We start from the raw sequence: 115,343 nt of genomic DNA, 5'->3' as shown, positions 1-115,343 counted from the left end.
TCACTCGCCTCGTCGACGGCCACTTCATCTGCCACTTCGGTCGAATCTGCCGCCACATCTTCTCTCTCATTACTACAAGCCGTAACGCCGACAATACTGGCAAACAATGCGATCCATAACGCCTGCCGCGCTTTGGTTAATCCTACATTTGCTGTTATTTTATTCATCTTAATCTCCTTGATAGCTCTCTAAATATTAAATGCCTAATGAGGTTTTTGTGCTAAAAAACCTTTATGAAATATGAATAGTCTAAAATAAGCACGATTAAGACGACCTTATGCCATAAACTTGGCAGTAAATAGAAGCTTCTTGTGTGTTTTTATTAACTATTTATTAAGATAAATAAAATACTAAGCCTGTACAGATTGCGCTCTGTCCTCGAGCTGCTCTCAGATAAACGCATTAAATGACGGACTTTTAGCAATATTTAATACATACTAAGCCCGTAATTTAGTACAAATAATTTTGATAAATGCCCGTATGATTTATTGTTTCTTTATTCCAACCTTGAGCGAGTCTTTACAATGGATCAAATGAGTGCATGGGTACTCGGTATCATGGCAAAATTCGGTTACTTTGGCATTATTTTTGCCATGTTTGCTGAAAACATCTTTCCGCCGATCCCTTCTGAAGTCATTATGCCAGCCGCTGGCTTTGCCGCTGCCAAAGGCGATTTAAGCATTATTCTGGTGATATTAGCCGGTACGCTTGGGGCGGTGCTGGGGGCGGTGCCTTTATACTATGTGGGTCGCGTATTTGATGAGCCGCGTTTGGTCGCATTTACGGAAAAGTATGGTAAATATCTGTTTGTAAAGCCTGCTGATATCACCGCGGCAAATGCATGGTTTGATAAACATGGCAAGATGGCAGTGTTTTTTGGACGTATGGTGCCGGGGGTGCGCTCGCTGATTTCTATCCCAGCTGGCATGAATAGAATGGCGCTATTGCCCTTTTTGGCATTGACGGCTTTAGGGGCTAGTATTTGGACAGCGATATTGGCTTTAGCGGGCTATTACTTAGGTCAAAACTATGACGCCGTCGCCGGCATGTTAGCGCCTTATTCCAAAGCAATCGGCATACTGATAGTGGTCGCTGTGATTGGTTTACTTATTAAACGCCGTTTATCCAGTCAAGAAAGTACGAATGATAAAAACAGTAGTAGTAATAGTAATGAGCGTTAAAAAAGCTTCTCTTACTCTCGAACCAATAATTACGCTTGATTAAAAGGTTAAAAACTCTCAACGTTTAGACTATTCAGAGCATTACTTTCTAGTACACTAAATTGTAAAAACACCTAACTAAATTCATAACTCGCCAGTACAAAAAGCGTGAATAAATCTTACTGGAATAATTCGCTTATTCTATAACATTCATTTAAAATGAATTTTATAGAAGCCAATTTAGAAGCTCGCAACTTTTATAATGTTGTTATTTGATTTTTTTGTTTTGATAGTGATGTTTGCTTTTCATCACAATTAACATTGGGATGATTAGAAGAGATAAAAATCGAGCTTTGTTAAATGAGCCACTTATTTTTAATTTTTGGAGAGCCTTATGCGCCTTTTTAATTCAACATCTTCTGAGCATCAATCACTTACCTACTCTAAGCTTGCCCTAGTATGTCTACTCGCTCTTGGCACAGCAGGGATGGTTGGTTGTGATAAATCAACCCCTGATGATGATGCTACTGCAACCACAACAGAGACTACTCAAGCCAAAAAGGATAGCAAGGCGCCAAATACTAAAAATGGTGAGTTACCAGTGATTGACGCTATTATCACCCATGCGCCTGATGTGCCTCCACCCATCGATCGTGACTATGCAGCAAAAGTCATCGTAAAAATGGAAACTGTGGAAAAAACCATGCGCTTAGCGGATGGCGTTGAGTATAATTTCTGGACGTTTGGCGGTCAGGTACCAGGACAGTTTATTCGCGTGCGTCAAGGTGATGAAATTGAGTTTCATTTGTCAAATCATCCTGACTCTAAAATGCCGCACAATATTGATTTACACGCCGTGACAGGTCCAGGGGGCGGTGCCGCCTCTTCCTTTACTTCTCCTGGTTATACCTCTGAGTTTAACTTTAAAGCATTAAAACCCGGCTTATACGTTTATCACTGTGCAGTAGCGCCCGTCGGCATGCACATCGCAAACGGTATGTACGGTCTGATTTTGGTTGAGCCAGAAGAAGGCTTACCAAAAGTTGATCGTGAATTCTACGTGATGCAAGGCGATTTCTACACCAAAGGTAACTATGGTGATAAAGGGTTACAACCTTTTGATATGGAAAAAGCGGTGAAGGAACAAGCTGACTACGTGTTATTTAACGGTTCAGTAGGCGCTCTAACAGGTGAAAACGCGCTTAAAGCGAAAGTTGGTGAAACGGTTCGTCTGTTTGTCGGTAACGGTGGTCCTAACTTGGTTTCATCCTTCCACGTCATCGGTGAGATTTTTGACAAGGTAAATATGGAAGGTGGTAGCGCTGAGAACCATAATGTTCAAACCACGCTTATTCCCGCAGGTGGCGCGGCTATTACCCAATTCAAGGTAGATGTCCCAGGTGAGCTTGTGATGGTTGACCACTCTATTTTCCGAGCATTTAACAAAGGGGCACTTGGTATCATCGATGTCGAAGGTCCTGAAAATGCAAAAATCTACTCTGGAAAAGTGCGTGAAGAGGTCTATTTACCTGAAGGCTCAGCGGCGCAAAGCATCGGCAAAACCAATGCACCGGCTCCCGTAGTGACCGCTGCCAACAAGCAAGAAAGAATTAAAATGGGTGAGTCTGTTTACGCCAGTAACTGTGCGGCCTGTCACCAATTAAATGGTGCTGGTATACCAAAAGCTTTCCCACCCTTGGCCAAATCAGACTACCTCAACCAAGACCCCAAACGTGCCATCAATGCTATTTTGCATGGCTTGACAGGCAAAATCACCGTCAACGGTGAAGAGTACAACAGTGTCATGCCAGCGGTCGCCTTAGATGATGAAAAAGTCGCTAACGTCGTCACTTATATCATCAATAGTTGGGGCAATAAAGGTGGTGAAGTCACCTCAGCAGATGTCAAAGCCGCTCGTAAATAACCAAATATTCTATCGTTACATCAAAACGGTGTCTGACTCAATCAGAGTTTGGCACCGTCACTATAAATAAAGCTTTAAAAACAGAAAGCTTTGATAGTGGTTGATTGACTAAATGGCTCATTAACTAAATGGCTAAATGAATAACGGCTTGATTGACTGCTATACGCCCCGCCCTTTTTTGGGACTACTAGGAGATTAGTTATGTTATCGATTCACATCACTAACACTCACAAAAGCAACACTCGCAGCATTAAAATTCACAAAAACAAAACTTTAAAAATTAACACCCAAAAGATTCTGAATACGACTGCTCGCCCGCTAGCACTGTTATTGGTCGTTAGCGCACTGACCGTAACAACAGACTTTGGGTTTATGAGCACACAAGCGCAAGCAAAAGAGCTGACCATTCAGCCCGGTACTTATCGTCCGTTATATTTGAGTAAAAACTCACCGTTAGTGGCAGTCGATACATTCAAAATTGATGAGTTACCAGTTACTAACATACAATTTTATCAGTTTTTAAAAGAAAACCCAAAGTTTCGCCAACGGGCGATTGCGCCTATTTTTGCCGATGCCGGTTATTTAAAACACTGGATTAATACCAAAGATATCTCTGTCCCCAAAAAGACTGATTTTCGTCAGCCTGTGGTCAATGTGTCATGGTATGCCGCCAATCAATATTGCCGCGCTCAAAACAAGCGCTTGCCAACCGTTGAACAGTGGGAATATGTCGCACAGGCTTCTACGACCAATAAAAACGGTAGCTTGGAGACCGGCTACAACCAACGCATCCTTGATTGGTATAGCAAATCATCTGGTAGCAAAGACCAACTTGCTGATGTCGGACAAAGCCCTGCCAACTATTGGGGCGTAAAAGACATGCACGGTTTGATTTGGGAATGGACAGAGAATTTTAACAATAGCTTAGTCACTGGCGAATCACGTGCCGACAGCAACCTGAACCAACAGATGTTTTGCGGCTCGGGCGCAGCAGGTGCGGTCGACCCAAGTGATTATGCGGCATTTATGCGTTATGGTTTTCGCTCAAGCTTAGAAGCCAAATACACGGTTAGCAGCCTTGGTTTTCGTTGCGCTAGTAATTAATTTACCTCAAAAAAGCGCCCTTTTAACATATTACCCTTTTAACCTAGCGCCCTACTTTTTATGCTCAATTCAATTTAATGGCCTCTAAGGATTGTCTTATGAAAACAATAAAAACCATGCAAAATACAAGATTGCAAAATACAGCGACTCACCTATTGTCTAATGTGGCTCATGCTATCAAACTGACTATGACTGCAGGACTATGCATTGGCTTACTCGCTTGTAGCAATCCTGACGCCCCTAACTCGTCGTCAACACAAAACAGTCAACCTGATCCTACTTCTGAGTCTAGAGTAGCGAAAGATGCTCATCACGATACGAAGGACATAGATCATAAACAGATGAATCATACCGATATGAATGCACACGAGCCTGCAGAAGCGTTAGGGCAAGATTATTCTATCTATCAGGCAGGTGGCGACTGGACAGACCATCATGGCAATACCTTTGAGCTTGGTAAGTTGCAGGGTAAAAATCAAGTAGTGGTGATGGCTTATACCAGCTGTCAGCACACCTGCCCTATCTTAGTGCAATCGATGAAACAGATGTATCAAGAGATGACGCCTGAAGCGCGTGCGCAAACGGAGTTTTTACTGGCGACATTAGACACTGAGCGCGATAGCGTTGAGGTGATGAAAAATTTTGCTGCACATAATGATCTTGGTGATAACTGGCGCCTGATTCGTAGCGATGAAGCCAGCACCCGTATGCTTGCCAATACCTTAAATATCAAATATCAATTTGCCGATAATGGCGATATTAACCATTCCAACCTGATTTCCGTGTTAGATAAAGATGGTCGCTTAGTCGCCCAAGGCGTCGGTGTTGCCGACTCTGGCATTAAGCCGTTGATTGAGTATTTAAACAGCCACAGCTAAAAATCAAAAAGCTTACCTTTTAAATGATATTGTAAAAGCTGTAGTTTTAACCTTTACCTTACTTTTACATTTACCTTTATTTTAAAGACAAAAAAACACCGTTTATCTGCTAGCAGACAAGCGGTGTTTTTAATGGTGCAATCAGCTATGTCGCTGATTCTAGCTTTAAGGCTTTAACTAGGTATTTAATGAAGCATTTAAACTGCTAAAGCCAAACCTTTTTTGACGCGCATATCACCGGTTTCAACATAACGTTGATGCCATGACAATGCTTCACTCAAGATATGAGGCGTTTGCATACCAGCAGTCTGTGCCGCGCGATCATAGTAATCTTGCAGCATAGGACGATAATCAGGATGGGCGCAGTTATCAATGATTTTTTGCGCGCGTTGACGCGGTGATAAACCACGCAAGTCAGCCAAACCTTGCTCAGTGACAATAATCATCACGTCATGCTCAGTATGGTCAACGTGTGACACCATAGGCGTGATGCACGAGATAGCGCCACCTTTGGCAACCGATGGGCTTACAAACATTGAGGTAAAGGCGTTACGAGCAAAGTCACCAGAGCCGCCCAAACCATTCATCATGTTGGTACCCATGACGTGGGTTGAGTTGACGTTGCCATAAAGGTCACACTCAATCATCGCATTAATGGCCAACACGCCGAGACGACGCGAGACTTCAGGATGGTTGGTGATTTCTTGTGGACGCAGGATAATGCGTTTGCGCAATTCTTCAATATTAGCGTTAAAACGGTCTAATGCATCTGGGCTTAACGACATGGCAGTCGCAGAAGCTTGGGTCATTTTGCCTGACAGAATCAAATCTAACATACCGTCTTGTAATACTTCGGTATAGCCGGTTAGATTTTCAAATGGACTGGCTTGCAATCCTGACAATACCGCATTGGCAACGTTACCGACACCCGACTGGATAGGCAATAAACTGGCTGGCATGCGACCTTTTTTTACTTCTTCATGGAAGAAGTCAATGATATAACCGGCAATTTTGGTTGAACATTCGTCAGGATCAGCAAATTTGCTATTGCGGTCTGGTGAATCTGTTAAGACCACGGCAACGACTTTATCTAAATCACAGGTCAGGTAAGGCGAGCCAACACGCTCACCTGGCGTGGTGATTGGAATCGGTTTGCGATACGGCGGTACACCGATGTCATCAAAAACATCGTGCATGCCTTCTAACAGAATATTTTGGCGGCTGTTTACTTCAAGGATAATCTGGTCAGCATTATCTAACCAAGCATTATTGTTACCGATAGAGGTAGAAGGAATCAGGCGACCGTCTGGTAAAATTCCAGCGACTTCAACCACCGCTATATGCATGTCACCATAAAAACCAAAGGTGCTTTGCTGCGCGACATGGGATAAGTGCATATCGAAATAATGCGTTTCGCCAGTATTGATTTGTTTACGGAGGGCAGGTTCTGACTGATAAGGCGTGCGCATCTTGATACCGTTGGCGTCAGCCAATACACCATCACATTCTGCGGCAGTTGAGGCGCCGGTTAACAAACCGATTTTGAACTCTTCGCCGCGCGCTTGGGCCGCTTTGATACGCTCTGCTAATGCGGATGGGACGGCTTTTGGATAACCTGCTCCCGTAAAACCACTCATTCCAACATTCATATCATGTAAGATAAAGGTAGCTGCTTGCTCAGCAGACATGATTTTTTCACGCAAACCTTCATGACGGACGCGCTCTTCGTGGTTAATTGTACTCATACCTTATTTTCCTAGTAACTTCCCTATTAACACCAAACCCTCAGATTAATAAAATAATGAGACGTTTGATACCGAACCAACGATAAAATACAATAGAGCATATTAACAACTTTACGATAAAAAACAAGTTGATTGTCTCATGTTTTAATATTAGCACTTAAAAATTCATACTTATTTATTGACAATCGTTCACTATTAAAATAAATATTCGTGTTCATTTTTTAAAGCCTTTGAATAAAGCATTTCTTTTTTCTATTATAGAAGCTGCTTATTTTTCGTTTTTTATCATTTATAATGAATTCATATAACTGTTGTAGATTAAATCGTCTTATTTATTTATCGTTAAAATTGCCATACAAACAAGTCTAGTCATACAAAATTCAGTGTGACGTTTGTCTCTATTAACAACTCAGTACGACAAGCTATACAATCCCAACCTGACGCATAAACCTACTTTTGCTAGTAAACTGAAACAGTTAGCGAATAAAAAATCTTTTTCACATAACAATGTCTTTAAAAAACGATAATAGTAAGTGTAAAAAGATATTCATTTTTAAATAAATATAAAACCACTAATTATTAGTGAATAAAAATCACAAGACAATAACTTGCTACTTTCAAATAAAAAGTGATTGAAAAAATTATAGATATCGCGTTTGTAATTAATAATAAATGAATATTCGAAACTACTAAGACAGCCTTTTATTGATTAAATACTAAAGTCTATTGTTATTTAACAAATGATACATAATGGAATATTGTTCTATCTTTAAAATGATTTTATTTAACTTTAAATTTTTTATCGTTTACAAGCCATACCTTTGCTAGAACGTTGATAAGAAGTTGCGACGATATAGACACTGTGCTTTAAGCATGCACGTTGCCACTGAGATCAGCTTTTCAAAATGCTTAGACTACAAAGTGCACGGTGAACTGAGAATCTATGTCAGCAAAGCACCATTTAAGATATTGCTCTGTGATTTTGCAATGATACGATTTAAGGTAAGATGGTAGTCAAAGATGAATGATTGGCGATTTAATTGAAAAGTAGATGCTTACCCTGTCTTAAAAAAGCATTCTATCAATAAACCTGTTTCTCAAAGTATAAATGCAAATCTAAGGACAGATTATGATAACGAAAGAGCACGTTTTGGCTTGTATTGATGGCTCAGCAGTGACTGGGTCAGTATGCGATTATGCGGCGTGGTATGCAAAAAAGCTGAATTTAGCGGTGGGATTATTGCACGTCAGCGATGTGGCAGCATCGGTCAGACGCGACTTATCAGGAGCCATCGGCATTAACAGCCGCCAGTCTTTGCTCGATGAGTTATCAAAGCTCGATGAACAAAGGGCAAAAGTCGTAAACAGCTATAGTAATGCGTTGGTACAAGATGCAAAAAGTCATATCCAAAGTAACTTTGCAGGCGTGACCGTCTGTATCTATCAACGCCGCGGTAAGCTGCTGCCAGCGATTGAGCATTTTCAAGAAAAAAACCGTGCTATCGTCATGGGTCGCCGCGGGGAAGATCATAAAAACAGCCGCATCAATATCGGCAGCCAAATCGAAACGGTTGCCCGCGCCTCAAACGTACCGGTGTTGATTTGTTCAGAGAAATTTAAAGAGCCTCAATCATATATGGTGGCGTTTGACGGCAGTAAAACCGCGATTAAAGCCATACAGATGCTTGCAGAGAGTAACCTTTTACAAGGCTTGCAAGGTCATATTGTGATGATCGGACATGATAATGAAGCATCTAAAAAAAGCCTAGAAGATGCTGTAATCCAAATGAGAACCGCAGGCTTTAGCGTAGACTCCCATCATTTGCCACAGCTTGATGCGGTTAACGGTTTACTTAGTTTTCAGCTTGAAAATAATATTGATATTATTGTGGTTGGGGCTTATGGACGCTCTAAGCTCCAGCATTTGTTTTTGGGTAGTACAACGACAGAGATTATCGCTAGCACCCTATCGCCTGTTATTTTAGTGCGTTAGACATTTGATAACACAGACTTTAATGTCATCAACCTTTATAGTCAGTGAAAAGTAATATCGATACATCACGCGCTGCTGATATCAATTTTTCTTGCTTGCTGTGCCTGCGCAGACAGAGGCTACAAAAAATTGATATCAGCAATACCGTAGCGTTTTTAGGGTATTTTGACTATAGTTCACAACGTTAATTTTTATTGATTTAATTCAATATCCTATATTTTATTAGTGTCCTATACTTTATAGGATAACTTCCATCCATAAAAAAGCAAGGCATCAGATGCCTTGCTTTTTTTGTTTTACTTATTTCACTTTACCTAGTGATTCAATGACTATTTAGCTTGGCAGCTTAATTTAGCTAAACTATCGGGCTAACCAATTAGTCAAAGTGGAAGCCTGCGCCGATTGCAGCACCTACGTTCCCTTGGGTGTCCGCTGTACCATTCAGCTTCATCACCCAACGTCCATCATTAGACATTTTCGAGAAGCCAATCGCAACGGCACTTTCACCATTATAGGTTGCGATACCACCACCTATCATGGGTTTACCGCTGATGAACGCTTGTGGCAATGAAGACATGGCCATCGCGGCTGAGATACCTGCGTTGGCATCATCTTCGACTTCGCCAATTTTATAGCCAAGCTCATTAATGCTGTTACCCAAACCTCTGCTAACAGCGTCTAATTGCCCAAAGTTCACAGCGTCTCTAGGTGCCATGCCATCTGCAACATTTGTCACCTTAGTACCAGCGGCATTGATACCGGCAGCCGTCATACTAGGGGCCGTTTCGGCATTACCTGCATAGATGCCAGCGGCTGTCATACTTGGGCCGTTTTTAATAGTAACACCACTATTATTAACCGTCGTATTACCAGTCGTCACGCTCTCTACGTTGATATTACCGTTCAAGTCAAACTTGATGCTACTGCCTTCAGCGGTGGTCTTAATGTTATTACCACCTTTGAAGCTGAGTACACTACCATCACCGATTGGTTTATTGATGACGGCACCGCTGTCGGCTCCAAAGTTGAGACCAGCATCGATTTTATCCTTGTTGGCTTTGATGTTGGTGGTATTGGTAGTGATATTCGCAGTATTCGTTACGATATCAGCTGTGTTTTTGGTGATGTTGGTGGTATTGGTTGCGATGTTTGTCGTATTCGTCGCAATGTTTGTAGTGTTGGTTTGAATGTTTTCAGTCATGACAACCTCGCCACGCTTGATAGAAGCAATCGCACCATCAATACTACCTTCGCCAGTACCACCGATGTTGTTATTGGTAAAGGTGCCAGTTGCAGGATCATAAGTTGTGTTACCACCTATAATACTGCTAATACCCATACCTTGAGCATAGAGCTGACCACCATTGATAGCATCTTTACTATCTGCAGCAACGTCACCACTCACAACGTTTGTAATCTTAGTATCAGCAGCATCAATGCCAGCTTTAGTGATACTAGGTCCTCCTGCGATAGTTAAACCCTCGTTGTTTAGGGTGCTATCACCTGTTTGCACACTATCTACCACAAGGTTTTTGTTTAAATTAAAGCTGACATCATTATGGTCTGCTGTTTTGGACACTGTAATATTGCCGTCAGTGTTGTTTAGATCAACGCTATCACCAGCTAGCACTTTGCTAGCGTTAGTAGCTTGAGCGCTGACATTCCAGCCTTTACTTAATGCAAAGGTGGTAGCCTCTAACTGTCCAACAGTTGCAGCGTCAGTAGGATCAATACCTGCCGCGACGTTTGTGATTCTGTTGAAACCGTTGTTTAGACCACCAGCACCTAGAATAACGGTTCTACCTGGCTCGTTACCTACAAAGGTAAAGCCGGTGTTATTCATGATGCTATTACCCATTTGCATACGACCCTCGTCGCCTAAGTTCAACTGGTTATTCAGTTTAACTTGGACACCAGTTGCCGAAGCAGTGGTAGTGATATTATTATCACCCGTCACGTTGATGGTATCTCCTAAGGCAAACTGTTGATCATTGGCGCTATTGCCATCGCCAATTTTAATACCTTTGGCAACGTCTTCGTTAGTCTTAAACAACTGACTACCGTTAACTGCATCCTTACTAGTAGTGCTCAACAATCCATCAGCAACATTAGTGATTTTGTTGTTGCCATTGTTAAGCCCATTATTAGTAAGTACTACTTGACCCTTATCACCATTATATAAAGTAATACCTGCATTATTAACCTGAGTATTTCCAGTGGTAACGCTGCCTGTATTACCAAGATTAATATCTTTAGCCAATCTGACAGTTAAGGTATCAGCACCATTAGCAGTGACACTGATATTTTTCGTTGCTGGGTCAGCATTGATAGTATCGCCGCCTTTAACCGTGAGCTTTTGACCAAGCTTACGATTGACATCTGTTCCACTGTCACCACCAAAGTTTAAGCCTTTATCAATGGTAGCATTGGCCAAGTTCAGCTGTCCAACGTTAACAGCATCAGTATCCGCCTCACCCGCTTTAACATTCGTGATCTTATTACCGCCGTTGTTAAGTCCAGCACTATTAAGTACGACTGTCCGAGCTAGAGTTGGGGCCACTATGGTCATACCACCCTGACTAACTGTGGTATTACCCATTTTCACACTATTTAGTACCAGATCTTGAGCAGTCGCAATTTTGATACCACCGCTTTCAGGCGTCAACAGAATGTTATCACCTGTGATGAAGTTGGCAGTATTATTGGTCTTAGTGATGTTTTTAACAGCAGTGCCATCAATCTGAGTAACAACAGATTGTAAGGCGCTATCTGCACTACTCAAGCTTGTTTTAGTAGAGTCACTTAGGTCAACTTTGTAGTCAGTGACGTTGTTGGCATCTTTAATACCAGTGGTAACCGTTACCGCAGCTGAACCTGCTGATGCGGTCGTGCCATTGGCATTAACGGTATATACGTCTTGTCCATTAGAACCGGTGGTTTTATCAACACTAGTTACGTTGGTACCTTTAACAACCTCAGTTCTAGACCCGGCAGCTGCACTCTTAACATCACCGATATTGGCCGCATTGGTAAGCGTTGTACCACCACTAGCCACGTTAGTGATTTGCCGGCTACCAGCATCTACGCCACCACTTCTAGTAACACTTGGACCACCAATAATATTAAGACCATCCATAGTCAAAGCAGTACTAGGAATACCTAAGGGACCATTGACGAACACTCCTAAACCATTTACGTCAGTACTAGCTAATGAATTACCTGTACTAATACCTAAACGGTCAACCGTAGTTACAGGGCCGAGACCATATGGACTACTTGTACCCATTTTCACACTACCAGTCTTGCCTAGATCTATATTTTTCGCCAGTTTGACAGTTAAGGTACCAGGACTGGTCGCTTCCACACCGATGTTGTTGTCCGATAATGGGGTGGTTGCTCCCCCTTTCACGGTAAGCTTTTCACCAAGTTTGCGATTAACCGTTGTCGTTGTATTGTCACCGGTAAAGTTAAGACCTAGATCGACGACACTTGATACGCCACCTTTCAGTTGCGCCACGTTCACCGCATCACTGTCATTGGTACCAGCGGCTAAATTGACGATCTGACGATTGCCACCTTTAACACCGGTTCCTACTGAAACAGCACCGTAATCTACGCCACTTTGAGTGTTTTTGATGGCAGTAGCATCTGCTGCACTTGCGCCTGTTGGAACATAGGCAACTGCGCCACCAGCAACACTAGCCACCGATCCTGCACCTAGCGCTACTGAACCTTTTGCACTCGCTGACGATCCCATGCCAAAGGCGGAGGATGCAACACCTGATGAGGAAGATTGTACGCCAATGGCGGTAGACAATGCCCCTTGAGACAGTGCTTTTGCGCCCATGGCGATGGAGGCGGCGCCACCCGATTCAGTATTTACTTGATACGGCGGTGTTTCAACCAAATCACGACCAGTATAAGCTTTGAAGGTGGTGTTAACGCTACCACCGTTGATGGTACCACTAGCAGCTCCTGTGAGATTGGCTTGAGAGGCTGCATCTAGATCATCGCCACCAATGGCGATAGAGGATGCACCTGATGAGACAACGTTTGCACCAATGGCAATAGACTGCTCACCACTTGCGGTGGTTTTCTGACCACTTGCGCCACTACCAATTGAGATGGCTTGACTGCCTGAAGCGACTGAGTTTCGACCCATGGCCATGGCGTTTTGACCCGTTGCACCTAGATTGTCATCGTTGGTGCCACCTGTCGAGTTGACACTGTAGTACTTGGTCTTGTTAGCGGCGACGGTACTTTGAATATCACCGATGTTGGCCGCGTTGGTAAGCGTTGTGCCACCACTAGCCACGTTAGTGATTTGCCGGCTACCAGCATCTACACCACCACTCTTAGTGATGCTTGGACCGTTGAGGATGGTCAAACCATTACTAGTCAAAGCTGCACTAGAGGGGTTTAATGGATTTAAACCTGTTACTGTGACACCTGCACCACTGACCGTAGTGACGCCACCCGTTAGCAATCCACCTGTTACCATGCCAAGGCGATTAACATTAGTGCCACTTAATAAGTTACCTGTGGTAACACTACCGTTATTTCCTAAATCTAGATTGTTGTTGAGCTCAATTTCGACGTTGCCGTTAACGGTGTTAACTCGTGTATCGATATTACTATTAGAACCAACTACCTCAACCTGTTCTCCTAGTTGTTTCATTACAATTTGACCATCGGCAGCTTTTAAGCCAAAGCCTTTGTTAACCTGAGTGTTCGTGGCATGCAACTGGCTACCATTAATCGCATCCGTACTGGTTGCATCCACGACACCAGGTGCGACGTTTTGAATTTGTCGTTCAGCACCGACAGCGCCTACCGATACTGTCTTGGCACCACGGGTCAAACCCGCAACTGGTATATTGTTAATAGAAAAACTTCCAGTGTGCTGAGCTCCAGTAATGGAACTATTCCCTAGAGCCACATTACCTGACTGGCCTGCAATAGCACCGCGACCTAAGGCTGTAGCATCACTGACGGCATGGGAGGCCTGACCAATAGCAGTACCGCCAATAGACGCTGTAGAATTAGAGCCAAGCGCTATCGCGTAGTTGCCTGACGAGGCGCGGTCACCCAAGGATACGGCATGGTTGCCAGACTTCGATTTCAATCCAATTGATAACCCGTTTCTGGTACCAGCTGAAGCTGAAGCATCTCGACCAATTGCAATACTGTCCTCACCATTGATCTTCGCACTTTCGCCAAGAGCGATGGAATGATTATCACCAGCATTAATCGTAACATTATTACCAAGCACAAAAGCCTTGTTAGCTGCGATTGTATTATTATTACCAACTGCATAACTACCCGTACCACTGACAATGTTAGGGTCACCAAATGCGCCTGAGTTATCGCCAGTTACTTGGTTACCTGTACCGATGGCGATACTGTTTACACCATCTGCTTCTGTACCCTTACCCATAGCAATGGAATTCTCACCCGTAGCTTTAGCCGTTTGGCCAACAGCCGTGCTGTACATGCCTTGAGCACGAGAGTTTGTACCCATTGCAGTTGCACCGTACTGATCTGCTCGTGCACCAAAACCAACTGCGGTAGCTGAACCAGCAAACGCTTGTGCAGCTGAGCCTAAAGCAGTTGACTCAGAACCTGTGGCTGAAGCTTCGGCACCCATGGCAACTGCACGATTATTTGTAGCAGTCGCTTTAACACCAGCTGCTAGTGAGCTATTGCCCGTAGCACCATCGTTATTGTAGTTATCTTGTTGCACGCTGCCATCATTGACGCTGTAGTAATGTGTCTTGTTAGCCACAACCGTAGTGCTTAAATCCTTAACAGACTCATTGGTTGCATGCAACTGGCTACCATTAATCGCATCGGTACTGGCGGCACTCACCTCACCACTAGCGACATGCTTAATTTGACGCTCACGTCCCGATGAACCAACAGAGACCTGTGCCCCTTTATCATTCGTTGCACCAGTGTAGAAATAGTCCTTATTGCCAATAGTAAGCTTGTCTTGGTAAGTCGCATCAGTGAGTGTAGTTGACCCTGCACCTAGTGCTACTGAGCCCTTTTGGCTTGCTGAAGAACCCATACCAAAGGCAGAAGAGGCATCACCTGATGAGCTTGAACGGACGCCGACAGCGGTAGAGAGATTGCCTTTAGAATGCGCTTTGACACCAATGGCAACAGAGGCCGCACCACCAGATTCAGTGTGATCACTATAATCACCTACCGTAACAAGACCGCCTATGCTGCCTGTATAAGTATTGAATAGTGCATTAACCCCATTCACCTTTGAGGCGTCATCTAAATCATCACCACCGATAGCGATGGAAGAGTTGCCGCTTGATTCAACGTTTGCACCAATGGCGATAGATTGCTCTCCACTAGCTGTAGTATTCTGACCACTATCTCCGCTACCAATGGCAATTGCCTGTTCACCAGTCGCTGATGCATTGACACCCATGGCCATAGCATTTGGTTTGGTTGCGCCGTCGTTATTAACGTTACTGCCTGGACCCGTAGCTGTAGCAGCCGAAGTGTTTTTAACACTGTAGTACTTGGTCTGTGCTGCTGCAGAAGCAGTTTTCAACTGAGCAACGTTCACTGCATCAGTATCAATGGTGCCTGCTGCAACGTTGGTAATCTGACGGCGAATACTTTTACTAGCATCACCCACACTTACACTTGCAGCTGTACTGTTAGTAGCAGTTACATTAGCGTCAGTGCCGCCACCAATTACAAAACCTAATTCGCCAGCGCCGGTATTAGCAACCGAATTCGAACCTAATGCGATTGAGTGATCTTTTTCAGCGAAAGAATTTGAACCCAGTGCAACTGATTCTAATCCTGTAGCTAATGTTTTGGTGCCCATAGCAATACTGTTGCTACTAGCTTTCGTCAACTCACCAATTGCAATAGAATTTGCGACATTAGCAAGAGCTTTACCCGCATTCAGGCCAATTGCAATATTTTTGTCACTGTCTTTAGAATCAGTCCCGGCTTTGTCACCAAGAAAAACGTTCTGATTCCCAGTTATCTTGTTGCCTGCAAAGTTACCAATCGCGACGTTGCGGTTACCGACAGAACTAGAGCCGGTATAATTACCTTGGTAGATATTTAAATTACCTTCGGACTTCCAACCTGCGTAGGACCCTAAGCCCACATTATTTGAACCCGTAGACTCTAGAAGAGAATTGAACCCAAGCCCCGAGTTTTGAGCACCAGTTAATTTGTTACCCGAACCGGTACCAACTAAGGTATTTTTACCAAAAAGACCATCGTCGCCAGGTCCACCTTTAATATCTAGACCAGCGCCAGAACCAATAGCAACGTTTTGCTCACTTTGGACATTGACACCTGCACCTTTACCGATTGCTATATTTTCTTTAAATGCTGATGTAGCACCGACTCCCGCATCTGTACCCATCGATATGCTATCAGGACCATTTGCTTCTGCATTTATGCCAAGTGTGATTGCGTTGGTACCAGTTGCTCCTTCGCCATTATAGTTAGCGCCACTTGCAGCAGAGTTAACACCGACGTAAAAAGCACCTGTAGCAGGTGCCATAGCAATCGCTTGTAAGCTTAGACCAGCGGCTGCCAGCCCCATACATAATGTACTTAAGCGCAGCAACTTTGCGCCTCTTACTACTGAACTTGTTGGAGTCGCATTTGAGGTAACTGCCCCGTTTGACGACTTACCACGCGCTTTGGCGTACTCAGAAACTGCCATAAAGCAGTTTAAAGACGCATTCCATATCACTTTATAATTCCGATTCATGGTATGTACTCCCTTACAGACTTATTAGATTTGAGAAATCAAAGTTAAAATCCATTTTTAGAGAGTTGATATGACAAAATAAAACGGGTTATATACTCATAGGGTAAAAGCTATATTTGGGGATTGTTACTCGTGTCAACACTTAACAAACAGTACGTCTTGTTTTGTAAAATCATTATTACTCTCTGTATATTATTATTAACGAATATACAGAGAGTGACAATGCCGCTCATCGGGGATTTAATACCGCTTATCCTTTATATTCTTAAAAGTGAATATATTTTAAGTAAATACGTTGTTATTTAGGTTTTTTTATTTCGCAGGCAGCGTTATTTTTATTACTAACCCCATTTTGCCGTCTTGACTATTATAAGCCATGATTTGACCTTTATGGGCGATGACGACCGCATGAACGATTGCCAAGCCCAATCCATAGCCGCCCGTTTCCCTGTGGCGCGCACTATCAAGGCGTACAAAAGGCTGAAAAATACGTTCTACATCTTTGTCCGCTACCCCGCCACCCTCATCTGTGATGCTAATTTGAATAGCATCTCTTTTATTATCTAACGGTGTTTTTGTGACCTCAGCCGTGACAGTTGAGCCTGCAGGAGTGTGCATAAAAGCATTACGAATGATGTTTTCAAGGGCGCTATGCAACTGTTCTTGATTGCCAAGCACAGTCAAAGACGCATCAGATGATGACGATGATAAAGCATCGGGCGGCGTCCATTGCCAGTGCACGTTTTTATGCTGAAACTCAAAACAAACGTCTTTACCAATCTCAGTGATGATTTCAACCATATCTACGGCATCATTTTCCAAATTATCGATGGTATATTGCTGCATTTGCAGAGATTGAATATGAATGATTTGCTCAATCAGCTCATTCATGCGTGCCGATTCCTTATCGATACGGTCAAGGTAACGGCTGGCAGCGGGCGCAAAGTCACGCGTCAGCTCAGTAGCCACATCAAGGCGCGCCAGTGGCGAACGCAGCTCATGCGAGATATCACTTAACATCTGCTTGCGCGCAAGCTCACTCTCCGCCAATCGGGTTGATAATTGGGCCACATCTTTTGCCAATAGTCCTAGCTCATCAGAGCCTAATTCTGATAAATGGGGATTGACTTGGTAATCGCCATCAATCATACGGTGCACGGTATGTTGCACCTGACCGATGCGCCGAGTCAGCGTACGACTGAGCCAAAAGCAGACCAAAGTACTAAAGAGGATAATCAGCAGTAAACGCACGGTAACATTACCGCGTTGCAGCGCCAAGACATCAGCAAAACGCAAATGCGGGCGCAATTGTATGATAGCCGTTTGCCCGTCTGGCAAATTTACGGATAAATCTGCCAGTTCTGGGCGATTATTAGGGTCAAAAATCACTTCTCTATTCGGCATCGCTGGATGCAGGATTTCATTAATGAAAGAAGGCTTTTGATAGGCGCTGTCATTTTTATCATTATGCGCTCTACGATTGTCAGACATAGCATGCGATGGCAAGTCACGCTCTACTTCCTGCCCGTTTGTTTGACGCTCTTCTCTATAACGATAACGCGGAAAAATAATAGCGCCCTGCTCATCATAAATCCTGATTTGACTCATCAATCGACGGTCTTGCCGGTACAGCTGCCTGACTGCCAATAAATCACCCGCTTGTAGCGCCGCAACCACTTCTTGCCGCTTGAGTAAAAGACTGTCAATTTGTACATCCATTCGAGCGCTTAACTCTTTGCCATTGAGCCAGCGTTCTACCATGACAGAGATGATAGAGGTGATAAGCACTGTCAATAACAGGCTGAGAAATAGCCGCCAAAATAGCGTAATTCGCGGCTTAAATGTAGAAGTAGGCATCGATGAGCCCGTCATTACAGCACCAACTGATAGCCTTTACCACGAATCGCCTTGATAGACTCATCGTGAAAAGGTTGAAGTTTTTTACGGAGGCGCGACACATGCACATCAAGGCTGCGATCAAACGGCTGCAGTTCACGCTGTAAGACATTTTGTGATAACCATGCTTTGCTCACCACCTCGCCTTTTTGTTTGAGGAGCGCCAATAATAAATCAAACTCTGTACCAGTGACTTGTAGCTCAATGCCATCTATTTGACAGATACGCTGATTTTGGTCCAAATGCAGGCGACTCTCTGGCAAAGGGGTATGTTCTGAGGTGGCTGCACCCGATGCGGTAATACGGCTACGTTTAATCACCGCATTAATACGTGCCAGCAGCTCACGTGGGTTACAAGGCTTAGTAATATAATCATCCGCGCCAAGCTCTAGCCCAATAATACGATCAATCTCCTCACCTTTTGCCGTCAACATAATCACGGGAATATCGCTAATCGCTGGCAGCTGACGCAGGACACTGAGCCCATCTATCTTTGGCATCATAATATCGAGCACCAATAAATCATAAGGCGCACTATCATGCATGGCTGATTTTAAGCGTTCGATGACCGCCTCGCCATCATGAACACAGTCACTTTGGATGCCATGATTATGCAAATACTCTTGCAGCAGTTGGGTCAACTCTTCATCATCGTCACCCAATAAAATGTTTGGCATCGTTATCCTCCACTCCTTTCTACCTTCTCGCTGCTCAGTCAAATGATTCTAAGCATGCCATAGTATGGCTGATATTATCAGGCAAGCGCCCATCAATGCGCCACAAACGTTACCTTTCTTAATATTTCATAAATGTTCGCAACTTCTAGCTGTCGTATGATAGTCGCTATCAGCAACAAATACTGATGGCAATTAATGATTCATAGTGGCTATCCGGGACACTTGATAATCATTACTTCTCAGATAAAAAAACCTCTTTTCGTAATAATTAACGTTTGCACCATAATTTAAGGTAATGATAATGAAAAAATTATTGATAGGCTCAGTACTCGCGATATCTAGCGTCTTAACGGTTACGGGCTGTACCAGTGTCAATGCCACTACCGATACTACGCCAGCAACAACGACCAACATGCAAAAGCAGCATAAAGCTGGCATGAAAGACGGCATGCATAAAGGTGGCATGAGAGGCCCTATGTCGCAGTTGGATTTGACAGCGACGCAGCAGGCGCAAATCAAAGCTATTATGCAAGAAAAATATAGTGGCAACAAAAACGACCGTAGCAAATATCAAGCAGAACGCGCGCAAATGCAACAACAAATGCAAGCGTTGACCAATGCCAAAACCTTAGATGCCGCAGCAGTTAACCGCCTAGCCGATCAACAAGCGGCAAAGACCAAGCAGCGCTTTATTGAACGCGTACAAACTGAGCATGCTATCTCGCAAGTACTAACCCCTGAACAACGTCAAAAAATGGCACAATTAAAATCAGAAAGAAAAGCAAAAGGTCATCATGGTTCAAAAAACCGTCAGATGCATAACCAAGCGCAGTAAGATATAAGCCATGGAATTAAAAAAGCATTAGTTAGATAAAGTAAGAACATTTAAAAAAGCGCATCGGTTAGCCGGTGCGCTTTTTTTTGGCTCTTTTTTTATCTCTCAAACTTCCAAAGCTTAACTACCTTATAACGGGCTTCTTTATCTGAAAACAAAAATAGTAAAGCCCTTTCTACTACTGGCAATATTCGTTACTATTTAAGCTTATTGATTCACCTCTATTTTTAGCTGAATTTTTCTCACCCTCGTAAAAAGGACTTTGCGATGCCAACTTTGTTTTCTCATTCTCATAGCACCCAAACGCTCACCCATAAAAAACTAAAATCTGCTGCGCTGATTATCACTAGCACGCTATTGCTAACGGTCTCTGCTCACGCCGCAGAAACAAAACCTACGACCGCAAAAACCACTATTAACCCAACCTCGATTAACACCAGTGCGATTAATTTAGCGATTATGGCTGATAATCCGACTGTATTGTCCGAAACTCAGCGCGTTACAAAATCGAAATCCTCTGCCCTAGCGCCCAAGTCCGCCACAGGCACAGCCGTCGTTAGTGGCAAGACAGCCAAAACCGATCAAGCTATCTACTCAGCTGACGCCATTCATCACCCTGTTTGGGCAAAGAACGGCATGGTCGCCACCCAAGAAGCCCTCGCCTCTGATATCGGCTTAAAGATTTTAAAAGATGGCGGTAATGCCGTTGATGCTGCTGTCGCCGTTGGCTTTGCGTTAGCCGTGACGTTGCCGCGTGCGGGCAACATCGGCGGTGGCGGTTTTATGATGGTCTATGATGCCAAGCAAGGCAAAACGGTGGCGCTCGATTATCGCGAAAAAGCGCCCAGTAGCGCCGCGCGTGATATGTATCTTGATAGCGATGGCAATGCCGTTAGTGATTTATCCCGTTATCATGGCTTGGCGGTTGGCGTGCCGGGCACCGTAGCAGGCTTACTAAAAGCCTTAGAAGATCATGGCACCATGAGTCGCGGGCAAGTCATGGCACCAGCGATTGCACTGGCCGAAAACGGTATTGAAGTCACCGCTGGGTTGTCCGAATCGCTAGAAGCGTTAAGTGACCGTCTACAAAAGTGGCCAAGTACCAAAAAGATATTTTTTAAACCAGACGGCAGTGCCTATCAGCCGGGTGAGCTACTACGTCAACCAGAGCTGGCAAAGTCCCTTAAACTGATTGCGGCAAAAGGCAATGATGGTTTTTATAAAGGCGAAACCGCGCGTAAATTGGTCAAAGCCGTCAATGAAGCAGGCGGCAATATGAGCTTGCAAGACTTAGCCAATTATCAAGCCATCGCTCGCGTGCCGGTCAAAGGCGATTATCGTGGTTATGAGATTGTCTCCATGCCGCCGCCGTCCTCTGGTGGTATCCATATCGTGCAGATTTTAAATATCTTAGAAGGCTATCCGCTAAAAGACTACGGTCAAAACAGCGCGCAAACCATTCATTTGATGAGCGAGGCCATGCAATTGGCTTATGCCGATCGCGCAGAATATTTAGGAGATGCTGACTTTACTGATGTGCCTGCCAGCGGTTTAACCTCGCAGCCTTATGCCGATAAACTGCGCGGTTTAATCAATCCCAATAAAGCCACGCCAGCGGCAACCATCAAGGCTAACAACCCCTTACCGTACGAGAGCGACCAAACCACGCACTTCTCTATCGTCGATAAAGACGGCAATGCCGTAGCCAATACTTATACGCTGAATTTCTCTTATGGCACAGGACTTGTCGCTGAAGGTACGGGCATCCTACTCAATAACGAGATGGATGATTTTTCTGCGAAACCCGGCGTGCCCAATGGTTATGGCTTAATCGGCGGCGATGCCAATGCGGTCGAGGCCAATAAACGCCCGTTGTCTTCAATGAGCCCAACGCTGGTATTTAAAGACAGCAAACCTTATATCGTTACCGGCAGCCCGGGTGGTAGCCGCATTATCACTACCGTCACGCAAGTCATCTCAAACGTAATTGACCACGATATGAATATCGCTGAGGCTACGCACGCGCCGCGCATTCATGACCAGTGGCTACCCGATGAGATTCGTATCGAAAAAGCGCTAAATATAGATACGATTAAAAAGCTCGAGTCAATGGGACATAAGGTAAGCCCCCAATCAGCCATGGGCTCAACCCAGTCGATTATGATTACTCCAAATGGCGTATATGGTTCTTCTGACCCGCGTATCGTCGATGCGGCGGTGGTCGGTTATTGATTTAGCTTTGTAATACTAAATGCTATTTGGCAAAAAGGCTAAATGCGTTTGGCGAAACTGAATAAGTACCACCTTTATAAATTACTTGAACTGTTAGCTGACGGCACTATGCCAGCCATAGCCGCCGTTCGGCGATGTTTCAATAGCAGTCATCTCAGTCGAGAAATTCATCGAGAACCTTTATGAGCACCCCAAATTTCGACTTACATATTATTGGCGGCGGTATTATTGGACTGGTAACGGCTGTAACCTTGCAAGCACGAGGGTCAAAGGTCGCCCTACTAGAGGCAAATAAAGTTGGACAAGGCGCGTCATTTGGTAACGCAGGACATATCGCCCCAGAGCATGTGTTTCCGATTGCGGATGCCAGTATGCTGCGTCATATTCCAGCCATGTTATTGAATCCAACAGGTCCACTGCGCATAGATTGGCGCTATCTGCCACGCTTGACGCCTTGGGCCATTCAGCTGCTGATGAATATGCGCCCTGAGCCATTTGCCCGTATTCATCAAGCGCTATTAAGCTTAAATAATAATTGCCTACCAGCATGGTTAGACTTTGCCCATCAGTGGCAGTTAGATGATTGGATAAAAGTGAAAGGCGCGTTATTAACAATCGAGAAAACCAGTAGCTTAGACTCTCTAAAGACCCATGGTAAACGCCTTAATGATGTCGGCGTAGCTAATGAGTTATTGATAAAAGAGCGCCTTTTAGAATATGAACCCGCCTTACAAGATAACCAATTAGCGGCGTTATTTTTCCCAAACACAGGCCATATCACCAACTTAACAGCGGTCATCAACCAGCTTAGTAGCACCTTTAGACAATTAGGCGGTCACATTATCGAGCATTGCCGCGTCCTTGAAACGAAGACCAATATCGATGGTATTCATTTAACGACCAATCAAGGTGATATCGTAGCTTCTAAAGTGATGTTAGCAGCAGGCGCGCATTCTAAAACCTTGGCTAAACAGCTAACAGGCGTCACGGTTCCACTAGATACTGAGCGCGGTTATCACTTAATGTTACCTCATGAAAGTACACGCTTACAGATGCCCGTAACCAGTCTAGATCGGCGCTTTGTGATGACACCGATGCAAGAAGGGCTGCGCTTGGCGGGTACAGTGGAATATGCGGGACTTGACGCCCCTGCTAATATGCAGCGGGCGCACATACTCTTACAACACGCACAGCCCATGTTAAAAACGCCATTAAATTCGGCTGATAGTGTGCCATGGATGGGCTTTCGACCATCGACATCAGACTCCTTACCAGTTATCGATAATATTGAGCGGGTATTTTTAAACTTTGGTCATCAGCATTTAGGCTTGACGCAAGCGGTCGTTAGCGCACAAATAATCGCAGCATACTATTTTGATGAAGCGCACGCTATCGACCCAAAACCCTATCAACTTGCCCGCTTTATATAGACAGCTTATGAAAGGCTTATCGATTAAGAAAAACCTACCGACATATCTTTAAGCATAATAGTTTTGAGCACAATAGTTTATTGCTAAGCAGACCTATTCTCAATGTCGGTAACCTCGCTGTTAGGCGTTGAATCAGTGGCTGTTATGGGTAAAGAATGCTATTATTATCCGTTAAGATTAGAAGACCCAAACCAAGCGATTAATCGCTTGTCGCCGCATCAATACTGCTAAAGCTTTGTAAATGAGCTTGCAATGTGCCATGTCTTCTAACCTTCTCTCTTAGCACCACACCCTTTTTGATCGCATCCGTAAGAGTCCTCTATGGCATTTGTACACCTTGGCATCCACAGCGAATATTCAATCACCGATTCTATCGTGCGCATAAAGCCGCTTATCAAAGCAGCGGCGGCAGACGACCAACGTGCGCTGGCATTGACCGATTTATCCAACCTTTATGCCACGGTGAAGTTTTATCGTGCCTGCTTAGGTGCAGGTATTAAGCCAATCATCGGCAGTGAAATCATTATGGATAATGAAGACACGCGCTTGGTTTTGCTGGCGATGGACAATGAAGGTTATCAAAACATCACCCGCATTGTATCGCTTGGCTTTACCGAAGGGCGCGCCGATGTTGCCAATCATGGTGTGCCCGTCGTTGAGCGTCGCCATGTTTTAGAGCACGCGGCTGGTGTCATTGTTTTATTTACTGAAAAATCTGATGTCGGGCAAGCACTGGTCAGCTCCATGCCAGAAAAAGCTGACGAGCTGCTGACCGAATGGCAAGCGCAGTTCGATGATCGCTTATATTTTGCCATCAAGCGCACCAACCGCTCAGGTGAAGATGCTTTTATTAAAGCGGCTATTCACTCAGGTGCCAAGCATCGCATTCCTATTATTGCCCATAATGATGTACGCTTTTTAGAACAAGATGATTTTGATGCTCATGAGGCGCGCGTCTGTATCGCAGGCTCGTATGTACTTGCTGATCCCAATCGTCCACGACTGTATTCAGATGAGCAATATCTTAAAACCCAAGCGCAGATGGCACAACTATTTGCCGATATTCCACAGGTAATTGACAATACTTTGCGCTTAGCGACCCGCTGTAATGTGACTTTGACGCTCGGCATTAATGTCCTACCTGAATTCCCCGTACCTGAAGGCGAAACGATTGAATCGTTTTTCCGCGCTGAATCAATACGCGGTCTTAATCATCGACTGGACAAGCTATTTCCGATTGAAGCACGTACTGACAACTGGAGTGACTTTCGCCAAAAGTATGATGAGCGCTTAGAATACGAGCTCGAAGTTATCTTATCCATGGGCTTCCCCGGTTACTTCTTAATTGTGATGGACTTTATCCGCTGGGCAAAAGCCAATGGCGTACCCGTTGGACCCGGTCGTGGTTCTGGTGCTGGCTCGCTCGTCGCTTATGCGCTAAATATTACCGACCTCGACCCCATTCATTACGACTTACTCTTTGAGCGCTTCTTAAACCCTGAGCGTGTCTCCATGCCCGATTTCGATATTGACTTTTGTATTGAAGGTCGTGATCGCGTCATTGATTATGTGGCGCAAACTTATGGCCGTGAAGCGGTGTCGCAGATTATTACCTTTGGTACCATGGCGGCAAAAGCGGTGGTACGAGATGTGGCGCGAGTACAAAGTAAATCGTACTTCCTTGCCAGTAAATTGTCTAAATTGATTCCAAAAACACCTGGTATCACGCTCAGTCAGGCGCTTGAGCAAGAGCCGCAGCTTAAGGACTTAATCTCCAATCCCGATAATATGGATTATGAAGATGCCATTGAGATTTGGGAGATGGCGATTAAGCTTGAAGGTGTGTGTCGAAACGTCGGTAAACATGCCGGTGGCGTACTAATCGCTCCGCATAAAATCACCGATTTTAGCGCCATCTATTGTGATGACGATGGCCACCGTGTCAGCCAGTTTGATAAAGATGACGTTGAAGCCGTTGGGCTGGTGAAGTTTGACTTTTTGGGTCTGCGTAACTTAACGGTCATTAACGCTGCTGTTGAAAACATCAACCTACGCCGCGCCAAAGAAGGCAAAGACCCGCTTGTATTAGAAGATTTGCCGTTAGATGATAAAAAAGCCTATAAGCTCCTGCAAGACGCTAAGACCACTGCCGTCTTTCAGCTAGAAAGTATGGGTATGAAAAAGTATCTGGCCAAATTACAACCGACCAATATCGAAGACGTTATTGCCATGTGCGCGCTATATCGTCCGGGTCCGCTCGATGCAGGCATGGTAGAGATGTATATCGACCGTAAACATGGTCGCGAGGAAGTCATTTATGACCATCCTAACCTTGAGCCGATTTTAGAAAATACCAACGGCGTTATTGTCTATCAAGAACAGGTGATGCAAATCTCGCAGGTTATGGCAGGTTATAGCTTGGGCGGCGCGGATATGCTACGCCGCGCCATGGGTAAAAAGAAACCTGAAGAAATGGCCAAACAGCGCGATATTTTTGTCACAGGTGCTACGGCGCAAGGTATTGACGAAGCCACATCAGGCGGCGTGTTTGACTTGATGGAAAAGTTTGCCGGTTATGGTTTTAACCGCTCGCATTCTGCCGCATATGGAGTATTAGCTTATCAGACGGCTTATCTAAAACAGTACTACCCTGCCGAATTTATGGCAGCCGTCCTAACGTCCGATATGAACAACACCGATAACGTCGTTTTCTTTATCAATGACTGCCGTGAAAACTTTGAGTTAACCGTCGTTAATCCATCGGTAAATCGTAGTGAATGGCATTTCGTTGCTGATACGCCGACCAATATCATTTATGGCTTGGGTGCGATTAAAGGCGTTGGTGAAGGTGCCGTCGAGTCTATCGTCGATGCACGCCGCACGGATGGCCCGTTTAAAGACTTATACGACTTTTGCCGCCGCGTTGATATTAAAAAGGTCAATAAACGCACGCTTGAAGCCTTGGTCAGTGCTGGCTGCTTTGATGACTTTGCAGCAACCTTACGTCCTGACTTACCAGCCGATGAAGCATACGAGATTCGTGGTGCGCTGATGAGTCAGTTGCCAAGTGCCGTACAAGCGGCGGAGCAAGATCGTCAAAACCGTGAAATCGGTATGATGGACTTATTTGGTGAAATGGATGGTGTCGTTGCTGCACCGCCACTCGTTATGACGCCAGAGCTGATTTGGGGTGATAAGCACCGCCTAAAAGCGGAAAAAAATACGTTAGGTCTCTATTTAACCGGACATCCTATCGATGAATATCGTGAGGAGCTCAAACGTTATACCTCAGGCGCCCGTCTTGATAAGCTGACAGATACCGGCTATAACGGCAGCTGCTACTTTGCCGGTTTGATTATTGATATTGCCAATTTTGGTACGCGTAACGTCATTACCTTAGACGATGGCACGTCACGCTTAGAGGTCAGCTGTTATGCCGAGCGCTTTAACCGTGTAAAAGAGCAGTTAAAAATTGATGAAGTGGTCATCATTAAAGGCAGTATTCGTGAGCGTGACGGACGCCTGTTTGCTCGTCTTGATAATGCCATGAGCATGGTTGATGCGCGCTTGCGTTGGCTGAAAAAAATCAGCATCAAAGTCCATGGCAGTGATATTAATCTGCTGACACGTATGCAGCCGCTGCTCAAATCCGCCCAAGCAGACATCATACCAGCGCCGCGCTTATCTTATAACGATGAGCAGGACGAGCAAGGCAATAATGGTGGCGGTAACGGTGCTTATGACCCATCGATGGGTGGCAGCCTATATGATGAAGATGGCAATGATTTATTGGCGCTAGAAAATGATATGCATCAAGATGCGCTACATCAAAATAGCAATGGCTATGCCAATAATGCCCTTAGCAATACCGACGCCTCTATTAATGATAATTGCCTACCGCTTGGGTTGAGCATTTATGAAGAATACGGCATTGCCAATGTAGGACTATCTGAGCATTGGCGCGTCTACCCTAACGATGATAACTTACAGCAATTAAAGAGCATGGTTAGCGAAGACAATTTGCATTTTCATTATAGTTAACCTGATTGTTAGTTAACTTAATTGCTGTAACTTTTACTTTATTGGACACATGATCATGACTGAAAACCCAAATAATAATATGAATGCTCAACTTAATGAAATTATCAATGACGAGCAGTTTGATGACATGCGGGACTTGTTGGAAGAAGACTTTGTTGACTTGATACAAGTGTATTTTACCGACAGTCAGCAGCGCATCGCTGACTTAAGAAGCGCGCAGCAAAAAGACGACAACGCCAATGGCTATGAAATTGCTCATGCGTTAAAAGGCGCCAGTGCCAATTTGGGCGCAACCCAATTGATGCATCTTAGTGGGCAGTTGCAAGAGGCTTGCCGCGAGCGTCTTATCAGCGACAAAGCGGAACTTATTGAAGCGGTTGCAGTAGCGTTGCAACATGTTGAGCAAGAAATAAACCAAAGACTGGGGTTGTAATGAATCACGATTCTTCCTCAACCTTAGCAGCCTCAACCGTAAACCATACGGTAAGCGACTATTTGTCTTGTGTGCAAATCGTCATGGTCAATACCACGTTGCCTGCCAATATAGGCTCAGCAGCACGCGCTATGCACACTATGGGTTTATCGCGTTTGACTGTCATTGACCCTAAGTTGCCCATTGATGAAACCAGTGTTTCTCATGCCGCCGGTGGTAGTGATTTATTATCATCAGCGACTATAGCGCCGACGTTAGAATCGGCGATAGCGGATTGCCAGTTGGTATTTGCGGCCAGCAGTCGTAGCCGTCATTTACCGCGCCCTGTGGTGACGCCAACGCAAGCTACCAAAATCATGTTTGATTTTATCGATAAGCAAACTGCTCTCGATGTAGCCGATAATAATGAAAACACTAAATTAAGTGAAAATGCTCAATCTACAAATAAGCCAAATATTGCTATCTTATTTGGGCGTGAAGACCGCGGATTGACCAATGAAGAATTGGCTTACGCTGATTATCATATTCAAATTGATGCCAATCCTGCTTATCCTGTGCTCAACGTTGCCTCTGCCGTGCAAGTGATTGCCAGCTTTATCTTTGCTTATGCACAAACCCATGCCCAAACGACTACCAACAGCCTAGATAATGATAAAGATGCAACGGGTCAGCCAACATTAGACGTTCATCTACGGCAACAATGGGATGAACCCGCCATTAGCCAGCAGCAATTACAGCAGCTGACTCAGCGCACGACTGAATTGATGGTTCAGCGTGGACTGGCCGATAGTGAAAACCTAAAGTCTTTACCGTCGCGCCTATCACGACTGGGCTCACGCTTACAGCTTGATCAAAAAGAATATCAGCTATTAAGCGCTTTAATTGCTAAGCTTGCAAAAGATTAAAGCTTCTAATGCGCAATGTTTAGGGTGTTGAGCTTTTGGTATTGGCAGCAGTAGCTTTACTGTTTTGTAAGTTCTACTGTTTTGTAAGTTCTACTGTTTTGTAAGTACTATGATTTAATAGTGAATTTAATAATAAAAAGGAGTGAACAATGAATTGGACGGTTTATTTATCTGGAGAAATACACAGCGACTGGCGACAAAAAATTATGCAAGGCGCGAAAGAGCATGGCCTTGATATTACCTTTACCTCAGCCGTGACTAACCATGAAGCCAGCGACGCGGCTGGTGATGTATTGGGCAAAAATGACAATGGATTCTGGCGTTACCATCAGTCATCAAAGGTTAATGCGATTCGTACCAAAAATATGATTCAAAAATGTGATATCGCTATCATTCGCTTTGGCGATAAATACAAACAATGGAACGCCGCATTTGATGCCGGCTACTGCGCCGCTTTGGGCAAGCCTTATATTACCTTGCATGCTGAAGATATTATTCATCCGCTAAAAGAAGTTGATGCGGCAGCAATGGCATGGGCGCAAACGCCTGAACAGGTTGTCGAGCTGTTAAAATATGTGACGAGTGATAATTAATTAGCATATATAGTCCCATAGGATTGTTTGTAGAAAAATCACCACTGATTGGCGTTTTATCTATAAGCAATCTGTTTTAATTTATCACTCATTGCTATATTTTGTACTGCGAAACTGCTATAACTAAAAAGATTGTTATTAAAAATACGATAGGACACCTTATGTCATTGCCAGCCAAATTGTTCAAATCGCTTGCCAGCATCAAAAAAGACCTAAAAGAAGATATCGATGCGGTATTCAACCGTGACCCAGCGGCACGGAATAGTCTGGAAGTCATCCTGACCTATCCTGGCATCCATGCGCTTGTCTTACATCGTGGCGCCCATTATCTTTGGAATCATGAACAAAAACTGGCGGCGCGCGTTATCTCTTATGGCTCACGCATCGTTACTGGTATCGAGATTCATCCTGCTGCTAAAATCGGTAGGCGCTTCTTTATTGACCACGGCGTCGGGGTTGTCATTGGCGAAACGGCAGAGATTGGTAATGATGTCACTCTATATCATGGTGTGACCCTTGGCGGCGTTTCGTGGAATAATGGCAAACGCCATCCAACGCTAGAAGATGGCGTGACAGTCGGTGCGGGTGCCAAAGTATTAGGGCCATTTACCGTCGGTAAAAACGCTAAAATCGGCTCAAATGCGGTGGTGGTCAAACCTGTGCCAGCAGGTGCGACGATGGTCGGTAGCGCGGCACGTATGATTTCAGACAATCACGATGAAAAGGGCAATCCCATCGCGACCAAAGTCCAAGATGCCAAACAGCAAGAAAAAGTCGCGCAAGCTGGCAGTACTGACAAAGATAAAGTAAAAGACACAGTATCGAATACCAAACGAACCACGACCTTTCAAGCCTATGGTATTGACCCTATCTCTCAAGACCCTGTCGCAGAAGCCTTTGCTAAAATGCTTGAACATATTCAGCAATCAGAAAACCGCCTAGATCAATTGCAAAGTGCGATGTGCAAAATCGATCCTAATTTTTGCAAAAAGGAATACGACAAGCTGTGCTTAGAGGATTTAGATGTGATTGGCCGGTCTGATATGGATGCAGCAGGCGCTGAGCAGAAGTAAGCTGCTAGCTATCTTAGATACTAAATAAAAAGAGGCCAAACAGCCTCTTTTTTTATGTTAACCGATTGATAAATAGCGTTTTATCTATTAGCTATTAAACAGATAATATTTATAAGAATGACGAGTCAGGCTGCGTCAAAAACTCTATTTCTTCGCCACTTGAAACCCGTCCTAAAATGTCATTACGATGCGGATAACGACCAAATCGATCGATAATGACTTTATGTTTCATCTCAGCCTCTACTGTTTGCGCATTGGTATATTGCTCAAACAGGGTGACTGCTCGTTGATGAATCAGTTTTGACTCACTGTGCATATACGGCATAAGTATAAACTTACGCGCCTCTACAGTTTCAAGTATTTCTAATGCGCCAGCAGTAACCGCTTCTTGAGCGAGCGCCAATGCCATACTATCTTGAGCAAAGGCCGCTGGCGTATCACGATAAATATTTCGCGAGAACTGGTCTAATACAATAATTTCAGCCAACCTACCCTCAACACTACATCGCCATTCATATAACTCTGACGCCGCTGCTTGCTCGAGCAATTCACTGTATCGCTCGATTAATAACTTATCAAAATCTGCGTCTTTTTCAAAAAACTGTTGGCTACCGACCTCTTTAAAACAAAAATCTAATATGGCTTTATACATCATTTTCTCAAACTCATTATCTGAAGGTATTATTTACAGGCTAAATTTAAAATTATTGTCTAAAAATATCGCATATTCGCTTATGGTTTCATATCCACTAATGAATATTCAGCCATCATGGCTTATACTTTTCATTATCCATAAATAAAAATAGGAAATATCATGGCTCGTTTACAAGACAAAGTTATCATTATCACAGGCGCGGCTCAAGGGATGGGCGAAACTCATGCGCGTTTATGTATGGAAGAAGGTGCTAAAGTGGTATTGACCGACATCAATAGTGAAAAAGGCGATGCATTGGCAAAAGAGCTTGGCGATAATACCCTCTTTATCAAGCATGATGTCACCAATGAAGACGATTGGGCAAAAGTCGTTAAAGCAACCCAAGAAAAATTTGGTCAAATCGATGTCTTAGTTAATAATGCAGGTATCACTACGCACAAATCTATCTTAGATACTTCAGTGGACGACTACCGCAAGATTCTAGAGATTAACCAAGTGTCGGTCTTTTTAGGCATGAAAGCGGTTATTCCAACGATGAAAGCAGCCAAAAAAGGCTCTATCATCAATATCTCATCGATTAATGGCTTAGTTGGCGGCGCTATCGGTTATACCGATTCTAAATTTGCAGTACGCGGTATGACCAAAGCGGCAGCACTAGAGTGTGCGCCCCACGGCATTCGCGTGAACTCCATTCATCCAGGCGTCATCGCCACACCAATGATTATGCAAGGCGATACCAAAGATGCAGTTGAAGCTTTTGCCAAAACCATTCCAATGAGACGTGTGGCGCAGCCCGAAGAAGTCAGCGGTATGGTGCTATTCTTAGCGTCAGATGATTCAAGCTACTCAACCGGCTCAGAGTTTATCATTGATGGTGGCTTAACCGCGCAATAATAATTTTTGCGCTGAACCATGTAAATTTGATAAAAGCTGGGCATTTTGCCCAGCTTTTATTTTGAGGCAATTGAAGAAAAACATTATCCTTTAATAAACCCTTCTTAACTTTTTGAATAACTATTTAAAACTAACTCCTCAATCCCTGCTCTTTCATGGGCCTTAAATGGATATCTATCCGCCATTATTATCCATTGCTTTGAGTTTTCGACTATTTTTTTAGATGCTATATTTTTGCTTAGGCTATTTTGTTTATCATCTAATCTTATTAATAAAATATCGATATCCATAGTGACTATTTTCATAGGATTTTTTATTGACTCAGAGGAACGCTGTCTACCGCAATCGCTTTCAAATTTTTTAAAGGTCTGCTGCAACTGTTGCAAGGTCATAGCAGATGTAAGGGTTAGATAAACACACTGATTGGTATAATCAGGTTTTGGTAGCTCAGGTGTCGCCGTAAAATCAGGGTTTTGAAACGCTGTTGATAGCTGTATCTCGCCTAAAACGGCTAATTTCTCTCGAATGAGCGATAAGTATTTTTCTGCTTGATAGTTACTACCCAAAGCCAATAGCACCGCCGTCACAGAATGCGTTTGCAGCTGTTCAGGCACGCACTTTTTTAAGTCATCAAGATTCAAATTAGCCAGATTTTTATGCATCTTACGCATCATCGCCTTTGCTTGCAGTTGGCTTGTCAGCACCAGCTTTGGCATAACGGGTGATTTGCACCCCAACTGCATCAGCCTGCTGAATAGCAGTCGGCTTGGCAACGCTTAATGTAATTTTATGACAGGTGTATTTTTCGAGCAGCTTATCAGCAATTTGCCCAACCAAATGCTCCAGCAACTGTGCCTTAATTGCTTGACACCATTCGCTCACATCATCGCAGACTGCTTTGTAATTGAGCGCATCATGGACATCGTCTGAAACAGCAGCTTTACTAATATCTGTTTCAAGCGCTATATCAATTAGGAGCGGCTGCGTAATGGCGCGCTCCCACGCGTAAACACCGATAACTGCTTCTACTGTTAAGCCTTTGACAAATACCACATCAGATTCGGTATGAAACATGCACTCATCCTTATTTATTAATTTTTGACTGAGCTTTTTAATTTAAGTCTTTAGCCCAAAATTTTATTTACTTTGTTGCTTTTTACTTACTCTGCTGCAACGCTTCTTCACGCAACCGCTCGGCCTTTAGCGCCTTACTAGGGCGATGGCGCCACAAGTCAATGCTGAATAATAACAACCCGAGCCAAATCAAACCAAAGACGGCTAAACGGTTTAAGTCAAAAGGCTCTTTATAATAAAATACCGCCAAGAAGAAAATAAAGGTCGGCGTCAGATAGTTCATAAAGCTTAAAATACTATAAGCAACCAGTTTAGTCGATCTATTAAATAGTAATAAGGGTATCAGCGTAATCGGACCAGCCAGCATCAACAACCAGATGTTTGGCGTAAACCAAAAGCTCAGCTGGCTACTGACCACATCCGCTTGCCAAAACCACCAAATAAAGATGGGTACCAGCATCGTTGTTTCAACAAACATTGCATCGACCGCGGTCAATGGCGTTTGGCGCTGAATGGTGCCATAAGTACTGAAGCTAAAGGCAAGAATGAGCGATAACCATGGCAGACTACCCAACATGACTACCTGAATGACCACAGACAATAGTGCAAATCCAATCGCGACCCATTGCAAAGGTCGCAGACGCTCTTTGAATAAAATCATCGATAGCGCCACCCCAACTAATGGCCCGATAAAATATCCTAAGCTCGCCTCAAGGATTTGATCGTGGTTGACCGCCCATACGTAAGTGAGCCAGTTGGTGGCGATAATAATACCTGATAAAAACGTCAACGCTATCCACTTTGGATTTTGCTTTAAAGTATCTATCCACTGCCAGCGCTTGGTCACGACCACGACGATGAGCAAACAGGCAAACGTCCAAACAATACGATGACCGATGATTTCTGTCGCGTTATAAGCGGCTAATTGTTTAAAATATAACGGAAATGCGCCCCATATACAAAAAGCAATCAGCGCAGTGACGATACCACTTCGTGTGGTTTTAATGGGAACGACTGGTTTTTTGACAACATTTTGAGTAGTCATAAGGCAAGACAACTTAAATTAGAGCAAAGCGCGACCTCACCTAATGTTTATCAATGATGAAAACTTAGCGGTAAGAGCGCAGGGTTACTACATATAGGGTAGAAAGTAAAAAGCAATGCGTTAATACCATTTAAGTATCAACACATTGCTCACGACAACAACGTTAAAAAATAACTTTAAAACGACTTTTACATTAAGGTTTACAAGTAACCTTTTAGATTTTATTGAATCCTGAAAGACAGCACTTTAAGATTCAATACTTCAAAAACCAAAATTCAAAAACCTATACTTTAAAAGCAAATAATAAGGCTTACTATTTTAATATGGCATTAAGCTGCACCATTATCCACTTTAATAGACATACCAATTTGATTAGCAAGCTCAGCAAATCCTGGGAAACTGGTATTGACGGTTTCAACACCTTCAATGGTAATTTGCTTAGAAGCACGTAAGCTTGCAACCGCAAAGCTCATGGCAATACGATGATCATGATGCGAGATGATATGTCCGCCGCCAAAGACTGGCTGGCTGTTATTCACTTCATTAACATCAGCATTACTGCCCTTACCTTCAATAATCAGCCCGTCTTCAGTCACCGTACAATCAATGCCTAGGGTTTGTAGACCATCTGCCATGACAGCAATACGATCCGACTCTTTCACCCGCAATTCTTTTGCACCGGTTAACACCGTGCGACCTTGGGCACAGCTAGCAGCAATGAACAATACTGGGAATTCATCAATCGCTAATGGTACTAAATATTCTGGAATTTCGATACCGACTAAGTTTGAACTACGAATAGTGATATCAGCGACTGGCTCACCACCGACATGGGTCTCATTGCTTAGACTAATATCAGCATTCATCAGTTTTAAGATATCGATGATACCGGTACGCGTCGGATTAATACCGACTTGCGTGAGGGTCAACTCGCTACCCTGACTGATAGCCGCAGCGACCATAAAGAATGCCGCTGAAGAGATATCAGCAGGCACAGCAATATCACCACCTGTGAGCGTGCCGCCACCTTCGACGCTGACGCGATTGCCATCAACAGTCACAGGATAACCAAAGGCTGATAGCATACGCTCGGTATGGTCACGGCTAACTTCCGGTTGAATGACAGTCGTGGTGCCTTTTGCCCAAAGCCCAGCCAGCAATAAGCAAGACTTGACCTGTGCAGACGCGACCGGCATATCATATTCCATACCTTGGAGAGGCTCACCAACATTCGCACGACCCGTAATACTCAGTGGCGCAGTACCATTATGACCGGTACTTTGAATCACTGCACCCATCTCACGTAACGGCGCGGCCACACGTTCCATCGGGCGCTTGTTTAGACTGGTATCGCCGGTTAATACACTATCAAATGACTGCGCCGCTAAGATACCAGCTAACAGGCGCATACTAGTGCCTGAGTTACCCATATACAGCGGTGTCTTGCTTGGCTTTAAACCATTCATACCAACGCCATGGATGGTCAACTTACCTTTATCAGGACCTTCAATGCTCACACCCATATCACGAAATGCTTGCAAGGTAGCAAGCGCATCTTCCCCTTCCAAAAATCCAGTAACGTTGGTGACACCTGTCGCAAGGCTACCAAGCATAATACTGCGATGCGAGATCGACTTATCACCAGGAATGGTAATGGTGCCAGAAACGGTATTGCTAGGGGTAATATTATAAGAAGCTGACATGGCAGAAGTATCCGTATAAGGGGTGCTGGCTAACATATGGCCAAAATGTCGCCGTGCGGCTTGCGCGCGGCCCAAAAGTCCCATCAGGGCGGTTGAATCTTTATCAATAATAAGCTGACGCATGGTCTGTAGATAGACGCCATACTCATCAAGGGCGCTCACAATCGCGCTTTGATTGGCAAAAAATATATCATGCCACATTTTAGGGTCGCTGGCAGCAATGCGGCTAAAGTCGCGGAAGCCGCCCGCTGCATAACGAAACATATCTAAATTATCATCATGACTTGCCAGCTGCTCAACCAAATTAAACGCGAGCAAATGCGGTAAATGACTGGTATGCGCCAATATCGCATCATGATGATCAGCTGCCATCGGCATGACAGTCGCACCTACCGCTTCCCATAACTGCCGTAGCTTAGCAATGGCGTTATCATTGGTCGTTGGTAGCTCGCAGATAATGACGCTATGATTGACAAATAAAGTGGCACGCCTGGCATGATACCCTGAATTTTCAGCACCAGCAATCGGATGCGCGGGTACAAAGCCCGTTGGTAATGAGGTAAAGACCGCTTTTGCCGCCTCAATGATATTAACCTTGGTACTACAGACGTCGGTTATCATGCAATCAGTAGCAAGCTGTCCGTTATCCATCGCGGTTTTGATATCAACAAACACGGCCTCTACCGCTTGCACTGGCACGGCGATGACAATTAGGTCACTGCCTGATACCACTTCACTTAAGACGGCACTACCCGCCTCTAGCAAACCTTGCTGAATGGCTTCGTCGATGCTCGGTGCATGTCTATCAACCGCCACCAAGCGCTCACTTAAACCATTGTCTTTGATGGCTTGGGCAAGACTTGCACCAATAAGCCCGAGACCAATGACACAAACTTGCTTAAATAACGGCGGCTGAGTATGGATATTGCTAATATTATTTTTCTGGCGACTCACGGCGTTTCTCTTTCAACAAACCAACATCAGTAAGCGTAAAGCAAGCTGATATTAGCGTCATAAAATTGAATAATTAATTGAATCAGTTGCTTATTAAACGAAAGATAGCTGAGTTTTTATCAGTCATCAGTCAAGATTGAACGTAGGGTATCAATCAGGCGCATATTATCTTCTGCAACCCCTACCGTGATACGTAGCCAGTTAGGCAAGCCATAACTCTCTAGTGGACGGACTATCACGCCCTGCTCCAGCAATGCTTGATGAATAGAAGCAGCGGTTATATCCTCCATCTCAACTTCTATTTCAACCATAATAAAGTTGGCATGCGACTTGATAAACCCTAACCCTAGTGCGTCAAACTGCTTTTCTAACCAGCGCATTTGCTCTTGGTTATTGAGCCTCGATTTTTTAATAAAATCTTGGTCAGCAAGCGCGGCGGCGGCAGCGGCGAGTGCCACCCTACTGACATTAAATGGCTGACGAATGCGATTGAGTAAATCTGCGACCGGCACTGAGCTAAGCGCATAACCAACACGTAAACCCGCCAGTCCATAAGCTTTTGAAAAAGTACGTACAATAATCACGTTATCAAATTCATCGAGCAGCGACCTATTGTTACTCTCAGGGCTATATTCGATATAAGCTTCATCTAACACGACCAATACCGAGCTTGGCACACTAGCGACAAACGCACGTAGCTCTTCATGCGCAAGCTGGGTGCCGGTTGGATTATTAGGATTGGCGATAAACACCATCTTGGTATTAGGATTGTCCGCTACCGCCTGACTCATCGCCTTTAAATCATGACCAAAGCGACTGGCAGGTACTTCTATGCCTGTCGCTCCTTGCATTTTGGCCAGCATCGGATAAATGATAAAGGCGTATTGGCTATAAATGATGGCATCATCACTACCGGCAAAACTACTCGCTAGAATATATAGTAAATCACTAGAACCATTACCCAAGGTAATTTGCTCGACACTGACATCATTAACATCAGCAAGCGCTTGCTTGAGATAATAACCATTGCCATCAGGGTAACGTGCCAACTCACCCAATTGCTCGGTAATCGCGAGCGTAACGTGCGGTGAGCAGCCCAGCGGATTCTCATTACTGGCAAGCTTTACCACGTCTGAGACGCCATATTCACGCGTCAACTCCTCAACCGGCTTTCCCGTTTGATAAGGCGCCAGCTCTAAAATACTGTCATAAGCAGGCATTAGCGGTGATAAATTTGACTCTGTCGAATGAGATGACTGCATGATTTATCCTTAAAGGTGATAACGCATTTGCTGCTGGTTAATACCTGTTTAGTAATATCTACTTGTTAATATCTGCTTATTAAGCATTGCTAGCGGTTTGATAAATACTTTAACTAAGCCAGCTTTATAGCACGGCTTTTGGATAAGAACCTAGAATACGCAAATCTTTGACCAATGGTCGGATATCAGCAATCGCTGCACTCACATTTGCGTCTTCAATGTGTCCATCCATATCGATAAAGAACACGTAAGCCCATTTATTCGGACGTTCAGGGCGGGTCTCGATACTGGTCATCGACACGCCATGATAAGACAAAGGCTTTAAGATTTCGATCAGGGCGCCTGCTTTATCATGCGCTGAAACCATAATTGAGGTTTTATCGTGTCCTGATGGCGCAATTGCTTCATGACCGATAATTAAGAAACGCGTGGTATTGCTTGGATTGTCTTCGATGTTTGAGTAAAGCTTATGTAAATCGTACTCTGCAGCAGCCACATCACCGGCAATCGCCGCTGAATGCCATTCATTTTTGAGACGACGGGCTGCTTCGCCATTACTTGATACTGCCACGCGCTCGACATTTGGATAATTAACATCAAGCCAATGACGGCACTGCGCCAATGACTGCTGATGCGAGTAGATACGGCTTAAGCCATCTATCTTGGTATGTTCAGCGACCAAAAAGTTTTGATGAATGGGCAACTCAACTTCACCGATTATCTTTAACGTAGAAGATAAGAAACCATCTAAGGTATGGTTAACCACGCCCTCTGATGAGTTTTCAACTGGTACCACACCATACATCGCCGTGCCCGCTTCGACTTCGCGAAAGACGTCAGTAATGGTATTTAGTGGCACAGTATCAGCAGCTTTACCAAAGTGCTTTAATGCTGCAGCATGGGTAAAAGTACCAACAGGGCCTAAGAAAGCAATACGTTGCGGCGCTTCTAAGTCGAGGCAGACCGACATGATTTCACGGAATAAGCGTGCCATTTTTTCATCGGCAATAGGTCCAGTATTACGCTCCATTACCGCTTTTAAGACTTGCGCTTCACGCTCAGGACGATAAAAAATAGGATTGGTCTTTTCAGCATCAGGACTATTGGCAACGTGGTTTTTCTTCACGGTCGCCACTTGCTGAGCCAGTTTGGCACGATTGTTAATCAGCGTCTGAATTTCGCAGTCTACCGCATCAATACTTTGGCGCAATGTGTTTAAAAACGCTTTATCAGTTGCAGCCTCGCTGACGCTTGCAGGGGTTTGGTTTATCTTGTCTACATTTTGCTCTGGTGACTGCTCACTCATTACCGCCCATCCTTTTTCTAATGTTATTACTAAAGTTTATAACTGTTATCTGTTAGCTATGACTGTCTGTGCAATATGCTTGTTTTAATAATAAATGCTTACTTACTTTTGATGTTTCGCGCGCGCCAAACAGCGGATCGGCTCTACTATAGCAAAAACTATCGACAGTGCCCATTCGTAAATGCGCGTAAACGGTCAATTTGCTATAAATCTTAGCACAGTTATACCCTATAACGACTAAGCTCTGTGAAACTATCAGGCTACAGACGCTTAAATCTATGATACAGTTTAAAGGCTCTTATTAAAGGCGCATAGTTTTAACAACGCATAAGCTTAATAGGTTTAAGTTCAAAAAACCGCTAAGACGCTATTGCTAAGCAAAATCCCAAGCAACACCACCATGATAAACCGCTGCATGAATAAAAAAACATCATGGACAACAAACTTAAATAACACCGCTAAATAAGAACATAACAACGTTAATTGACCATACCAAGGATATCTGATGAGCGCATTACAACAGCTTCGCACCATGACCACTATTGTCGCTGATACGGGCGACCTTGCCGCCATTGCGCGCCTAAAACCCATCGATGCCACTACCAATCCCAGTCTCATTACCAAAGCGCTCATTCATCCGGATAATGAAGCCATGCTGTCAGAAACCATGAGTCGCCATCGCGGTGATATCGATGCGGTGATTGATGAGCTGACCATTCAAATTGGCTGTAATATTCTGGCATTGATTGAAGGTCGCGTTTCAACCGAAGTCGATGCACGCTTGTCTTATGATACCCAAGCGACCATTGATAAAGCCTTAAGCTTTATGGAAGCCTATCAAAAAGCAGGTATCGACTCAGAGCGCGTCTTGATTAAGATGGCAGCAACGTGGCAAGGGATTGAGGCCGCACGTTATCTTGAAACCCAGGGTATTCACTGTAATCTGACGTTATTATTCGGTCAGCATCAAGCGATTGCCTGTGCCGACGCTGGGGTGACGCTGATCTCCCCTTTTGTTGGGCGTATTTTAGATTGGCAAAAACGCCAGCAAAACCGCCTAAACGTTCCCGCTTCAGACGATATGGGCGTGCAATCGGTCAAGCTTATTTATCAATATTACAAGCAGCATGGCTATAAAACGCAAGTGATGGGAGCCAGTTTCCGCTCGACTGAGCAAATATTGGCATTGGCAGGTTGTGACCTGTTAACCATCGCGCCCAATCTTATCGATGAGCTGGCAGCGATGGATGTTGAAGTAACGCGCCAGCTATCACCAAGCATGTCAATGGATTTGGCCGACATGACCAAAGTCAGCTTAACGCACGACGAGTTCAGTGCCGCTTATCAACAAGATACGGTCACACAAGACTTATTACCTAAGGGTATCGATGGCTTTATCGGTGCGCGTGATGAGCTTGCGAAAATGCTAGCAGACATGCGTGATTAACAACCAAACTTACTATATGTCCGAGGCCTCTGCCTGCTAATCACGAGTGCTGAGATTGCCACAGCGTGAACCGCTTGTCATAAAAGAAATTTGCCTGCCCCTATTAAGTTGGCTATGATGAGCGACTTTATATAACAAAAAGCAAGGCTCGATTATGAAACGGCTAGCAGTGATATTAGCAGGTAGTACGCTTGCAATGAGTGGCTATGCGGCAAACTGGTTAGAGGTATCAAAAAGTCAGACTGGCTCTATTTTTAGCTTAGATTTGGATTCTATCGAACGCTCAGACATTCATATTATTGACGAAAAAGCAGTCGAAAATATTACCGTCTCGATTCTTAGAACCTATCCTGCACCAAAAACCGTGGTGACAAAGGATAGTAAAGAAAAAGACAGCAAGGAAGGTAAGGACAAACAGACTAAAGAAACCGACATCCATCATAGCGACCAGCAATTACTCATCTCTTGTAAGGACTCTAGCTACTATCGACGCGCTTACGTCAACTACGCTGCTGACGATAAAGTGTTAAAATCTTGGCAATCAGAAAAGCCGATATTGACGACCAAAGACTTTAAGGTGACCAAGCCGAAAACAATTAGTCGCATGCTAGTAGAGCAGGCCTGTAAAAGTTACCAGCAAGATAAGTAACGCAGGTCAAGACAGACTAAATACATGCCATTAAAAAGCGCGCTGAACTATTCAGCGCGCTTTTTATTATGCTAAAAAACTCTTCTCTAAGCTTTTAAAACCGTATAAACCGGCACAGGGAATTCGCCGTGCAAATCAACAAGGTCTAACAATACCAATGCGCCGAGCACGGTGTGCTTAGCAGACTTGCACAGCTCATAAGCAGTCATCAGCGTGCCGCCAGTAGCCAAGATATCATCGACCAATAACACGCGCTCAGGTGGCAAATTATTTTGCATCTCAAGCGTGTCTTTACCATATTCCAAAGCATAAGCTTTATTGGCAACCGGTGGTGGCAATTTGCCAGGTTTACGTAGCAAAATCATACCCTTACCCAAGCGACCTGCGAGCAAACTGGCAAATACAAATCCGCGCGCCTCAACTGCACCCAAGCAATCGACTTCATCAAGCAGACCCGCAGGCAGTACAGCTAGCATCTCATCAATCACAGCATTAATATGACTGCGCAGTAACGGCGTAATATCATAAAAATCAATGCCAACTTTTGGGAAGTCTGGTACTGTGCGAATGATTTGCCAAAATGGATGATCAGTATTGAGTGTCGGCGAGGATTTGGTTGTGGTATTAGCTGATGAAACGTCGGCAGTAGCGCTCATGATAACCCTTTGCGTATAGTACTGGAAGAGGATATGACAGTGATGGTCGATATCTCAATTGGTAAAATTGGTAGCAAGAATTATAGCATAATCGACTTTCTGGCGGAGATAAAACTGGCGAAGTTAGCACTACTAAAACCATTAAGTGGGTACTCTACGACTTGATAAAAGCTGGTTAATCTCAATATACAAGTGTAAACTTAACTATGAAAATTACGGTTATATGATAAACTACGTGCGTTTTTACGGTCTAAATATTGACTATAGTAGTGAATATAAGCCTTAAAAAACACCTAGTAACACTGGTTTTAATAACAGTGACAATAATCGATAGGACTATTTATGAAACGTTATGAATGTATTGTCTGCGGCTGGATATATGACGAAGAGCTCGGCTGTCCTGAAGAAGGCATCGCGCCTGGCACTAAATGGGAAGATATCCCTGATGATTGGATTTGCCCAGAATGCGGCGTTGGCAAGCTTGATTTTGAGATGCTCGAACTTTAAGCCAATGACCGTTTAAATAGGATACTTCATGACACAATCAAACCCCATCAATAGTGCGCCTAGGATTTTAGAAGCGCCTGAGATTTCAGAGGAAAATGGCAATTACCCAACCCCTGAATGGCAGCAATTTGGCGACCATAATTGGCGTGCATCCGACTTAAGCGAGCATCTTCATCAAGCAATGATAGATATTGGTGACGGTATCGAGCTGTGCGTTGAGGCGGGTGGTAATCCAAACAATCCGCCGCTACTCATGATTATGGGACTTGGCTCACAAATGATATTTTGGCCAAATAACTTTATGAAGCGCCTTATCGATGCCGGTTTTTTTGTGATTCGTTTTGACAACCGTGATATCGGCTTGTCGTCCAAAGTACAGATTGATGGTTTGCCACGTATCAGTCAGTTAAAAATGATGATGCGCCTGCAAACAGGTCTGTCGAATAAAGGCGCGCAGGTTGCTTATAACTTAACCGATATGGCGGAAGATACGGCGCGTTTAATCAAAGCCTTGCACCTGAGTAAAACGCATCTGCTTGGCGCTTCTATGGGCGGTATGATTGCTCAAATCGTCGCCGCGCGTTATCCAAGTCTAGTACAGCGCATGGCATTAATGTTTACCACCACCAATCGCGCCTTTTTAAAACCGCCTAAGCCGAAGCAGTTATATACCCTCATCAATCGCCCTGAGAGCCATTCTGAGCGTGATATTGTGCGTCATAGCGTCTGGTTTATGAAGACTGTCGGCACGCCAGGACACGTTAATGTGCGTATGGTACGTGACATCGCTAAGATACGTTATCAGCGTAATTTTCATCCACTCGGTACTGTACAACAGCTAAATGCTATTTTAGCCTCAGGCTCGATTAGCAAATATAGCAAGCAAGTTAAAGCGCCGACGATTGTGCTGCATGGTAGCGCAGATGGGCTGTTACCCGCCTCGCAAGGACGAGTGGTTGCAAAGACCATTCCCAATGCAAAATTCCATTTAATCGAAGGTATGGCGCACGATATTCCAGAATACTATCAGCCTTATATGGTCGATTTGATTAGCAATCATCTGTTAGAAAAGTAATGTTTTAAGCTTAAAACCCTTAATTAACAAACCATAAAAAAGAGTGTCAGAGCGCTAGATTATCCATGCTCTGACACTCTTTTTTTTACCTGCAAAATTAAGCGCGATATTAAATGATAAGTTCTAAGTATCAATCACAACCAACACTGCTACCCTCTTTATCAATACACATCTTAGCGCCATTTTTTAAATTACCAATCCATGCTTTGCCATTTGTGAATACAAATGCTGGCTGGTCTTTATAACTATCGCCTACGCTCACACCGCTCTTATCAAAGCGGAAAGGAATCACCAACTCGCCGCCTAAATTGACAAAACCCCATTCGTTATCGATACGCACGCCCGCCAGCCCTTCAGAAAATGGTCGTACCTCATCAAATGAATATGTAATCATGGTGACATTATTGTCATCAACAAAGCCCCACCTGCCATCTTGTTGACGTGGCTGCAGCGTGGTAAAAGGACTAGACGGCGCTGATTGTTGCATCTCCTTGGCGTTTTCGTTAGTTGTCGATGTTTGGCTATCAGCCTTACTGTTCGAATTCGGGTCGCGCGTGGGTTTGCCATTTTTATCCAACCAACTTATGGCTTGGTTTTTACGCACGCGCGTCATGCCGCTACGATAATCATCGATATCACTAATCGCGGCAGAAAATGGCACGATTGTTTTATTAGCGGTATCGATAACCCCATAATGACCGTTTTGTTTGACCACGATGCGACCTTCAGACACGGGACGCGCCCAACCTTGACTCTCCTTGAGCATATCGTACATCGCAGGGATAGTCTCACGACCTTGCATATTGACGTAACCCACCCGCCCGTTACGCAGTACCGGTAGCAATCCGCCCGATATTTTATCGGCATCTACTTTTTGATAGCGGGATAAATCAACCACGCTTTTACCTTGTTTATTAATCAAAGCAACTGGTGCGCCAAAATCTTTTATCGCTAAAAAATAGCCGCTACTCGCTGTACAAGAGACATTTTTATAATAACTTTTGGGAATTTTACAGCTGGCTGCTTGTGCATTTGACATTAAAAAAGACGTAGCGGTTATCGTGCTCATCACAAACAGGCTCATAACAAACAGGCTCATCACAAAACTGCCGCGTGACAATTGTAGCGGTAATCTAGATAAAGAGAGTCTTTGTCGTCTTGATATAGAACGTAGCAGCATAAGCAAACCTAGGCTAAAAGTAATAGAGGCTATTTGAAAATTTAAAGCGTGTCGTTATTTTAAAACATTAAGGGTTTTAAAATGCAGATAGCCAATAGAGTAACAAATAGCGACGTTTGCGCCAATGCTATTCCTGTAAGAAGGTGATTGATTTATTTATATATGGTGTGTAATAAATCATCCTAAAATAAATCGCCCTAAACCATTCCATTTCAAGTGTAAAACACTGACAATATAGCTTGTATAAATCATCGCTTTAGCAAACAACAATTAAAAAGCATCTTAAAAAAAGCATCATAGTAATGAGATAAGGATATTGCATGGCTACTGCCTCTTCACGCTCTGCCGCTACTGGCTTAGTCATTGGTTGTGTTATTTTTGGTTTGGGTAGCTTGATTGTTGCTCATGTCGATATCGGTGGCTGGGCGATGTCATTTTGGCGGCTGGCTATTTCAGGCGTGGTATTTGCTGTATTGGCTAAAGTAACGGGGCAGCGATTACCGCGCTCAAAGCGTGCTATTTTTTACGGTTTATTATCGGGCGCATTTTTAGGACTCGATTTGGCACTCTGGCATGAGAGTATTTATGCGGTCGGTCCTGGTATCTCAACCTTACTTAATAGCTTACAGATTTTCTTTTTAGCAGCCATTGGTTTTTTATATTTTAATGAGCGCCAATCTATCTTGCAGCTTATCAGTTTATTTTTAGCCATGCTAGGCGTGGCAATGATAGGCAGTCCTGAGTTTGCGCAAAATACTGCCGCGACTTGGGGTTTCGTCACGGGCATCGTCTCAGGCGCCATGCTTGCCGCGTCAATGACCTTTATCCGTAAGACCCACGATACTGAGCCAACGCCGATATTTATGCTCATGCAACTGATTAGCATCGGCGGCGTAGTGGCAATGATTGTCCCGATGTTTGTGTTCGATATGGGCAATATTCTACCCAATACGTGGTCTGAGATTGGTTGGGTATTGATTTACGGCACCGTGATGCAATGCTTAGCGTGGGGGCTTATCGCCTACTCTATTCCTAAGCTGTCCTTGGCATTGACAGGGCTGCTGTTATTGACCGAGCCCATTGCCGCTTTGGTGATTGATTATAGCTGGCTCGATAAACCGATTAATACTTTACAATGGAGCGGCGCACTGCTGACCATGTTTGCCATTTATCTAGGCTCACTGAAACCCAAACCACGCGCATTAAGACGCTACCGATTCTTTGCACGGTTTTATAAGCGTAAATACAAATAAAAGCTAATAATGAGACTATAGTAAATCCAGACTTACTATTTATTTGAAAACAGCTTCTTTGCTAAAGGCCAAACAATTAAGACTGATAGAGCAGCTATAATAGGTGTTGTGAGTGAGCTTGATTTAGGTATTACAAACTCAGATAATAAGGTTGCTATTACTACAAATAGACCTGTAAATAAAGCAACCTTTATATTTTCTTTCATATAACACCTACCCTAATTTATTAATAACCTATAACTTAGTTAACGACATTATAGCTTTATTAACAACCAAGTTATAAGTTAACTTTTTTGAAGATTAAATAAAGCATTTAGCACAATAGCCGTTAAAGTAGCCGTTCCGATACCGCCCAAATCAAAGCCGCCTAGATGCAAGCTAAAATTACCCGTACCCATAATAACGGTGACCGCGGCAATGATTAAATTGCTGTTTTTGCTAAAATCGATATGATTGTCTATCCAAATTTTTGCCCCTGCAATCGCAATCAAACCAAATACCACAATAGATGCGCCGCCCAATAAAGCCGCCGGTATCGTTTGAATAATTGCGCCAAACTTTGGTGATAACCCAAGCAAGATAGCCACCAGACCTGCTACCACAAAAATCGTCGTGCTATATACTTTGGTCACAGCCATGACACCGATGTTTTCTGCATAAGTGGTCACACCTGTACCACCAAAACCTGCCGAAAACGTTGTCGCCAAGCCATCAGCAAAAAATGCCCGACCCATATAAGGCGTTACTCGCGCTTTAGTCATACCTTCGACTGCTTTAAAGTGCCCTAAGTTTTCGGCAACTAAAATAAAGGCAACGGGCGCAATTAATATAATCGTACTCATCTCAAAACGCGGTGAATGAATACTTGGCAGACCAAACCATGATGCTGCTGATACACTAGTAAAGTCAATCGGAACGCCATAGCCGAGCACATTGGTCATGAAAAAATAGGCGATATACGACAATATCAAGCCAACCAATAGCAGCAAACGGCGCAGCATACCGCGGGTAAATACCGCCACCCCACTGATAAACAATACCGTCAGCGTAGCCATCCATGCATCAAACTGGTTGGCAGATACCCCTTGAATGGTCACTGGTGCTAAATTCAGACCAATAATCATCACAATTGCACCGGTAACAATGGGCGGCATCAAACGCTCAATCCAGCCTGTACCCGTCTTCATGACCAATAGACCTATCAGCGCATAAATGATGCCACATGCCATTATACCGCCCAAGGCGACATTCAAATTGTCATTAAATCCCACGCCTGCATAAGCCGTCACCGCAATAACCGGGCCAATAAAGGCAAAGCTTGAGCCCAAATAACTAGGCATGCGCCCACCGGTAATCATAAAAAACATCACCGTACAAATACCGGACATCAAAATGGACAAATTGGGGTCAAAGCCCATTAATAATGGCGCCAGCACCGTCGCCCCAAACATTGCAAAAGTATGCTGCACACCTAATAGAACGCTCTTTGCTGGCGGCAAATACTCATTGATACCGACCGGATCACGATCCAAATCACCGCCATACGGACGCCACGTTGGAAACCAACGACCATTATCAAAGTCTGGATTGTGCGGATAACTCATCGCAGCTGCATCAATACCAGCCGCTTCTAATGCATTGTGCGAAGCAGATTCTTGGGTGCTATTTTCGGGGTTTGGAGAATGAGGTTCGGGAGTTGTCATGCGCTGTCCTATTTGAGCTGAGAGAATATTAGTCAGCTAAAAAACTGTGAGAAATACAACTATGAGAATACAGATATGAATTCAGTCAAAACGATAACAACTAAGTCATGCCAATCATCAACAACTATAGAGGAATTAAAAAACGATAACAGCAGGAAAGTCATTTACTTTGACCAAATGCAGACCGTCAAATAGGTTCTATTAAAAGTAGTTTAAGGATTTCTGCGACGTTGTTCACTATATAGTGTTAGCAAGATTACAGGATGTTACACAGGTAATGGCTGCGAGCATGATAACGGAGTTCTATGATAAATAAAAGTTATTATTCAGCAGGTCTCTGTACGCCTATACTGAGAGACATTTATAGATAATATCCCATGTTTTTTAAATACTCACATTTATTAAAGTGTGCATTTAAATAAATGCCTGCCCTTGTCATTGTGCTGTATTTATCAAGGCTTTTGGGGCCGTTATCTATTATCTTTTTTCACACCAGTACTTAAGCCTATTTATCACATACGCTGATGCACTGACAATTTATTGGTATTTATATGATTAGTGTTTTCGACTTATTTAAAATTGGTATTGGACCGTCGAGCTCTCATACGGTCGGGCCGATGGTGGCGGCCAATTTATTTTTGACGTCATTGCTTAAACAAAGCCCATTAACGACGATTAAAAATATTGAAATCGAGCTTTATGGCTCTTTGGCCGCTACCGGTAAAGGGCATGCAACCGATACGGCGATATATTTGGGTTTACTTGGACATACGCCGAGTACCATTGATACCCGCTTGACTGGCGAATATCTAGCGCCTATTTTTGCTGATAAGCAGCTTAATTTATCAGGTAAACATATTATCGACTTCGATAGCGAGCGCGATATGTATTGGTACGATGATACGGTATTGCCTTATCATCCTAATGCCTTGACCATCCGCGCGTTATTGGCCGATGGTAGCAAGTATCAGCAAACCTATTATTCGGTTGGTGGCGGTTTCGTTATCAACGAAGATGACGCAAATAATCCCGATGAGGATCATGCCAGCCCAACGATTGATATCGTTCCCTACCCGTTTAATACTGCCGCAGAGTTGCTTGAACAATGCCGTGAGCATGGGTTAAGTATCAGTGAGCTGGTACTCGCTAACGAGTGTCACTACCGCAATCAAGCAGATATCTTTAGCTATTTAGATACGATTTGGGAGGTGATGCAGGACTGTGTCACCCAAGGTTGTAAAAACAGTGGCATTTTACCGGGCGGACTTGATGTTAAACGCCGCGCTCACGATTTACATAATCAACTATGCGCTGAAAAAGACTTGCCTATCGCCAAAACCGATAAGCTCGCGGCGATGGATTGGGTTGATTTGTATGCACTTGCCGTCAATGAAGAAAATGCCAATGGCGGTAAAGTTGTCACAGCACCGACCAATGGTGCGGCGGGTATTATTCCTGCGGTCTTGCACTATTATCGTGACTTTTTACCCAATTATAACCAAGATGGCGTCCGTAAGTTTTTATTAAATGCCACCGCCATTGGCAGCTTAATTAAACAAAACGCTTCTATCTCTGGGGCTGAAGTGGGCTGTCAAGGCGAAGTCGGTTCAGCCTGTGCCATGGCAGGTTCGGCATTGGCAGAGATTATGGATGGCTCGCCAGCGCAATGTTTGAATGCCGCCGAGATTGGTATCGAGCATAACTTAGGGCTGACTTGTGACCCGATTGGCGGTTTGGTACAAGTTCCTTGTATTGAGCGCAATGCGATGGGTGCGGTAAAAGCCATTAATGCCGCTCGTCTTGCCTGCCGCGGCAATGGTCAGCACTTTGTCTCATTGGATAAAGCCATTGAAACCATGAAGCAGACAGGCGCTGATATGTCTGATAAATACAAAGAAACCGCTCGCGGTGGTCTTGCTATTTATGCTGACAATCGCATCCCCACTGCTACCCGCGGCGTTAGTGTTAATTACAGTCAATGTTAATGCAAATAATGACTGTCATTTTTTAAAATTAAAACCAAAAAAAGCCTCTAATGATTAGAGGCTTTTTCTATAATAATCTACAACTAAAATTATTCAGCTGTTTTTGAAACCACTTCGTTTAGAATCCAAACTGGCTTAACTACCTGAGTCGCTTCATTCATAACCGCTTCTTGGCGCACATCTAAAATATAGCGATAATTTGGCTCATAAGTGAAGCCTTGAATATTACCGTTTAAAGGAGTGTAGTTTTTCTGATAAGTCTGACGATATTGTAGGCATTCTGACTCAATTTTATTGCCATTAGCATCTGGCAGCTCACAAACTGCTTTTAGTGGTGCTATTTCTATTTTAAAGCTTGGAATGTTAACCACTTTGACATTCATTGCTTCGCCTTCAACCACCATAGTACGCTCATCGTTCATACCCATGGTAGAACAACCTGATAAAACAAAAGTCGTCATCAATGCAGCAATTGCTAATTTTTTCATTATTAAATCCTCAGTTTATTAGTATTAATCATTACCTTTTGAACTCATTTTAATCAATTGTCATTATTCAAAAGGTAGTAGGCATTTATGAAGATACTGTGAATGAAAGTTTCGGTTTTGAATCTACTATAACTATAAAGTCAAAACTATAAAATCGAGATAGACTCAATTTAGGTCAAATGACCCAGCCTCCATCAGTACCGTCTATTGTTTACTGCAGCTAGTATAGGTCGTCCAACCCCTTAGCCTCTATAACTGCTTTGTAACGTAACGTCAGCTTTTGCAACTGATGTTAATAAACGGTTTTTATTCATGGTTTTTTATCACCGGTCTTTTATTAACAGTGATTTATTAATGAGAGAAATCGCAGTATTGAATTATTTAGTATTGAACATAAAAAAACGCTCAAAACCATTTCAGCTTTGAGCGTTTGTATAAAAATATAAATGATTTTTAGCTACGATAATCGGCGTTTATTTTGACGTAATCGTAAGATAAATCGCAGGTATAAACGGTATCGTGAGCATCGCCACGTGCCAAATCAATATGAATGGTAATCTCAGGACGACTCATAACCTCTTTGCCAGCCGCTTCCGTATAGCTCGGAGCCACACCACCATTTTGACAAATCATCACTTCATCTAGATAGACATCGACTTGCTCGGTATCAAGGTCGTCGATACCGGCATAACCAACCGCTGCTAAGATACGACCCCAGTTGGCATCACTGGCAAAAAACGCCGTTTTGACCAGTGGTGAATGGGCGACCGCATACGCCACATCGCAGCATTCTTGCGTGGTATTGCCACCCGTGACTTTTACCGTCATAAACTTGGTGGCACCTTCCCCATCTCGTACAATCAATTGTGCCAACCGTACAAACACTGCTGTTAAGGCGTCAAATATCGGCTGATAATGCGGATGCTCTGGGCTATCAATAATCTCCGAGCTCGCTGTTCCGGTTGCAATCAAGACGCAGCAATCATTGGTTGAGGTATCACCATCGACAGTAATGCGGTTAAAGGATTGCTCATTAATTTTGCTCAGCATTTCTTGCAATAAGTCAGCGGCGATATTGGCATCAGTGGCTACATAGCCTAGCATGGTCGCCATATTGGGGCGTATCATTCCCGAGCCTTTTGACATACCCGTAATATGATAGCTGATAGCATCGACATCAACCTTTTCACTGGCAAGCTTTGGAATCGTATCCGTCGTACGAATACCATTGGCCGCGGCCAGCCAATTATCGGCGGCCAAATTGACTAAGGCATTGTCTAAGCCTGCGATAACAGCATCACTGTTTAGTGGCTCGCCTATCACGCCTGTCGAAAATGGCAAAACAGTACTGACATCTACGCCAGCTTTAGCAGCTAGAGCGCTACAGATATCAAGCGCGCGGCGTTTACCATCAGCGCCCGTACCAGCATTGGCGTTACCCGTATTGGTGATTAAATAACGCGGGCTGGCTTTAGCAAAGTGTTCACGTAAAACACGTACCGGTGCGGCACAAAAGGTATTTTTTGTGGTCACAACCGCAGTGTTGGCGCTATCAGCAATCTCTATCACCACCAAATCATCGCGGTCTTTGTAGCGTACGCCTGCAGCGGTGGCGCTTAGTTTAATCCCATCAATAGGATAAATCGTATTCGGTATTGCAACGTTGCCGACAGCCATCATTCAATCCTTATTCATCAATGCTGATGCATTATTTATTGGTTATAAGTTATCTTTATAAAATCTTAGTTATACGCTCTTGGTTATACGCTCTTGGTTCTAAAGCCTGTTATTAAAAACCTGCTGTTTTTAATCAAGCTATTATACTTTATTTAAGTCAAACGCTGCCCAAATTGGCGCATGATCAGAGGGTTTTTCCATGCCGCGTAGCTCATAGCTAATACCCGCATCAACGCAGTGCTCTATTAAATCCGCCGTACATAAAATGTGGTCGATACGCAGACCGCGTTTCGGCTCATCATTAAAACCGCGACTGCGATAATCAAACCAGCTATATAATTCGGTACTCTCTGGATAATGCAGACGATAAGTATCGGTCAGCTCGCGTGACATCAAGTCACTATACCATTCACGCTCTTCGGGTAAAAAAGAGGTTTTTCTATTTTTCAGCCAACGCTTGGCATTGACCTCGCCGATACCAATATCGACATCTTCTGGGGCGATATTCATATCACCCATGATAATCAGCGAGCGCCCTTCTGCTTTTAGCGTATCGATATAGGTCATCAAATCTGCATAATAGGCACGCTTCATAGGGAATTTGGTCGGATGGTCTTGACTCTCACCTTGCGGGAAATAACCGTTAAGCACATCCACTTCACGGCCATCGAACACATAGCGCGCATGGATAAAGCGTTTTTGCGCCTCGGCATCTTCACCAGGAAAGCCTTTTTGCACAAAAATAGGCGCAACTTTCGATAATAACGCCACGCCATAATGCGCTTTTTGACCAAAGTACTCGACGTGATAACCCAAGCTCTCGACATTTTCGAGCGGAAACTGCTCATCATGCACCTTGGTCTCTTGTAGACCCATTACATCAGGGTCGATTACCTCTCGCACCGCCTCTAGCTGATGTTGACGAGCGCGGATACCATTGATATTAAAACTGACAAAACGGGTCATAAACTGTCCTATACTAATGAATTAAAACAAAATACTGCTATAAACGAGTATTGCTATTTAAACGACCGACACTTTAAAAGTGCGACCATTAAATAGTGCGGCTATAAAATAAAGCAAAGCGGCAATATATAGTGGATTCACTTTAAAACAGAGACAGTGCGACTGGAATGAATTTTTCGTAGCCTCTGTGATAGGAGCAAGCAAGGAAAATTTATCCCAGTCGCACCTAAAGATTAATATATCGATATTATTCTGAACTGACTATATAAAGGTTTATGATAACAGACATCGGCAAGGCTATCTGTTGCGCGCCCTTATCTCTTACGATAGAGTAGCTATTAAAAGCAGCCACAGATGCGTTATCGATTTTTTCTTATTTTTATAACCATATCTATAAACATTTAAACCCTAAAAATAAATTATTAAGTAAATTTACTGAGCAACATTATGACAATTATGAATAAAAATACCCATACACCACCTATTAGCGCAAGCACACCGTTATTTGCCACTGATTATAATGTATATATTAACCATACTGATGCGGGCGGCATAGTTTACCATGCCAATCATTTAGTATTCTTTGAAAACTGTCGCCGTGACTGGTTTACCAAGCTTGGTTTAAATGGCTATTTTTTGCAGACCGATGATGGTGAGATTCAGCATTTTGTCGTCAGCCAAGCAGACCTGCAATACAAAAAAGCCATTCTATTAGATGAAGTCATTAATGTACGTATCGATAAAGTCGAATTAAAACCTGCCAGCATTGTATTTTATCAAAGCATTCATCGCCTAATGCCAACTGTAGATGCAAATAATGACACTCAGGCAAACACTGCTGTTTCAAACAGCAATCACTCTAACAATACCTTGTTAAGCAGCACTAAAATCGTTATCGCTTGCGTACAAAATCAAATCACGCCAGCTTCTATATCTGATTCTGGTTCTGATGCGACTGCCAACCATAGTGCACCTATGCGTCCTATTCGCGTACCGCAAAAATTACGCGAGACTATTGAGCAAGCGCTCATACAACACGCTAATAATTAAAACGATTGAACGAATAGGCTATGAGCGCCAATAAGACGGATAACAAGGCTTTTATGCTAGCATTTGAAGATATTTGGGTCCATAGCAAGCGCGCGACTCCGCTCCCTACTTACCGCCGATGGCGCGCAAAAAGACAGAAGAGTTCAGCTTCCGATGATGCTTTATCCATTAATAACCGTGCATTGATAAGCGGTGCCAGTGGTATATTACTGGCTGGGCAAGTGACGGTTTTGACGGGCGCTTCTGGCAGTGGCAAGTCTGTCTTATTGCGCGTATTAGCAGGGCTGCTGCCTATGACGACCGGCGACGTTTGGCTACAAAGCGATGCGCAAAATAGGGATACTCGTAATAGTATTCATGAAATAGCACCCATGCATTGGCGCTCGCAGGTCGCCCTTCTCGCGCAGCAGCCACAATTGCTAGAAGGCAGCGTTATTGATAACTTGCAATTGCCCTACCGCTTGGCAAGCCATCAGCACAAGCATTTTAATATTGACTGGCACATCGAGCAGCTTGAGCATTTAGAGCGCACTCCTGACTTCTTACAACAAGACGCCAACACTTTATCAGGTGGCGAGCGGCAACTGGTCAATACACTGCGTTTATTGCAATTAAACCCGCAAGTATTGTTATTGGATGAACCTACTGCAGCCTTAGACGTCGATACGTCAGCGAAACTCGTGCATTTGCTTATCAACTGGTTACGTCGTGAGCCGACGCGCACATTATTGTGGGTAACTCATGACACGCAGGATATTATGCCATTAGCAAATAAACATTGGTATATGGATGCCGGCGTTTTAACCAAAGTAGATTAACCTTGCCTTTATAACGAGCTCCCGTGATGAGTACAGATAATATGCAAATCGTACTGACTTATGCTGATATTGCGCTTGCCAGCAGTTTGATTATTATCGTGCTGGTCGTGTCATGGTTTTTACGTCTAAGATTGACCAAAACACTTGTCATTGCTGCTGTCCGTACGGTGATACAGCTTAGCTTTATCGGCCTGATATTGGCATGGATTTTCGCTCGGGAACAATGGTACGAAGTCCTTATTATTTTAACCATCATGACTTTGATTGCCGGTAGCGCTGCCAAAAATCGAGTCAAACGCACGTATAAAGGTCTGTTAATTGATACGTTAATCGCTGTCAGTGCATCAGCAGTATTGGTTACAGTCATCGCTATTAGTCTGATTTTGCAAGTGCAGCCTTGGTATACACCGCAATTTATCATTCCTATACTGGGCTTAATACTCGGCAACTCTTTGACCGCTATCTCCCTGACCAGCAATCAGCTTATCGAAAACCTCCATGGGCAACAAGGGCGTATCGAGATGATGCTAAGCCTTTCTGCCAAACCATTTGAAGCGGTACACGAACAAATACGAGCGGCTATCGTCAATGGCATGACGCCCACTCTAAACTCGATGCTGGTTGTCGGTATTGTCAGCTTACCGGGTATGATGACTGGGCAAATACTTGCTGGTGCCGACCCCACCCAAGCTGTGCGTTATCAGATTGTAACTATGTTTTTAATCTGCGTCAGTAGCACCCTTGGCTGTACGATAAGCGCTTTACTCATTTATCGGCGATTTTTTAATAAAAAACAGCAGTTCATCCTACCATAACGACCGTTGGTCATCTTTTTATTGCATAATGAATAAATTTATTTATCCGCATTTTATATGTACTGGCCAGTACGCTCATGCTAATATTACCTTTACTTAGATTCATGCTAATGTATTGCTTAAATGTATCATTATATGGACGATACATTATTTTTTAGTTGCGAATAATTGGTAAGAACGCTTTAAAATTGAGTGTCACTTTTTAAGATGATCATATTTATTTAAGATTAATGCTTTTATCATTCATCAAAACTGAACAACAGTAACAGAAATTGGTAGTCCGTCAATAGATAAGGATATTATCGAACTCAGCGGCAATTGTTTTAAGTCAGCGCTGATTTTTTTATTGACACGGATATGACTGCTTAACGATAGAAACCTAATTGAACTTCCAGGACGCTGACTATGACGTTGAATAAACCTTGGCTTGCCCAATATCCTAAGAGTGTGCCTAAAACTATCGATCCAGATAGATATGGCAGCATCATGGAGCTCTATGAAGAGTGCTTTGACCGCTTTCGTCTGCATCCAATGAGTATCTGTATGGGTGTGACCCATACTTATGATGATATTGATAAAGCATCGCTTGCGGTTGCCGCTTGGCTACAGGCGCAAGGACTTCCTCAAGGGAGTGTGGTTGCACTGATGATGCCAAACGTGCCGCAATATCTGCCAACGATGATTGGTATTTTGCGCGCAGGTTATGTCTGTACGCCAGTCAACCCTCTCTATACTGGGCGCGAGCTGCGTCATCAGCTAAATGATTCCGGTGCGAAAGCTATCTTTGTCGTCGATAATTTTGCGCAAGCACTCGAGCAAGTCATTGATGAGACCAATATCAAACATATTGTCTTATCGAAAATGGGCGATATGATGGGTCTAAAAGGTATTTTAGTAAATACCATTATCCGTCAGGTCAAACGCTTGGTGCCCAAATACAAGCTCAATGACCCTAAGCATGCAGTGACCAAGTTTCCTGATGTGCTAAAGAAAGGCCGAAACCTGCCCTTCCAAAAGCCAAAGATGTCATTGGATCAAAAAGCCTTTTTGCAATATACCGGTGGTACGACGGGCTTATCTAAGGGGGCCATTTTATCTCAGCGTAATATCGTCGCAGGAGCCATGCAGTCAGAAGCTTGGACGCGTCCTATTACCTCAGAGATTAATGAGGTTTATATTAATATGGTGATGGCACTACCGCTCTATCATATTTTTGCCTTTATGCTGAGCTCGCTTGGTATGCGTGCAGGTTATACCTTTATCCTAGTACCCAATCCACGTGATATCCCCGGATTTATCAAAACCTTATCAAAACAGCCGTTCCATATCTTCCCTGCGGTTAATACCTTGTTTAAAGGGTTACTCGATCATCCAAATTTTAAAGACCTTGATTTTAGCTCATTGCGTATCTCGCAAGCAGGCGGTATGGCGGCGACCGAACAAACGGCATCACGCTGGCTCGAGACGACCGGCTGTCCCATGATTGAAGGTTGGGGTATGACTGAAGGCGTGGCCGTTGGTACTGCAAACGTCATTACTGACCGTAAGTTTAATGGCACGATTGGCATTCCTGTCCCGAGTGTTGATGTTATTATCATCGATGATGAAGGCAATCGTGTTGGCGTCAACCAAGCTGGCGAGATGTGCGTTAAAGGTCCTAATGTCACCTCAGGCTATCTGAATAGAGATAGTAGTGATGACTTTACGAAAGATGGCTATTTCCGTACCGGCGATATCGTCAGCATGGATGACAAAGGCTACTTTAGACTATTAGACCGTAAAAAAGACATGATTTTGGTCTCAGGATTTAATGTCTTCCCGAACGAGATAGAATCCGTCATGCTGGATTGTGAAGGGATTATTGATTGCGCTGTGATTGGCATTCCTGATGAGCGTCAAGGCGAGGCCGTCAAAATCTATGTCATTCCTGCCGATAACAATGTCACTAAAAACTCGATTAAAGAGTTTGCTTTAGATAATTTGACCGGTTATAAATGCCCGCGTCATATCGAATTTGTGACTGAATTACCAAAAAGTAATGTGGGTAAAATTCTGCGTCAAAAGCTGCGTGAGAAACATATCGCTGATAATCCACAGCGCTAATTAAGGTAGAATTTCAATATCTTAGTCATAAAAAAGTCATAAAAAAAGCGCTCTATCTTCACTATAGGGCGCTTTTTTTATGCTTTAATTATTCTTCTTTAATACTGCAACCTTACGCTTTGTAACTGTTCAGTTAGCTAAACTAAGATGACATTAATAATGTTTTTAGTACCGTTTTACTGAAATTAATAACTTATATTTGTAGTACTATGTATTATATGATTTGACTGCCCTTTCATCTTACATTAATAACCACTTGTCTGTTTTAGCTTGCAACACAGTTTTTTTATTTTATCAAACTGAATTATAAACTAACAAGTTCTTGTATAGGAATAACAGACTCAATTGCAGTTATGTTAATGTATTGCCAAAATATGTTACGCTATTATTTATTAAATGATATTGTTAAATGATATTGATAGTATCTTCAACTGAGGTTAATCGACCAACCTTGTCTGGATGTGATATTTTTTCAGTACTACCTTTTTCAGTACTACCTTTAGCATCAACAGCACTCACTAGCCATTTAACCTACTTAAGAGCTAATGCTTGGTAGTTAAATATTTTTTAATTAAATAATCTTGTAATCCATGATATTTGTATAAAGGCCACCGTATTTTAGCAGTCTGTGAATAAATAGGATAACACTCGGCAATCCATCGATGATGGTATTGTTGACAGGGACGTGACTACTTTTTTATAGAACCTTAACTTATCGCACATTTAAGGACGCTAAGTATGACCACTAATAAGCCTTGGCTTGCTCAATATCCAGAAAACGTACCAAATACCATCAATCCTGATCAATACGAAAGTCTTATAGAGCTCTATGAAGAGTGCTTTAATCGCTTTCGTATGCACCCTATGACGATCTGTATGGGTGTGACCCACACGTATGGTGATGTTGATCAAGCCTCGCTTGCCGTTGCCGCATGGTTACAAGCGCAAGGTATTCCTAAAGGCAGTGTCGTGGCACTTATGATGCCAAACGTACCGCAATATCTGCCGACGATGATTGGTATTTTGCGTGCAGGCTACGTTTGTACGCCTATCAACCCTCTCTATACCGGTCGTGAGCTGCGCCATCAATTAAATGATTCTGGCGCTCAGGTTATCTTTGTGGTTGATAACTTTGCGCAAGCGCTTGAGCAAGTCATTGAAGAGACAGCTATCAAGCGTATTGTCCTATCAAAAATGGGCGATATGATGGGTTTAAAAGGTATTTTAGTAAATACCGTTATCCGTCAGGTCAAACGCTTGGTGCCGAAGTACAATCTTAACGATCCTAAATACAACGTCACCAAATTCCCTGATGTGCTAAAAAAAGGCAAAAACCTACCTTTCCAAGCCCCAAAAACGGCTTTGCAACACAAAGCTATTTTGCAATATACCGGCGGTACGACAGGCTTGTCTAAAGGTGCTATATTAACTCAGCGCAATGTCGTTGCCGCTGCGATGCAGTCGGAAGCGTGGTATCGCCCGATTACCTCAGATATTAACGAGGCTTATATCAATATGGTCATGGCGTTACCGCTATATCATATCTTCGCCTTTATGCTGAGCCTACTCGGTATGCGTTCGGGTTATACTTTTATATTGATACCTAACCCACGTGATATGCCTGGATTTATCAAAACCTTATCAAAACAACCATTCCATATTTTCCCTGCGGTTAATACCTTGTTTAAAGGGTTGCTTGATCAGCCAAACTTCAAAGACTTAGATTTTAGCTCGCTACGTATCTCGCAGGCAGGCGGCATGGCAGCGACCGAACAAACAGCGGCGCGCTGGTTAGAGGTGACTGGCTGTCCAATGGTTGAAGGTTGGGGTATGACCGAAGGCGTTGCTGCCGGTACAGCCAACGTCATCACAGACCGCAAATTTAACGGTACTATTGGTATTCCTGTCCCAAGTGTCGATATTATCGTGGTCGATGATAATGGCGAAACCGTTGGCTACAATCAGGCGGGTGAGATGTGCATCAAAGGGCCAAATATTACTTCAGGCTACTTTAATAAAGACAATACCAATGACTTTACCAAAGACGGTTACTTCCGTACGGGCGATATTGTGAGTATGGATGAAAAGGGTTATATCACCCTACTTGATCGCAAAAAAGACATGGTTTTGGTCTCAGGCTTTAACGTTTTCCCTAATGAAATCGAGTCAGTTATGCTTGATTGTAAAGGGATTGTTGAATGTGCAGTCATCGGCATTCCTGATGACCACCAAGGTGAGGCGGTTAAAATCTATATCGTGCCTGCCGATAATAATGTCACCAAAAGTGACATCAAAGAGTTCGCTATTGACAATTTAACGGGCTATAAATGCCCACGCCATATCGAATTTGTCAGCGAGCTACCAAAGAGCAATGTTGGCAAAATACTACGCCAAAAACTGCGTGAAAAACATATGCTAGACAATCCACAAACCTTGTAGCATTGAAGACTTAAAAGTTTCAACAGTAATAAAAGCCCGCTATATAAAATGTAGCGGGCTTTTTGTTGTTTTAATTCTGTCTGAACTTTTTCTAGCATAACTAGCAAAATATAGTCAAAATATTCTAAAAACGCTACGGTATTGCTGATATCAATTTTTTGTAGCCTCTGTCTGCGCAGGCACAGCAAGCAAGAAAAATTGATATCAGCAGTGCCTGACGTATCTATATTACTTTTCACTCACTATAACTGGCATCAGCTGAACTTATTAACCACTTGTAAGGGCAAATGCTTCATGGCTTGACCGACAATCGACCACGGTAAACTTGGTACACAAGCTTCGTTTACTCTTGCCTCAATCGCGGCAACGATTGCTGTCGTGCCTGTCTCTGCATCGACTTCAAACGGTAAAGGCTTGGCATTCTCATTGATTTCGGTGCGCACATAGCCTGGATAAATGGTGGACACTTGAATCGGCAGCTTGGTTAAGAGCATATCAGCCCGGATACCCTCTGCTAAATGCGCCAAGCCCGCCTTACTTGCGCCATAAGCGGTCAAATGCTTAGGCAAGCCGCGCATCGCTGACATACTTGATATCGCCACTAAATGACCGCTATTTTGTGCACGGAAGATATTCATCGCTGCTTCACATTGAGCGAGCGCAGAGACAAAGTTAATCTCAACGGTACGGCGGTTGGTATCAAAGCGCCCTTTACCAATACGGCGACTATCACCGATACCGGCATTCACCACCACGCGATCGATATGACCAAAATCCGCTGCAAAGGCATCAAACACTGTAAAAATCGCATCGTAATCGCTGACATCTAAGATTCGATATTCGACACGAATATCAGGATATTGAGCCAATAATTCTGCTTTTAAATTTTCTAAACGCTCGGTACGGCGGGCACAAATCGCAAGGTTATAACCGAGTTTAGCAAACAATCTTGCCATGCCCTCGCCCAATCCTGAGCTGGCACCGGTGATTAAAATCGTTTTACCACGTCCAACTTGCTGCTTATTTAAGCCTTTTAAGTAACGAGCTGGTTGAATCGCACTAAATAGCTGATTTTTACTTTGTTTGGCGCTGTTGGTGACCAAATTTATCAAGGTATTTTTCATGGACTATCCTATCCTGTTGGTATCAATACAAAATGACGTCAATTGTCTATCATAGCGTAAATTTATATAATAAGTTTAGCACTTATACCGTAAACCAAACACGCAATCAATTTACAGCGCCATAAAACTAAAGCATTTTAACGATGCTACTTAATGATTTTAAATCCATAAAAAGCGACTACCTATTTAAAGTAACCGCTTTATGATGTGTTTAATTGGCTTTTTAATGATGGCTTTAATATTTTACTCATTTCTTTTTTATCGCCACGTCACAAAGCGCTTGCCTTCAGAAAACAGATGACTGTATTCATTCACAGACAATAAGCGCGTACGCTCATTTTTAAGCGTAAGAGACGTCACGCCAGTATTGACCAAGCTTTTATTGATTTGATAAGCGGTTGAACTGCCTTGTTGCAATAACTGCGCGGTGATAGCAGCAATGATACCGCCCGAGGTAAAGACCAGCACTGTATCATCACGACCCAACTGTAAGTTAGCAACTTGCAGACGCACTTGCTCAAGCGCTTGCTTTGCCCGCTCACTAAACTGCACCCAACTCTCGATATAGTCACTATCGTTATCACCTGCATGCCAGCGCTGCATCGCCGCATCAAACAGCTCAGCTAGCCGCGTAGAGGGCACTTCTGCTTGCGCAATCTCAGCCGCGATTGCCGCGCGATTGCCAAAAGCCGGATTGGATTTTATTAACACATCTTTATGATTAAATTCATCAAATTGTGGCAATACATAGCTATCAGGCTGATTCATATCGATTGCAGGCGTGTAAGGCTTTTCAGTATCAGCCACAGACGACTGATAACGCTCCCAAAAATGCCGTGCAGAGTCTTGTTGCCTGACCAAGCTACCAGTAAAAATCGCATCGATGCGGCGCTGCGTACTTGCATAGTGTTGACCGAGCATTTGCGCTTGCATACCGCCAAGCTTTGAGAGCTGATCGTAATTTTCTTGTCCAAAGGACGCCTGACCATGACGGGCCAGAAGGATGGTTGTCATAAAACACTGCCTTTTATCATAATTTTTACATGCCGTTTTCTACAGATTCTCTACAGCATTTCTATAAAGAATAAACAGTTACTCATCTGATGATTGCGGCGCTTTAGTAAAATAGCCTTTTGGTAAAATACCTTTGACCACTTTTTGTACTGGAGCTGGCAATTGCTCAATCGTAGCAGCATCGATACCAATGTCTTTTAATTGTGGCTGTACATAAGTATTGAATAACGCCTCACCTTCGTACTGCGCAATCAGCTTGAGACATTTGGCATGTAGTACATGGACGATGAGCCAAAAGTTCTTAAACGCTGGATTGGTGGTTTGTTTATTATAATAACGATAGTAAATTTGCTGCACGATACCCGCTAAACGGAACAGACCGAACACTTCATAAAACGTCCAATTGTCTATCTTAAGACCCGATTGCTTCAGGTAGTAGTCAACCACTTCATCACGGGTCATCATACCTTTTAAATGCGTTGGCTGACGGCGTGACTGCTGCATGATGATGTTGTCATCTTCTTCGACCCAATAGGCCAATGCACTACCCAAATCCATCAAAGGATCGCCCAAAGTCGCCATTTCCCAATCGAGTACGCCAATGACTTTAGTCGGATCAGCAGCATCCAAAATCACATTATCAAAGCGCCAGTCATTATGAATGAGGCAAGTCTTACTATCAGCAGGCGTGTGCTTACTTAGCCACTGACGTACTAAGCCAAAGCTTGGGACGTTTGGCGTTTTGGCTTTGATATAACGCTTATCCCAACCAGTTACTTGGCGCTCGCAGTAACCTTCACCACGTCCAAGGTTGACCAAGTCAGGATGCTTTTTATAATCGACTTGATGTAAGTCAACCAACGCATCAATGACATTGGTACATAAGGCGCGCGTCTGCTCTACATCTAAATCGATGCCTTTTGGCAAATTGGCACGAGGAATGATACCTTCCATACGCTCCATGACATAAAAGTCCGCACCGATGACATTTTCATCAGTACATAGCGCGACCATTTTTGGCACATAAGGATAGGCATCTTTTAAGGCTTTTTGCACGGTATATTCACGTACCATATCGTGCGCTGACTTAGCTTTAGTGCCTTTTGGCGGACGGCGTAAAATTAAATCTTGGTCTGTGCCCTCACCTTCATATTGCAGCCGGTAAGTCCAGTTTGAAGCACCGCCAGAGAATTGAGTAACCGTTGGCTCGCCTTCTATATCAACACCTTGCTCGCGTAGCCAATTGCTGACTGCTTGTGCATCAAGCTCTTCGCCTTCGCGCACTTCGCCGCCTTTATCCAAGACTTTATTAAGTATTTGATCGTCATTGTCAGTGTTGTTGGCATGATTGTCAGTTGCCATAAGATGTTCCTTATCGTGTGGTCAGTTATTTTTATCAATAATTACAGTGATGAAAAATTCACTATCAAATAATCGATAGTGAATTTTTAGAGATGGTATTTTAACGTTATATTACGATTTAGCAGGTTTCGACGAACGACTAAAACCTTGACGCTTAAGCTCTAGTTTCGCAATCATGGTTTTATGTACTTCATCAGGACCATCGGCCAAACGTAGCGCTCGAGCTTGAGCATAAAATGAAGGCAACATGGTATCTTGGCAAACGCCCATGCCACCATGGATTTGAATCGCCATATCGACCACTTCTTGTAATACAGTCGGTGCAACGACTTTAATCGCAGAGATTTCTGTGAGTGCTGCTTTGGTACCTTGGGCGTCCATTTTCTGCGCCGCGTATAGTGTCAATAAGCGTGCTTGGTCAATCTTAATACGCGCCTCAGCGATACGCTCAAAGTTACCGCCCAATTGTAGCAGTGGCTTACCAAAAGCTGTACGCTCCATGCCGCGTTTGACGGCCAGCTCTAGCGACTTCTCAGCAGCGCCAATACAACGCATGCAATGATGAATACGACCTGGCCCTAAGCGACCTTGCGCAATCTCAAAGCCCATACCTGGGCCACCGATAAAGTGACTGACGGGCACACGTACATCATTAAAGCTGACCTCACCATGGCCGTGCGGCGCATCATAATCGCCAAATACTTTTAGCATACGCTCAATATTGACGCCTGCCGTTTTAGCTGGTACCAACACCATCGAGTGCTGATGATGACGGTCTTTAGTGTCATCAGGGGTATAGGCCATGACAATCAAGACATCAACCGCAGGGTCACCCAGACCTGATGACCACCATTTGCTACCATTGATGATAATCTCGTCACCATCAACGACAGCTGTCGCTTGCATATTGGTCGCATCACTTGATGCCACATCAGGCTCAGTCATACAAAATACTGAACGCGTTTTACCTTCCAAAATTGGCGTTAGCCACTTGTCCTGCTGCTCCTGTGTGCCATAACGCCATAGCAATTCCATATTGCCACTATCAGGCGCATTACAGTTGAATACGTAAGGGGCAAGTAAGCTGCGGCCCGTCAGCTCAGCAATCGGTGCATAATCGGTAACCGATAACCCAGCGCCTAGCGTGTCATCCGGCAAAAATAAATTCCAAAGACCAGCTTCGCGTGCTTGTTTACGCAAGCTCTCATATTTTTCTGGCCAGTGCCATTTGGTCCAATCGCCGTCAGGATTTTGCCCATGACAATCCGCCCAAAACTGCGCTTCGATTGGCTCGATATAGGTTTCGATAAAGGCTTTAACTTTGGCATGCATGGCTTGACCATGTTCGGTGGCGGTAAACATTAATGTATCGGTAGACATAGCTGACATCCTTTTCCTTACTTCTGGTTAATTATTTTCATCACGTTCACATAAAGCTTTTATAAAAAACGCAATGAAATTCTTATAGTGTACGTGCGTATACTCTGTTCTGTATGCCACATTTATAACACAGCGTTTATCAATAAACAGCAAAAAGGCGCGACCCGCTAGGACACGCCTTTTACAAAATACAAACAATGCACGATTAAAAAATGCAACGCTAAAACATCATCGACTAGATATCATGATGATATTTAAGATTATTTTAGAATATTCAAACGACTGTTTAAATCGAAACGTGCCAAGGCATCTGGCAATTTATCAATCGCTATGCTGAGTGTCGCCTCTGCTGCCTGTGACAGCCCTAACTTTTCTGCAAGGGTTGGTTTTTGGCGTGAATGCAGCGCATACACTTCATTATTTTCCATACGCTCTAAAATATAGCTGTCTGAGGTTTGCAGGCTATCAATTAAATTAAGTTTCAGCGCATCTTCACCATACCAATGTTCACCAGTTGCGACTTTTGCAACATCCAATGTTGGGCGATAAGTATTAACGAAGTGCTTAAATAACTCGTGTGTTTGCTCAAGCTCTTCTTGGTATTTGGCGCGGTCTTCAGCGTCATTTTCACCAAATACGGTCACGGTACGTTTGTAATCGCCAGCGGTAAACATCTCATAATCGACATCATGGTTTTTCAGCCATTTATGGAAGTTTGGTAATTGCGATACCACACCGATAGAGCCAATCACAGCAAAGGGTGCAGCGACGATATTGTCGGCGACGCAAGCCATCATATAGCCGCCGCTTGCCGCGACTTTGTCAACACAGACGGTGAGTTTTAGACCCGCGTCTTTTAAACGGGCCAATTGTGCAGCGGCCAATCCATAGCCATGAACCAAACCGCCGCCCGATTCTAAACGCACGACCACTTCATCGCCTTTATTGGCGGTACTGATTAACGTGCTGATTTCTTCGCGTAAATGCTTCACCGCCGTGGCTTTGATATCACCATCAAAATCAAGCACAAAGACTTGTTGCTTATCATCGCTATTATTTTTTTTATTTTTGCTTTTACTTTTTACTTTTAATGCTTGTTTGGCCTTTTTAGCCATGGTTTTTTTCAGTTGTTTAAGCGCCGCTTTACCTTGCGTCGCCTCCATCAGGTCTTCACGACGTTGCTCTTGGCTTTTATTCAGGTGGATAACTCTTAGCTCAACAGGGTTTTTAGAAGGATGAAAAAGCATGAGCGGAATTCCTTGTTAGTTAAAATAGATAATCGAAATTGTTTTAATAAGGTTTTATAAGTTAGCCTGATATGTGCACAGTGGCTAGTATTTTCAAGCAAAATGACAATATTTAACTGACGCTCAATGTTATGGCATGAATACCATAAACAACGATGAACATCTTATAAACACCACATGCACACACCACGAACCAGTAAGATGCCATATTTGCTGAGCATTGCTGACTCTCAGCGCTTTGTATCGCAACCGCTGGTTGTATAACAAAGGCAGATTAGGCATAATATGTGTTTACACCAAATTTTCTGCAGCCAACGTGATGACCATTTGTCTTATATCGCGTTATTTGTGCTTTTTTAGCTAAAGGCTTGAATTGCACGGCGCTTGTATCACACGCTAGCGGCTGTATTATTGTATTTCGAATTGGGCTGACAACTGGATAATTATATTATGACGCAAAGCACTATGACGCATAGCGAATACCGAGACGAATATTGCGGCGCTGTAACCGAAAGCTTACTTGAGCAAACCATTAGTATCGTAGGTTGGGTACATCGTCGTCGCGATCACGGTGGCGTGATTTTCTTAGACATGCGTGACCGCGCAGGTATCTTGCAGGTCGTAGTTGACCCTGATACGCCAGAAGCGTTCGCTCTTGCTGATGCGGTACGTCCTGAATACGTGCTAAAAATTACCGGTCGCGTACGCCGCCGTTATGAAGGCACGGAAAACGCCAATATGACCAGTGGTCAAATTGAGCTATTGGGCAAAGAGATTGAAGTATTGGCGAAATCTGAAACACCGCCTTTCCCATTAAATGATGAGAAAACCACGGTATCAGAAGACTTGCGTTTAAAATATCGCTACCTTGATATGCGTCGTCCGCAGATGCAAGAGCGTATGGTTTTCCGTGCTAAAGCCACTTCAACGATTCGTCGTTATCTAGATGATCATGGTTTCTTAGACGTTGAAACCCCTATCTTGACTCGTGCGACCCCAGAAGGCGCACGTGATTATCTCGTGCCTTCACGTACACGTCCGGGTAACTTCTTTGCTTTACCCCAGTCACCGCAGCTGTTTAAGCAGTTATTGATGGTGTCAGGATTTGATCGTTATTATCAAATCGCTAAATGCTTCCGTGACGAAGACTTACGTGCTGACCGTCAGCCTGAATTTACCCAAGTCGATATTGAAACTTCTTTCTTAAATGAAGAAGAAATCATGAATATCAACGAAGGTCTTATCAAGCATCTATTTAAGACTATGATGGATGTTGAATTTGAGCAATTCCCACGCATGACTTATGCTGAAGCAATGCGTGACTATGCCTCAGACAAGCCTGACTTACGTATCCCATTAAAATTGGTCGACGTAGCCGATTTAATGAAAGACGTTGATTTTAAAGTATTTTCCGGTCCTGCGAACGACCCTAAAGGTCGCGTTGCTGCCCTACGCATCCCTGGCGGCGCTTCATTAAGCCGTAAACAAATCGATGCTTATACCAAGTTTGTCAGCATTTATGGTGCACGTGGTTTGGCTTATATCAAAGTCAATGACGCCAGCAACATCAATAACGGCGTCGACAAAGAATCTGGCCTACAGTCTCCTATCATCAAAAATATGACTGATGACGTATTGGTCAGCTTGATTGAACGTACTGGTGCCCAAAGCAACGATATTATCTTCTTTGGTGCGGATAAAGCCAGTATCGTCAATGACGCAATCGGCGCACTACGCCAAAAGATTGGTCTAGATTTAGAAATGACCACGTGTGAATGGGCGCCACTTTGGGTGACTGACTTCCCAATGTTTGAAGAAACTGACGATGGCAAATGGACGTCAATGCACCATCCGTTCACGAAGCCAAAAGGTTCTGTTGAAGAATTAAAAACCAATCCTGAAGCGGCACTTTCTATCGCTTATGATATGGTACTAAATGGCACAGAAGTTGGCGGTGGTAGCTTACGTATCAATACCTATGATATGCAGCAAGCCGTACTCGAAGCGCTTGGTATCGGTGAGCAAGAGGCTCAAGATAAGTTTGGCTTCTTACTTGACGCCTTAAAATTCGGTGCGCCTCCGCATGGTGGCTTGGCCTTTGGTTTAGATCGCTTAATTATGCTTATGGTCGGCGCAGACTCTATTCGTGATGTTATCGCCTTCCCAAAAACCAAAACGGCTGAGTGCCCACTAACCCAAGCACCTGCTGAAGTTGATAGCAAGCAGCTACGTGACCTTGGTATCCGTGTGCGCGAAAAAGCACAGGCTGACACCAACAAACCTGCGCAATAAATAGTCAGATAATGCTTAGTTACTTATTGTCTGACTGGTTACGTGATTCATCACCGTGTGAACGGTCATGAATCCGTATCATATCTTCAAATTCGTGCCACTGTCTGTCTTACAGGTGCTGGCACGTTTTGTTGCTTGGGTAATATTGCGCCTACCAAATGCGAGCATTATGCGTACTGTCAGTATCAATATGGCACTGATTGCGCCGTCGTTATCTGAGCGTCAAAAGCAAGCCTTAACCAAAGACATTATTTATCATCAATGTTTAACCAGTATTGAGTCTATCAAGAGTTGGGCGATGCCACCTGAATGGAGCATCGCTCAAATTCGCGACGTTTATAATAAAGATATTTTATTAGAGGGGCTTGCCAATCCTAACGGCATGCTGGCGATTGTCCCGCATCTTGGTACGTGGGAGATGATGAACGCTTGGCTCAATCAGTTTGGTTCGCCAACGATTATGTATAAGCCTGTTAAAGGCGATATTACCAATGACTTCGTCCTACAAGGTCGCTCGCGGCTTAATGCGACGCTGGTTCCGACCGATGGTAGTGGCGTAAAAGCGGTATTTAAAACCCTCAAACAAGGTGGCTTTAGTATCGTCCTACCCGATCATGTTCCTGACCCATCAGGCGGTGTGGTCGTGCCTTTCTTTGGTGTTGAGACACTGACCAGTACATTGGCATCCAAACTCGCTAGCAAAACCAAATGTGCGTTGGTCGGCTTATCGTGCATTCGCCGTGATGACGGACGTGGTTTTGATATTTATTGTTATAAATTAGACGATCCCGCCCTATATGATCGCAATTCTGAAACCGCTGCTTATGCGCTTAATCTGGCGATGCAACAGATGATTGAAGATAAATGCAGTCATTATATGTGGGGCTATCGCCGTTTTAAGCACATACCCGTTTTAGACAACCCTTATATCGCTGATAAAGAAGCATTAGCAGCATTTATTCGTAATCAAAACTCTAAGCATACAAAATCTTAAACTAAGAATAATCAATAACTCATAATAAGTAAAACAATACCAAGATCTAACATCTAATACCTAACACTTAAGAAATAATGTGAATAATAGCCTTGTTAAATCGGTCAACGTTTATATTATTTCTACCCTTTTAAGCTCTAGTTTTTTTAAAATTCGTTCTTCATTTATATCAATATGAGTGCATGATGGCAACTGACGTAAAGCAAAACTTATTAATAGACTCAGCCCAAACAGACGGCAAAGACTATGCGCAACGTTATATTATTTGTATGAAATGGGGCGATAAATACGGTCCTGAATATGTCAACCGTCTTTATAACATGGTCAGTCGGCATCTGACCTTAGATTTCCAAATGGTCTGTCTCACCGATGATAGCACCGGCATCGACCCTGCCATTCAGTGCTACCCCATTCCAGAAATGGATTTACCAGCGGGCCCTGAACGTGGTTGGAAAAAGTTGACAACTTTTAAGCCAGAATTATATGACCTAAAAGGCGTCGCCTTATTCTTAGACATCGATATCGTTATCGTCGATAATATCGATGGTTTTTTCACTTATAAAGCTGAGTATGAAGACAGCGTCGTCATCATTCGTGACTGGAAAAAGCCATGGCGCATGATTGGTAATAGCTCGGTTTATCGTTTTAACGTTGGTATGGGTACGTATCCTGATTTGCTCGCAAACTTTGAGCGCAACTTCGACAGCATTCGTCAGCAAGTTCGACATGAGCAAGCTTACTTATCTAACTATCTGCGTGAGCATCATCATCTAGAGTACTGGGATAAGGACTGGTGTGTCAGTTTTAAATATCAGTGTATTGCCCCTATCCCTTTTAACTTTCTGCGCGCACCGACGTTGCCTGAGGGCGCAAAAATCGTTATCTTTCATGGCGAGATTAATCCACCAGATGCCATCAAAGGCGGCGGCGGTAAATGGTATCGTCATGTGAAGCCAACTCCTTGGTTAGAGGAGCATTGGCAGTAAGCTTTTAAAAGCCCTATTTACTAAAAATTTCTTTCTTAAAGAAGCCATAATAGGTTAAATTGCCAAATATATCATTTTCTTTAAGTTCTTCGTGTAGGCTTAGTTTGTGTAAGGAGGCTTGGCCTACAATAGATTCATATTCCTCTTGTTTAAATTTCTTATTCATTTTAGTCTGCAGTAAATGCGGTAGCGTATCATCCTCTGCTGGAAAATTAAAATTGACAACATTCATATCTTTCAATTCATTAATCATTATTTGGAAGAAAAAATAGTGAGGGATTTTCTCTTCATTTTTCCAGAAAAATAATAATAAATCTAATATCACTGAGGATAACTCACTTTTTTTATGTCCATAGATGATACTACTTAAATGTTTAACTTTAAACTCTTCACGCCAGCTGAAATAAAAATGCTGGTCGCCTTTACCCCAATCCTTATTAGCAGAATCAGCATCTCTTGAAAACATAAAAAAATCATACTCTTCGTACTTAGTAGGAATATCATCGGTCATTAGTATTGATGCATCTAACCATATACCTCCATACACGTTTATTAAAGCAACCCTTAATAAGTCAGAAAAGAATACTGGACGAAATTCAGAATTTCTTCTTTTCTCTTTAATAAATGTTGGCAATTCCAGATATTCATCTATATTATCGTCTGTAATACGTATAACCTCGTAATCACCTTTGTATTTATCTACAGATGCAAAACAAAGCTTGGCAGTGTCTTTTGCATTCTCTACTCCTTGTGCCCAGTACTGCCAAATAATTTTTTTATTTTTTAAGTCTTTTTTGGGTTGGATATTATATTTTTCGATCTCACCATTAAAATACGCTTCTATAATATGATGCCAGTATGTGGCTACTTGAGCTTGTACAGGAAGTTCTGAGTATCTAAAACCCCACTCCTTTCTTTTACTGCGAGGTACAAGACCGTTATAGAATATTTTAAAGGGCTTATTACTGATAACGTTAAAGATCTTTTCCATGGTCTATATACCTTTCAGAATTTTGTCTAATTTGGAACGTTTAATATTCAGGATTATTCTTTGATGTATTGGCAGCTCTTTATTAGCAACCAGATAGAGCTCTGAGAAGTACTTATTGTATTGATCATAAGTATCTTTTAACAAATCTTCCTGATGGTTTTTAGCTATTTTATTTAACAGCCCTATATAACGCTTATATGCTTTATACAGTAAATAATGATAACCGTCATCTCTTCCTATTCTCTGATATTTCTCAACACGATAAGTGAAAGCATATAAATAATCATCTACGTATTTTTTGTCGAGATTTTTTAAAATAGACCCTTCACGCTCACGATACTTTATTACAGGCTGTTTTAAATAGCTATATTGGAAACTCTTTAATGAGATATCAGTCATATACAAAATATCTTCAAAATTCAATCCTTCTTTAAACCTTATGTCTTGTATTACCTGTCTTCTGAAGACCTTATTCCAAACATGATTACTATTATTTTCAATAATATTATCTAAGAAGCTATTTCTCTTATTGATATAATTTTTATTAGCCTTGCCTATAAAAGCTTTTTTCTTTACCTCTTTTTTCCCTCGTAATGATACATAATCGGCACATAGCACATCCGAGTTCAATTTTTCTATTTGAGACATGACAGATTTATAAGCACCTTCGTACATAACATCATCAGAGTCAATAAACCAGATATACTCTGTTTGGGCCATATCAAAAAGCGCATTACGTGTGGCTGACAAACCTCTATTATGAGGCGCATCGAAGATTTGCACTTGAGGATGGTTTTCAAAACGCTTGATAATAGCTGCACTATTGTCTGTCGAAGCATCGTTCATTATTAAAATAGATGCTCTAGTATCGATTTGAGTGAGTATGGATTCTATACACTCTTCTACATAATCCGCTACATTATAAACAGGTATTAAAATACCAATTGTTAGATCTTCTTTATTCATACAACACTCACATTAAAAACTTTATAATAATTAACAGCTTGTTAATAAATTCTGAAATAATTGATAATACGCTTGAGTAACCTGTTTTTTATCATAATGAACTAAAACTTTCTCTCTAGCTGCCGTTGCTAGTGCTTGGTAGTTTGATGGGTTAGATAGAACAGTCGCGATGATATCTGCCAGCTCTGCTGCTGCTCCGACTGGGAACAAGAAGCCGTCTTTTTTGTCATCAATCAACTCCTTTACTCCCATTGCAGTACTTCCCACAACGATACAGCCACTTGCCATCGCTTCTAGCACCGCTAGGTTCAGCCCTTCAAAACGGCTCGACATGACAAATACTTTATGTTGCAGCAATAGCTTTTCAACTTCGCTACTGTACTCTATAAAGGTCACTTGTTCATGCAGCTCATAGCGAGCAACCAAATCATGTACTTCTTTTTGGTAACGCTTACGCCCACTGCCAACTAAGGTAAGAGTGGGATTTATGCCTTTTTGCTTTAACTGCTTCAGTGCTTCAATTAAAGTAACGTGATCCTTACTTTTAGCATACCTTCCCACCATAATCAGATCATGCGACCTTTTATTAACAGGTGCAAAGTTCACACCGCCAAATCGAGTGGTATCAATACCATTTGGGATGGCTTGAATAGGCGCTTTAAGACCCTGCTCAGATAAGACTTGGGCTACGCCTTCAGAGACAGCCACAATTCTAGCAGTTGATTTACTTAGTTTACGCGTTTGGTATAGCTTCCAAGGTGTATAGCGCTCTTTAGAGTTGTGCTCCACTTGTACCAAGCAAGGTACTTGTGCCAATAGCCCTGCCCGTCTTCCCAGTAAATGCTCAGGAAACCCATGCGCAACTAATATATCAGGTCGCCATTGCTCACATAGTTTTTTTAATTCGTGAACGGTCGCAAGATGGGTAGTACCTGTGACAACCTTGAAATCGATATCTTTATGTTCAAGTTCAGCAAGCTTTTCTGGTACGGTCGTTTTTTTACGACGCAGTACTAATAGGTTTTCAGTCGATTCTATTTGATTGTGAGCCTCAACCAAATCAATAGCAACTTTCGTGGCTCCTGAAAAGCCACCAGTGACAAAATGTAAGACTCTCAACAGCTTCTCCATTAATCTATTCAAAGTAAAACCAGACTTAGCTAAAAAATAAGATTCTATGACGCTCTCAATTTGAACGCACCTGCTTTAAGAATCGACATGCTAAGCAGCCGTATTTATAGATGGACACCATAGCAAGATGTAGCTTGAAACTAAGCGACGTTATGATACCGCATCCATAAATTATGTGCGAGCTTATCGTTAGTAGTTATAGCGAGCCTATGAACTTGATTTTAAGATACCTATTAGTACCACTCAACAAAAAAAGCTAAGACTTAAAACAGTCTTAGCTTTTTACTTCATACAATGCAGTTTTTAAAATTAATCAATAAAGCTTAACCAATCCATATACTGCTCATTACGGCCATGTACCACATCAAAGTATAAGGTTTGCAATTTCTCAGTCAGCTCACCACGGCCACCATTACCGATAACACGATCATCGTATTCACGAATAGGCGTGACTTCAGCTGCCGTACCTGTCATAAAGATTTCGTCAGCTAAGTAAAACTCATCACGAGTGATACGGCGCTCAACGACTTTGATACCCAAATCTTCAGCAAACTGAATGATAGTACGACGCGTAATACCATCAAGCGCACCGCCGCCCAAATCTGGTGTATGCAGCACACCGTCTTTGACTAAAAATAAGTTCTCACCAGCGCCTTGGCAAACATAACCTTGTGGATCCATCAAGATGGCTTCGTCATAGCCATTACGCGTGACTTCTTGGTTCGCCATAATGGAAACTGGGTAATTACTTGAGGCTTTGGCTTTACACATGGTCACATTGGTCATGTGATGCGTAAATGACGAGGTTTTTACACGGATGCCGTTTTTGATACCGTCTTCGCCAAGGTATGCGCCCCAGTGCCAAGCAGCAACCATTGCATTAATACTGTTGTCACGTGATGACAAACCGAGTTTTTCAGCGCCAACCCAAATAAGCGGACGAATATAGGCTTCTGCCAAATTATTTTGCTTGACCACATCTTTTTGCGCTTGCTCAAGTGCCGCTGCATCAAATGGTACATTCATTTGAAAGATTTTTGCAGAACCCAAAAGGCGATCGGTATGATCTTTTAAGCGAAAAATCGCCGTACGATTGTCAGCAGTTTGGTAAGCACGTACGCCTTCAAATACCGCCATGCCATAATGCAGGCTATGCGTAAGCACATGAACCTTGGCATCTGGCTGTTCAATCATCGTGCCATTCATCCAAAGCTTACCTTCTTGTGTTGCCATATTCATTTAATAGTCCTTATGCTAGCGCTGACGTCTAACTTTTTTTGTTGAGTGTTAATGGTTAAATAAATGTTTTAATTAAAATTGCCTGCTGACACTGAGTGCCTATTTTTAGATGCAATTTCAGATGCAATTTTTCTAGGTACATATTTAATGTGCCAGTGATTATAGCACCGGCACGAGAGGCAAATACAATATTTTAGTTTATCACTGCATGGCTTTTATTCATATACCCTTGAGCACAATGGCTATCAAAGCGCTATGCTTCTTGTCGTATCATTTGGCCACATCATTATAATGCAGCAACTTTACTCTGCGGATTCTACGCCCATCAGATGCTGCCACTGCGCTTGTACCAGTGCTCGCGTTTCTGTCCATAATGACTCATCAACCAATAACGACTGTTCGGATAATGCCAGTTGGTGCGTCGCGGCGCGGATGCGTAAGTAAGCATCGGTCAAATCCTGACAAACCTGTGCCTCCCAAATACCCAAAGTCGCCATCTCTTCGAAAATACGCACGTTGTCACTCCATTTAGTCAAGCTTGGATGTTCATGCGAATAGGCCAATACCGCAAACTGCGCGAGAAACTCAATATCTACAATGCCGCCAGCATCTTGTTTGAGATGGAACTTGCCCGCTTGCTGCTGCCACTGACTGGTACCCAAATGCTTTTGCATTTTTATACGCATACTGGTGACTTCAATACGGACTTGCTCAATCGTACGCGGTAACGCCAAAACAGTACGACGAATATCACAAAAACGGGCGGTCACGCGTTTGTCACCGCAGATTGCCCGCGCCCGTACCAACGCTTGATGCTCCCAAGACCACGCTTTCTCGAGCTGATACGTCTCAAACGCATGACAAGAAACCACCATCATGCCAGCGTTACCCGACGGTCGCAGCCGCATATCGACTTCATAAGCGCGGCCATCACGGGTTTGGGTATTCAGATAAGTCATGAGCTTTTGCGCCAAGCGAGCCGCAAACTTCATACCGCTGACTGATTTTTCGCCCGTGGTCATGCCTTGCTCTTTTATTTTATGCAAAAACACCAAGTCTAAATCTGATGAATACGACAGCTCCAACCCGCCAAGCTTGCCATAGCCAATAATAGCAAAACCGCAATCCGCTTCCGTGACCGGATCGCCATCTTGACCAATTGGATAGCCATAGCGTTTGACGATTTCGGCAAAGGCACGTTCAAGCGCGGCCTCGAGTACCACAGCGGCAATATAAGTCAGTGAGTCTGACACTTTCATGATTGGGCGTTCTGCCAACACATCACTGGCAGCCACTGCCAACACTTGGTTCTTTTTAAATAAACGCAGTACGCTAAGTAGCTCCTCTTCATCGTTAGGCTCTACGCGCAATAACTGTTGACGCAAAATGTCCCGCAGCTCACGCTTGTCTGGCAAATGCCGATAGCGCTGCTGTAAGAAGGTATCCAATAACACCGGATACTGCGCCAATTCCTTAGCAATCCAAGGGCTGGCTGATAACATCGGAATCAGCTCAACGGTGGCATTAGGATTTTCTGCAATCATCACTAAGTAAATAGAGCGGCGGCAAATGGCTTCTAGCAAAGTAATTAAACGTGGCAAGGCGGTATTAGCAAGTTGCTGCTGTTCTTCATGGATAAGTAGCGCGTGTACAATCACAGGATAAGCATCATCCAAACGCTCACGCGCTTCATCGCTCAAATTGGCAACCATTTTTGACTGCCAAAAACCTTGTAATAGCGCACGATTTTCTTCGGTTAATACCGCATTTAAACGCGCAATCTGCTCATTTAACTGTTCAGGCTCAAGCTCGTCATCCTCTTGATCGGGTATCTGCCGTTCGGTGACCATACGCTCAAACGGTACATTGACATGATAGCGGTGTTGATTGAGGGTCGCTAATAATCCTGCCCAATCATCAAAGCCAAGGGTGACTGCTAGATTATGCTGCCACTGTGTGTCATGCGGTAAGCGCTGCGTTTGCTGATCATTAATTGCTTGAATACCGTGCTCAAGGCGACGTAAAAAACGATAAGCCGCTTGTAGCTCTTGATAAGTACTAAGCTCTAGATACTCAAGCTGACACAGCGCCTGCATCGCCGCCAAACAAGACTTGACCTGTAGCTGCGGATGCCGACCACCATAAATCAGTTGAAAGGCTTGGACGATAAACTCAATATCTCGAATACCACCCGCCCCAAGCTTGATATTATCTAAATCTTCACGCTGAGCAACTTGATTTTGAATCAGAGATTTCATCTCTCTGAGGGCTGAAAAAGCACTATAGTCAACATAATAACGAAATACAAAAGGCTTAATCAGCGCTTGTATGTCATCATAAAACGGCTGCTCTATATGCCCAACCACGCGTGCTTTGAGCCAAGCAAAACGCTCCCACGCCCGCCCATGCTGAGCAAAATACTTCTGTAATGCTGATAAATGAATCGCCAAATCGCTGCCATCGCCCCACGGACGCAAACGCATATCGACCCGAAATACAAAACCATCAGCGGTATTATTATCGAGCAGCCTAATAATGCCTTGTCCAAGCCGCGTCATAAAACGCTTATTATCAATACTGCGCGTGCCTTTTTCTTTGTCACCATCCGTCTCACCGCGCGCCTGATGGACGAAAATAAGGTCGATATCACTGGATAAATTCAGCTCATGCGCGCCAAGCTTACCCATTGCCATAATCGCCATGTCATCCACTTGCACATTACCTTTAGCGTTAATAAAGGTCGGTTGCCCATATTGCGCCATCAGCTGCTGGTACGTATAGTCTTTGGCAAATAAAATGCAGCCATCCGCAAACTCAGACAGCTCATCGGTCAATTGCTCAAGCTCAATGACGGCCAAGGCATCTTGCCAAATCCAGCGCATCATCAGTAGCATACGCAAATGCCGCAAACCGATCATTACTTTGTCTTCATTGGCGAGCTGATAATTCTCATCCAAAGTATAATCTTGAATCAAATCATCAATTTGCTGGCGCGTTAAAGTGCTCTGTAATGGATAACTGCGCAAAAACGTCTGGCAAGCGCCCGTTCGACTTTGCCAAACCTGATAGGCAAACTCGCTGGCAGTCTGTAGCACTTGTAGCTGCTCTGGTGTGGGCTGAAAGCCTGTACCACTAGGTACGGTAGATAGCATAACGACGACAACTCCTTGCAGCATAAAGCTATAAAAACCACATGAATTGGAAAAATTATTTTTAGAATATTAAAGCGATTGTACATCTTCTAATTTGTGCGTTTTATAGTAGCATAAATCCTCAACCATGCTACTGACAGCCCTATACTAACTAACAACTGACGAACACAAGAAAAATTCGTGAATAATGCTACAATAGCCAATGCTTAAAAGGCTCAAAAAACTTTAATTTTAAGAACCTGAAGGCGTTGCGCTTTTTTCTTCATACTCATTCATCATAAGTGACACCGCGATTATGACGACCACAACCCCGCTATTATTAATTACCGCTGATCCTAGCCATCCGCTGGCACATCTTGCGCTACGCTATGCTCGTACTTATCTAGCAAGCACTGACATAAATAATAATGATAAGAGCAATAACAGCGACGACCTTGAAAACCCGCCCGCGCCATTGAATGTTTTTTTCTATGCCGATGCCGCCAATACAGCCAATCGATTACGCTGGCAGTCAGCAGACCAGATGAATATCACCCAAGCGTGGCAAAAGCTTGCTGAGCAATATCAATTGGCGCTGCCCGTTTGCGTCAGTACGGCGCTTAGCCGTGGTATTTCAGATGGCGAAAATAGCACTCGCCATCAATTAGATAGCGAAAATCTGGCCGCTGGTTTTAAGCTGGTTGGACTGAGTGAGCTTGCGATGATGATGCAAGGTGACTGTCGTTTAATACAGTTTTAATTAGCATTGGAATTATAGTTCGCTCTGAAAATGACCAGCCTATAAATAGTTAGCCCATAAAAAACTAGCTTAGCAATAACGGTTAGCGATACCTCAGATTAGGAATACACCATGAAATTACTCATTCGCTTGCACACAGCTACCGAGATGGCAAGCTATGAAGGCTGCGCGCTGGCTTTAACTTTAGCGACTTTTGGTCATGAGGTGCAGCTGTATTTGGATGCGCCTGTATTTGGCTTTTTAATGCAGCCTAACTCACGTCTACATGGCATGATTCAGTCACTTGAGTTATATGATATGCCAGCTGCTTGGTTACCGGATGATGTGTTTAGCGGTTGGATTACCGGTATGCTACCGGCTGATTTGGCGACGCAATTGACCTTGATTCCAGAGGTAGTAAATTCGCAAGATTTTGACCAGATTCTGGTTTTTTAGTAGCAGCTTTTAGTACTAGTACGACTCTTCACTCTTAATATTTAGTTTGATATAACAATAAATACAGTAAGTAAGCGGACACGATTATGGCAACTTTATACCAATTACATTGCAGCATGGATACGCTCAGACGTAGCACAGAACAGATGGCATCGACATGGCGTGCTGGTGATAGCATCATATTATTAGGCTCAACGGTCGCTTTTATTGACTGGTTTAATGCCTACTTAGGTGACCTTGAGAGCATCGAGATAGAAGATATCGCTGCTATTTATGCCCTCGCCGAGGATGTGGCGCAGCTTAGTGTTGATACAACCGCTAAGCTAAACCTTACTACGAAATTAACCGCTATTTTAAGCGATGATGAATGGGTCGCCTTAACTCAAAATACTCATGCTAATGGTGCTAAGTTTGATAAAGTGGTGACGATTGCTCTATGAATAATGACAATACAATCATTCCTATCACAGCAGCGCTCAACGTTGAATTAGATCAAGACGGACATTTATGCGACCATACGATTTGGACGCCTGCGATTGCGCAGCAACTCGCTAACACTCTAGATGTGACTCTAAATGCTGAACATTTAGCAATCTTGCAACAGGTGCGCGCATTTTTTGTCAAATTTAATCACGCCCCTGCTACCCGCCCGCTGATTAAATGGCTACAGCAAACTTTACCTGAGCATGACATCAGTAATCAAAAGCTCCAGCAGCTATTTAATACTGGTTTGGTCGCCCGTCACGTCAATCGTCTTGCAGGTTTACCAAAACCGCCTAATTGTTTATAAAAAACGTGGTTTATAAAAAAAAGCAGTAAAAAAGAGGTTAAAGAAAATCATTAGTTTAATTCTCTTTAACCTCTTTTTGACGTAACTACCTTCTCTATTTCGGGTCATAAACTGTCAAGGTGTCATAACCGATACTGCGACCTTCATCGCCGTCAAACCCTTGCTGTCGCCAGACTTCATACAAGCATATCGCCACGCTATTAGACAGATTTAAACTGCGCGAATCCGCCAGCATTGGTAAGCGTAGCCAATTATTAGCACCGATATCGGCACGGATATCATCTGGTAGCCCTGCCGTTTCAGAACCGAAAACCAGCGCAACATGATTTGATGATGGGCTAGTAGTCGACTGATTGTCTGATTGGTCAGTCGTTTGCCCGCTAAAACCATAGTCATAAAACGGTTTGCTAAGCTTGGTTGTAAGCGCGGTAATAATATCGCAACCAGCAGCTTGCAGCGCTTGTTTGGTCATTGCCCAATCGTCATGTACTTGCAGATGGGCATATTCATGATAATCCAAACCTGCGCGGCGTAGCTTTTTATCGTCGAGCTCAAACCCTAACGGTCTAACCAAGTGTAGCTGCGCCCCACTGTTGGCACATAAGCGAATAATATTGCCAGTATTGCTAGGCATCTTTGGCGCTACCAATACGATATGAATGGTCATACGAACTCCGTCAATGGTTTGGACTTTATATTTGGCTTATATAGCAGGCGTAATCAAAAGTTACAGTTTACTGCCAATAATTACATTTTGATACTGTGCTCTGATTTTAACTTTGATTATGATGGCTGTAACGGACAACGAGATGGCTTAAAAACATTGCTATCCCATCATGCAATGTTATCGTATCCTGCAACCCCTCAGTAAAACTTAAGCAAAACGCTAAGTTTTACTGTTATTACTTATAAAACAACCCTGTCTTTTTTGAGGAAAAAATTATGAAAAAATTGGTTATCGCATCTTTGACTGCTATGTTTGTACTAACTGGTTGCAACACTTTTAAAGGTCTAGGTCAAGACGTTTCAAGTGCTGGTGGCGCCGTAACTGGTACTGCACAAGAAGTACAAAACAAAATCTAAGTCTGAATATTGTTAGACTTATTTTAAAGAGGCTTATCATTTGGTAAGCCTCTTTTTTTATCTTCTGATTTTACAAAAACTCTCTTAAGATTTGATTCAGATACCTTTTACCCAATGCAGTCGGCTGTAAATGCTCATTATCATCTATCAACAGTCCTTGTTTAATGAGCTTATTCACCTCTAGAGCAATACTGTCATAGCTCAGTCCTGTCCGAGCTTCAAACAACGACCACGCCACGCCATCATGTAAACGTAACGCATTGAGCATAAATTCACTGACCAGCTCATCACTTGCAATGGCTTGCCAGCCGACCATTTTTGGCGGCGTTGGCGTTTTTAGCATCATAGTTATTATTTTATTTTGCTCACTTGTTTCATTTTGCTTAGTCTCATCTTGGTAGCCCATATAGTCTTTGGGCAGACGTGATTTGCTAAAGCGATAAATACCTGACTTGCCTACTGTCTCCTTTAATGCCTCTTTTGACACCTTCTCCGCAGTCCACTCTTTAATCGCGGCGTCATCAATGGTAACTTTACCGTGAGCACCTGCACCAATCGCCAAATAGTCACCAAACTGCCAATAATTGACGTTGTGACGACAAGGTTTATCGGACGCGCCTGCCCATGCCGATACTTCGTAATTGTTATAGCCCAAACTTTCAAGCAATGCCTGACCCGCTTGTTCGATATCCGCCAAGCTATCTTCATCGGGTAAAATCGGCTGACTGCGATAAAACACGGTATTTGGCTCAATGGTCAACTGATACCAAGAAATATGCGTAGCACCTGCGTCATGTGCCATTTGAATATCGTTCAAGGCTTCACTCATCGTTTGCTTTGGTAGCCCATGCATCAAATCCACATTGACGCGCTCAAATCCCGCGAGACGAGCCGCTTTAATTGCTGATATCGCTTGGGCTGGATTGTGAATACGCCCCAGTGTGGTGAGCTGCTCAGCAGCAAAGCTTTGTACGCCAATCGACAAACGATTGATGCCTACCTTTAAATACTCCGCAAATGGTGCATGCTCAAGGGTGCCTGGATTGGCCTCCATCGTTACTTCAATGTCACCGGCAAACCTAAAAATCTCGCGCAAACTGTTAAATAAGCGTTGATACTGAGTAATGGGCAGTAGCGAGGGAGTACCGCCACCGATAAATACTGAGCTGATTTCTCGCCCTTGGGTTAACGCCTGCTGCGACGCTGCATCAAGTATTAGCGCATCAACATACTCATCATACATAGACAGCTGACTGTCAATCGGCAGCTCATGCGAGTTAAAATCACAATAAGGGCATTTTTTGACGCACCACGGAATATGAATATAAAGCGCTAATGGAATATCTCTGACATCGAGCGCACTTATACTGTCAGGACTTGTATTGTCATGATTGAAATTATCACGATTAACAGCGTCAAGGTTGTTGGAAAAATGAGACAATTTGATATTTGACATAATCGCACTTATCTATAAAGGGGTAGCTGCTATCATAAGCAGAAAGTAGCGCTAGGATAACGGCTGGGCGAGCTAAAGAAAAGCCTAATCAGCATAAATTAGACATAAAAGCAGTGACACAAAATGGTGTTTAAGCTGATAGCTCATAGCTAGAATACAAAAAAAGCTCAATGACCATATAAGATGAGAATCTATGATGAGCAGCTTTTAAACTCATCACTATTAAACCGTTATTATTACACTAATAATTTTACAAGGATAAAGACCATGGCCTATTGGCTTATCAAATCTAATCCCCGCTGTTTTAATATAGAAGACTTACAACGTGCGGGCACGGAGATGTGGGACGGTGTCCGTAACTACCGCGCCCGCAACTTTATGCGTGACGATATGAAAGTCGGTGACAAAGCATTTTTTTACCATTCGAGCGCCAGACCTTCTGGCGTCGCTGGCATCGTGACCATTAGCAAGGCCGGCTACCCTGACAGCACCCAGTTTCATCCTGAGTATCGCCATTATGACCCTAAAGCAACTGAAGATGAGCCGCGCTGGTATATGGTAGATGTGACTTTTGAGCAAGCTTTTACAGATATATTGCCCTTAGCCCAACTTAAGTTTTTGCCGGTGCTTGAGGATTCTTTATTGCTAAGAAAAGGCTGTGAGCAGCTAACTATTCTGCCCCTTGAACCCAAGCATTGGAACACGATTATGGATATGGCAGAAGAGCTTAATCTGTTGCCAGAGAATGCTAGTCTTTGACGGTAACGATGGTGTAAGAATTTTTATGTCATGAGTGCACATTTATCCACGTACATACCTGATAGATTTTGCTATATTTATGCACAGAAATTATTTTTGCTTCTCTAAAATAGCAATCAACCATCAGGACTCATTTATGAGCGCACCCAAGCTACTACTATCTGTATTAACAGCCAGCATCCTAAGTCTAACCCTCAGCGCCTGTGGCAGTGATGGCGACAAAGTGAAGAAAGAATATGATCGCGTAGAAGATCAAGTAAAAGATGAATACGATCGCGTGGAAGATAAAGTCAAAGAGAAATATAAAGAAGTCGAAGATAAATTGAGCGATGATGAAAAATCTATGGCTGAGATTTTGGAATCGGTCTTTTTACCAGAAGAATCGCTTGATAAGTTCTTGGATAAGCTAACGCCAGAAGGCGGTCGCGGTGGTCTTTATGCGGGGCACTTTGTCGAGATTGGCGATGGTGACAGCAGCGATATTGATATCGGTGCGGTATACTTTGATATCAGTAAAGATGGCGCAGGCAGTGTCGATGGTAGCTTTAGTTATCAGCAGCAAGTTTGCCAAGAAAACAATGCGTTAGGTATCAATTCAGCAATCAAAGTAGACAATTATATCGCTGGTAAAGTGACGGGCAGCCTTGATACATTAGAATTTTTAGACATTAAATATGTCAGTGATTTAGGGATAGAGACACCAAACTTATTAACGACCTTTGCTGGTAGCTTTGCGAAAAATGAAGCAGGGGCGCCTTGGAAAGGCAGTTTTGAATATCAAGATGGTCTAGGTGGTAAAAAGCTATCGAGTGGTCAAGATAATTGTAATGTTACTTATACCATTAGTGACCGCTCTAACTTTAAGACTTACCCACTCGACTATCAACTTGGCAACCTCAATCTTGATATTATCGGTAATGGTAGTCAAAAAACTGTCACGTGGCAAAACCCTAGCAATGCTAAGCATGTCTTAGTGAGTCAAATTGATGTTAATAAAGCAGAATCGGGTGCTAACGGTTATGTACAGAATCTGATATTGAGCAATCTTGAGACCCAGTTTGCTCCTGTTATTCCCGATAGTTCAACCAATTATGCCATTGTCGTACAGGCATTTGACGCCAATAACACCTTGATTGGCTATCAAGCACTGGTGCAAGACTTACCTGAATCCTTATAAATAATTAATTTTATCTGTATTGCTACACTAGCAAACCTTAGACCATTAGACGAGTATAAGTATTAACAAACGCGTCTAGAACGTTGACATCAGACTTAAGCTTGTTTACCATTATTTTTAATAATAACCTGTCGATTCTGCTTGCGAATTGACGGGTTATTTTTATTTTAGGGCTACCATTTTTATTTTTATACCTAACCGGCCTATTGTTACTCAGATTGGACTTGCTCATATTATTTATCGGAGTATTATCGTCGCACCAATCCTATTTTACTGTCTTGCTATTAACTTGTTGATGGCAGCATTTGCTCATCTACAATCATTACCGCAAAGAATAAAAAGTTGCTTATTATGGTTTTCCCATTATCTTTCAGAGATTTTAAAAGTTACAGCTTACGCTTAGGCGTACTTGCACTGCCTATTTTGATTACCCAGTTTTGCCAAGCCGCACTTGGGGTTGTCGATGCCATTATGGCCGGTCAAGTCTCTGCCCTTGACCTAGCCGCCGTCGCTGTTGGTTCCGGTATTTGGCTGCCGCTGTTTTTATTGGCGACCGGTATTTTGATTGCCACCACGCCGCTCATTGGCGAAGCAATCGGGCAAAACAAACACAGCCAAGTACCACACATCACCCAGCAGTCTTTATGGACGGCAGGTGTCATCGGCATTCTCGGTTTTATTATTGTCAATCTGGCACCCAATATACTTGGGGTGATGGGTGTGCCTGAAAACATCCAACCTATCGCTTCCCAATATCTACGAGGGGTATCGTTCGGTTTCCCTGCGATTGCGGTCTATGCGGTACTGCGCAGTTATTGTGAGGCGCTTGGTCGACCAGAGCCTGTCACTGTTATCAGTATCATCGGGCTGCTTGCCGATATTCCGCTTAACTATATCTTTATCCATGGTTTATTTGGCATGCCTGAGATGGGCGGCGCAGGTTGCGGGGTTGCAACCGCAATAGTCCTTTGGATTAATGTCATACTATTAGCGACTTATACCAGTTTTACTAAGCGTCAACAGTTTGCTAGTACGCGCTTCTTTTATGCTTTTGCCCGTCCCAATCGCGCGCAAATCAAAAAACTATTAAAGCTTGGTATCCCGATTGGCATTTCTATCTTTTTTGAAGCCAGTTTGTTTAGCTTGGGAGCATTGGTAATCAGCCCCTTAGGCGAGCTTGCAACCGCCTCGCATCAGGTGGCGCTATCGGTGACCTCGCAGCTGTTTATGATTCCCATCTCAGTTGCGATGGCGCTGACGATTATGGTGTCCAATCGCTTTGGTGAGAAAAACCTGATGGCATTACGTCAGGTACAAGCCACAGGCTTGATATGGACGGTAATAATTGCCCTTACTTGTATGCTTGGCATTTGGTTATTTAGACCGCAATTGGCCGCGGCCTTTACCGACAATCCCGACGTCACAGCCCAAGCCATGCACCTACTTATCTTTGCCTTAGCCTATCAGTTATTTGATGGTTGGCAGGTCAATGTCGCCGGTATATTACGCGGTATGCAAGACACCACCATACCGATGTGGGTCACGCTATTTTGTTATTGGCTCGTGGCCCTACCACTTGGTATTTATCTGGTGCGCTTTACCGACGTTGGCGCGCAAGGTTTTTGGATGGCACTTATCACCGGCTTATTCCTATCTTCCATCTTGCTTACCGTACGTTTGCGCTATCAGCAAAAACGCTTGACCATGATGTGGGCTTAATGTTGTCATTACCTTTATCCAATCGTAGCGTCTAGTAACCATTACTAGCGCTACCTTGTCACATAGACTATGATAAATCATTAAGTATTTCTTACTCTATAAGATAGCTTACGTCATAATATGTAAAAAAACTCAGTTAACAACTGTACATCGATTGCTCATTGGCGTGAATATAGGTATCATTAGCAATTACCAACACAATATTTAGTTACACTATTTTCTCGAATTTAGTACAAGGCAAAATTAAAATTATGGATATTGAAAAAATACGCACCCTGATCGCACTCATGGAAGAAAGTGAACTGGTTAATTTAGAAATCAGCTCAGACGACGAACATATTAGCTTAACTCGTCACTATGATGCGCCTGCACCAACGATGATGGCCGCTCCTAGTGTTGGCGCTGCGCCAATCGCTGCTGAAGCCACAGCTGCTATCAAAGCTGGTAGCGTTGAGACATCGCCGATGGTTGGTGTTTTCTATTCAGCCCCAAGCCCTAACGATCCACCGTTTGTAAAGGTTGGACAAAAAGTACAAGCGGGTGACACGCTTGGTATTATTGAAGCTATGAAAATCATGAATCCTCTTGAAGCGACTCAAAGCGGTATTGTGGATGAAATCTTAGTCAATAACTCTGAAGTTGTGCAGTTTGGTCAGCCGGTCATACGCTACAAAGCGTAACGCTATTTCCAACCTTTACTTTGTAATGATTGAGACCTCGTTATTATTGATACGGCATCAGCGCTCAATTTACCTAAATGAGTTGTATCGTCATTTATTTTTATGATGTCTAAAATAGCGACTTTATCAATGACTGCCGCTTCAACAAGGATGACCCCATGATAAAAAAACTGCTCATCGCCAATAGAGGTGAGATTGCCCTACGTATCGTTCGAGCTTGTAAGGCGCTTGGCATAGAGACTGTCGGCGTCTATTCTACCGCTGATGCAAATTTGATGCATTTACGCTTTGTTGATGAAGCAATCTGTATTGGCAAACCCAATGCCAACCAAAGCTATCTTGATATCAATACGATTTTGACCGCCGCTGAAATTACTGGTGCTGACGCCATTCATCCCGGTTATGGTTTTTTAGCTGAAAATGCTGAGTTCGCTGAGCGTATCGAAGAAGCCGGATTGACCTTCGTCGGCCCTAACGCCGATCATATTCGCTTAATGGGCAATAAAGTTTCTGCCATCAATGCCATGAAAAAAGCAGGTGTGCCAACGGTACCCGGTTCAGTGGGTGCGGTGACCATGCACAATGCGGAAGAGCAAGCACGCAACATTGGCTTTCCGCTTATTATTAAAGCAGCTGCAGGCGGTGGTGGTCGTGGTATGCGCGTCGTTGAGCGCTTTGAGGAAATTATTGGTCAAGTGCAAGCGGCAAAGCAAGAAGCTGAATTGTGGTTTGGCGACGATACCGTCTATATGGAGCGTTATCTACAAAATCCGCGCCACGTAGAAGTACAGGTACTTGGCGACGGCAACGGTAATGCGATTCATCTTTATGACCGTGATTGCTCTTTACAGCGCCGCCATCAAAAAGTATTAGAAGAGGCACCTGCCCCTGATATCCCTGATGATGTACGTCAGCCTATCCTCGATGCCTGTGTCAAAGCCTGTAAGCTGGTCAAGTATCGCGGTGCTGGGACGTTTGAGTTTTTATTTGAAAACAATGAATTCTTTTTTATCGAGATGAATACGCGCGTACAGGTTGAGCATACCATCACCGAGATGATTACAGGTATCGATGTGGTCGTTGAGCAGCTTAAAATCGCAGCGGGCTACGGTTTATCTTATCGTCAAAGCGAAATTGAAGTTCAAGGTCATGCGATTGAATGTCGTATCAATGCTGAAGATCCAGTGACCTTTATGCCATCACCCGGTACTGTCACTCAGCTGTACTCACCTAGTGGCGCTGGCGTTCGCTTTGATTCACATCTCTATCCCGGCTATGAGATTCCAAGCTACTACGACTCACTCATTGGCAAGCTTATCTGCCATGGTCAAACGCGGCAGCAAGCAATCTCTAAAACCTTGCACGCACTTGATGAATTGGTGATTGAAGGTATCAAGACAAATATACCGATGCATCGCGATGTAATTTTGGCTGATGATAAATTTGTCCATGAAGCACAAAATATTCATTATCTTGAAAGAGAGTTATTAACAGCCAATAAAGACAAGGCTGATTCCTAGTCTTTCTAAATGCTATTGTTTTACAAGAAAGTTAATAAAAAAACCGCTATCCAAATAGATAGCGGTTTTTTATTGTGTCAGTATTTTATAAATGAAGATTTTAAATTTTATAGATAACAGTTTATAGACGACAGTTTATAAATGATAATAAAATATTATGGTAATACTCTAGTGAAATTCATAAAGCATTCGGTACCATCAGGATCGGCACACCACTGCATTTGATTACCGTCATGGTTTAAAAACGCAATCAGCGCCTCATCAGTCTGATCTATCTGATTGCCTGAGCAATCTACCTCATTGTTATCATAGACCGTTTTGAGAGCAATAATCGGCAAACCCTCTTCGCGGTGAGTGACTAGGTAGCGACCATAGGTCCATTCTTTACCGCTGACCGCCCACATCTCATTATCCGCAGCAAAGTTATATAACTCACGGCATTGATTGGATTTCGCTGCTGAAGCCATCAGTTTTTGACTGCTGCTCGGCTTTATATTAACGATACGTTTTTCATTTTGGCTCAGTAGTCCATCTTTTGTATCAGCGTTTACTTTTGGCTCAGGACTTTTTTCTTTTTGCTGCTTGGATGCTGCTTGTCTGGCCTCCGCTTCTTTGGTCATTGTGATACTACTGTCTAAATCTATCTCCCACTGTCCGGCAATGGCGGGACTGATATGCGTGGTAATCGTGGGCTTACTGACGACTTCACCATTCGCTGGCAGTGAAGCTAAAATAGATGCCAATGTAAATGAAGCAAATGATATAGGTTCCATAATTAACCTTGTTTTTCTACTATTATAATAATGAATGATATATACATTAGCGTAAGTCTTAGACACCAAAAACACAAGTAACATTATGCTATCACTCGTAAAGACGTCGCTAAGCACGCACTCAGTTATAATGATTTCAATATAAAAAAGGTACTTTTAAAATAGCGTTCTGCTAAGTTAAATTCTTACATAAAAAATAACGCCATGGCTAACTTGCTGGTTGCAAGAGCCATGACGTTATAGGTTACCGTATTAAATAAACTGTCTTAATGCTAAGACTATTTTAATATTATGAATCTTATTAAGCAGCGGCGGTATTTACTGCCTGAGCAAAGGCAGATAAAGCGCCTTTAAGCATCGCCGATACGGTACTACTACAAGTACCAATACCTGAATAAACTTCACCATCGACATTTAGCTGAATGTAAGCGGCAGCGTTGGCGTTGGTTTTGTTATCATTATTGGTATCATCATCGATACCATCACCGCTATTGTGCTGCGGATTAATCGCATGCTCAGCGTAGTTGATGACATGAATGGATTTACCCGTATGCTGAGCAAGTCCGTCAATGAACGATGACAAGGGACCGTTACCCGTACCATCAATAGTGATGGCGTCACCATTCATCTGTACTTGACCGTTAAAGTACACCTCGCCGCCTTTATTATTGACGCTATAATCTAGAAGCTCAAAGCTGCCTTGCTGCAAATAAGTGTCTTCAAAGGTTTGTAAGATTTCATCATTCTGTAATTCACGAGCCGCGTTTTCCGCTTGTTTTTGTACCACACCGCTAAAGTCAATCTGCATCCAGCGTGGCAAATTAAAGCCATAGTTACGCTGCAAGATATAAGCAACGCCGCCTTTACCAGACTGGCTATTGATACGTACCACGTCTTGATAGCTGCGACCGATATGCGCCGGATCAATTGGCAAGTACGCCACATCCCACACATTTTCGGTCTGCTCGGCATGCTTTTCATTATAATCGAGGCATTTTTTAATGGCATCTTGATGCGAGCCACTAAAGGCGGTAAAGACCAACTCGCCAACGTACGGATGACGAGGATGAAGTGGCAAGTTATTACACTCGCTCACCACCTGTACAATCTCACTCATATTACTAAAATCAAGCTCTGGATCAACGCCTTGGCTGAACAAGTTCATTGCCATGACCATGATATCCATATTACCGGTACGCTCACCATTACCAAGCAAGGTGCCTTCAATACGATCGGCACCAGCAAGCACGCCAAGCTCAGCCGCCGCTACGGCACAGCCACGGTCATTATGAGTATGCAAACTGATAGTGACATGCTCACGTTTGGCAAGATGAAGACAGAAATATTCAACTTGGTCAGCAAAGACGTTTGGCGTTGATGCTTCAACCGTCGCGGGTAAGTTTAAAATCACTTCTTGACCGTTTTCAGGCTTCCAGACATCACAAACCGCGTCACAGACTTCGACTGCATATTCCGTCTCAGTTTGGCTAAAGCTTTCAGGTGAATACTGGAATACCCATTCTGTTTCCGGATATTTGGCCGCGTATTCGACCAATAAATTCGCACCGGTAATGGCAATCTCTTTAATTTCAGCTTTATTTTTACCGTATACTTTTTCGCGTTGGATACGGCACGTTGAGTTATAAACGTGGACGATGGCACGCTTCGCCCCTTTTAATGATTCAAAAGTACGGGCAATCAAATGCTCGCGAGCCTGCACCAATACTTGCAAGGTGACATCAGCAGGCACATGGTTTTCTTCGATTAATTTGCGCGCAAAATCAAACTCAACTTGCGCCGCTGACGGGAAACCAATTTCAATTTCTTTAAAACCCACATCGACCAAGGTTTTAAAAAAGCGCATTTTTTGTTCAATCGTCATCGGATCGATTAACGCCTGATTACCATCGCGCAGGTCCACGCTTGCCCAAATTGGTGATTTCTCAATCGTTTTGCTCGGCCAAGTGCGATCTGTCAGCACAGGTGCAAACGCAAATGGACGATATTTACGGAAATCGAAAGCGGCATTTTTGGGGGTAACTTTTGCAGAGGTGTTGTCTGCATGGCGTGTTGCTTGATTAGGCATAATCAATCCTTAGATAACATAAAGAGCTGAGTTGAAGTGTAGATTTTAGCTGGGCAACTAATGACCAAATCATTCTTTATCATACGAGATAATAAAAGTTTATGCCATTATAATAACAAAGTTTCTGTGTTAGAAATCAGCTTTATTTCACCAAAATTCATAGTAATTTAGTGAAAAAATGCACAATTATGATTATAATTGCTGTAATTCACCAATAAGGCGATATTCGATGTTAAATAACCATACGGAAAACTCTTTAGCCATAGATATTGACGATACTGACAAACAGATATTACGCTTATTACAAACCCAAGCACGTATGAGTATTACCGAGCTTGCCGAACGGGTTAACTTATCGGCGACCCCTTGCGCGCGCCGTATCAAACGCTTAGAAGATTCAGGTATTATCACTGGCTACCATACCCAGACTGATGCGCAAAAACTTGGCTATCCTCTGGCGGTATTTATCGCGATTAGTATGGATCGCCATACTGCAGATCGCTTTGAGCTTTTTGAGGAAAAAATTCAAAGTTTCGATGAGGTGGTTAGCTGTAGTATCGTCACCGGTCGCACCGAAGATTACTTAATTAAAGTGCGCGTACGCGATATGGCGCATTATGAGGAGTTTTTATTGCATAGGCTCAATCGCATCGAAGGCGTCGCCCAAGTGCATACCAGCTTTGAGCTACGAGAAGTATTTAGCCGTAGCGTGGTTTAGTTTGACGGTTAATGTGGCTGTGGCTGTTTCCTTTCATTAATTCTAGTTATCAATTAGAAGATGACTGAGATTGCCGCTGTGTTTGCCGCTGAAAAAAGAAAACTAAAACCAACCCTAGTAATAAACCGCTAGCCGCGACCAATAAACCGGCGTTAAAATTGTCCTGTTTCCCTGCCAGCGCCACCGTGACCAACGGTCCTATGAACTGGCCTATTGCATACGCCAAAGTTGCCAGCCCGATCAATAAATTTGAGTAAGCGGGATTGATATTTTTAATCAAATTAAGTGTCATTGACACCATACCGACAAAGGTTAAGCCCAAAATCACTGCATTACCATATAAGCCAATAGCACCATCAGACCATATTGGCAAACACATACCAAACGCTTGTAATAAGGTCAAACCCATCAAGGTTTTGGTCTCGCCAATGCGCTTGGCAAGCGCGCCCCAAATAGGGTTCGATAGCATGGCAAAGATACCAACCACCAGCCAAATCAGTAACCCTGCATAGCTTTGTGTTGTAAGCCGCTGCGTTGCCATCACCGGCAAAAAAGTCGCTGAAGTAATATAACCAAACCCCGCCAATACATAACTTGCCGACAGTAATACAATCGCCTTGGTATGACCGGCCACCGCTTCATATAAAGAACGTTTAAAATTAAGATAAGTTTGCTGTATGGATAGGCGCTGATTGCTGCGGTTTAATTTAACAGGCTCTGATTTAAGGGATGATAGCTTAGAGGATTGTCGCTTAGGGAACTGCAAGTTAGAGGACGATAATTTAGATGATGATAAATCAGCTGAAATCAGATTTTGCGGTCTAATAGCATAAAGCAGCCATAATAACGGTAGACTAATAATCCCTGCTACCAACCAAATGATATCGAAATGATAGCCGAGTGTTAATAACCACCATGTCAAGACGGCAGAGGCGCTGATACCGACGCCAATGCCCGCATAATGTAAGGCTGAAAGTACCGAGCGGCGCTCATGACTAAAGCTTTGAATCACTAGCGATGAGCTTAAAATCATCGCCACCCCACTGGCGATACCAGATAACAAGCGGATGACATACCAGCTATTCAACGACAGATTTGGCACGACCAATAGCATGGTAGTAACGATACTGACTGCTGTCCATGCTATGAGCATTTGCCATGTCAAACGTTGGGGCACAAACATCGCAATGAGCGCGCCAATAAAATAACCACTATAATTGACCGAGGCCAGCCAACCTGCAATGACCGTCGATAATGATAATTGTGTCATAATATCAGGTAAGGTTGCGGTAAATAAAAACCGCCCAAACCCCATAACCACCGCCAGACAATATAACCCTATACAAGCAATCGCCGTTTGATTGGTAATAATAGTAGCAGCACGGCTTTTAAAAGCAGTCATCATGACAGAGCCATTTTGTGGCAAGAAGCACACAATCCTTTGTGTTAAAAGCAATCAAAAGCAGTGATACATAACCAATTAAAAATAGAATAAAAGAGTTCTAAATATAACGCTTACTACTATCATGTACTTAATATTAAGAGATATTTCGAAGTGGACGACTCGCCTGCTCGGCTGTTTCTGCTTGACCTAGCATTTGCACGCGCTGATCGCTAAACATATCCATATCAGGGGCAAGCGTGCGCATAAAACGATCAAAATAGAGCATTTGCTTGGTCAATAAGGCAAAGTCACGTGGGAAATGAATGCCATGACGCTTGCCGACCTCAACAATCTCTAACATCATTTTATTTAATTCATCGGCCTGCTCTTTGCTATTGAAAGGCACGCCGCTGGTAAATGCTTTGTCTTCTGCCATAATGGTTTTCATCATACGCTGCAAATCATTACCCAATGCCGCGACGTCAACTTGGTTGCCGCCATGGGTCATCTCCATATCAATCATATGGCGTGCCATTGCTTGATAATCGCTGTCTTGCATCGCTTGCATCATACCCATACAGGCGCGCCAGCTCTCAGCTTTTAATTTACCAACGATACCGAAGTCCAAGAAACCAATACGCCCATCGGTTAATAGCATCAAATTACCCGCGTGCAAATCCGCATGGAAGCTATTACAGAGCATGAGACTGGCAAACCAGGTATTCAAAGTATCTGCCATCACTTGCGCAGGGTCAGTACAATACTGACGCATGACGGACTCATCTACCATAGAGACGCCGTATAAGCGGCTCATGGTCAGTACGCGCTTGGTGGTTAGCTCTTCATAGACGGTCGGCGCGACGACGCGTGTATTTCCTGATATCGCTAAAAACTGCTGGAAATCACGAATATTTTGCGCTTCAGCGATAAAGTCCGTTTCGGCAAGCATGCGCAAACGAATTTCATCGATAATAGGCGCAATACTGGCAAAGCGCATCGAAGGCATTAGTAGTTCAACCAATTTGGTCACGCCATGTAATACGCCCAAATCCGTTTGCATAATGGTTTCAACGCCCGGTTTTTGTACCTTTAATACCACTTCATCGCCATTATGCAAACGCGCGGCATGTACTTGGGCAATAGAGGCTGATGCTAACGGTTTTGTGTCGATATGAGCAAACATCTCCTCAAGCGTCAGACCAGTGGCGACCAGCTCTTCTTTTAATACCTGTTCAATATAAGCGTAGGATAATGGCGTCGTTTGATCCAAACAGCTTTGGAATGCTTGAACATATTCACGCGGGAACAATGACGGCGTACTGGCAATAAACTGCCCAATTTTAATGTAAGTCGTACCTAATTGTTCAAAGGTTTCCTTTAGCAGCATGGCATCAGGTTTTTCACCCTTTGCGACTCTAAGCGCTGACAAACCAGCAACGCTTGCAGTTTGGCGAACACGATTAACGACATTAAAGGTATGCTTTAATAAATGCGGGCGATGAATTTTCATAAGAAACAACTATGGTAATAAAAAGGAGATTATGAGGATACAGAGACTGAAAATGGTTAAGTATTTGCTAATCTTTAGTACAAATCGGACAATGCGCATCTTTGCGATAGCCCATCAGCCGTTGCTGCATCTGGCTACCATCCCATATTAACAGCTTATTTGTCAGTGGATTTTTGGTTAATCCTAGATATTGCAGCGCAGCATTGGCTTGTAAGTTACCCATGATAGCAGTCGTACTAGCAAGTACCCCTGAATTGGCACAAGTACGTTCATCAGCCTCTGCATCAAGTACCACAGAACCAAAGACGCAATGATAGCAGCCTGTATCCAACTGCGGCTCATATAATGCCAACTGCCCTTGCATCGCAATCGCTGAAGCAGATAACAACGGAATCTGATAACGAACACTAATGCGATTGATGATATCTCGGGTGGCAAAATTATCAGCACAGTCTAAAAGCAGGTCAGGCGTGCCAGATGCCATATCAAGCAGCTCATAAGCATTGTCTTCACTCAATCTTGCCACTGTACCGCGGGCACTAATCAGAGGATTAATTTTGCTGAGCATTTGCGCAGCTGTAAGCGCTTTAGGTTTGCCGATATCTTCAGGTAAAAATAGCGTTTGCCGTTGAAGATTGCTGGCTTCAATCATGTCATCATCTATTAGATGCACTTGCCCCAATCCCGCTCGCACGAGCGTTTCAGAAGCCGGGCAACCAAGACCGCCTGCACCAATCATAACGACGCGCGATGCTTTTAAGCGTAATTGAGCATCGATATCCCAACCATCAAGCAATATCTGCCGTGCATAACGTAACAGCTCTGCATCCACTAGCTGCCCTGTTTCTTTTGACTGCGTCATACTTTCTACCACAATTTTTCACCACGATTTATAATCAAAAAACGTATTACTAAAAATACCTGCTATTAAAAACACTATTATTAAAATAATGGGGGTCTAAAACCCATTCACTACAATAACCCATTATGACAGCTGACCCAAAGTCACCCTATCATTACCACCAAAGTCCTGAACCGTATGGACAGAATCAAAGCGATTGTCTAAAAATAGCTGACGAACCGCTGAACCTTGATCAAAGCCATGCTCAATTGCTAAAAGCCCACCTACATTCAAATGTTGCGGCGCCTGCTGGACAATATGTTCTATATCGGCAAGTCCATGATTGGGAGCACTTAAGGCGCTAATCGGCTCGGCAACTAATCTTGCTAAATGCTCATCTTCTTCATCAATATAAGGCGGGTTAGACACAATCACATCAAATAATGACTCATCCTGAGTAGACAGCGCGTCATACCAACTACTTTGGATAAACTCGATATCAGCAACCTCATTTACCATTGCATTGTGCTTAGCGACTTTTAACGCCTCGGATGATAAATCAACGGCAACAACCTGCCAGCTTTCTGTTGAACTATTTTGACAGCTTTGTTTTAACTCATGCGCCAAGCTGATCGCAATACAACCTGAGCCAGTGCCTAAATCTAATAGGCGCTTTGGTTTTTTATTATTATCGACACTTTTCGGTTGAGAGTTTATGCACGTTAATACTTGTTCAATCAATATCTCAGTATCGGGTCTCGGTATTAACGTATGCTCATTCACTTTAAAGTTCAGCGACCAAAACTCTTGCTGTCCCGTTAAATATGCCAAGGGTGTACCCTGCTGCATCTTAGTCACACCCGCATGAAATTGCTCAAGCTCGCTATCGGTCAGTTGATAGTTTTCATCAGTGATTAAAAATGAGCTTGGTTTATCGATGACAAATAACAGCCAATCAGTGAACCAAAATGAAGGTATATTGCTATTCTCACTCTCGTTTAACCACTGCTGAACTTGCTGTTTTATTTGACCAATGGTAGGTGCTGTCATAAATAACTCGTAAAATTACTGTTTACTGAATAAGCCTGTCGAACTGGTTATATTTTATTGTCTTAGCTACTCTGATGCCCGCGGTGGCTCTTTGGTATCTGTTAGATTTGGATTGGCTTTGGTCAACTTATCACCAATACCTTTGCCGCCTTCACCATCGCCATTATTGTCATTGTCGCCATAAATATCATCGTTATCACCAATGACGATATGTTTATCGACAAAGTAAATCAGCGCTAAAATAGGAATACCAATCGCAAAGGTAAAAATAAAGAAGAACGGATAGCCCATACTATCTACAATAGAGCCTGAATAGCCACCCATGACCTTAGGAATAAGCGTCATTAACGAAGAAAAAATAGCGTACTGTACCGCGGTAAAACGTATAGAAGTCAACGCCGATAAGAAGGCAATAAATACCGCACTGGCAAGACCTGCGGCTAAATTATCAAAAATTACCGCCATATACATGATCGGCAAACTGCCCGGATTATAGGTCAGCACCACAAATAATAAATTGGTCGCACAAGCAAGAATAGCGCCAATCATCATCGCATGCATGATACGAAAACGCTGCGCCAACAGCCCACCTAAGAAACCACCAGCAATGGCCATAATCACGCCAACCAATTTTACCGCATTGGCAATATCGGTTTTACTAAAGCCCATATCTTGATAAAAGACGTTTGATATCACCCCTGCCACAATATCTGAGATGCGGTACAAACCAATCAGCGCTAATAACAATAATGCCTTTTTACCATAGCGTCTAAAGAAATCTAAGATAGGCTCAATCCATGTCGCCATCGCAATTTCTTTTTTCACTAAACCAACTTTTACTAATGCATAACCTGCTGCCATTGCTGTGGCTAAGCTTATCAGTAAATGCAATGTCTCACTAATGAAGCTGACAAACACGCCTTCAAACTCAGGCAATACCTGCCCTATTAATACATAGGCTGCGATAAATGCGACGACGGCAAACACAAATAATAAAACCAATCTGACATAGTCTTCACGGGTTTCAGCCACCAATGGCGCTTTATTGATAATTTTGGGTTGATTGATCATAAAGTACAGTAGCAGCAGTGGCGCACACACCACCAACGCTAAAAAGTAAAACTTGATACTTGGCATGGCCATTAACGGTATCAGCGCAATGGTACTATCAAAGACCTTATTAATAAGGATATTGATCAGGTATATGACGCCGAACAATAAAGCTGGTATTAATAGTAACGCTGAGTAAATTAAGAAAACTTTAAGATTGCTTTTTTGCTTATGACTTTGCAAAATCTCAGCGGTTGGCTCATAACTGGCAAAGGTGGTCAGTATACCCAAAGTCATAACCCCAGCCATAATATAATAGGTATTGCGCCACGCTTCATAACTATAAAAGCTTTCCGTCGAACCGAAATAATCTGCTAAATATAGTGCGCCTGCCCCAGCGACAATCATACCAACGCGATAACCTGACACATAGATAGAGGACAAAATAGACTGCATCGATGGCGGTGCCAGCTCAATACGGTAAGCATCAATGACGATATCTTGGGTGGCAGAAGAAAAGCCCAGCAAAACCGCCGCACCTGCCATATAAACCAATACGTCTTCGCTGACAGGGTTGACCGTCGCCATCAAAAAGATAGCCAATACAATAAGCAGCTGTGACACCACCATCCAACTACGGCGACGACCCAACCATTTAGTCAAAAAAGGCACCGGCAGCGCGTCGATTAATGGCGCCCAAATAAACTTAAATGAGTATCCCAATGCTGCCCAGCTGAACATGGTGACCACACCACGGTCAATGCCTGCTTCTCTTAGCCATAATGACAGACTGGAAAAAATAAGCAAAATGGGTATACCGGCTGAAAACCCTAAAAACAGCATGATAATGACACGTGGGTCTAGATAAGCTTTGGCGGCTTCTCCCCATGATTTTTTGGCAATCGGTTGATCAGGCGTTACAGGTTGGACAGCAGACATAATAACTCACCAAAACTTGAGACAAAAGAACACAACTGCGCACAATTTTTATCAATCATTTCTTATTGATTATAGATAAAAAGGATCGATAAAAATTGCTCAGCGTTGCATAAAACTATCATTAGCACAAAATTGAATTATGGTACTTGAGAACGCTAACCTTGACTAGATGTTTTTGCATTAACTTAATAACCATAGCATTCGGCCACCTTATTTATTTCATGATGGTAACGTCGTGTATCAAAAACTCACTTAAATATTAAAAATGACTTTCTCTAACCGTATCTTGTTTTCATGCTCTCTTGCCACTTTAAGTTAAATAAACCACTCTATATTCCTAATTAACATAAATTCATAGCTATTTATTATATACAAGAATAATAGCTTTGATTTACACTGGTGACTTACTGAGTATTTGTACGTTTTTATTTTTATATACAGACAGGGTTTGTATATTTATACAATAGGGTTAAGTGATGGCAATCGACGTAGTGGTCAATCAGCGGCATCTACAAATCCAACTGAAGCAGTTGGAAACAGTGTGGCATACGGTAATTAATGGCTATAATTTAAGTCAAGCAGCAACTGTGCTGCATACCAGCCAATCGAGTCTATCAAAACATATTGCAGCACTTGAAAACCAGCTTAAAACCGAAGTGTTCGTGCGCCAAGGCAAACGCCTGACGGGTCTGACGACCATGGGCACAGCACTCATGCCGCACATCGAATCTATCTTTGCTGAAATTCGTACCATTGAAAACCTCAGTCTGGATTTTAATAATCCCAATATTGGCACGCTAACGATTGCCACCACGCATACGCAGGCACGTTATGTATTGCCAGAAGTGGTCAAAGAATTTAAAGAGCGCTTCCCCAAGGTTAATTTAATCCTGCAACAGGCAGACCCTGAAACCATCGCCCAGATGGTCATTCGCGGGCAGGCAGATATTGGTATTGCCACTGAATCGTTATTACACAATAACTATTTGCGTTGCTACCGCTATTACGACTGGACGCATCGGGTCATTGTACCAAGCGACCATGAACTTGCAGGACTAGAATCGATTGATTTACCAACGCTTGCCAGCTATCCGATTGTGACTTATCACGGCGGCTTTACAGGGCGCGGCGCTATTGATAAAACCTTTAGTGACGCGGGACTTGAGCCTGATATTGTACTCGCAGCGCTTGATGCCGATGTGATTAGCACTTATGTGGGATTGGGATTGGGCATTGGCATTATTGCCGAAATGGCATTTGAGCCAAGTCATTATCAGAATTTGACTGCCATTCCTGTTGACCATTTCGGACGTTTTACCAGCTGGATGGCGGTACGTGATGATGCAGAAATCCGTCAATACGGACGCGCCTTTATGGAGTTATGCCAAAAGCAATTTAGTCAGTAGCTGTTAACTTAATCAGTAGCTTTTTAACAGAAACTGCGTAGAAACCCCCTACCTCTAAGGTAGTGTGACGAATACGTCTTGACAGCCTACCGCTTAGTTGATAAATTCTACTCAAGGACAGCATTTCAGACCTTTAGAGCAATCTAATAACATCAGCGTTAGTCTGTATCCGAATTGCTTGAAAACAGCAATAATTGTGAACCCTCGGTGCGAGGGGGATAGCTCGGTAAATTTGCCTAACCGCTATTGCAAAACACCGCAAATAAGTATGGGTATTACCCAAGAAACCCCTACCTCTTTAGGTAGTGGGTAGTTCATGCAGCGGCGCTTAAGCAATTAACAACGACTTCAAGCAGCATGGCTTAATAATCGTCTTGCTAACAAATACAAACGGCACCGTTATCAATAGATAGCGGTGCCGTTTGTATTTTTCTTTTATAAGACTATTTATTTCGGCAAGAAATCTGCGCGGCACTCTTATATGCGCCTCGAATTATTACGATTTGTTATTACCTTGGGCGTTGACCTTTATATTCTCTATAACTGCCCCATCATATGAGCTATTGAATAATCAGAATGCTTTTTATTACTGATGTTTAAAAAAACCAACTATAAAAATGTCGTTGAAAAGCGCCATCATAACAATAGGTGAATCATGAGCAATACAATTCCATTATCTTTTTTAGACTTAGCACCCGTTCCTGAAGGAAAAACCATCGCTGAAGGCATTGCACAGACAGTTGCTATCGCTCAGCAAGCAGAGAAATCCGGCTTTAACCGTTATTGGATGGCCGAGCATCACAACATGCCTGGTATCGCTAGTGCAGCGACTTCCGTGCTGTTATCGCACATCGGCAGTCAAACCAAGCGCATACGCATCGGTGCAGGTGGCGTCATGCTGCCCAATCATGCACCGCTAGTCATTGCCGAGCAGTTTGGTACCTTACAGGCGCTATATGGTGACCGCGTAGATTTAGGTCTAGGGCGCGCACCGGGTACAGATGGCGCTACCTTTCAGGCGCTGCGTCGTCAAATGCAAGACGCCGATCGTTTTCCACAAGATGTACAAGAATTGCTATATTTCTTAGGCGATAGCACAGACGATAGCCCTGTACAATCATTTCCAGGGGCGAAATCAAACATTCCTATTTGGATATTGGGTTCATCGCTTTTTGGCGCGACCTTAGCGGCACATTTGGGTCTACCATACGTCTTTGCCTCGCATTTTGCTCCGCAGATGCTCGGTCAAGCCATCACTGCTTATCGCGAACAGTTCAAACCATCAGTGTATTTGGACAAGCCTTATGTGATGCTAGCGGCAAACCTATTACTTGCCGATGATGATGAAACCGCACAATATCACTTTACCTCAGCGCAGCAAAGCTTTGTGCGTCTACGTCGAGGCGAGCGCGGACAAATGCCAATGCCAACTTATGATATGGATAGCATCTGGAGTCCTGCTGAGAGAATGATGGTAGACAATGCTTTATCCGTGTCATTTATCGGTTCTGTAGAAACGGTCAAACCGAAACTTGCGAAATTCCTTGCGCAGTATCAGCCAGATGAATTGATTGTCACCGCCAACGTTTATGATCAAGCAGCGCGTTTACGTTCACTGGAACTTACACCTGAGCTAAACTTGTTTACTTTACAATAGACCGCCTCGCTCGCATAATTATTGATAAGCCCTAATGAGATTACGGTCATGGAACCCTCTACTTTTATCGGTTCATCAATATTTTTATATATCGTGGCATTTATTGCGGTGATGGTTGTTGGCGGCTATTTAACCTATCATATTAGCCCCAAGCGCAAACAGCGTCTTGCAAGCAAACGCCGTAAAGACAATATCAAATAACTATTCTCGATGTTAAAAGCCCCCTTTTCTAATTTGAAACGGGGGCTTTTTTAATGATAGTAATGATTAAGATAATAAACCTTAGTTGTTGGCTTTATACACTATCAGGCTTATAAGCTATCAGTCGTCTTACCAATCAACTGCCGCGCCAAAAGCTTTTTGCTTGGCTTGTTTTGCTACATATAAAGCCACGGCCGCATCAAAGCTTGCCGCGCCGACTGATTTAAACAAGGTAATGCCCGGCTCTGATTTTACGATCTCTTTGGTGACGAGCGCTTGCAAATCACCACTAAGGTCACTCCACGTCCATGTACAATCCTCGCTATCGTGCGCTTGGATTAAATCACCGGCTTCATGACGGCTACCTACCAAGTCATCAACCACCACCATATCACTGTTGGCGATAACCTCATTGCTTATCTCCTTCATCGACGGCTGATATGCTCCAACCGCATTGATATGAACCTCAGATTTGATATGTTCACTATCAAATAAGCCTTCCGTCGCCCGTGTCGCCACGTTGATAATATCGGCATCACAAATAGCGTCATTGATATCTTTGCAAATGCTTATATCAACCTTCCACTGGCTGTAATCACGCTCAAAACGCGTTTTAAATTGCTCAGCGCCTTCACTGCTTCTATTCCATAAATAGACCGTTTTAATTTCAGGACGTACTGTCAATACCGCATGCAATTGCTCATAAGCCATGCCGCCGCAGCCAACCACTGCCACGCTTTGACAATCAGGCTTTGCCATATATTTGGTTGCGATACCTGACAACGCTGCAGTACGCACTTGGGTAATATAAATGCCATCCATAATCGCTAATATGGCGCCCGTATCATTATCGGATACGGTAATAAGGGCGGTGGTGGTTGGCATATCGCGGCTGGGATTGTCAGGGCAAATAGTCACCAATTTCACGGCAGTATATTCTTTTTCCCCATCATAAATCGTCGCTGGCATCGATAAATGCGAGCCTGAGCTGTGTTTATCATCTTCGCTAAACGTCTCAATGACCAAACGCTCAGGGGCTTTAACCCATTCAGGGTGCGCCGCTTGTTGATGTAACATTGCTTCGATAGCGTCAATAGCCGCTTGCATATTAAGATGTTCGGTCACGACCGCTTGATTTAATAATTGCACGTTGAGTGCTCCTTTTTATCAGTTTATTATTTACTTTATATCCATCATTTAACACGACGATTTAACACAATGATTGGCGCTATATCCACCCTGCTACATCCATCCTAAAACACGTAGTATCGCCGCGCCAATCGCCATACCAAACATTCCTACTACCGTTGTAAATGCTAAAATATTAGCGGCCAATATATCATTCCCGCCCATGGCCTTTGCCATCACATAACTGGCAGCCGCCGTCGGTGACGCCGCCATTAAAAACAGCACACCCATATGCATGCCCGATAAGCCAAAACTTAACCCAACGGCGATGGCCACAAAAGGCGCAATAACGATGCGGCCAATACTAGCCTGCATCGACAGCCCCGACGGATGCAACATCGACTTTAAATCAATACTCGCCCCAGCGCAAATCAGTGCTAACGGTAATGCCACCGCCGCCAGTAAATCGCCCGTCTTATGAATCACACCGGTAATGGGTGGCAGCGGTAACGCTTTATAAGCAAATGCTGCAACCAACGCAATGATTAAGGGGTTGGTAAACAGTTTTTTGACAATCATTATGCTGCGACTAACCCACGTATCGTCTGCGCTTTTGGACACACGACTCAGGGTAATGACCGCTAAGATATTAAATAATATCGTCACCACCCCCATATAGACGGCGCCAATACTTAAGCCCTGCTCTCCGTAAGCATTGGCGACGGTTGCCAGCCCGATAATCGCCATATTACTGCGAAAGATACCTTGTACAAACACGCCTTGGTCGGCAGGCTTACGAATAAAATAACTGGCATAAATCTCGGCACCAATAAATAGGATAAAGGTGACCAAAATACCAGCCACGATTAAAATCATTTGCTTAGCATAATCGACCTCACTATCAACGACGCTAAAAAACAACAAGCAAGGCAAACAATAATTAAAGACAAAGCTGGATGCTTGATCGATAAAAGCTTGACTCGCCTCACCACGCCGCTGCATAAAAAAACCCAACCCCATCAAAAAAAGGTTAGGCAGTACAATGGTGATGGCAAAAATAATAGCAGCGGTCATAAATAAGCTCAGGTTAGCAGAGTATCCAAAGCTGTATTGTTAAAAAAATAAAGAACAATGACTAGCAGTTGGTTAAAATCAGTGAGTTTGAATCAGTAAGTTTAAATAATAAAAGGCTGTTTTATTATAGAGTATCTAACGTCGTTATTGATGATTTGAATTAGGACTCTGCTTTTTTTACCCATTTACCGTCCGCATTTTTCTCATAAGTATTTTCGACAGCGGCCCATGCGGTAGCAAACCAGCGTGATTCATCTTCATATTGTTTACTGGCGCTATTAAATGCTTCGCGAAAAATCTCTTGCGCATGCTTAGGCAAGTTGTCTTTTACGGCATCTGGTAATTCTGACAATTTATCGTAAGGCATAAAGACTCTCCTTGTCGGTATTTTTATCCTACTTTTGAACCTTTCTTTTTTTAAAGTATCAAGCTTTAACTCATCAAGCTGTTCTGAAATTGTTAAGTTATTCGCCATAAAAAAAGCCCATAACGATTACTCGTTACGAGCTTTTTTAATAATCATGCTTTGAATCATAACACTTTGCTAAGCAATGATTATGAGTTTAACGCCGCCTGTGCTTTTTTCTGCTTCTTAACGGTCATGGCAAGCAGTTGAATAGCGGCAGGCGTAACACCACTAATGCGTCCCGCTTGGGCAAGCGTGGCAGGGCGAATTTGCGCCAGCTTTTGTACAATCTCATTAGATAACCCTGACACCACACTATAATCAAAATCCATTGGCAATGCGGTGTTTTCCAAACGCTTCATCTGGTCGATATCTTCTTGCTGACGGTCAATATAGCCGGCGTATTTAACAGAAATCTCAATCTGCTCACCGACTTGGCTATCGACCTCTGAGCCCGTGATAGCAGCGATATCATTAAAATGTATTTGTGGGCGTTTTAATAAATCGTAAGCAGTCGATTCTTTAGAAAGCACCTCTCCTGTCTGCTCGGTGACTTGCTGACCTAGAGCATTAGCAGGGGTTGCCCAGATGTCTTTGAGGCGCGAGGTTTCGGTGGCAATGGCTTCCATTTTTTCTTGATAGGCTTGCCAGCGCACGTCATCTACCAAACCAAGCTTACGACCGGTATCGGTTAAGCGTTGATCGGCATTGTCTTCACGCAACAGCAAGCGGTACTCGGCGCGGCTGGTAAACATACGATATGGCTCAGTGGTGCCATGCGTAATCAAATCATCGACCAGTACACCAAGATATGCTTCATCGCGGCGCGGCGTCCAAACGTCAAACTCACTGTTTTCACAGGTGACCAGTGCCGCATTAGTACCGGCTAAAAGACCTTGCACGCCTGCTTCTTCGTAGCCTGTCGTACCATTGATTTGACCGGCAAAGTACAAACGATCAATTGATTTGGTCTCTAAAGTTGGCTTCAAGTTTTGCGGATCAAAATAATCATATTCAATCGCATAGCCGGGACGCGTGATATGAGCATTTTCTAAGCCTTTCATACTATGGATAAAATCTAATTGCACATCAAACGGCAAGCTGGTTGAGATACCGTTTGGATATAGCTCATGCGTGGTCAAGCCTTCTGGCTCGATGAAGATTTGATGACTGTCTTTATCGGCAAAGCGGTGAATCTTATCTTCAATTGATGGACAATAACGTGGACCTACCCCTTCGATTTTGCCAGAAAACATCGGTGAGCGGTCTAGGTTTTCACGGATAATGTCATGGGTACGGGCATTGGTATGGGTGATATAGCAATTGACCTGTTCAGGATGCATGGACACATCGCCCATATAGCTCATCACTGGTAGCGGTGTATCGCCTGGCTGAACTGTCATGACACTAAAGTCAACGCTACGCGCATCGATACGCGCTGGCGTCCCTGTCTTTAGACGTCCAACGGGCAATTTCAATTCACGTAAACGGTCAGCAAGCTTGATAGAAGGCTGGTCGCCTGCGCGCCCCCCTTTTGAATTCTCAAGACCGATATGAATGACACCGCCTAAAAACGTACCTGAGGTCAATACCACGGTTTGGGTGTTAAAAATAATACCTGTTGCCGTCACAACCGCTGTCGCGCGACCGTTTTCAACTAGAATATCATCAGCCGCTTGTTGGAATATATCCAAATTTGGCTGATTCTCTAACGTATGACGAATGGCGGCTTTATAAAGAATACGATCTGCTTGCGCACGCGTGGCACGAACAGCGGCACCTTTACGGCTATTTAACACGCGAAACTGGATACCAGATTTGTCGGTGGCCAATGCCATGGCGCCGCCAAGCGCATCAATCTCACGCACCAAATGCGACTTACCAATACCACCAATCGCAGGGTTACAGCTCATCTGCCCCAGCGTCTCGATATTATGCGTTAAAAGTAAAGTTTGCGCCCCCATACGTGCGGCCGCCAGAGCAGCTTCTGTGCCAGCATGACCGCCGCCGATCACTACCACGTCGTAATTTTTTGGGTATTGCATGTATGCCTCACTTGACTCTCAACGCAACCGTGAGCCAGAGGCTATGGTTAAATAGCATGGCTGCCGGTAAATAAACGTCAGTCGAATTTAAAAAGAGATAACGACTCAGATGAGCCATTAAAGATAGGTTGGATAGCCGGTAATTATAACAATTTTTTGCCGCTGAAAAAACGTTATACGAAAAACTATTTAAATTAACTATTATTGCAATTGGCTATCAAGGCACATCAATAGAAGCTTGATGAACCTAGGTGGGATTTATTTACCAGGGCTGAGCGGTACAATACGGTCGGACTGCCCACTTGCCAGCATATGGTGGCTGCCATAACCTTCTGGATTAATCTGCAAATAGGCATTCATCTGCCCAATAGCATCACCGTCATTACTGGCCAAGATTTGCTCTTTAATCATCTCAACCGGTGGCAATGGCAAGTTTTTTAACAAGGCCAAACGCTGAGCGTTATCGCCTTTATTGACCACAAGCTCGATAAGTTGACGCGCATCGATGGGTAAATCTGGGGTATTTTGTGCCAATAATGCCAAATGATAGGCACCGGCAGCATCTTGATCAGCGACGATACGCTGCTCAATAGCAATATAAGTCGCCTCGGTTGCACCGCCTGCCACGCTTAGCTGATGGATACATTTAAGGGCAGAATTTGGCTCATTATCCGCCATATCGATTAAACGGGTTGATTCGTTTTTTAAGTGCTCGCGGCGTTTTTCTATGGCTGCTTGTTCAGCCGCCTCTTGTTGCTCCGTTAATTCCGTGTTTGTTAATTGATTATTCATATAATTCTCTCTTTTATGCAAAATATATTTATCTTGGACACTATATGGGGCTAAAAGCTATAAAAACAATAAATTGCATAGACAATAAAAAACCCGAATAGCCATTCCACTCTATTAAGGAAGGCTATTCGGGTTTACTGTACTTCAATGCTTTAAACTATTTATTGAGACATATAAACTGCCCAATAAACGCGCTTAAATATTAAGCAGCAGGACTATTGGCTTCAACCAAAGGCTTAAGCTCGCCTGATTGGTACATTTGTAAAATGATGTCTGAACCGCCCATCAACTCACCGTCAATCCATAACTGTGGGAACGTTGGCCAGTTAGCAATCTTTGGCAAGGTTGCACGAATTTCTGGATTTTCTAAAATATTAACAAAGGCGAATGGACGCCCGATTTGCGTCAAAACCTCAATCGATTTAGCAGAAAAACCACACTGTGGAAACTGTGGGGTGCCTTTCATATAAAGGATTACTTTATTGTCTTTGATTTGATCACGAATAAGCTGTTCAACATCGTTTGCAGCAGTATTTGGGGTTTGCTCACTCATAAAAGCTCCTATTTATTAAAATCAAAAATTATTAAAACCATTATCAAAAAAAGGTATGTCACATTAAATTTGGCATGTGGCTGCTACATGGGGCAATTGCCATTATATTACAACCATCATCAAGTGATACTTACTATAATAGCCATCTAATCATTTACTATTAGGGATTAAACGTCAGGCACATTAGCATCAGAAACATTATCGCCAGCCATGTTGTCGCTAGCCAGATTGTCGCCAGACATAGGCATATTCGGCACCAATAATACCACGGCATTGGCCATGATGCCCTCTTGCCGACCGGTAAAACCCAGTTTTTCAGTCGTTGTGGCTTTAATGCTGACATTACTCACAGCAGTTTGCAAGTCACTGGCGATATTTTCGCGCATCGCTTGATTATAGGGTGCCAATTTTGGACGCTCGCACATGACGGTAATATCAGCATTGCCTAAAGTATAACCGGCGGCTTGGACTTTACCATACACATAACGGAGTAGGACGCGCGAATCCAAACCTGCGTGCGCCGCATCGGTATCTGGAAAATGCTGCCCAATATCACCGAGCGCCAATGCGCCAAGCAGCGCGTCAGCAAGCGCGTGCAACACCACATCGCCATCAGAATGTGCAAGCAAACTATGGGTATGCTCTATCGGCACACCTGCCAGTATCACATATTGCTGCTGCTCGCCCGTATTATGAAACGCATGGACATCGATACCTTGACCAATTTTTATCATTATTATTCCAAGTGAATTACTAAGTGAATGAAGGGTGATTGAAATAATTTAGAACCACTATCTAAATTTCTAAAGCGGTTTTACGCACAGTAAGCGCGCATAGGTCGCCACCGCTTACAATTAACTGTTATAATATGACGCTTATTTTATCACAATACCCAGACCAAAATACCCCGTCCAAAAAACGAGATGACCTTATCAGCTGACTAAGTCTATCACTCTTAGCCGTTTTATTGATAAATAGCGTCATTTTACACTTTGGATAACGTATAAATTGTTGAGCAATTTTATGTCAGCCACGCCAAACACCGCAAACCTACCCGTTTCAGATTCTTTTAGCGTCCATCGTCCTTTGACGCTTGCCGATATCGACCATCCTAGCAGCAAGCACGTCATCGTTGGTATGTCAGGCGGCGTCGACTCTTCCGTATCGGCTGTTTTACTCCAGCAAGCAGGCTTTAAAGTGGAAGGTCTGTTTATGAAGAACTGGGAAGAAGATGACGGCACCGAATACTGTACGGCGATGGATGACCTAGCAGACGCGCAAGCGGTGTGTGACAAAATCGGTATCAAGCTGCATACCGCCAACTTTGCGATGGAATATTGGGATCGCGTTTTTGAACATTTCTTAGCAGAGTACAAAGCCGGACGCACGCCAAATCCAGATATTTTATGCAATAAAGAAATCAAGTTTAAAGCGTTCTTAGACTATGCACTGACCCTTGGCGCTGATTATATTGCCACCGGTCACTATACGCGCCGCAGCCTGAACTATGAAAATAACAACGGCGAAACCGTCGCCCAGTTATTGTGTGGACTGGATAATAATAAAGACCAAAGCTACTTCTTACATGCGGTTGGTGGCGATAAAATCGCTAAGACGCTATTCCCCGTTGGTGAGCTTGAAAAACCAGTCGTGCGTCAAATCGCTGAAGAGCATGACTTGGCGACAGCTAAAAAGAAAGATTCTACTGGTATTTGCTTTATTGGTGAGCGCCGTTTTAAAGACTTTTTACAACAGTACTTGCCGGCGCAAAAAGGCGATATCGTCACCGACGACGGTCATGTGATTGGTCAGCATGATGGCTTGATGTATTATACTTTAGGTCAGCGCGGCGGCATCGGTATCGGCGGCGTCAAAGACCGTCCAGAAGAACCTTGGTTTGTATTGGCAAAGGATTTGGACAAAAACCGTTTAATCGTTGGTCAAGGTCATGAGCATCCGATGCTAATGAGCAATGAGCTACAAGCCTACAAGCTTGACTGGGTCGATGGATTGCCGCCTGCCGATATTTTTAGCACGGAAGGCTTACGCTGCATGGCAAAATCTCGCTATCGTCAGCCCGATCAGGCCTGCCGTGTTTATGCGCTAAATGATGATGGCTCTGAGGTTCGTGTGCTATTTGATGAGCCACAACGTGCCGTTACTCCTGGTCAATCAGCAGTATTTTATATCGATGAGGTGTGTCTTGGTGGCGGTGTGATTGCTGTTATTGATGCGCCTTGTGGGTTTTAATTCTTAGGTTTTACTCAATTACTGAATAAATATTATAAGTCAATTGAGCGATTGGCTGAAGCTCTGAGGTAAATTGATAAAAGCGAATATCATAGCTTCCTGAAGTCCAGCCATCATATGGTTTAAAACTTACCCAATTCTGGTTACTGTCGGCGATAATATTCTTTTTCTCAAATAATAGCACTTGCCCTGTTTGATTGTTGACCCATTTTACAAAAACAAAAGGGCTAGCAGGGGCTTTACCATCTGTGTCCAAATGCGCAAATAGTTTAGTATCTTTATTTAGGGTTGATGTATCTAAAGAGTTTGGCGGCATTACTTGACTTAAAGATAATTTGACATCGCCTACTAAGGGTTGATTGTCATTTGATTTGTATAGCTCTTCGACAGCTCGCTGGGCAAACCGTCTTTTATCTGAGATAACATCACTGGAGCCTTTTGCCATAAATTTATCAACGTACTGACTTAGGACATAATCCGGCATATCATTAATGATATTTATAGCTTGCTGCTGTGAGTAATCATTAATAGAGGGAGATGAGACCTTTGTGTTTGGATCAGCTGATAATTTTCCTGCGCCTATATTATTTGCGTAACTCTCTAACTCCACTAAAGTATTACTTACTTGATTAGAGCCATTTTGATTATTTGTGTCTATAGGGGTTTGCCGCTTTGTCTGCATAACCCGATCCATTTGCTGTTTGGTCATAAACAAATAGGTGCTTAAAACACCAAATAAAAAGGCAACAAGAACAGATGAGATAAATAAGGTTTTGTCTTTCATAAGATATCAATGGTTTAATACTATAGTTGATTGAGTTGAAGACTTCTGATTATAACTTTTAGAACACAAAAAAAGCATCCACTACCCGTGTGAATGCTTTTAAAAATAAATCGACTTATCTTTTAAGCCGATAGATATTATTTAGCACATTGAACTATATAACCATTAAAGTTGAGGCTACCAGCAGATATTCCCCCTGAAATTTTTGAGCCTAAAGTAACAGTATTGCCCGAACATTCATAGCTACTCTCTTTACCGCCATTAACATTCGGAATTGCGAAAGTACATGTGCCTTCTCTAGGTACATATACATTGTTACCTTCAGATTTACATTTAGCAATACTAGGCTTGGGAGGAGTTGTAGGTTGTGTATTCGGAGTTGTGGGTGCTGAGTTAGAGCCCGTGTAAGATGAACCACTACTATCTGAGTCACCACCACAAGCAGTTAAACTCAAAGTAGATCCTAATAATAAGACGCCCAATAATTTATTCATTGTTTGTTCCTGGTTTGATATGAGTTTGAGTTAATCCGGCAATATATCACTAGCTATTTATCAAGTAAACATTATTTTACTAATGTGATATTTGTTTTTTAACTTAATCTTATTTATAAACAGGTTATAATTGTGCCATTAAAATTTCTGTACTGTGTTATTTACTATTTTATTTACTATTTTATTTACTATTAAATGAGGCCCCTTCATGACTCCACTTACCGCACTCTCCCCAATCGATGGCCGTTACGCATCTAAAGCTGACAGCTTGCGCCCTTATTTATCTGAATTTGGTCTGATTAAAGCCCGCGTTACCGTCGAGATTCGCTGGTTACAGTCATTGGCGGATAATAGCGCGATTGGTGAGTTAGTAGCGTTTGATGCCGATACCAATGCCTTTTTAAACAGCATCGTTGATGACTTTAGTGAAGCGGATGCGCAAGCAATTAAAGATATCGAAGCGACGACCAACCACGATGTAAAAGCGGTTGAGTATTTCATCAAAGACAAATTCCGCGGTAATCAGCAACTAGAAGATAGCCTAGAATTTATCCACTTTGCTTGTACCAGTGAAGATATCAACAACCTATCTTATGCATTGATGCTAAAAGACAGCCGCGAGATTGTGGTAGCTAAAATGCAGCAAGTAACCGACAGCATCGTTGATTTAGCTATTACTCACGCTGACCAGCCAATGTTGTCACGTACACATGGTCAAACTGCCAGCCCAACGACCCTCGGTAAAGAGATGGCAAACGTCGCTTATCGCTTAGCTCGCCAAATTAAGCAAGTGAATCAAGTAGAACTATTGGGTAAAATTAACGGCGCTGTTGGTAACTATAATGCGCACTTCTCAGCCTATCCTGATGTTGATTGGCAAACTCATGCTGAGCAATTTATCAATGAGCGTTTAGAATTGACCTTTAATCCTTATACCACGCAAATTGAGCCGCATGATTATATCGCTGAATTGTTTGATGTGGTAAGACGCTTCAATACGATTCTAATCGATTTTAACCGTGATATTTGGCAATATATTAGCTTAGGCTATTTTAAGCAGCGCCTAAAAGATGGTGAAGTGGGTTCTTCTACTATGCCGCATAAAGTCAATCCGATTGATTTTGAAAACTCAGAAGGTAACTTGGGCGTGGCGAATGCGATGCTTGCTCACTTAGGTGAAAAACTACCGATTTCACGTATGCAGCGCGATTTATCAGACTCTACCGTACTTCGTAATATCGGTGTTGGCTTAGCTCAAAGTATGATTGCCTTTGATGCTTGTTTAAAAGGTGTGAGCAAACTTGAGTTAAATGCGCAGCGCTTAAATGATGATTTGGACAATGCCCAAGAAGTGTTGGCAGAGCCGATTCAAACGGTCATGCGTCGCTACCGTGTCGAAAACCCATACGAGAAGCTAAAAGCTTTAACCCGTGGCAATGCCATGACCCGCGAAGCCATGCTAACCTTCGTTGAAAGTGATGAGTTGAATGCTGTGAGCGATGCGGATAAAGCACGTTTACGTGAAATGACGCCTGCCACCTATACCGGTAATGCAGCTGAGCAAGCACGTACAATTAAAGAGTGGATTGCTAAGATTTAATAAACGCTGCAATTACCTTAAAAAAAGATATCAATGACTATGCATTGATATCTTGCTAAATAATTGACCTTACTTTGAATGCTATGATTTACCCTTAAAGATGCGTCTTTAGAGGTACATAGCTTTTGAGTAAGGTTTTATTTTTTATCCTTGTTATCTTCGTCATCACTATCGCCCGGTATGATAGCTTTACCGACAGCGACGGTGCCTTTTACCACGCCTTTTGTGGTTTTATAAGCGATTTTAGCGGGTACGGTCACTATCTTATGGACACAGGCTTGTAATAAAAACACGCTAGCGATAATGACGATAAAATGCAATTTTTTCATAAACTTCCTACGATTGATGGGGTGTTCTGACAGTAGCTATTGATATTGACACTGTAATACTCACTATCAGATAGGCAATAATCATAAACTATTAAAACTGTCCTATAAAGTACTCCTCACTATTAATCTTATACCCATTTTTAGATATGGATTTATCAATGACCTCAATTCCCCTTTCTTTACCCGATTCTATTACGCCTGAGCAATTCTTAAACGAGTATTGGCAAAAAAAGCCATTACTCATTAAACAAGGTCTACCGCAATTGATTGGTATGTTCGAGCCAGAAGACATGCTTGGCCTTGCCGTTGAAGAAGACGCTTCGGCGCGCCTACTGACCCAAGCCGCGAGCAAGCAAGAAGGTGCGCCACAATGGCAACTCAAAAAGAGCCCGCTAACCGAAGCAGATTTTGATAACTTGCCAAAACAATGGACCGTACTGGTACAGAATATGGAACAGTGGTCACCTGAGCTTGGTCAATTATGGCAAGCGTTTGACTTTATTCCGCAATGGCAGCGTGATGACATTATGGTCTCATATGCGCCCAAAGGCGGCTCGGTGGGCAAGCACTATGACGACTATGATGTGTTTTTAGCGCAAGGGTTTGGGTCTAGACGTTGGCAGCTCGGCAAATTTTGTGATAAAGATACTGAGTTTGTTTCCGATGAGCCGATTAGATTGTTTGATGATATGGGTGAGCTCATCTTTGATGAGATACTAGAAGCCGGTGATGTGCTCTATGTACCGCCAAAACTCTCGCATTTTGGCGTCGCGCAAGATGACTGCTTAACTTTTTCGTTTGGCTGTCGTCGTCCAAACTTAATGCAAATTATCGATAGCCTAGCTGATATCGCCACCAACGATAGCGATTTATTTATCCCGATGCTACTGCCACAAGCGCTACAAGCGTCAGGTGAATTGCAAGCAGATAGTATCAATGCGATTAAAGACCAGCTATTACAAATGCTGCAATCTGAGCGCGGCGACGATATCATTCGTCAAGCAGTGTCGGAAGTCGTGAGCAAACGTCAATATGATGCGCTAATTCCAGAAGAAACGGTAGACACTGATGAGCTGATGCAAGCCCTGCTCGATGGCGCAACCCTGCAAGCGGACTATAGTAATCGCCTACTCTACAGCCAAACCAATGATGGTATCACGCTATATGCCAATGGTCAGCGTATTGACGGTCTTGATGCTGCGGCAACAGCCATACTAGTGCGTTTGGCTAATGGCGAGCACTTACAACATCAAGATGTCATAGATGTCGATCCTGACGAGTTAAGTGAATGGTTAGAAAATGGTTGGGTGTGGCTACAATATCCCGAATGATACGGTAGCCATATTTTTACCAATTGAGGTTTAAACATCGTTAATAATTAAAAACGATCAGTGTTTATTTACGCAAACTAAAAGCTGTAGTAGAAAAACGCTGATCGTCATTTAAAGATGTGTCCCAGTTCGTAGAAATTTTGCAATTTAATGCCTCTACCCTCCCGCACATGAACTGTTCCTATATGATTTAATCTTATGCTGTAGCCGCTTTTTTATAACGGCTTACCCCTGCAATGACGGTCTCCTCAATCACTCTATCGTCACCGAGCATCATCAATACAAATAGTTGTTCTTCAAAAGTTTTGGTCTGTGCCATAC

The 115,343-nt window shown here is 43.3% G+C and carries 93 protein-coding genes and 1 pseudogene (2 of these 94 only partly in view); 45 read left to right on the top strand and 49 right to left on the bottom strand.

Annotated features, from left to right (window positions below; genetic code table 11):
- A protein-coding gene (locus PG901_RS01340; protein WP_201565620.1) for a hypothetical protein crosses the window boundary here: on the bottom strand, window positions 1-167 show its 5' portion. It extends 142 nt beyond the left edge of the window; only the first 167 of its 309 coding nucleotides appear in the window; its start codon is at window positions 165-167; the stop codon falls past the left edge of the window.
- Between the two features lie 357 nt (window positions 168-524).
- Between PG901_RS01340 and PG901_RS01335 the strand changes: the two genes are divergently transcribed.
- The 4 genes from PG901_RS01335 to PG901_RS01320 all read left to right on the top strand — a co-directional run bounded on the left by PG901_RS01335 (window position 525) and on the right by PG901_RS01320 (window position 5,066).
- Complete coding sequence (locus PG901_RS01335; protein WP_271133201.1) at window positions 525-1,181, top strand: DedA family protein; 657 nt, start codon at window positions 525-527, stop codon at window positions 1,179-1,181.
- 373 nt (window positions 1,182-1,554) lie between these two features.
- Entirely contained in the window at window positions 1,555-3,084 is a 1,530-nt protein-coding gene (gene nirK, locus PG901_RS01330) for a copper-containing nitrite reductase (RefSeq protein WP_271133200.1), read from the top strand.
- A gap of 201 nt (window positions 3,085-3,285) precedes the next feature.
- The gene (locus tag PG901_RS01325; RefSeq protein ID WP_271133199.1) at window positions 3,286-4,188 is read left to right on the top strand and encodes a formylglycine-generating enzyme family protein; all 903 of its coding nucleotides are present in this window, start codon (window positions 3,286-3,288) and stop codon (window positions 4,186-4,188) included.
- Between the two features lie 98 nt (window positions 4,189-4,286).
- Complete coding sequence (locus PG901_RS01320) at window positions 4,287-5,066, top strand: SCO family protein (protein WP_271133198.1); 780 nt, start codon at window positions 4,287-4,289, stop codon at window positions 5,064-5,066.
- A gap of 197 nt (window positions 5,067-5,263) precedes the next feature.
- Here the strand turns inward: PG901_RS01320 and PG901_RS01315 are convergent, their stop codons facing one another.
- Window positions 5,264-6,811 carry an acetyl-CoA hydrolase/transferase family protein gene (locus tag PG901_RS01315; RefSeq protein ID WP_271133197.1) on the bottom strand — a complete coding sequence of 516 codons (1,548 nt, stop codon included), beginning with the start codon at window positions 6,809-6,811 and terminating at the stop codon, window positions 5,264-5,266.
- A 1,129-nt stretch (window positions 6,812-7,940) separates the two neighbouring features.
- Between PG901_RS01315 and PG901_RS01310 the strand changes: the two genes are divergently transcribed.
- Complete coding sequence (locus PG901_RS01310; RefSeq protein WP_271133196.1) at window positions 7,941-8,804, top strand: universal stress protein; 864 nt, start codon at window positions 7,941-7,943, stop codon at window positions 8,802-8,804.
- Window positions 8,805-9,180: 376 nt separating this feature from the next.
- Here the strand turns inward: PG901_RS01310 and PG901_RS01305 are convergent, their stop codons facing one another.
- From PG901_RS01305 to PG901_RS01295, 3 genes are all read right to left on the bottom strand, one after another.
- Complete coding sequence (locus tag PG901_RS01305; RefSeq protein ID WP_271133195.1) at window positions 9,181-16,566, bottom strand: YadA-like family protein; 7,386 nt, start codon at window positions 16,564-16,566, stop codon at window positions 9,181-9,183.
- A gap of 312 nt (window positions 16,567-16,878) precedes the next feature.
- Entirely contained in the window at window positions 16,879-18,423 is a 1,545-nt protein-coding gene (locus PG901_RS01300) for a sensor histidine kinase (RefSeq protein WP_271133194.1), read from the bottom strand.
- Window positions 18,424-18,437: 14 nt separating this feature from the next.
- A complete protein-coding gene (locus tag PG901_RS01295) occupies window positions 18,438-19,139 on the bottom strand; it encodes a response regulator transcription factor (RefSeq protein WP_271133193.1) in 702 nt (233 codons plus the stop codon).
- 301 nt (window positions 19,140-19,440) lie between these two features.
- Here PG901_RS01295 and PG901_RS01290 point away from each other — a divergent pair, with 301 nt between their 5' ends.
- The 8 genes from PG901_RS01290 to cysE all read left to right on the top strand — a co-directional run bounded on the left by PG901_RS01290 (window position 19,441) and on the right by cysE (window position 30,681).
- The gene (locus tag PG901_RS01290; RefSeq protein WP_271133192.1) at window positions 19,441-19,974 is read left to right on the top strand and encodes a Spy/CpxP family protein refolding chaperone; all 534 of its coding nucleotides are present in this window, start codon (window positions 19,441-19,443) and stop codon (window positions 19,972-19,974) included.
- Window positions 19,975-20,241: 267 nt separating this feature from the next.
- Complete coding sequence (gene ggt / locus PG901_RS01285) at window positions 20,242-22,206, top strand: gamma-glutamyltransferase (protein ID WP_271133191.1); 1,965 nt, start codon at window positions 20,242-20,244, stop codon at window positions 22,204-22,206.
- 182 nt (window positions 22,207-22,388) lie between these two features.
- Complete coding sequence (locus PG901_RS01280; RefSeq protein ID WP_271133190.1) at window positions 22,389-23,636, top strand: NAD(P)/FAD-dependent oxidoreductase; 1,248 nt, start codon at window positions 22,389-22,391, stop codon at window positions 23,634-23,636.
- Window positions 23,637-23,957: 321 nt separating this feature from the next.
- Entirely contained in the window at window positions 23,958-27,677 is a 3,720-nt protein-coding gene (gene dnaE / locus PG901_RS01275; protein WP_271133189.1) for a DNA polymerase III subunit alpha, read from the top strand.
- A 55-nt stretch (window positions 27,678-27,732) separates the two neighbouring features.
- Window positions 27,733-28,110, top strand: a complete 378-nt coding sequence (locus PG901_RS01270) for an Hpt domain-containing protein (protein ID WP_271133188.1) — start codon at window positions 27,733-27,735, stop codon at window positions 28,108-28,110.
- A complete protein-coding gene (locus PG901_RS01265; protein WP_271133187.1) occupies window positions 28,110-29,015 on the top strand; it encodes an RNA methyltransferase in 906 nt (301 codons plus the stop codon). The genes PG901_RS01270 and PG901_RS01265 overlap by 1 nt, the downstream gene beginning before the upstream one ends.
- A gap of 149 nt (window positions 29,016-29,164) precedes the next feature.
- Complete coding sequence (locus PG901_RS01260) at window positions 29,165-29,608, top strand: YtoQ family protein (protein WP_271133186.1); 444 nt, start codon at window positions 29,165-29,167, stop codon at window positions 29,606-29,608.
- 161 nt (window positions 29,609-29,769) lie between these two features.
- Window positions 29,770-30,681, top strand: a complete 912-nt coding sequence (gene cysE, locus PG901_RS01255) for a serine O-acetyltransferase (RefSeq protein ID WP_271133185.1) — start codon at window positions 29,770-29,772, stop codon at window positions 30,679-30,681.
- 109 nt (window positions 30,682-30,790) lie between these two features.
- On the opposite strand, the gene PG901_RS01250 is transcribed toward cysE, so the two are convergent.
- Window positions 30,791-31,336, bottom strand: a complete 546-nt coding sequence (locus PG901_RS01250; RefSeq protein ID WP_271133184.1) for a DUF924 family protein — start codon at window positions 31,334-31,336, stop codon at window positions 30,791-30,793.
- Window positions 31,337-31,495: 159 nt separating this feature from the next.
- Between PG901_RS01250 and PG901_RS01245 the strand changes: the two genes are divergently transcribed.
- Window positions 31,496-32,230, top strand: coding sequence for a glucose 1-dehydrogenase (locus tag PG901_RS01245; protein WP_271133183.1), 735 nt, complete (start codon window positions 31,496-31,498; stop codon window positions 32,228-32,230).
- 104 nt (window positions 32,231-32,334) lie between these two features.
- Here PG901_RS01245 and PG901_RS01240 read toward each other — a convergent pair whose 3' ends face one another.
- The 6 genes from PG901_RS01240 to pheA all read right to left on the bottom strand — a co-directional run bounded on the left by PG901_RS01240 (window position 32,335) and on the right by pheA (window position 39,574).
- Entirely contained in the window at window positions 32,335-32,946 is a 612-nt protein-coding gene (locus PG901_RS01240; RefSeq protein WP_271133182.1) for a 2-amino-4-hydroxy-6-hydroxymethyldihydropteridine diphosphokinase, read from the bottom strand.
- A complete protein-coding gene (gene folB / locus PG901_RS01235; protein WP_271133181.1) occupies window positions 32,894-33,304 on the bottom strand; it encodes a dihydroneopterin aldolase in 411 nt (136 codons plus the stop codon). The genes PG901_RS01240 and folB overlap by 53 nt, the downstream gene beginning before the upstream one ends.
- Window positions 33,305-33,386: 82 nt before the next feature.
- Window positions 33,387-34,349, bottom strand: a complete 963-nt coding sequence (gene rarD / locus PG901_RS01230) for an EamA family transporter RarD (protein WP_271133180.1) — start codon at window positions 34,347-34,349, stop codon at window positions 33,387-33,389.
- A 329-nt stretch (window positions 34,350-34,678) separates the two neighbouring features.
- Entirely contained in the window at window positions 34,679-37,006 is a 2,328-nt protein-coding gene (locus PG901_RS01225; RefSeq protein WP_271133179.1) for a bifunctional prephenate dehydrogenase/3-phosphoshikimate 1-carboxyvinyltransferase, read from the bottom strand.
- Window positions 37,007-37,125: 119 nt separating this feature from the next.
- Entirely contained in the window at window positions 37,126-38,268 is a 1,143-nt protein-coding gene (gene hisC / locus PG901_RS01220) for a histidinol-phosphate transaminase (RefSeq protein WP_271133178.1), read from the bottom strand.
- Window positions 38,269-38,392: 124 nt separating this feature from the next.
- Window positions 38,393-39,574 carry a prephenate dehydratase gene (gene pheA, locus PG901_RS01215; RefSeq protein ID WP_201563403.1) on the bottom strand — a complete coding sequence of 394 codons (1,182 nt, stop codon included), beginning with the start codon at window positions 39,572-39,574 and terminating at the stop codon, window positions 38,393-38,395.
- Window positions 39,575-40,079: 505 nt separating this feature from the next.
- Here pheA and PG901_RS01210 point away from each other — a divergent pair.
- Together PG901_RS01210 and PG901_RS01205 are read left to right on the top strand one after the other, a co-directional pair.
- Window positions 40,080-41,021 (top strand): transaldolase, encoded by a 942-nt coding sequence (locus PG901_RS01210; protein WP_201628516.1) that lies wholly within the window; start codon window positions 40,080-40,082, stop codon window positions 41,019-41,021.
- A 154-nt stretch (window positions 41,022-41,175) separates the two neighbouring features.
- The gene (locus PG901_RS01205; protein ID WP_271133177.1) at window positions 41,176-41,670 is read left to right on the top strand and encodes a hypothetical protein; all 495 of its coding nucleotides are present in this window, start codon (window positions 41,176-41,178) and stop codon (window positions 41,668-41,670) included.
- 86 nt (window positions 41,671-41,756) lie between these two features.
- On the opposite strand, the gene PG901_RS01200 is transcribed toward PG901_RS01205, so the two are convergent.
- Window positions 41,757-42,326, bottom strand: coding sequence for an adenine phosphoribosyltransferase (locus PG901_RS01200; protein ID WP_271133176.1), 570 nt, complete (start codon window positions 42,324-42,326; stop codon window positions 41,757-41,759).
- Between the two features lie 342 nt (window positions 42,327-42,668).
- On the opposite strand from PG901_RS01200, the gene PG901_RS01195 reads away from it, so the two are divergent.
- Entirely contained in the window at window positions 42,669-42,833 is a 165-nt protein-coding gene (locus PG901_RS01195) for a rubredoxin (RefSeq protein WP_183618001.1), read from the top strand.
- Between the two features lie 28 nt (window positions 42,834-42,861).
- Window positions 42,862-43,908: an alpha/beta fold hydrolase gene (locus PG901_RS01190; RefSeq protein ID WP_271133175.1), complete on the top strand. Its 1,047-nt coding sequence runs from the start codon at window positions 42,862-42,864 to the stop codon at window positions 43,906-43,908.
- 130 nt (window positions 43,909-44,038) lie between these two features.
- Here PG901_RS01190 and PG901_RS01185 read toward each other — a convergent pair whose 3' ends face one another.
- Window positions 44,039-45,088, bottom strand: a complete 1,050-nt coding sequence (locus tag PG901_RS01185) for a WG repeat-containing protein (RefSeq protein ID WP_271133174.1) — start codon at window positions 45,086-45,088, stop codon at window positions 44,039-44,041.
- 320 nt (window positions 45,089-45,408) lie between these two features.
- Here PG901_RS01185 and PG901_RS01180 point away from each other — a divergent pair, with 320 nt between their 5' ends.
- Window positions 45,409-46,341, top strand: coding sequence for a DMT family transporter (locus tag PG901_RS01180; protein ID WP_201624774.1), 933 nt, complete (start codon window positions 45,409-45,411; stop codon window positions 46,339-46,341).
- Between the two features lie 35 nt (window positions 46,342-46,376).
- Here the strand turns inward: PG901_RS01180 and PG901_RS01175 are convergent, their stop codons facing one another.
- Complete coding sequence (locus PG901_RS01175) at window positions 46,377-46,547, bottom strand: hypothetical protein (protein WP_201563414.1); 171 nt, start codon at window positions 46,545-46,547, stop codon at window positions 46,377-46,379.
- A 78-nt stretch (window positions 46,548-46,625) separates the two neighbouring features.
- A complete protein-coding gene (locus tag PG901_RS01170) occupies window positions 46,626-47,945 on the bottom strand; it encodes a solute carrier family 23 protein (RefSeq protein ID WP_442966837.1) in 1,320 nt (439 codons plus the stop codon).
- Window positions 47,946-48,595: 650 nt separating this feature from the next.
- On the opposite strand from PG901_RS01170, the gene PG901_RS01165 reads away from it, so the two are divergent.
- Entirely contained in the window at window positions 48,596-50,029 is a 1,434-nt protein-coding gene (locus PG901_RS01165; RefSeq protein ID WP_102076763.1) for an L-serine ammonia-lyase, read from the top strand.
- Window positions 50,030-50,118: 89 nt separating this feature from the next.
- Here PG901_RS01165 and PG901_RS01160 read toward each other — a convergent pair whose 3' ends face one another.
- The 3 genes from PG901_RS01160 to xthA form a co-directional block, all read right to left on the bottom strand.
- Window positions 50,119-50,517: a DUF4377 domain-containing protein gene (locus tag PG901_RS01160; protein ID WP_183617989.1), complete on the bottom strand. Its 399-nt coding sequence runs from the start codon at window positions 50,515-50,517 to the stop codon at window positions 50,119-50,121.
- A gap of 453 nt (window positions 50,518-50,970) precedes the next feature.
- A complete protein-coding gene (argJ, locus tag PG901_RS01155) occupies window positions 50,971-52,194 on the bottom strand; it encodes a bifunctional glutamate N-acetyltransferase/amino-acid acetyltransferase ArgJ (protein WP_271133172.1) in 1,224 nt (407 codons plus the stop codon).
- A gap of 141 nt (window positions 52,195-52,335) precedes the next feature.
- Window positions 52,336-53,160, bottom strand: a complete 825-nt coding sequence (xthA, locus tag PG901_RS01150) for an exodeoxyribonuclease III (RefSeq protein WP_201563420.1) — start codon at window positions 53,158-53,160, stop codon at window positions 52,336-52,338.
- 456 nt (window positions 53,161-53,616) lie between these two features.
- On the opposite strand from xthA, the gene PG901_RS01145 reads away from it, so the two are divergent.
- The 5 genes from PG901_RS01145 to PG901_RS01125 all read left to right on the top strand — a co-directional run bounded on the left by PG901_RS01145 (window position 53,617) and on the right by PG901_RS01125 (window position 60,385).
- Complete coding sequence (locus tag PG901_RS01145) at window positions 53,617-54,210, top strand: hotdog domain-containing protein (RefSeq protein ID WP_271133171.1); 594 nt, start codon at window positions 53,617-53,619, stop codon at window positions 54,208-54,210.
- A gap of 20 nt (window positions 54,211-54,230) precedes the next feature.
- A complete protein-coding gene (locus PG901_RS01140) occupies window positions 54,231-55,028 on the top strand; it encodes an ABC transporter ATP-binding protein (protein ID WP_271133170.1) in 798 nt (265 codons plus the stop codon).
- 26 nt (window positions 55,029-55,054) lie between these two features.
- Window positions 55,055-55,843, top strand: coding sequence for an ABC transporter permease (locus PG901_RS01135; RefSeq protein WP_227670902.1), 789 nt, complete (start codon window positions 55,055-55,057; stop codon window positions 55,841-55,843).
- Window positions 55,844-56,248: 405 nt separating this feature from the next.
- Window positions 56,249-57,946, top strand: coding sequence for an AMP-binding protein (locus PG901_RS01130; RefSeq protein ID WP_271133169.1), 1,698 nt, complete (start codon window positions 56,249-56,251; stop codon window positions 57,944-57,946).
- Window positions 57,947-58,684: 738 nt separating this feature from the next.
- On the top strand, window positions 58,685-60,385 hold the full coding sequence (locus PG901_RS01125) for an AMP-binding protein (RefSeq protein ID WP_271133168.1): 1,701 nt from the start codon (window positions 58,685-58,687) through the stop codon (window positions 60,383-60,385).
- Window positions 60,386-60,639: 254 nt separating this feature from the next.
- Here PG901_RS01125 and PG901_RS01120 read toward each other — a convergent pair whose 3' ends face one another.
- The 5 genes from PG901_RS01120 to sohB form a co-directional block, all read right to left on the bottom strand.
- A complete protein-coding gene (locus PG901_RS01120) occupies window positions 60,640-61,509 on the bottom strand; it encodes an SDR family oxidoreductase (RefSeq protein ID WP_271133167.1) in 870 nt (289 codons plus the stop codon).
- Window positions 61,510-61,767: 258 nt separating this feature from the next.
- On the bottom strand, window positions 61,768-62,523 hold the full coding sequence (locus PG901_RS01115; RefSeq protein ID WP_271133166.1) for a histidine phosphatase family protein: 756 nt from the start codon (window positions 62,521-62,523) through the stop codon (window positions 61,768-61,770).
- A gap of 78 nt (window positions 62,524-62,601) precedes the next feature.
- Window positions 62,602-63,885 carry a phosphotransferase family protein gene (locus PG901_RS01110; protein WP_271133165.1) on the bottom strand — a complete coding sequence of 428 codons (1,284 nt, stop codon included), beginning with the start codon at window positions 63,883-63,885 and terminating at the stop codon, window positions 62,602-62,604.
- Window positions 63,886-63,996: 111 nt separating this feature from the next.
- Entirely contained in the window at window positions 63,997-65,247 is a 1,251-nt protein-coding gene (locus tag PG901_RS01105) for an acyl-CoA dehydrogenase family protein (RefSeq protein ID WP_374220396.1), read from the bottom strand.
- Window positions 65,248-65,525: 278 nt separating this feature from the next.
- Window positions 65,526-66,512 (bottom strand): protease SohB, encoded by a 987-nt coding sequence (gene sohB, locus PG901_RS01100; RefSeq protein WP_201563438.1) that lies wholly within the window; start codon window positions 66,510-66,512, stop codon window positions 65,526-65,528.
- A 465-nt stretch (window positions 66,513-66,977) separates the two neighbouring features.
- On the opposite strand from sohB, the gene aspS reads away from it, so the two are divergent.
- The 3 genes from aspS to PG901_RS01085 all read left to right on the top strand — a co-directional run bounded on the left by aspS (window position 66,978) and on the right by PG901_RS01085 (window position 70,784).
- On the top strand, window positions 66,978-68,804 hold the full coding sequence (aspS, locus tag PG901_RS01095; RefSeq protein ID WP_271133373.1) for an aspartate--tRNA ligase: 1,827 nt from the start codon (window positions 66,978-66,980) through the stop codon (window positions 68,802-68,804).
- A 67-nt stretch (window positions 68,805-68,871) separates the two neighbouring features.
- The gene (locus PG901_RS01090; protein ID WP_271133164.1) at window positions 68,872-69,798 is read left to right on the top strand and encodes a lysophospholipid acyltransferase family protein; all 927 of its coding nucleotides are present in this window, start codon (window positions 68,872-68,874) and stop codon (window positions 69,796-69,798) included.
- Window positions 69,799-70,067: 269 nt separating this feature from the next.
- Complete coding sequence (locus PG901_RS01085; RefSeq protein WP_271133372.1) at window positions 70,068-70,784, top strand: glycosyltransferase; 717 nt, start codon at window positions 70,068-70,070, stop codon at window positions 70,782-70,784.
- A 13-nt stretch (window positions 70,785-70,797) separates the two neighbouring features.
- Here PG901_RS01085 and PG901_RS01080 read toward each other — a convergent pair whose 3' ends face one another.
- From PG901_RS01080 to glnE, 5 genes are all read right to left on the bottom strand, one after another.
- Window positions 70,798-71,775: a capsular polysaccharide synthesis protein gene (locus tag PG901_RS01080; protein WP_271133163.1), complete on the bottom strand. Its 978-nt coding sequence runs from the start codon at window positions 71,773-71,775 to the stop codon at window positions 70,798-70,800.
- A 3-nt stretch (window positions 71,776-71,778) separates the two neighbouring features.
- The gene (locus tag PG901_RS01075) at window positions 71,779-72,741 is read right to left on the bottom strand and encodes a glycosyltransferase family 2 protein (protein WP_201628533.1); all 963 of its coding nucleotides are present in this window, start codon (window positions 72,739-72,741) and stop codon (window positions 71,779-71,781) included.
- Between the two features lie 30 nt (window positions 72,742-72,771).
- On the bottom strand, window positions 72,772-73,860 hold the full coding sequence (locus PG901_RS01070) for a glycosyltransferase family 4 protein (RefSeq protein ID WP_271133162.1): 1,089 nt from the start codon (window positions 73,858-73,860) through the stop codon (window positions 72,772-72,774).
- A gap of 321 nt (window positions 73,861-74,181) precedes the next feature.
- Window positions 74,182-75,111, bottom strand: a complete 930-nt coding sequence (locus PG901_RS01065) for a branched-chain amino acid transaminase (RefSeq protein ID WP_201563450.1) — start codon at window positions 75,109-75,111, stop codon at window positions 74,182-74,184.
- Window positions 75,112-75,413: 302 nt separating this feature from the next.
- Window positions 75,414-78,263 carry a bifunctional [glutamate--ammonia ligase]-adenylyl-L-tyrosine phosphorylase/[glutamate--ammonia-ligase] adenylyltransferase gene (gene glnE / locus PG901_RS01060; protein ID WP_271133161.1) on the bottom strand — a complete coding sequence of 950 codons (2,850 nt, stop codon included), beginning with the start codon at window positions 78,261-78,263 and terminating at the stop codon, window positions 75,414-75,416.
- 295 nt (window positions 78,264-78,558) lie between these two features.
- Between glnE and tusD the strand changes: the two genes are divergently transcribed.
- From tusD to PG901_RS01040, 4 genes are all read left to right on the top strand, one after another.
- Window positions 78,559-79,002, top strand: coding sequence for a sulfurtransferase complex subunit TusD (gene tusD, locus PG901_RS01055; protein ID WP_271133160.1), 444 nt, complete (start codon window positions 78,559-78,561; stop codon window positions 79,000-79,002).
- A 111-nt stretch (window positions 79,003-79,113) separates the two neighbouring features.
- Window positions 79,114-79,437 (top strand): hypothetical protein, encoded by a 324-nt coding sequence (locus tag PG901_RS01050; protein ID WP_201618608.1) that lies wholly within the window; start codon window positions 79,114-79,116, stop codon window positions 79,435-79,437.
- An 86-nt stretch (window positions 79,438-79,523) separates the two neighbouring features.
- Window positions 79,524-79,877 (top strand): hypothetical protein, encoded by a 354-nt coding sequence (locus tag PG901_RS01045; protein WP_271133159.1) that lies wholly within the window; start codon window positions 79,524-79,526, stop codon window positions 79,875-79,877.
- Entirely contained in the window at window positions 79,874-80,227 is a 354-nt protein-coding gene (locus tag PG901_RS01040) for a TusE/DsrC/DsvC family sulfur relay protein (RefSeq protein WP_271133158.1), read from the top strand. Before PG901_RS01045 ends, PG901_RS01040 begins: the two co-directional genes overlap by 4 nt.
- 94 nt (window positions 80,228-80,321) lie before the next feature.
- On the opposite strand, the gene PG901_RS01035 is transcribed toward PG901_RS01040, so the two are convergent.
- Window positions 80,322-80,894: a tRNA (cytidine(34)-2'-O)-methyltransferase gene (locus tag PG901_RS01035; RefSeq protein ID WP_271133157.1), complete on the bottom strand. Its 573-nt coding sequence runs from the start codon at window positions 80,892-80,894 to the stop codon at window positions 80,322-80,324.
- Window positions 80,895-81,169: 275 nt separating this feature from the next.
- Between PG901_RS01035 and PG901_RS01030 the strand changes: the two genes are divergently transcribed.
- On the top strand, window positions 81,170-81,310 hold the full coding sequence (locus tag PG901_RS01030; protein ID WP_144296920.1) for an entericidin A/B family lipoprotein: 141 nt from the start codon (window positions 81,170-81,172) through the stop codon (window positions 81,308-81,310).
- A gap of 70 nt (window positions 81,311-81,380) precedes the next feature.
- Here PG901_RS01030 and hemW read toward each other — a convergent pair whose 3' ends face one another.
- Entirely contained in the window at window positions 81,381-82,766 is a 1,386-nt protein-coding gene (gene hemW, locus PG901_RS01025) for a radical SAM family heme chaperone HemW (RefSeq protein ID WP_442966834.1), read from the bottom strand.
- Window positions 82,767-83,033: 267 nt separating this feature from the next.
- On the opposite strand from hemW, the gene PG901_RS01020 reads away from it, so the two are divergent.
- From PG901_RS01020 to accC, 5 genes are all read left to right on the top strand, one after another.
- The gene (locus tag PG901_RS01020; protein ID WP_271133156.1) at window positions 83,034-83,525 is read left to right on the top strand and encodes an EVE domain-containing protein; all 492 of its coding nucleotides are present in this window, start codon (window positions 83,034-83,036) and stop codon (window positions 83,523-83,525) included.
- 136 nt (window positions 83,526-83,661) lie between these two features.
- The gene (locus PG901_RS01015; protein ID WP_271133155.1) at window positions 83,662-84,702 is read left to right on the top strand and encodes a hypothetical protein; all 1,041 of its coding nucleotides are present in this window, start codon (window positions 83,662-83,664) and stop codon (window positions 84,700-84,702) included.
- Window positions 84,703-85,053: 351 nt separating this feature from the next.
- Entirely contained in the window at window positions 85,054-86,421 is a 1,368-nt protein-coding gene (locus PG901_RS01010) for an MATE family efflux transporter (protein WP_271133154.1), read from the top strand.
- Window positions 86,422-86,672: 251 nt separating this feature from the next.
- On the top strand, window positions 86,673-87,101 hold the full coding sequence (gene accB / locus PG901_RS01005; protein WP_201624799.1) for an acetyl-CoA carboxylase biotin carboxyl carrier protein: 429 nt from the start codon (window positions 86,673-86,675) through the stop codon (window positions 87,099-87,101).
- A gap of 158 nt (window positions 87,102-87,259) precedes the next feature.
- Window positions 87,260-88,621 (top strand): acetyl-CoA carboxylase biotin carboxylase subunit, encoded by a 1,362-nt coding sequence (gene accC / locus PG901_RS01000; protein WP_183617923.1) that lies wholly within the window; start codon window positions 87,260-87,262, stop codon window positions 88,619-88,621.
- 155 nt (window positions 88,622-88,776) lie between these two features.
- Here the strand turns inward: accC and PG901_RS00995 are convergent, their stop codons facing one another.
- Complete coding sequence (locus PG901_RS00995) at window positions 88,777-89,394, bottom strand: hypothetical protein (RefSeq protein WP_271133153.1); 618 nt, start codon at window positions 89,392-89,394, stop codon at window positions 88,777-88,779.
- A gap of 301 nt (window positions 89,395-89,695) precedes the next feature.
- Window positions 89,696-91,480 carry a 2-isopropylmalate synthase gene (gene leuA / locus PG901_RS00990; RefSeq protein WP_271133152.1) on the bottom strand — a complete coding sequence of 595 codons (1,785 nt, stop codon included), beginning with the start codon at window positions 91,478-91,480 and terminating at the stop codon, window positions 89,696-89,698.
- Between the two features lie 229 nt (window positions 91,481-91,709).
- Here leuA and PG901_RS00985 point away from each other — a divergent pair, with 229 nt between their 5' ends.
- Window positions 91,710-92,198: an Lrp/AsnC family transcriptional regulator gene (locus PG901_RS00985; RefSeq protein ID WP_201563473.1), complete on the top strand. Its 489-nt coding sequence runs from the start codon at window positions 91,710-91,712 to the stop codon at window positions 92,196-92,198.
- A gap of 49 nt (window positions 92,199-92,247) precedes the next feature.
- On the opposite strand, the gene PG901_RS00980 is transcribed toward PG901_RS00985, so the two are convergent.
- The 5 genes from PG901_RS00980 to PG901_RS00960 form a co-directional block, all read right to left on the bottom strand.
- Window positions 92,248-93,603, bottom strand: coding sequence for a YbfB/YjiJ family MFS transporter (locus PG901_RS00980; RefSeq protein ID WP_271133151.1), 1,356 nt, complete (start codon window positions 93,601-93,603; stop codon window positions 92,248-92,250).
- Window positions 93,604-93,736: 133 nt separating this feature from the next.
- On the bottom strand, window positions 93,737-95,092 hold the full coding sequence (locus PG901_RS00975; RefSeq protein WP_271133150.1) for an ABC1 kinase family protein: 1,356 nt from the start codon (window positions 95,090-95,092) through the stop codon (window positions 93,737-93,739).
- Between the two features lie 67 nt (window positions 95,093-95,159).
- Window positions 95,160-95,954, bottom strand: coding sequence for a HesA/MoeB/ThiF family protein (locus PG901_RS00970; protein WP_271133149.1), 795 nt, complete (start codon window positions 95,952-95,954; stop codon window positions 95,160-95,162).
- Window positions 95,955-96,077: 123 nt separating this feature from the next.
- On the bottom strand, window positions 96,078-96,983 hold the full coding sequence (gene prmC, locus PG901_RS00965) for a peptide chain release factor N(5)-glutamine methyltransferase (protein WP_271133148.1): 906 nt from the start codon (window positions 96,981-96,983) through the stop codon (window positions 96,078-96,080).
- Between the two features lie 66 nt (window positions 96,984-97,049).
- Window positions 97,050-98,972: an AmpG family muropeptide MFS transporter gene (locus tag PG901_RS00960; RefSeq protein WP_271133147.1), complete on the bottom strand. Its 1,923-nt coding sequence runs from the start codon at window positions 98,970-98,972 to the stop codon at window positions 97,050-97,052.
- A gap of 476 nt (window positions 98,973-99,448) precedes the next feature.
- Here PG901_RS00960 and PG901_RS00955 point away from each other — a divergent pair, with 476 nt between their 5' ends.
- From PG901_RS00955 to PG901_RS00945, 3 genes are all read left to right on the top strand, one after another.
- Complete coding sequence (locus tag PG901_RS00955) at window positions 99,449-100,378, top strand: LysR substrate-binding domain-containing protein (RefSeq protein ID WP_183617908.1); 930 nt, start codon at window positions 99,449-99,451, stop codon at window positions 100,376-100,378.
- 655 nt (window positions 100,379-101,033) lie between these two features.
- A complete protein-coding gene (locus tag PG901_RS00950; protein WP_442966833.1) occupies window positions 101,034-102,035 on the top strand; it encodes an LLM class flavin-dependent oxidoreductase in 1,002 nt (333 codons plus the stop codon).
- Window positions 102,036-102,083: 48 nt separating this feature from the next.
- The gene (locus tag PG901_RS00945; protein ID WP_201628553.1) at window positions 102,084-102,236 is read left to right on the top strand and encodes a hypothetical protein; all 153 of its coding nucleotides are present in this window, start codon (window positions 102,084-102,086) and stop codon (window positions 102,234-102,236) included.
- A gap of 129 nt (window positions 102,237-102,365) precedes the next feature.
- Here the strand turns inward: PG901_RS00945 and PG901_RS00940 are convergent, their stop codons facing one another.
- From PG901_RS00940 to ispF, 7 genes and pseudogenes are all read right to left on the bottom strand, one after another.
- On the bottom strand, window positions 102,366-103,385 hold the full coding sequence (locus PG901_RS00940) for an ornithine cyclodeaminase family protein (RefSeq protein WP_201618629.1): 1,020 nt from the start codon (window positions 103,383-103,385) through the stop codon (window positions 102,366-102,368).
- A 93-nt stretch (window positions 103,386-103,478) separates the two neighbouring features.
- Window positions 103,479-104,438, bottom strand: a complete 960-nt coding sequence (locus PG901_RS00935) for an AEC family transporter (RefSeq protein WP_271133146.1) — start codon at window positions 104,436-104,438, stop codon at window positions 103,479-103,481.
- A gap of 160 nt (window positions 104,439-104,598) precedes the next feature.
- On the bottom strand, window positions 104,599-104,805 hold the full coding sequence (locus tag PG901_RS00930) for a ChaB family protein (protein WP_271133145.1): 207 nt from the start codon (window positions 104,803-104,805) through the stop codon (window positions 104,599-104,601).
- 188 nt (window positions 104,806-104,993) lie between these two features.
- Entirely contained in the window at window positions 104,994-106,889 is a 1,896-nt protein-coding gene (gene mnmG, locus PG901_RS00925; RefSeq protein WP_271133144.1) for a tRNA uridine-5-carboxymethylaminomethyl(34) synthesis enzyme MnmG, read from the bottom strand.
- 258 nt (window positions 106,890-107,147) lie between these two features.
- A complete protein-coding gene (locus tag PG901_RS00920) occupies window positions 107,148-107,681 on the bottom strand; it encodes a hypothetical protein (RefSeq protein WP_271133143.1) in 534 nt (177 codons plus the stop codon).
- 202 nt (window positions 107,682-107,883) lie between these two features.
- Complete coding sequence (gene grxD / locus PG901_RS00915) at window positions 107,884-108,234, bottom strand: Grx4 family monothiol glutaredoxin (protein ID WP_025653310.1); 351 nt, start codon at window positions 108,232-108,234, stop codon at window positions 107,884-107,886.
- A gap of 257 nt (window positions 108,235-108,491) precedes the next feature.
- A pseudogene (ispF, locus tag PG901_RS00910) lies at window positions 108,492-108,968 on the bottom strand (2-C-methyl-D-erythritol 2,4-cyclodiphosphate synthase); the annotation flags it as partial.
- Between the two features lie 289 nt (window positions 108,969-109,257).
- Here ispF and mnmA point away from each other — a divergent pair.
- Complete coding sequence (gene mnmA, locus PG901_RS00905; RefSeq protein ID WP_271133142.1) at window positions 109,258-110,484, top strand: tRNA 2-thiouridine(34) synthase MnmA; 1,227 nt, start codon at window positions 109,258-109,260, stop codon at window positions 110,482-110,484.
- Window positions 110,485-110,494: 10 nt separating this feature from the next.
- On the opposite strand, the gene PG901_RS00900 is transcribed toward mnmA, so the two are convergent.
- Window positions 110,495-111,268 (bottom strand): hypothetical protein, encoded by a 774-nt coding sequence (locus PG901_RS00900; RefSeq protein WP_271133141.1) that lies wholly within the window; start codon window positions 111,266-111,268, stop codon window positions 110,495-110,497.
- 137 nt (window positions 111,269-111,405) lie between these two features.
- Complete coding sequence (locus tag PG901_RS00895; RefSeq protein ID WP_271133140.1) at window positions 111,406-111,762, bottom strand: hypothetical protein; 357 nt, start codon at window positions 111,760-111,762, stop codon at window positions 111,406-111,408.
- Window positions 111,763-111,970: 208 nt separating this feature from the next.
- On the opposite strand from PG901_RS00895, the gene purB reads away from it, so the two are divergent.
- The gene (gene purB, locus PG901_RS00890; protein WP_271133139.1) at window positions 111,971-113,362 is read left to right on the top strand and encodes an adenylosuccinate lyase; all 1,392 of its coding nucleotides are present in this window, start codon (window positions 111,971-111,973) and stop codon (window positions 113,360-113,362) included.
- A gap of 137 nt (window positions 113,363-113,499) precedes the next feature.
- Here the strand turns inward: purB and PG901_RS00885 are convergent, their stop codons facing one another.
- Entirely contained in the window at window positions 113,500-113,691 is a 192-nt protein-coding gene (locus PG901_RS00885) for an NF038104 family lipoprotein (protein ID WP_201618636.1), read from the bottom strand.
- Between the two features lie 158 nt (window positions 113,692-113,849).
- Between PG901_RS00885 and PG901_RS00880 the strand changes: the two genes are divergently transcribed.
- Window positions 113,850-115,022: a cupin domain-containing protein gene (locus PG901_RS00880; RefSeq protein ID WP_271133138.1), complete on the top strand. Its 1,173-nt coding sequence runs from the start codon at window positions 113,850-113,852 to the stop codon at window positions 115,020-115,022.
- A gap of 196 nt (window positions 115,023-115,218) precedes the next feature.
- Here the strand turns inward: PG901_RS00880 and guaD are convergent, their stop codons facing one another.
- Window positions 115,219-115,343 carry the 3' portion of a guanine deaminase gene (gene guaD / locus PG901_RS00875; protein ID WP_271133137.1) on the bottom strand. 1,309 nt of this gene lie beyond the right edge of the window, so 125 of the gene's 1,434 nt are visible here — the last part of the coding sequence; its start codon lies beyond the right edge, outside the window; its stop codon occupies window positions 115,219-115,221.

The sequence above is a fragment of the Psychrobacter sp. ANT_H3 genome (assembly GCF_027919975.1).
Taxonomy (GTDB): domain Bacteria; phylum Pseudomonadota; class Gammaproteobacteria; order Pseudomonadales; family Moraxellaceae; genus Psychrobacter; species Psychrobacter maritimus.
This window is presented reverse-complemented; position numbering and strand designations above follow the sequence as displayed.

Bases quoted from the DNA above. Each gene is read 5' to 3' on its own strand.
- rarD (WP_271133180.1), bottom strand. From the start codon at position 34,349: ATGACTACTCAAAATGTTGTCAAAAAACCAGTCGTTCCCATTAAAACC.
- PG901_RS01210 (WP_201628516.1), top strand. From the start codon at position 40,080: ATGAGCGCATTACAACAGCTTCGCACCATGACCACTATTGTCGCTGAT.
- PG901_RS01240 (WP_271133182.1), bottom strand. From the start codon at position 32,946: ATGCCAAAGCTGGTGCTGACAAGCCAACTGCAAGCAAAGGCGATGATG.
- PG901_RS00955 (WP_183617908.1), top strand. From the start codon at position 99,449: ATGGCAATCGACGTAGTGGTCAATCAGCGGCATCTACAAATCCAACTG.
- PG901_RS01110 (WP_271133165.1), bottom strand. From the start codon at position 63,885: ATGGCAACTGACAATCATGCCAACAACACTGACAATGACGATCAAATA.
- PG901_RS01130 (WP_271133169.1), top strand. From the start codon at position 56,249: ATGACGTTGAATAAACCTTGGCTTGCCCAATATCCTAAGAGTGTGCCT.
- PG901_RS01170 (WP_442966837.1), bottom strand. From the start codon at position 47,945: ATGAGTTATCCGCACAATCCAGACTTTGATAATGGTCGTTGGTTTCCA.
- PG901_RS01050 (WP_201618608.1), top strand. From the start codon at position 79,114: ATGAAATTACTCATTCGCTTGCACACAGCTACCGAGATGGCAAGCTAT.
- dnaE (WP_271133189.1), top strand. From the start codon at position 23,958: ATGGCATTTGTACACCTTGGCATCCACAGCGAATATTCAATCACCGAT.
- PG901_RS01300 (WP_271133194.1), bottom strand. From the start codon at position 18,423: ATGCCTACTTCTACATTTAAGCCGCGAATTACGCTATTTTGGCGGCTA.
- PG901_RS01250 (WP_271133184.1), bottom strand. From the start codon at position 31,336: ATGATGTATAAAGCCATATTAGATTTTTGTTTTAAAGAGGTCGGTAGC.
- hisC (WP_271133178.1), bottom strand. From the start codon at position 38,268: ATGCAGTCATCTCATTCGACAGAGTCAAATTTATCACCGCTAATGCCT.
- cysE (WP_271133185.1), top strand. From the start codon at position 29,770: ATGTCATTGCCAGCCAAATTGTTCAAATCGCTTGCCAGCATCAAAAAA.
- argJ (WP_271133172.1), bottom strand. From the start codon at position 52,194: ATGGCTGTCGGCAACGTTGCAATACCGAATACGATTTATCCTATTGAT.
- PG901_RS01295 (WP_271133193.1), bottom strand. From the start codon at position 19,139: ATGCCAAACATTTTATTGGGTGACGATGATGAAGAGTTGACCCAACTG.
- grxD (WP_025653310.1), bottom strand. From the start codon at position 108,234: ATGAGTGAGCAAACCCCAAATACTGCTGCAAACGATGTTGAACAGCTT.
- PG901_RS01075 (WP_201628533.1), bottom strand. From the start codon at position 72,741: ATGAATAAAGAAGATCTAACAATTGGTATTTTAATACCTGTTTATAAT.
- PG901_RS01125 (WP_271133168.1), top strand. From the start codon at position 58,685: ATGACCACTAATAAGCCTTGGCTTGCTCAATATCCAGAAAACGTACCA.
- PG901_RS01245 (WP_271133183.1), top strand. From the start codon at position 31,496: ATGGCTCGTTTACAAGACAAAGTTATCATTATCACAGGCGCGGCTCAA.
- PG901_RS01085 (WP_271133372.1), top strand. From the start codon at position 70,068: ATGAAATGGGGCGATAAATACGGTCCTGAATATGTCAACCGTCTTTAT.
- PG901_RS01205 (WP_271133177.1), top strand. From the start codon at position 41,176: ATGAAACGGCTAGCAGTGATATTAGCAGGTAGTACGCTTGCAATGAGT.
- PG901_RS00900 (WP_271133141.1), bottom strand. From the start codon at position 111,268: ATGAAAGACAAAACCTTATTTATCTCATCTGTTCTTGTTGCCTTTTTA.
- purB (WP_271133139.1), top strand. From the start codon at position 111,971: ATGACTCCACTTACCGCACTCTCCCCAATCGATGGCCGTTACGCATCT.
- PG901_RS01090 (WP_271133164.1), top strand. From the start codon at position 68,872: ATGAATCCGTATCATATCTTCAAATTCGTGCCACTGTCTGTCTTACAG.
- PG901_RS01105 (WP_374220396.1), bottom strand. From the start codon at position 65,247: ATGTTTACCGCCACCGAACATGGTCAAGCCATGCATGCCAAAGTTAAA.
- PG901_RS00880 (WP_271133138.1), top strand. From the start codon at position 113,850: ATGACCTCAATTCCCCTTTCTTTACCCGATTCTATTACGCCTGAGCAA.
- leuA (WP_271133152.1), bottom strand. From the start codon at position 91,480: ATGCCTAATCAAGCAACACGCCATGCAGACAACACCTCTGCAAAAGTT.
- PG901_RS01010 (WP_271133154.1), top strand. From the start codon at position 85,054: ATGGTTTTCCCATTATCTTTCAGAGATTTTAAAAGTTACAGCTTACGC.
- mnmA (WP_271133142.1), top strand. From the start codon at position 109,258: ATGTCAGCCACGCCAAACACCGCAAACCTACCCGTTTCAGATTCTTTT.
- PG901_RS01270 (WP_271133188.1), top strand. From the start codon at position 27,733: ATGACTGAAAACCCAAATAATAATATGAATGCTCAACTTAATGAAATT.
- PG901_RS00885 (WP_201618636.1), bottom strand. From the start codon at position 113,691: ATGAAAAAATTGCATTTTATCGTCATTATCGCTAGCGTGTTTTTATTA.
- PG901_RS00930 (WP_271133145.1), bottom strand. From the start codon at position 104,805: ATGCCTTACGATAAATTGTCAGAATTACCAGATGCCGTAAAAGACAAC.
- PG901_RS01020 (WP_271133156.1), top strand. From the start codon at position 83,034: ATGGCCTATTGGCTTATCAAATCTAATCCCCGCTGTTTTAATATAGAA.
- PG901_RS01310 (WP_271133196.1), top strand. From the start codon at position 7,941: ATGATAACGAAAGAGCACGTTTTGGCTTGTATTGATGGCTCAGCAGTG.
- PG901_RS01135 (WP_227670902.1), top strand. From the start codon at position 55,055: ATGAGTACAGATAATATGCAAATCGTACTGACTTATGCTGATATTGCG.
- PG901_RS01145 (WP_271133171.1), top strand. From the start codon at position 53,617: ATGAATAAAAATACCCATACACCACCTATTAGCGCAAGCACACCGTTA.
- PG901_RS00935 (WP_271133146.1), bottom strand. From the start codon at position 104,438: ATGACCGCTGCTATTATTTTTGCCATCACCATTGTACTGCCTAACCTT.
- PG901_RS01200 (WP_271133176.1), bottom strand. From the start codon at position 42,326: ATGAGCGCTACTGCCGACGTTTCATCAGCTAATACCACAACCAAATCC.
- PG901_RS01290 (WP_271133192.1), top strand. From the start codon at position 19,441: ATGAAAAAATTATTGATAGGCTCAGTACTCGCGATATCTAGCGTCTTA.
- PG901_RS01305 (WP_271133195.1), bottom strand. From the start codon at position 16,566: ATGAATCGGAATTATAAAGTGATATGGAATGCGTCTTTAAACTGCTTT.
- PG901_RS01175 (WP_201563414.1), bottom strand. From the start codon at position 46,547: ATGAAAGAAAATATAAAGGTTGCTTTATTTACAGGTCTATTTGTAGTA.
- PG901_RS00985 (WP_201563473.1), top strand. From the start codon at position 91,710: ATGTTAAATAACCATACGGAAAACTCTTTAGCCATAGATATTGACGAT.
- PG901_RS01335 (WP_271133201.1), top strand. From the start codon at position 525: ATGGATCAAATGAGTGCATGGGTACTCGGTATCATGGCAAAATTCGGT.
- xthA (WP_201563420.1), bottom strand. From the start codon at position 53,160: ATGACCCGTTTTGTCAGTTTTAATATCAATGGTATCCGCGCTCGTCAA.
- pheA (WP_201563403.1), bottom strand. From the start codon at position 39,574: ATGAGTGAGCAGTCACCAGAGCAAAATGTAGACAAGATAAACCAAACC.
- hemW (WP_442966834.1), bottom strand. From the start codon at position 82,766: ATGTCAAATATCAAATTGTCTCATTTTTCCAACAACCTTGACGCTGTT.
- nirK (WP_271133200.1), top strand. From the start codon at position 1,555: ATGCGCCTTTTTAATTCAACATCTTCTGAGCATCAATCACTTACCTAC.
- PG901_RS01315 (WP_271133197.1), bottom strand. From the start codon at position 6,811: ATGAGTACAATTAACCACGAAGAGCGCGTCCGTCATGAAGGTTTGCGT.
- PG901_RS01320 (WP_271133198.1), top strand. From the start codon at position 4,287: ATGAAAACAATAAAAACCATGCAAAATACAAGATTGCAAAATACAGCG.
- mnmG (WP_271133144.1), bottom strand. From the start codon at position 106,889: ATGCAATACCCAAAAAATTACGACGTGGTAGTGATCGGCGGCGGTCAT.
- PG901_RS01065 (WP_201563450.1), bottom strand. From the start codon at position 75,111: ATGAATATGGCAACACAAGAAGGTAAGCTTTGGATGAATGGCACGATG.
- PG901_RS00970 (WP_271133149.1), bottom strand. From the start codon at position 95,954: ATGACGCAGTCAAAAGAAACAGGGCAGCTAGTGGATGCAGAGCTGTTA.
- PG901_RS01180 (WP_201624774.1), top strand. From the start codon at position 45,409: ATGGCTACTGCCTCTTCACGCTCTGCCGCTACTGGCTTAGTCATTGGT.
- PG901_RS01040 (WP_271133158.1), top strand. From the start codon at position 79,874: ATGAATAATGACAATACAATCATTCCTATCACAGCAGCGCTCAACGTT.
- PG901_RS01185 (WP_271133174.1), bottom strand. From the start codon at position 45,088: ATGCTGCTACGTTCTATATCAAGACGACAAAGACTCTCTTTATCTAGA.
- PG901_RS00980 (WP_271133151.1), bottom strand. From the start codon at position 93,603: ATGATGACTGCTTTTAAAAGCCGTGCTGCTACTATTATTACCAATCAA.
- PG901_RS00950 (WP_442966833.1), top strand. From the start codon at position 101,034: ATGAGCAATACAATTCCATTATCTTTTTTAGACTTAGCACCCGTTCCT.
- PG901_RS01015 (WP_271133155.1), top strand. From the start codon at position 83,662: ATGAGCGCACCCAAGCTACTACTATCTGTATTAACAGCCAGCATCCTA.
- PG901_RS01120 (WP_271133167.1), bottom strand. From the start codon at position 61,509: ATGAAAAATACCTTGATAAATTTGGTCACCAACAGCGCCAAACAAAGT.
- PG901_RS00975 (WP_271133150.1), bottom strand. From the start codon at position 95,092: ATGAAAATTCATCGCCCGCATTTATTAAAGCATACCTTTAATGTCGTT.
- PG901_RS00920 (WP_271133143.1), bottom strand. From the start codon at position 107,681: ATGAATAATCAATTAACAAACACGGAATTAACGGAGCAACAAGAGGCG.
- sohB (WP_201563438.1), bottom strand. From the start codon at position 66,512: ATGCTTTTTCATCCTTCTAAAAACCCTGTTGAGCTAAGAGTTATCCAC.
- PG901_RS01160 (WP_183617989.1), bottom strand. From the start codon at position 50,517: ATGAAAAAATTAGCAATTGCTGCATTGATGACGACTTTTGTTTTATCA.
- glnE (WP_271133161.1), bottom strand. From the start codon at position 78,263: ATGCTATCTACCGTACCTAGTGGTACAGGCTTTCAGCCCACACCAGAG.
- accB (WP_201624799.1), top strand. From the start codon at position 86,673: ATGGATATTGAAAAAATACGCACCCTGATCGCACTCATGGAAGAAAGT.
- PG901_RS01030 (WP_144296920.1), top strand. From the start codon at position 81,170: ATGAAAAAATTGGTTATCGCATCTTTGACTGCTATGTTTGTACTAACT.
- prmC (WP_271133148.1), bottom strand. From the start codon at position 96,983: ATGACAGCACCTACCATTGGTCAAATAAAACAGCAAGTTCAGCAGTGG.
- PG901_RS01195 (WP_183618001.1), top strand. From the start codon at position 42,669: ATGAAACGTTATGAATGTATTGTCTGCGGCTGGATATATGACGAAGAG.
- PG901_RS01280 (WP_271133190.1), top strand. From the start codon at position 22,389: ATGAGCACCCCAAATTTCGACTTACATATTATTGGCGGCGGTATTATT.
- PG901_RS01080 (WP_271133163.1), bottom strand. From the start codon at position 71,775: ATGGAAAAGATCTTTAACGTTATCAGTAATAAGCCCTTTAAAATATTC.
- PG901_RS00995 (WP_271133153.1), bottom strand. From the start codon at position 89,394: ATGGAACCTATATCATTTGCTTCATTTACATTGGCATCTATTTTAGCT.
- PG901_RS00895 (WP_271133140.1), bottom strand. From the start codon at position 111,762: ATGAATAAATTATTGGGCGTCTTATTATTAGGATCTACTTTGAGTTTA.
- tusD (WP_271133160.1), top strand. From the start codon at position 78,559: ATGACGACCACAACCCCGCTATTATTAATTACCGCTGATCCTAGCCAT.
- PG901_RS01115 (WP_271133166.1), bottom strand. From the start codon at position 62,523: ATGACAACCATCCTTCTGGCCCGTCATGGTCAGGCGTCCTTTGGACAA.
- folB (WP_271133181.1), bottom strand. From the start codon at position 33,304: ATGTTTCATACCGAATCTGATGTGGTATTTGTCAAAGGCTTAACAGTA.
- PG901_RS01260 (WP_271133186.1), top strand. From the start codon at position 29,165: ATGAATTGGACGGTTTATTTATCTGGAGAAATACACAGCGACTGGCGA.
- PG901_RS01190 (WP_271133175.1), top strand. From the start codon at position 42,862: ATGACACAATCAAACCCCATCAATAGTGCGCCTAGGATTTTAGAAGCG.
- PG901_RS01035 (WP_271133157.1), bottom strand. From the start codon at position 80,894: ATGACCATTCATATCGTATTGGTAGCGCCAAAGATGCCTAGCAATACT.
- PG901_RS01165 (WP_102076763.1), top strand. From the start codon at position 48,596: ATGATTAGTGTTTTCGACTTATTTAAAATTGGTATTGGACCGTCGAGC.
- PG901_RS00960 (WP_271133147.1), bottom strand. From the start codon at position 98,972: ATGTCTGCTGTCCAACCTGTAACGCCTGATCAACCGATTGCCAAAAAA.
- PG901_RS01265 (WP_271133187.1), top strand. From the start codon at position 28,110: ATGAATCACGATTCTTCCTCAACCTTAGCAGCCTCAACCGTAAACCAT.
- PG901_RS01325 (WP_271133199.1), top strand. From the start codon at position 3,286: ATGTTATCGATTCACATCACTAACACTCACAAAAGCAACACTCGCAGC.
- PG901_RS01045 (WP_271133159.1), top strand. From the start codon at position 79,524: ATGGCAACTTTATACCAATTACATTGCAGCATGGATACGCTCAGACGT.
- accC (WP_183617923.1), top strand. From the start codon at position 87,260: ATGATAAAAAAACTGCTCATCGCCAATAGAGGTGAGATTGCCCTACGT.
- ggt (WP_271133191.1), top strand. From the start codon at position 20,242: ATGCCAACTTTGTTTTCTCATTCTCATAGCACCCAAACGCTCACCCAT.
- PG901_RS01140 (WP_271133170.1), top strand. From the start codon at position 54,231: ATGAGCGCCAATAAGACGGATAACAAGGCTTTTATGCTAGCATTTGAA.
- aspS (WP_271133373.1), top strand. From the start codon at position 66,978: ATGACGCATAGCGAATACCGAGACGAATATTGCGGCGCTGTAACCGAA.
- PG901_RS00945 (WP_201628553.1), top strand. From the start codon at position 102,084: ATGGAACCCTCTACTTTTATCGGTTCATCAATATTTTTATATATCGTG.